The 115343-nt window shown below is 56.2% G+C and carries 105 protein-coding genes, 2 tRNA genes and 1 pseudogene (2 of these 108 cut by a window edge); 32 read left to right on the forward strand and 76 right to left on the reverse strand.

Annotated elements, in window-relative coordinates:
- On the forward strand, positions 1-845 hold the 3' portion of the coding sequence (gene mutS / locus UTO39_RS05780; RefSeq protein ID WP_320726703.1) for a DNA mismatch repair protein MutS. 1717 nt of this gene lie to the left of the window's left edge; the window shows 845 of its 2562 coding nt (coding positions 1718-2562); its start codon lies beyond the left edge, outside the window; it ends in the stop codon at positions 843-845.
- A gap of 521 nt (positions 846-1366) precedes the next feature.
- Here the strand turns inward: mutS and UTO39_RS05785 are convergent.
- Genes UTO39_RS05785 through UTO39_RS05795 form a run of 3 tightly spaced genes read right to left on the reverse strand, consistent with a single transcriptional unit; the run spans position 1367 to position 3618 of the window.
- The gene (locus UTO39_RS05785) at positions 1367-1588 is read right to left on the reverse strand and encodes a non-oxidative hydroxyarylic acid decarboxylases subunit D (RefSeq protein ID WP_148421244.1); all 222 of its coding nucleotides are present in this window, start codon (positions 1586-1588) and stop codon (positions 1367-1369) included.
- A gap of 10 nt (positions 1589-1598) precedes the next feature.
- On the reverse strand, positions 1599-3026 hold the full coding sequence (locus tag UTO39_RS05790; protein ID WP_151412400.1) for a non-oxidative hydroxyarylic acid decarboxylases subunit C: 1428 nt from the start codon (positions 3024-3026) through the stop codon (positions 1599-1601).
- On the reverse strand, positions 3016-3618 hold the full coding sequence (locus UTO39_RS05795; protein ID WP_253543187.1) for a non-oxidative hydroxyarylic acid decarboxylases subunit B: 603 nt from the start codon (positions 3616-3618) through the stop codon (positions 3016-3018). Before UTO39_RS05795 ends, UTO39_RS05790 begins: the two co-directional genes overlap by 11 nt.
- 172 nt (positions 3619-3790) lie before the next feature.
- Between UTO39_RS05795 and UTO39_RS05800 the strand changes: the two genes are divergently transcribed.
- Positions 3791-4198 (forward strand): MarR family winged helix-turn-helix transcriptional regulator, encoded by a 408-nt coding sequence (locus UTO39_RS05800; RefSeq protein WP_061097247.1) that lies wholly within the window; start codon positions 3791-3793, stop codon positions 4196-4198.
- Here the strand turns inward: UTO39_RS05800 and UTO39_RS05805 are convergent.
- Positions 4195-5082: a LysR family transcriptional regulator gene (locus UTO39_RS05805; protein WP_320726868.1), complete on the reverse strand. Its 888-nt coding sequence runs from the start codon at positions 5080-5082 to the stop codon at positions 4195-4197. The genes UTO39_RS05800 and UTO39_RS05805 overlap by 4 nt on opposite strands.
- 108 nt (positions 5083-5190) lie before the next feature.
- Between UTO39_RS05805 and UTO39_RS05810 the strand changes: the two genes are divergently transcribed.
- Positions 5191-6393: an MFS transporter gene (locus UTO39_RS05810; protein ID WP_320726704.1), complete on the forward strand. Its 1203-nt coding sequence runs from the start codon at positions 5191-5193 to the stop codon at positions 6391-6393.
- Positions 6390-6767, forward strand: coding sequence for a DUF4440 domain-containing protein (locus UTO39_RS05815; protein ID WP_320726705.1), 378 nt, complete (start codon positions 6390-6392; stop codon positions 6765-6767). The genes UTO39_RS05810 and UTO39_RS05815 overlap by 4 nt, the downstream gene beginning before the upstream one ends.
- A gap of 52 nt (positions 6768-6819) precedes the next feature.
- Here the strand turns inward: UTO39_RS05815 and rpoS are convergent, their stop codons facing one another.
- The 13 genes from rpoS to cysG all read right to left on the reverse strand — a co-directional run bounded on the left by rpoS (position 6820) and on the right by cysG (position 17812).
- A complete protein-coding gene (rpoS, locus tag UTO39_RS05820) occupies positions 6820-7812 on the reverse strand; it encodes an RNA polymerase sigma factor RpoS (RefSeq protein WP_013098493.1) in 993 nt (330 codons plus the stop codon).
- Between the two features lie 59 nt (positions 7813-7871).
- Entirely contained in the window at positions 7872-8996 is a 1125-nt protein-coding gene (gene nlpD, locus UTO39_RS05825) for a murein hydrolase activator NlpD (RefSeq protein WP_041908436.1), read from the reverse strand.
- Between the two features lie 116 nt (positions 8997-9112).
- On the reverse strand, positions 9113-9739 hold the full coding sequence (locus tag UTO39_RS05830; RefSeq protein WP_028014237.1) for a protein-L-isoaspartate(D-aspartate) O-methyltransferase: 627 nt from the start codon (positions 9737-9739) through the stop codon (positions 9113-9115).
- Positions 9733-10494 (reverse strand): 5'/3'-nucleotidase SurE, encoded by a 762-nt coding sequence (gene surE, locus UTO39_RS05835; RefSeq protein ID WP_028014238.1) that lies wholly within the window; start codon positions 10492-10494, stop codon positions 9733-9735. The genes UTO39_RS05830 and surE overlap by 7 nt, the downstream gene beginning before the upstream one ends.
- The gene (gene truD, locus UTO39_RS05840) at positions 10475-11524 is read right to left on the reverse strand and encodes a tRNA pseudouridine(13) synthase TruD (RefSeq protein ID WP_048956588.1); all 1050 of its coding nucleotides are present in this window, start codon (positions 11522-11524) and stop codon (positions 10475-10477) included. Before truD ends, surE begins: the two co-directional genes overlap by 20 nt.
- Entirely contained in the window at positions 11521-12000 is a 480-nt protein-coding gene (gene ispF / locus UTO39_RS05845; RefSeq protein ID WP_006178233.1) for a 2-C-methyl-D-erythritol 2,4-cyclodiphosphate synthase, read from the reverse strand. The genes truD and ispF overlap by 4 nt, the downstream gene beginning before the upstream one ends.
- On the reverse strand, positions 12000-12710 hold the full coding sequence (gene ispD, locus UTO39_RS05850; RefSeq protein ID WP_061097243.1) for a 2-C-methyl-D-erythritol 4-phosphate cytidylyltransferase: 711 nt from the start codon (positions 12708-12710) through the stop codon (positions 12000-12002). Before ispD ends, ispF begins: the two co-directional genes overlap by 1 nt.
- Positions 12711-12729: 19 nt before the next feature.
- Positions 12730-13041, reverse strand: a complete 312-nt coding sequence (gene ftsB / locus UTO39_RS05855) for a cell division protein FtsB (RefSeq protein ID WP_003862095.1) — start codon at positions 13039-13041, stop codon at positions 12730-12732.
- A gap of 79 nt (positions 13042-13120) precedes the next feature.
- On the reverse strand, positions 13121-13447 hold the full coding sequence (locus UTO39_RS05860; protein ID WP_061097242.1) for a DUF3561 family protein: 327 nt from the start codon (positions 13445-13447) through the stop codon (positions 13121-13123).
- A gap of 58 nt (positions 13448-13505) precedes the next feature.
- A complete protein-coding gene (gene cysC, locus UTO39_RS05865; protein WP_028014242.1) occupies positions 13506-14111 on the reverse strand; it encodes an adenylyl-sulfate kinase in 606 nt (201 codons plus the stop codon).
- Positions 14111-15535, reverse strand: a complete 1425-nt coding sequence (gene cysN / locus UTO39_RS05870; RefSeq protein WP_061097241.1) for a sulfate adenylyltransferase subunit CysN — start codon at positions 15533-15535, stop codon at positions 14111-14113. The genes cysC and cysN overlap by 1 nt, the downstream gene beginning before the upstream one ends.
- Positions 15536-15544: 9 nt before the next feature.
- Complete coding sequence (gene cysD, locus UTO39_RS05875) at positions 15545-16453, reverse strand: sulfate adenylyltransferase subunit CysD (protein ID WP_008499613.1); 909 nt, start codon at positions 16451-16453, stop codon at positions 15545-15547.
- Between the two features lie 9 nt (positions 16454-16462).
- Positions 16463-17812, reverse strand: a complete 1350-nt coding sequence (gene cysG, locus UTO39_RS05880; RefSeq protein ID WP_320726869.1) for a siroheme synthase CysG — start codon at positions 17810-17812, stop codon at positions 16463-16465.
- Between the two features lie 246 nt (positions 17813-18058).
- On the opposite strand from cysG, the gene UTO39_RS05885 reads away from it, so the two are divergent.
- The gene (locus UTO39_RS05885; RefSeq protein WP_061097239.1) at positions 18059-19102 is read left to right on the forward strand and encodes an aminopeptidase; all 1044 of its coding nucleotides are present in this window, start codon (positions 18059-18061) and stop codon (positions 19100-19102) included.
- A 70-nt stretch (positions 19103-19172) separates the two neighbouring features.
- Here the strand turns inward: UTO39_RS05885 and cysH are convergent, their stop codons facing one another.
- Genes cysH through cysJ form a run of 3 tightly spaced genes read right to left on the reverse strand, consistent with a single transcriptional unit; the run spans position 19173 to position 23440 of the window.
- The gene (gene cysH / locus UTO39_RS05890) at positions 19173-19907 is read right to left on the reverse strand and encodes a phosphoadenosine phosphosulfate reductase (RefSeq protein ID WP_320726706.1); all 735 of its coding nucleotides are present in this window, start codon (positions 19905-19907) and stop codon (positions 19173-19175) included.
- Positions 19908-19922: 15 nt separating this feature from the next.
- On the reverse strand, positions 19923-21635 hold the full coding sequence (gene cysI / locus UTO39_RS05895; protein ID WP_023309000.1) for an assimilatory sulfite reductase (NADPH) hemoprotein subunit: 1713 nt from the start codon (positions 21633-21635) through the stop codon (positions 19923-19925).
- Positions 21635-23440 carry an NADPH-dependent assimilatory sulfite reductase flavoprotein subunit gene (gene cysJ / locus UTO39_RS05900; RefSeq protein WP_061097237.1) on the reverse strand — a complete coding sequence of 602 codons (1806 nt, stop codon included), beginning with the start codon at positions 23438-23440 and terminating at the stop codon, positions 21635-21637. The genes cysI and cysJ overlap by 1 nt, the downstream gene beginning before the upstream one ends.
- A gap of 306 nt (positions 23441-23746) precedes the next feature.
- Between cysJ and queD the strand changes: the two genes are divergently transcribed.
- Positions 23747-24109, forward strand: a complete 363-nt coding sequence (gene queD, locus UTO39_RS05905) for a 6-carboxytetrahydropterin synthase QueD (RefSeq protein WP_010434567.1) — start codon at positions 23747-23749, stop codon at positions 24107-24109.
- 30 nt (positions 24110-24139) lie between these two features.
- Here queD and queE read toward each other — a convergent pair whose 3' ends face one another.
- The 3 genes from queE to UTO39_RS05920 are packed head-to-tail and all read right to left on the reverse strand — an operon-like array spanning position 24140 to position 27132.
- On the reverse strand, positions 24140-24811 hold the full coding sequence (gene queE / locus UTO39_RS05910) for a 7-carboxy-7-deazaguanine synthase QueE (protein WP_028014249.1): 672 nt from the start codon (positions 24809-24811) through the stop codon (positions 24140-24142).
- 54 nt (positions 24812-24865) lie between these two features.
- The gene (locus UTO39_RS05915; protein ID WP_320726707.1) at positions 24866-25573 is read right to left on the reverse strand and encodes an N-acetylmannosamine-6-phosphate 2-epimerase; all 708 of its coding nucleotides are present in this window, start codon (positions 25571-25573) and stop codon (positions 24866-24868) included.
- Positions 25573-27132, reverse strand: coding sequence for a PTS transporter subunit EIIC (locus tag UTO39_RS05920; RefSeq protein WP_320726708.1), 1560 nt, complete (start codon positions 27130-27132; stop codon positions 25573-25575). The genes UTO39_RS05915 and UTO39_RS05920 overlap by 1 nt, the downstream gene beginning before the upstream one ends.
- A 165-nt stretch (positions 27133-27297) precedes the next feature.
- On the opposite strand from UTO39_RS05920, the gene UTO39_RS05925 reads away from it, so the two are divergent.
- Positions 27298-28122: a MurR/RpiR family transcriptional regulator gene (locus UTO39_RS05925; RefSeq protein ID WP_028014252.1), complete on the forward strand. Its 825-nt coding sequence runs from the start codon at positions 27298-27300 to the stop codon at positions 28120-28122.
- Between the two features lie 358 nt (positions 28123-28480).
- The gene (locus UTO39_RS05930) at positions 28481-29590 is read left to right on the forward strand and encodes an SDR family oxidoreductase (RefSeq protein ID WP_320726709.1); all 1110 of its coding nucleotides are present in this window, start codon (positions 28481-28483) and stop codon (positions 29588-29590) included.
- 53 nt (positions 29591-29643) lie between these two features.
- Here UTO39_RS05930 and eno read toward each other — a convergent pair whose 3' ends face one another.
- The 5 genes from eno to rlmD form a co-directional block, all read right to left on the reverse strand.
- Positions 29644-30942 (reverse strand): phosphopyruvate hydratase, encoded by a 1299-nt coding sequence (eno, locus tag UTO39_RS05935; RefSeq protein ID WP_006811784.1) that lies wholly within the window; start codon positions 30940-30942, stop codon positions 29644-29646.
- An 82-nt stretch (positions 30943-31024) separates the two neighbouring features.
- The gene (gene pyrG / locus UTO39_RS05940; RefSeq protein WP_028014254.1) at positions 31025-32662 is read right to left on the reverse strand and encodes a glutamine hydrolyzing CTP synthase; all 1638 of its coding nucleotides are present in this window, start codon (positions 32660-32662) and stop codon (positions 31025-31027) included.
- A gap of 223 nt (positions 32663-32885) precedes the next feature.
- Positions 32886-33677 carry a nucleoside triphosphate pyrophosphohydrolase gene (mazG, locus tag UTO39_RS05945; protein ID WP_320726710.1) on the reverse strand — a complete coding sequence of 264 codons (792 nt, stop codon included), beginning with the start codon at positions 33675-33677 and terminating at the stop codon, positions 32886-32888.
- A gap of 65 nt (positions 33678-33742) precedes the next feature.
- Positions 33743-35974 carry a GTP diphosphokinase gene (relA, locus tag UTO39_RS05950; RefSeq protein ID WP_061097232.1) on the reverse strand — a complete coding sequence of 744 codons (2232 nt, stop codon included), beginning with the start codon at positions 35972-35974 and terminating at the stop codon, positions 33743-33745.
- Between the two features lie 51 nt (positions 35975-36025).
- Positions 36026-37324: a 23S rRNA (uracil(1939)-C(5))-methyltransferase RlmD gene (rlmD, locus tag UTO39_RS05955; RefSeq protein ID WP_320726711.1), complete on the reverse strand. Its 1299-nt coding sequence runs from the start codon at positions 37322-37324 to the stop codon at positions 36026-36028.
- Positions 37325-37381: 57 nt separating this feature from the next.
- Here rlmD and barA point away from each other — a divergent pair, with 57 nt between their 5' ends.
- Positions 37382-40141, forward strand: a complete 2760-nt coding sequence (gene barA, locus UTO39_RS05960) for a two-component sensor histidine kinase BarA (RefSeq protein WP_041908411.1) — start codon at positions 37382-37384, stop codon at positions 40139-40141.
- Positions 40142-40249: 108 nt separating this feature from the next.
- On the opposite strand, the gene UTO39_RS05965 is transcribed toward barA, so the two are convergent.
- From UTO39_RS05965 to syd, 8 genes are all read right to left on the reverse strand, one after another.
- On the reverse strand, positions 40250-41389 hold the full coding sequence (locus tag UTO39_RS05965) for a glycerate kinase (RefSeq protein WP_320726712.1): 1140 nt from the start codon (positions 41387-41389) through the stop codon (positions 40250-40252).
- 77 nt (positions 41390-41466) lie between these two features.
- A complete protein-coding gene (gudD, locus tag UTO39_RS05970) occupies positions 41467-42804 on the reverse strand; it encodes a glucarate dehydratase (protein ID WP_320726713.1) in 1338 nt (445 codons plus the stop codon).
- Positions 42805-42819: 15 nt separating this feature from the next.
- Entirely contained in the window at positions 42820-44160 is a 1341-nt protein-coding gene (locus UTO39_RS05975; RefSeq protein ID WP_320726870.1) for an enolase C-terminal domain-like protein, read from the reverse strand.
- On the reverse strand, positions 44160-45515 hold the full coding sequence (gudP, locus tag UTO39_RS05980) for a galactarate/glucarate/glycerate transporter GudP (protein ID WP_061097227.1): 1356 nt from the start codon (positions 45513-45515) through the stop codon (positions 44160-44162). The genes UTO39_RS05975 and gudP overlap by 1 nt, the downstream gene beginning before the upstream one ends.
- A gap of 291 nt (positions 45516-45806) precedes the next feature.
- On the reverse strand, positions 45807-46256 hold the full coding sequence (locus UTO39_RS05985; protein WP_320726714.1) for a flavodoxin: 450 nt from the start codon (positions 46254-46256) through the stop codon (positions 45807-45809).
- 24 nt (positions 46257-46280) lie between these two features.
- Entirely contained in the window at positions 46281-47057 is a 777-nt protein-coding gene (truC, locus tag UTO39_RS05990; RefSeq protein ID WP_151412390.1) for a tRNA pseudouridine(65) synthase TruC, read from the reverse strand.
- Complete coding sequence (locus tag UTO39_RS05995; protein ID WP_028014265.1) at positions 47054-47383, reverse strand: YqcC family protein; 330 nt, start codon at positions 47381-47383, stop codon at positions 47054-47056. Before UTO39_RS05995 ends, truC begins: the two co-directional genes overlap by 4 nt.
- A 630-nt stretch (positions 47384-48013) precedes the next feature.
- Complete coding sequence (syd, locus tag UTO39_RS06000) at positions 48014-48559, reverse strand: SecY-interacting protein (RefSeq protein ID WP_151412388.1); 546 nt, start codon at positions 48557-48559, stop codon at positions 48014-48016.
- Between the two features lie 69 nt (positions 48560-48628).
- On the opposite strand from syd, the gene queF reads away from it, so the two are divergent.
- The 5 genes from queF (at position 48629) to xni (ending at position 55062) form a co-directional block, all read left to right on the forward strand.
- Entirely contained in the window at positions 48629-49471 is an 843-nt protein-coding gene (gene queF / locus UTO39_RS06005) for an NADPH-dependent 7-cyano-7-deazaguanine reductase QueF (protein ID WP_253543210.1), read from the forward strand.
- A gap of 114 nt (positions 49472-49585) precedes the next feature.
- The gene (gene ppnN, locus UTO39_RS06010; RefSeq protein WP_023309027.1) at positions 49586-50950 is read left to right on the forward strand and encodes a nucleotide 5'-monophosphate nucleosidase PpnN; all 1365 of its coding nucleotides are present in this window, start codon (positions 49586-49588) and stop codon (positions 50948-50950) included.
- Between the two features lie 515 nt (positions 50951-51465).
- Positions 51466-52761 (forward strand): HAAAP family serine/threonine permease, encoded by a 1296-nt coding sequence (locus UTO39_RS06015; RefSeq protein ID WP_320726715.1) that lies wholly within the window; start codon positions 51466-51468, stop codon positions 52759-52761.
- Positions 52762-52826: 65 nt separating this feature from the next.
- Complete coding sequence (locus tag UTO39_RS06020) at positions 52827-54194, forward strand: L-serine ammonia-lyase (protein WP_320726716.1); 1368 nt, start codon at positions 52827-52829, stop codon at positions 54192-54194.
- Between the two features lie 112 nt (positions 54195-54306).
- Positions 54307-55062: a flap endonuclease Xni gene (xni, locus tag UTO39_RS06025; RefSeq protein ID WP_320726717.1), complete on the forward strand. Its 756-nt coding sequence runs from the start codon at positions 54307-54309 to the stop codon at positions 55060-55062.
- A 109-nt stretch (positions 55063-55171) separates the two neighbouring features.
- On the opposite strand, the gene rlmM is transcribed toward xni, so the two are convergent.
- The 4 genes from rlmM to UTO39_RS06045 all read right to left on the reverse strand — a co-directional run bounded on the left by rlmM (position 55172) and on the right by UTO39_RS06045 (position 58194).
- A complete protein-coding gene (gene rlmM / locus UTO39_RS06030) occupies positions 55172-56272 on the reverse strand; it encodes a 23S rRNA (cytidine(2498)-2'-O)-methyltransferase RlmM (protein WP_320726718.1) in 1101 nt (366 codons plus the stop codon).
- Positions 56265-56660: a DUF423 domain-containing protein gene (locus tag UTO39_RS06035; protein WP_061097216.1), complete on the reverse strand. Its 396-nt coding sequence runs from the start codon at positions 56658-56660 to the stop codon at positions 56265-56267. The genes rlmM and UTO39_RS06035 overlap by 8 nt, the downstream gene beginning before the upstream one ends.
- Before the next feature lie 39 nt (positions 56661-56699).
- Positions 56700-57617, reverse strand: a complete 918-nt coding sequence (gene gcvA / locus UTO39_RS06040) for a glycine cleavage system transcriptional regulator GcvA (protein WP_320726719.1) — start codon at positions 57615-57617, stop codon at positions 56700-56702.
- A gap of 349 nt (positions 57618-57966) precedes the next feature.
- A complete protein-coding gene (locus UTO39_RS06045; protein WP_008499648.1) occupies positions 57967-58194 on the reverse strand; it encodes a YgdI/YgdR family lipoprotein in 228 nt (75 codons plus the stop codon).
- Between the two features lie 192 nt (positions 58195-58386).
- Between UTO39_RS06045 and csdA the strand changes: the two genes are divergently transcribed.
- Together csdA and csdE are read left to right on the forward strand one after the other, a co-directional pair.
- Entirely contained in the window at positions 58387-59592 is a 1206-nt protein-coding gene (csdA, locus tag UTO39_RS06050) for a cysteine desulfurase CsdA (RefSeq protein WP_320726720.1), read from the forward strand.
- Positions 59592-60038 carry a cysteine desulfurase sulfur acceptor subunit CsdE gene (csdE, locus tag UTO39_RS06055; protein WP_253543215.1) on the forward strand — a complete coding sequence of 149 codons (447 nt, stop codon included), beginning with the start codon at positions 59592-59594 and terminating at the stop codon, positions 60036-60038. The genes csdA and csdE overlap by 1 nt, the downstream gene beginning before the upstream one ends.
- On the opposite strand, the gene tcdA is transcribed toward csdE, so the two are convergent.
- Entirely contained in the window at positions 60029-60835 is an 807-nt protein-coding gene (tcdA, locus tag UTO39_RS06060) for a tRNA cyclic N6-threonylcarbamoyladenosine(37) synthase TcdA (protein ID WP_008499651.1), read from the reverse strand. The genes csdE and tcdA overlap by 10 nt on opposite strands.
- 75 nt (positions 60836-60910) lie before the next feature.
- The gene (gene mltA, locus UTO39_RS06065; protein WP_061097213.1) at positions 60911-62008 is read right to left on the reverse strand and encodes a murein transglycosylase A; all 1098 of its coding nucleotides are present in this window, start codon (positions 62006-62008) and stop codon (positions 60911-60913) included.
- Between the two features lie 209 nt (positions 62009-62217).
- Between mltA and UTO39_RS06070 the strand changes: the two genes are divergently transcribed.
- Both UTO39_RS06070 and UTO39_RS06075 read left to right on the forward strand, forming a co-directional pair.
- Positions 62218-62294 (forward strand) — tRNA-Met (locus tag UTO39_RS06070).
- Positions 62295-62338: 44 nt separating this feature from the next.
- Positions 62339-62415: transfer RNA gene (locus UTO39_RS06075), tRNA-Met, on the forward strand.
- 87 nt (positions 62416-62502) lie between these two features.
- Here the strand turns inward: UTO39_RS06075 and amiC are convergent.
- Positions 62503-63756 (reverse strand): N-acetylmuramoyl-L-alanine amidase AmiC, encoded by a 1254-nt coding sequence (gene amiC / locus UTO39_RS06080; protein WP_061097212.1) that lies wholly within the window; start codon positions 63754-63756, stop codon positions 62503-62505.
- 226 nt (positions 63757-63982) lie between these two features.
- Between amiC and argA the strand changes: the two genes are divergently transcribed.
- On the forward strand, positions 63983-65314 hold the full coding sequence (gene argA, locus UTO39_RS06085; RefSeq protein ID WP_014885072.1) for an amino-acid N-acetyltransferase: 1332 nt from the start codon (positions 63983-63985) through the stop codon (positions 65312-65314).
- A gap of 34 nt (positions 65315-65348) precedes the next feature.
- Here argA and recD read toward each other — a convergent pair whose 3' ends face one another.
- The 12 genes from recD to rppH form a co-directional block, all read right to left on the reverse strand.
- The gene (gene recD, locus UTO39_RS06090) at positions 65349-67169 is read right to left on the reverse strand and encodes an exodeoxyribonuclease V subunit alpha (protein WP_320726721.1); all 1821 of its coding nucleotides are present in this window, start codon (positions 67167-67169) and stop codon (positions 65349-65351) included.
- On the reverse strand, positions 67166-70708 hold the full coding sequence (gene recB, locus UTO39_RS06095; RefSeq protein ID WP_320726722.1) for an exodeoxyribonuclease V subunit beta: 3543 nt from the start codon (positions 70706-70708) through the stop codon (positions 67166-67168). Before recB ends, recD begins: the two co-directional genes overlap by 4 nt.
- Entirely contained in the window at positions 70705-73587 is a 2883-nt protein-coding gene (ptrA, locus tag UTO39_RS06100) for a pitrilysin (protein WP_320726723.1), read from the reverse strand. The genes recB and ptrA overlap by 4 nt, the downstream gene beginning before the upstream one ends.
- A 139-nt stretch (positions 73588-73726) precedes the next feature.
- On the reverse strand, positions 73727-77101 hold the full coding sequence (gene recC, locus UTO39_RS06105) for an exodeoxyribonuclease V subunit gamma (RefSeq protein ID WP_320726724.1): 3375 nt from the start codon (positions 77099-77101) through the stop codon (positions 73727-73729).
- A gap of 12 nt (positions 77102-77113) precedes the next feature.
- Entirely contained in the window at positions 77114-77437 is a 324-nt protein-coding gene (locus tag UTO39_RS06110) for a prepilin-type N-terminal cleavage/methylation domain-containing protein (protein ID WP_048960720.1), read from the reverse strand.
- On the reverse strand, positions 77422-77823 hold the full coding sequence (locus UTO39_RS06115; RefSeq protein ID WP_320726725.1) for a DUF2509 family protein: 402 nt from the start codon (positions 77821-77823) through the stop codon (positions 77422-77424). The genes UTO39_RS06110 and UTO39_RS06115 overlap by 16 nt, the downstream gene beginning before the upstream one ends.
- Positions 77820-78380, reverse strand: a complete 561-nt coding sequence (locus UTO39_RS06120; protein WP_320726726.1) for a prepilin peptidase-dependent protein — start codon at positions 78378-78380, stop codon at positions 77820-77822. The genes UTO39_RS06115 and UTO39_RS06120 overlap by 4 nt, the downstream gene beginning before the upstream one ends.
- Positions 78374-78808, reverse strand: a complete 435-nt coding sequence (locus UTO39_RS06125) for a prepilin peptidase-dependent protein (protein ID WP_407065101.1) — start codon at positions 78806-78808, stop codon at positions 78374-78376. The genes UTO39_RS06120 and UTO39_RS06125 overlap by 7 nt, the downstream gene beginning before the upstream one ends.
- A gap of 211 nt (positions 78809-79019) precedes the next feature.
- Complete coding sequence (gene thyA / locus UTO39_RS06130) at positions 79020-79814, reverse strand: thymidylate synthase (protein ID WP_320726727.1); 795 nt, start codon at positions 79812-79814, stop codon at positions 79020-79022.
- 6 nt (positions 79815-79820) lie between these two features.
- Complete coding sequence (gene lgt, locus UTO39_RS06135; protein ID WP_320726728.1) at positions 79821-80696, reverse strand: prolipoprotein diacylglyceryl transferase; 876 nt, start codon at positions 80694-80696, stop codon at positions 79821-79823.
- 226 nt (positions 80697-80922) lie between these two features.
- Complete coding sequence (gene ptsP / locus UTO39_RS06140) at positions 80923-83169, reverse strand: phosphoenolpyruvate--protein phosphotransferase (RefSeq protein ID WP_061097203.1); 2247 nt, start codon at positions 83167-83169, stop codon at positions 80923-80925.
- 12 nt (positions 83170-83181) lie between these two features.
- Positions 83182-83712 carry an RNA pyrophosphohydrolase gene (gene rppH / locus UTO39_RS06145; protein WP_013098553.1) on the reverse strand — a complete coding sequence of 177 codons (531 nt, stop codon included), beginning with the start codon at positions 83710-83712 and terminating at the stop codon, positions 83182-83184.
- 442 nt (positions 83713-84154) lie between these two features.
- Here rppH and UTO39_RS22325 point away from each other — a divergent pair.
- The 4 genes and pseudogenes from UTO39_RS22325 to UTO39_RS06165 form a co-directional block, all read left to right on the forward strand.
- A pseudogene (locus UTO39_RS22325) lies at positions 84155-84307 on the forward strand (hypothetical protein); the annotation flags it as partial.
- A gap of 88 nt (positions 84308-84395) precedes the next feature.
- On the forward strand, positions 84396-85088 hold the full coding sequence (gene mutH, locus UTO39_RS06155; RefSeq protein ID WP_151412380.1) for a DNA mismatch repair endonuclease MutH: 693 nt from the start codon (positions 84396-84398) through the stop codon (positions 85086-85088).
- 128 nt (positions 85089-85216) lie between these two features.
- Complete coding sequence (locus UTO39_RS06160; protein ID WP_014885085.1) at positions 85217-85435, forward strand: YgdI/YgdR family lipoprotein; 219 nt, start codon at positions 85217-85219, stop codon at positions 85433-85435.
- A 131-nt stretch (positions 85436-85566) separates the two neighbouring features.
- The gene (locus tag UTO39_RS06165) at positions 85567-86607 is read left to right on the forward strand and encodes an NADP(H)-dependent aldo-keto reductase (protein WP_061097201.1); all 1041 of its coding nucleotides are present in this window, start codon (positions 85567-85569) and stop codon (positions 86605-86607) included.
- A gap of 82 nt (positions 86608-86689) precedes the next feature.
- On the opposite strand, the gene lplT is transcribed toward UTO39_RS06165, so the two are convergent.
- Positions 86690-87883, reverse strand: coding sequence for a lysophospholipid transporter LplT (gene lplT, locus UTO39_RS06170; RefSeq protein ID WP_320726729.1), 1194 nt, complete (start codon positions 87881-87883; stop codon positions 86690-86692).
- Positions 87876-90035: a bifunctional acyl-ACP--phospholipid O-acyltransferase/long-chain-fatty-acid--ACP ligase gene (gene aas, locus UTO39_RS06175; RefSeq protein ID WP_320726730.1), complete on the reverse strand. Its 2160-nt coding sequence runs from the start codon at positions 90033-90035 to the stop codon at positions 87876-87878. The genes lplT and aas overlap by 8 nt, the downstream gene beginning before the upstream one ends.
- 623 nt (positions 90036-90658) lie before the next feature.
- Here aas and galR point away from each other — a divergent pair.
- Positions 90659-91675, forward strand: coding sequence for an HTH-type transcriptional regulator GalR (gene galR / locus UTO39_RS06180; RefSeq protein ID WP_320726731.1), 1017 nt, complete (start codon positions 90659-90661; stop codon positions 91673-91675).
- Here the strand turns inward: galR and UTO39_RS06185 are convergent.
- Positions 91636-92121, reverse strand: coding sequence for a GNAT family N-acetyltransferase (locus UTO39_RS06185; protein WP_320726732.1), 486 nt, complete (start codon positions 92119-92121; stop codon positions 91636-91638). The genes galR and UTO39_RS06185 overlap by 40 nt on opposite strands.
- Before the next feature lie 220 nt (positions 92122-92341).
- Here UTO39_RS06185 and UTO39_RS06190 point away from each other — a divergent pair, with 220 nt between their 5' ends.
- On the forward strand, positions 92342-93379 hold the full coding sequence (locus UTO39_RS06190; RefSeq protein ID WP_061097196.1) for a LacI family DNA-binding transcriptional regulator: 1038 nt from the start codon (positions 92342-92344) through the stop codon (positions 93377-93379).
- Here UTO39_RS06190 and lysA read toward each other — a convergent pair.
- Positions 93349-94611: a diaminopimelate decarboxylase gene (lysA, locus tag UTO39_RS06195; protein WP_266179139.1), complete on the reverse strand. Its 1263-nt coding sequence runs from the start codon at positions 94609-94611 to the stop codon at positions 93349-93351. The two genes, UTO39_RS06190 and lysA, sit on opposite strands and share 31 nt — an antisense overlap.
- A gap of 122 nt (positions 94612-94733) precedes the next feature.
- Between lysA and UTO39_RS06200 the strand changes: the two genes are divergently transcribed.
- Complete coding sequence (locus tag UTO39_RS06200; protein ID WP_320726733.1) at positions 94734-95660, forward strand: LysR family transcriptional regulator; 927 nt, start codon at positions 94734-94736, stop codon at positions 95658-95660.
- On the opposite strand, the gene UTO39_RS06205 is transcribed toward UTO39_RS06200, so the two are convergent.
- Complete coding sequence (locus UTO39_RS06205; RefSeq protein ID WP_320726734.1) at positions 95655-96347, reverse strand: aspartate/glutamate racemase; 693 nt, start codon at positions 96345-96347, stop codon at positions 95655-95657. The two genes, UTO39_RS06200 and UTO39_RS06205, sit on opposite strands and share 6 nt — an antisense overlap.
- Positions 96348-96480: 133 nt before the next feature.
- Between UTO39_RS06205 and UTO39_RS06210 the strand changes: the two genes are divergently transcribed.
- Entirely contained in the window at positions 96481-96804 is a 324-nt protein-coding gene (locus UTO39_RS06210; RefSeq protein WP_320726735.1) for a cupin domain-containing protein, read from the forward strand.
- A gap of 37 nt (positions 96805-96841) precedes the next feature.
- Here UTO39_RS06210 and wzz(fepE) read toward each other — a convergent pair whose 3' ends face one another.
- The 6 genes from wzz(fepE) to UTO39_RS06240 all read right to left on the reverse strand — a co-directional run bounded on the left by wzz(fepE) (position 96842) and on the right by UTO39_RS06240 (position 103939).
- On the reverse strand, positions 96842-97966 hold the full coding sequence (wzz(fepE), locus tag UTO39_RS06215) for an LPS O-antigen length regulator Wzz(fepE) (RefSeq protein WP_320726736.1): 1125 nt from the start codon (positions 97964-97966) through the stop codon (positions 96842-96844).
- A gap of 208 nt (positions 97967-98174) precedes the next feature.
- Positions 98175-99590 carry a sugar porter family MFS transporter gene (locus tag UTO39_RS06220; protein WP_028014298.1) on the reverse strand — a complete coding sequence of 472 codons (1416 nt, stop codon included), beginning with the start codon at positions 99588-99590 and terminating at the stop codon, positions 98175-98177.
- A 313-nt stretch (positions 99591-99903) separates the two neighbouring features.
- Positions 99904-100665: a 2-dehydro-3-deoxy-D-gluconate 5-dehydrogenase KduD gene (kduD, locus tag UTO39_RS06225; protein WP_003862835.1), complete on the reverse strand. Its 762-nt coding sequence runs from the start codon at positions 100663-100665 to the stop codon at positions 99904-99906.
- Between the two features lie 63 nt (positions 100666-100728).
- Positions 100729-101565, reverse strand: coding sequence for a 5-dehydro-4-deoxy-D-glucuronate isomerase (gene kduI, locus UTO39_RS06230; protein ID WP_320726737.1), 837 nt, complete (start codon positions 101563-101565; stop codon positions 100729-100731).
- A gap of 235 nt (positions 101566-101800) precedes the next feature.
- A complete protein-coding gene (locus UTO39_RS06235) occupies positions 101801-102979 on the reverse strand; it encodes an acetyl-CoA C-acetyltransferase (RefSeq protein ID WP_320726738.1) in 1179 nt (392 codons plus the stop codon).
- A gap of 93 nt (positions 102980-103072) precedes the next feature.
- Entirely contained in the window at positions 103073-103939 is an 867-nt protein-coding gene (locus tag UTO39_RS06240; RefSeq protein WP_061097187.1) for a LysR family transcriptional regulator, read from the reverse strand.
- Between the two features lie 104 nt (positions 103940-104043).
- Here UTO39_RS06240 and UTO39_RS06245 point away from each other — a divergent pair, with 104 nt between their 5' ends.
- Both UTO39_RS06245 and UTO39_RS06250 read left to right on the forward strand, forming a co-directional pair.
- Positions 104044-104505 carry a multidrug/biocide efflux PACE transporter gene (locus tag UTO39_RS06245; RefSeq protein ID WP_320726739.1) on the forward strand — a complete coding sequence of 154 codons (462 nt, stop codon included), beginning with the start codon at positions 104044-104046 and terminating at the stop codon, positions 104503-104505.
- Positions 104506-104624: 119 nt separating this feature from the next.
- Positions 104625-105854, forward strand: a complete 1230-nt coding sequence (locus tag UTO39_RS06250) for an amino acid permease (protein WP_253543229.1) — start codon at positions 104625-104627, stop codon at positions 105852-105854.
- Between the two features lie 36 nt (positions 105855-105890).
- On the opposite strand, the gene UTO39_RS06255 is transcribed toward UTO39_RS06250, so the two are convergent.
- Positions 105891-106361 (reverse strand): Lrp/AsnC family transcriptional regulator, encoded by a 471-nt coding sequence (locus tag UTO39_RS06255; protein WP_061097185.1) that lies wholly within the window; start codon positions 106359-106361, stop codon positions 105891-105893.
- 114 nt (positions 106362-106475) lie between these two features.
- On the opposite strand from UTO39_RS06255, the gene UTO39_RS06260 reads away from it, so the two are divergent.
- Positions 106476-107087 (forward strand): LysE family translocator, encoded by a 612-nt coding sequence (locus UTO39_RS06260; RefSeq protein WP_320726740.1) that lies wholly within the window; start codon positions 106476-106478, stop codon positions 107085-107087.
- Between the two features lie 27 nt (positions 107088-107114).
- On the opposite strand, the gene UTO39_RS06265 is transcribed toward UTO39_RS06260, so the two are convergent.
- Both UTO39_RS06265 and yjdI read right to left on the reverse strand, forming a co-directional pair.
- Positions 107115-107387: a GNAT family N-acetyltransferase gene (locus tag UTO39_RS06265; protein ID WP_061097183.1), complete on the reverse strand. Its 273-nt coding sequence runs from the start codon at positions 107385-107387 to the stop codon at positions 107115-107117.
- Positions 107388-107397: 10 nt separating this feature from the next.
- Positions 107398-107628, reverse strand: a complete 231-nt coding sequence (yjdI, locus tag UTO39_RS06270; RefSeq protein WP_253543231.1) for a 4Fe-4S mono-cluster protein YjdI — start codon at positions 107626-107628, stop codon at positions 107398-107400.
- A 270-nt stretch (positions 107629-107898) separates the two neighbouring features.
- On the opposite strand from yjdI, the gene UTO39_RS06275 reads away from it, so the two are divergent.
- Positions 107899-108294 (forward strand): hypothetical protein, encoded by a 396-nt coding sequence (locus tag UTO39_RS06275; protein WP_061097182.1) that lies wholly within the window; start codon positions 107899-107901, stop codon positions 108292-108294.
- Between the two features lie 59 nt (positions 108295-108353).
- On the opposite strand, the gene UTO39_RS06280 is transcribed toward UTO39_RS06275, so the two are convergent.
- The 6 genes from UTO39_RS06280 to UTO39_RS06305 form a co-directional block, all read right to left on the reverse strand.
- Complete coding sequence (locus UTO39_RS06280) at positions 108354-108968, reverse strand: outer membrane beta-barrel protein (RefSeq protein WP_061097181.1); 615 nt, start codon at positions 108966-108968, stop codon at positions 108354-108356.
- 94 nt (positions 108969-109062) lie between these two features.
- Positions 109063-109692: a helix-turn-helix domain-containing protein gene (locus UTO39_RS06285; protein WP_061097180.1), complete on the reverse strand. Its 630-nt coding sequence runs from the start codon at positions 109690-109692 to the stop codon at positions 109063-109065.
- Between the two features lie 309 nt (positions 109693-110001).
- A complete protein-coding gene (locus UTO39_RS06290) occupies positions 110002-110631 on the reverse strand; it encodes a response regulator transcription factor (protein ID WP_320726741.1) in 630 nt (209 codons plus the stop codon).
- 99 nt (positions 110632-110730) lie between these two features.
- Complete coding sequence (locus UTO39_RS06295) at positions 110731-111990, reverse strand: FKBP-type peptidyl-prolyl cis-trans isomerase (protein WP_320726742.1); 1260 nt, start codon at positions 111988-111990, stop codon at positions 110731-110733.
- Complete coding sequence (locus tag UTO39_RS06300; protein WP_320726743.1) at positions 111987-112787, reverse strand: tetratricopeptide repeat protein; 801 nt, start codon at positions 112785-112787, stop codon at positions 111987-111989. The genes UTO39_RS06295 and UTO39_RS06300 overlap by 4 nt, the downstream gene beginning before the upstream one ends.
- Positions 112784-113167 (reverse strand): hypothetical protein, encoded by a 384-nt coding sequence (locus tag UTO39_RS06305; RefSeq protein WP_320726744.1) that lies wholly within the window; start codon positions 113165-113167, stop codon positions 112784-112786. Before UTO39_RS06305 ends, UTO39_RS06300 begins: the two co-directional genes overlap by 4 nt.
- Positions 113168-113619: 452 nt before the next feature.
- On the opposite strand from UTO39_RS06305, the gene UTO39_RS06310 reads away from it, so the two are divergent.
- Positions 113620-114321, forward strand: coding sequence for a response regulator transcription factor (locus UTO39_RS06310; protein ID WP_061097175.1), 702 nt, complete (start codon positions 113620-113622; stop codon positions 114319-114321).
- Here the strand turns inward: UTO39_RS06310 and UTO39_RS06315 are convergent.
- On the reverse strand, positions 114290-115343 hold the 3' portion of the coding sequence (locus UTO39_RS06315) for an ATP-binding protein (RefSeq protein WP_320726745.1). 1253 nt of this gene lie beyond the right edge of the window; 1054 of the gene's 2307 nt are visible here — the last part of the coding sequence; its start codon lies beyond the right edge, outside the window; its stop codon occupies positions 114290-114292. The genes UTO39_RS06310 and UTO39_RS06315 overlap by 32 nt on opposite strands.

The following is a 115343-nucleotide window of genomic DNA, read 5'->3' on the forward strand; positions in this document are numbered from 1 at the left end:
CCGACAAACCCGGCATTCGTATTACGGAAGGCCGTCACCCGGTCGTCGAGCAGGTGCTGAACGAACCGTTCATCGCCAACCCGCTGAGCCTCTCGCCGCAGAGAAGAATGCTGATCATTACCGGCCCGAACATGGGAGGTAAGAGTACCTATATGCGCCAGACGGCGCTGATTGCTTTGCTCGCGTATATCGGCAGCTACGTCCCGGCGCAAAAAGTGGAGATTGGCCCCATCGACCGTATCTTCACCCGCGTTGGGGCAGCGGACGATCTGGCGAGCGGTCGCTCAACCTTCATGGTCGAGATGACCGAAACGGCTAACATTCTGCATAACGCGACGGAGCACAGCCTGGTGCTGATGGACGAAGTGGGACGCGGAACCTCAACCTATGACGGCCTGTCGCTGGCCTGGGCCTGCGCCGAAAGTCTCGCGAATAAAATCAAGGCCATGACGCTGTTCGCCACCCACTACTTCGAGCTGACGCAGCTGCCGGAGAAAATGGAAGGCGTGGCTAACGTTCATCTTGATGCGCTGGAGCACGGCGACACCATCGCTTTTATGCACACGGTGCAGGATGGCGCGGCGAGCAAGAGCTATGGTCTGGCCGTCGCGGCGCTGGCAGGTGTTCCGAAAGAGGTGATCAAGCGCGCTCGCCAGAAGCTGCGTGAGCTGGAAAGCCTCTCGCCGAATGCGGCGGCGACGCAGATCGATGGCACCCAGATGTCGCTGTTGGCACCAGCGGAAGAAACGTCGCCTGCGGTGGAAGCGCTGGAGAACCTCGACCCGGATTCACTGACGCCGCGTCAGGCGCTGGAATGGATTTACCGGTTGAAGAGTCTGGTTTAGTTTTCTGCGGTCTTTTGCCCTCAACCCAGCCCTCCCCCACAGGGCTGAGGAATCCCCACAAATTAATGCGAGCAGTGAACAATCCCCTCTCCCCTTTGGGGAGAGGGTTAGGGTGAGGGGAACATACAGCTCTGGTGGTAATTCCGTTCACTTTATGTTCATTGCTACTCTGTAACGACAATACCTGTGAACGTGCCAGGGCGGCTCAATCGCCACCGCCCAGGCGCCCCGGGCACCCGGCGGTAAATCGCCGCTCCGCGGTGCCCTCAGCTTATTCCTTCAGGCTATCGGGTCGGGCATGAGCCTGCATCCCTGCAGGCCACGCCCTCTCGGCGCATCCGTGCGCCTCGCCCCGGCCTTACGGAAACGCTTCGGCGATTTACAGCCGGACCAGGGCGTCGCTGAAAGACTTAACTCGTTCTGAAACAACGTTATTGCTTCTGCTTAGAAATTACTGGGGACTCCTCAGCCCACAGGAGAGGGTGAAAACATGAAAACGGCAACTTACGTTGCCGTTTTGCTTATAACAACGGTGGAACCGTTGGCACCTGCGGTGCTTCATCAATATCCTTCTGCGTCATACGGAACGCTTCCGGGTAGTGCTCGCGGCTGGTACGGCGCAGCGGTTCGGTATCGCGCCAGGTGTACAGACAGTGCTGGCACTGATAGACCGTCCAGACCCCTTTCACCGGTGATGTCGCCATCACTTCAATATGCTCATCGGCACAACGTGGACAAATCATCTTTTCCTCCTTATTGGCGTGCTGCCAGCATCGCGGTCAGTTTTTCAGCCCAGGCTTTGGTTTCAGGCAGATCCTGTACCGGCTGGCTGTAGTGGCCACGGGTGTCCGGTGCAACAGGCGTGGTGGCATCAATAATCAGTTTGTCGGTAATGCCCGCCGGGCTGGAGCCTGGGTCGAGTTCAAGCACCGACATGTTCGGCAGCTGCACCAGGTCTCCTGCCGGGTTAACCTTCGATGACAGCGCCCACATCACCTGTGGGAGGTTGAACGGATCGACATCCTCATCCACCATAATCACCATCTTCACGTAGCCCAGGCCGTGCGGCGTGGTCATAGCACGCAAACCGACCGCGCGAGCAAAACCGCCGTAGCGTTTTTTAGTCGAGATAATCGCCAGCAGGCCGTGGGTGTACATCGCGTTCACCGCCTGCACTTCAGGGAATTCCGCTTTCAGCTGCTGGTAAAGCGGCACGCAGGTGGCCGGTCCCATCAGGTAGTCAATCTCGGTCCAGGGCATGCCGAGGTAGAGGGATTCGAAAATCGGTTTGGTGCGGTAAGAGACTTTGTCGATACGGACCACCGTCATGTTACGACCGCCGGAATAGTGCCCGGTAAACTCGCCGAACGGCCCTTCGATTTCACGTTTACGCCCTTCAATCACCCCTTCCAGGATCACTTCAGACCCCCACGGCACGTCGAAGCCGGTCAGCGGCGCGGTGGCAATCGGGTACGGGCTTTCACGCAGCGCACCGGCCATTTCATACTCGGACTGATCGTATTTCAGCGGCGTTGCGCCCATCAGCGTAATAATCGGATCGTTGCCGAGGGTAATCGCAATCGGCAGATCTTGCCCGCGCTCTTCCGCTTTGTGCAGGTGCAGGGCGATATCATGCATCGGTACCGGCTGCAGGCCGAGCTTGCGCTTGCCCTTCACTTCCATGCGGTAGATGCCGACGTTCTGCTTGCCGAAGTGATCCGGATCGAGCGGATCGCGCGAAACAACACACGCTTTATCGAGATAAAAACCGCCGTCACCGTCGTTCAGGCGAAACAGCGGCAGGATATCGAACAGGTTAATGTCTTCACCGTCCACCGTATTTTGCGCCCAGGCCGGGTTGGGGCGTCGCTCCGGTGCGATCGGGAATTTATCCCAGCGGCGAATGAACTCGTCGATCTGTTTTTTTACCGGGGTATTCGCAGGCAGTCCCATTGATATGGCGTGGTTCTGCCAGGAGCCGATGGTATTCATCACCACGCGGGCGTCGGTAAAGCCGCGAATATTGTCAAACCACAGCGCGGGCGCGCCGTCGCCAATACGGCCGGTGGCGTTGGCTGCCGCCGCCAGATCCGGCTCTGCATTCACCTCTTCCTCAATTTTCAGCAGTTGCCCTTGCTCATCGAGCGCCTGCAGGAAGCTTCTCAAATCATCAAATGCCATCTTTGTTCTCCTGTGAAAAATGTTTCGCCTCCCGCAACCCGCTCCAGCGGCGCGCCTTTTTGTGCTCCAGACCGAACTGGTCGAGCACGCGGGTCACGATATGCTGGGTGATGTCATCGGCGGTTTGCGGGTGGTTGTAATACGCGGGCATAGGCGGCACCATCGCCACGCCCATGCGGGAAAGCGCCAGCATGTTCTCCAGATGAATGGTGCTGAGCGGCGTTTCGCGGGGAACCAGCACCAGCTTGCGCCCCTCTTTCAGCACCACATCCGCCGCACGGCCCACCAGCCCTTCGGCGTAGCCGGTGCGGATCCCCGCCAGCGTTTTCATGCTGCAGGGAATGACGATCATGCCGTCGGTGCGAAACGAGCCGGAGGAGATGGTGGCGGCCTGGTCAGCCGGGCTGTGGACAACGTCAGCCAGCGCAGCAACATCATGCACGCTGAAAGGCGTTTCCAGCTCAACGGTAGTTTTTGCCCACTTCGACATCACCAGATGGGTCTCCACCTCCGGCATTTCCCTTAGCGCCTGCAGCAGCGCCACGCCCAGCGGAGCTCCCGTGGCCCCCGTCATTCCAACGATCAATCTCATTCATCACCTCAATCAACTTGTTCGTGTACGAACATTATAGATAAACTACTCCCGGATTATTTTTCTGACAAGATCGTTCGCATACGATCACACTAATTGCTAAAAAATGCCGCGTTATCATCCCGGGCTTTAGCGGCTATCATAGGGGGTGATTTTTTCTGTCGGAGTGTTCATGGAACTAAGACAAGAGGCGTTCCACCTGTTACGTCAGCTTTTTCAACAACATACCGCTAAGTGGCAGCATGCCCTGCCGGAACTGACCAAGCCGCAGTATGCGGTAATGCGCTCCATTGCCGAGCATCCGGGCATCGAGCAGGTGGCATTGACTGAAGTGGCGGTCAGCACGAAGGCGACCCTGGCGGAAATGCTCAGCCGAATGGAGGCGCGCGGGCTGGTCAAACGCGAGCACGATCCCGCAGATAAGCGCCGCCGGTTTGTCTTCCTGACGCCGGAAGGCGAGGCCCTGCTTGCAGGCTGCCAGCCGGTCGGCAACGAGGTGGACGAGGCGTTTTTAGGGCGCCTTAATAAAGCCGAGCGGGAGCAGTTCTCTGCGCTCATCAAAAAGATGATGCACGATTAATTCACGCTGGCGCGCATAAAATCAATGAAGGTGCGCACTTTCGCGGGCACGTGCCGGGCATCCGGATAAACCGCGTGGATGCCCTGCCGGGCGAAGGTGTATCCCGGTAAAACCGGGACCAGTTTTCCCGCATCAAGCGCATCGCGCACCAGCCATTCCGGCAGTAACGCCACGCCACTTCCCGCGAGCGCAAAGGCCATTAGCGCCTGAGCGCTGTCGGCAAACAGGCGCGGCGCTTTTTTTATCTCCAGCATTTCAGGCGCACCGCTGGCATCTTTCACCTGCCAGCGCAGCGGCGAAGCTAAGCGCTCGTGAATAATCCAGTCGGCGTGCGCCAGCTGATCAAGCGATTCAACCGGATGATTCACCCGCCACTCGGGCGTCGCGACGGGCAGGATGGAAAAATGTGAAATCAATGCGGCGTGGTTGCGCGAGTCGGTAAGCGTACCCAACCGGATAGCCACGTCAAAGCGCTCTGAGATAAGGTCGGCATGGAGTGAAGACGAAACATGACGCACGCGAAGCGCCGGGTGCAGCTGGCTAAACCTTGCCAGCAACGGTACGACGACCCGCGAGCCATACTCAGGCGTGGTGGTGATCCGCAATTCACCCGTGAGCCCTGCATGATTCGCGCGAACATCATCCTGCAGCTGTTCGGCGTCCTTCAGAAGCGCCACGCTGCGTTGATGAAAAAGCGCACCCGCCTCGGTTAACGTCAGGCGACGGGTGGAGCGCAGCAGCAATGTCACCCCCAGCTCGGCTTCGAGCTGGCGAATATTGAAGCTGACCACGGCTTTTGTCAGGCCCAGCGCATCGGCTGCGGCAGTAAAGCTGCCGGTGTCGGCAACCGCAACAAACATCTGCGTCCGCTGTAGGTTAATCATCATCACGCCCTTTATCGTCAAAATTTTTTTGACAGTATATCGCGCTTTGTCAGGTTTATCCGTGCTTCCGCGGTCGATACGATACGCCACCTCACGGGAGGATCCACCATGACGTATCGCAGTAAAGTCGCCGCCGTCTATCTGCTTGGCTTTTTTCTTGATTTGATCAACATGTTTATTGCCAGCGTCGCTTTTCCGGCGATGGCGCAAGCTCTTAACGCCACGCCTTCAGCGCTTGCCTGGGTCAGTAACGGGTACATTGCCGGCCTGACGCTGGCGATCCCGTTCAGCAGCATGCTCACGCGCCGCTTCGGACCAAAGCGGGTCATCCTGATCTCGCTTTTTCTGTTCAGCGCAGCCTCCGCTGCGGCAGGCCTGTCTGCAACGCTGGAAAGTCTGATCGCCTGGCGCGTGCTGCAGGGCGTGGGCGGTGGCTTACTGATCCCCGTCGGACAGGCGCTGACCTGGCAACTGTTTCAGCCTCACGAGCGGGCCAGACTCTCCTCGGCGGTGATGCTGGTCGCGCTGCTTGCTCCCGCCTGCTCCCCCGCTATCGGGGGCGTGCTGGTGCAGACGCTAGGCTGGCGGTGGATATTTTTCGCCACGCTACCGGTCGCTATCGTGACCTTTGTGTTGGCCTGCCTGTGGCTTAAACAAGAAATACCCGTGATAAAAGCGGCCAGGCTGCTCAACCTGCGGTTGCTCGCGGACCCGCTTTTGCGTTTTTCCATGCTTGTCTATTTATGCGTACCCGGCATGTTTATTGGGGTGAACGTTACGGGCATGTTTTATCTTCAGCACGAGGCGAACATGAGCCCAGCCGCAACGGGTATGCTCATGCTGCCGTGGTCCATAGCATCGTTTATCGCCATCACGGCGACGGGACGCTATTTTAACCGTATCGGCCCACAGCCGCTGATTGTCATCGGCTGCCTGCTGCAGGCGACGGGCATCCTGCTTTTGCTTAACGTCAGCTCGGCTACGCTGCTACCTGTCGTTGCGTTTACCCTGATGGGCGCGGGGGGAAGCCTGTGCAGCAGCACCGCTCAGAGCAGCGCTTTTCTGACAATGCGCCGGGAAGAGATGCCGGATGCCAGCGCGCTGTGGAATCTCAATCGTCAGTTGAGCTTTTTTGCCGGCGCCCTGCTGCTGGCAGAGGTGCTGAATCTGGCGCAGAGTTATCTGCCGCCGCTCGCCGCCTGGCACGGAATGTTTCTTTTTGCCGCAGGCATGACCTTATTGCCTGTACTGTACGTTTTCCGACTTAACAATACGCAGGTGCTCGCCCAGCTGCGACAGGAGAATTCATGACGCCTTTTGAACACCACATTATCGACCTCCACATTGCGCTTGAAAACTGGTTAGGTAAAGGTGAAGGCGACTCCGACGCCCTGCTCGCCCGTTTCCGGCCAGATTTTCTGATGATCCCACCGGGTGGCGTTCATATCGACTATCACGGCCTCGTGGACTTTCTGCACGGTCAGCGAGGAAGCCGCCCCGGACTGAAAATCATTATTGATGAATTAACGACGCGACAGACGTGGCCCCACGGCGCGGTGCTTCACTACCGGGAGACGCAGACCCGGCCGGGGCTGCCCGTCAACGTGCGCTGGTCAACCGCGGTGCTTAATCAGGAAGGCGATCGGATAGTATGGCGTCTGCTGCACGAAACGGCGCTGCCGTAGCACAAAAGAAAAAGGCCCGTCTCACGACGGGCCTTTTTTGACGAAAGGATGCTTATTCGCGGAACAGCGCTTCGATATTCAGACCTTGCCCCTGCAGGATTTCACGCAGGCGGCGCAGACCTTCAACCTGAATCTGACGAACACGTTCACGGGTCAGGCCAATTTCGCGGCCGACGTCTTCCAGTGTCGCAGCTTCATACCCCAGTAAACCGAAACGACGTGCCAGCACTTCACGCTGTTTGGCGTTCAGTTCGAACAGCCATTTGACGATGCTCTGCTTCATGTCATCGTCCTGCGTGGTGTCTTCCGGGCCGTTGTCTTTTTCATCGGCCAGGATGTCCAGCAGCGCTTTTTCGGAGTCGCCACCCAGCGGGGTGTCAACCGAGGTAATGCGCTCGTTGAGACGCAGCATACGGCTTACGTCATCAACCGGTTTGTCGAGTTGTTCGGCAATTTCTTCTGCGCTTGGCTCGTGGTCCAGTTTATGGGACAACTCGCGCGCGGTACGCAGATAGACGTTCAACTCTTTGACGATGTGGATCGGCAGTCGGATCGTACGGGTCTGGTTCATAATAGCCCGTTCGATGGTCTGACGAATCCACCAGGTCGCGTAGGTTGAGAAACGGAACCCGCGTTCCGGGTCAAACTTCTCAACTGCGCGGATGAGACCTAAGTTGCCCTCTTCAATCAGATCCAGCAAAGCCAGACCACGATTGCCGTAACGGCGGGCAATTTTCACGACCAGTCGCAGGTTACTTTCGATCATGCGACGACGCGAGGCAACATCACCACGCAAAGCACGACGTGCGAAATAGACTTCTTCTTCGGCCGTTAGCAGTGGGGAGTAACCAATCTCCCCAAGGTAAAGCTGAGTCGCGTCCAGTACACGCTGTGTGGCGCCCTGCGATAACAGCTCTTCTTCAGCCAAATCGTTATCACTGGGTTCCTCTTCTACTAAGGCTTTTTCGTCAAAAGCCTCTGCTCCGTTCTCATCAAATTCCGCGTCTTCATTTAAATCATGAACTTTCAGCGTATTCTGACTCATAAGGTGGCTCCTACCCGTGATCCCTGAACGAGACACCCTGGCTGGCATGCCCCGTCAATTTATCGCTGCGGCAAATACTGCAGCGGGTTTACGGATTTCCCCTTGTAACGAATTTCAAAATGCAAGCGTGTAGAACTGGTTCCGGTGCTACCCATGGTAGCGATTTTTTGCCCCGCCTTAACTTCTTGTTGTTCCCGGACCAGCATTGTGTCGTTATGGGCGTAGGCACTCAGGTAATCATCGTTATGTTTGATGATAATCAGATTACCGTAACCGCGCAGAGCGTTACCGGCATACACAACGCGTCCGTCTGCGGTCGCGATGATAGCCTGTCCTTTACTGCCTGCGATATCGATCCCTTTGTTCCCACCCTCAGAGGTTGCGAAGTTCTCGATAATCTTGCCGTCGGTTGGCCAGCGCCATGCGGTGATGGACGAACTGGCATTCTGACTGCTTGCAGTCGGTTCAGTAGAGCTAACCACAGGTGCCGTGGTCGGTGCTGTGACAACAGTCGCAGTCCCTTTATTATTCGGCAACATTTTGTTAGCAGTCTGATCACCTGAATCCTCAGAATACGTAATTACAGGTTGTGAAGCAACCACCGTGGTGGATTTTTGTGCAGGCTTAACGCTGTTATTTTGAGCCGTCACGTCGGCCGCTGAAACCGTATTGCCAGGCGTCAGTGGCGTACCCGTTGCGTTGCCCACCTGGAGCGTTTGGCCAACTTCCAGAGCATACGGGGCCTGGACGTTATTGCGCTGGGCAAGGTCACGGAAATCGTTCCCGGTGATCCAGGCAATGTAGAACAGCGTATCGCCGCGCTTGACGGTATAGGTGCTGCCGCCGGTATAGCTGCCTTTCGGAATGTTCCCATACTGGCGGTTATAGACTATGCGGCCATTTTGGGTCTGAACAGGCTGTTCAACTGGCTGAATCTGCGTTGGCTGTGTAACAGGATGTTGCACAGGCTGAATTTGTGGTGTTTGCTGCGGTGCAGCAGTACCCATTTTAGGCGGAGGCGTGATCAACATTCCGCTGGACGTGTTACCGGAGCCGCTGTTTCCCCCGACGGAACTGACGGGCGCAGGCGCGTTGTTAGAACTTGTACAGCCTGCCAGCCAGAGCGAAACCAGTGATAATGCCGCAACACGGCTGATGGTGAATTTAGGGCTTCCCGCGCTCATTTATCCCCCAGGAATGTGTTAACTACCAGTGACTTAAAATTTACCGTGATGACACGAATCTTTCGCGCCACACCATACGCTGAATTTGCCTTAATAACCCTGGATAAATCCGAGTCTCAGGCCAACTCCCCCTTTACCAGAGGCACAAAACGCACGGCTTCCACGGTGTCGATAATATACTCGCCGCCGCGCCGACGAACGCGCTTTAAAAGCTGCTGCTCGTCCCCAACGGGCAGAACAAGAATGCCCCCCTCATCCAGCTGCGACAAAAGCGCTGCGGGAATTTCAGGCGGAGCCGCCGTCACGATGATAGCGTCAAACGGGGCGCGAGCCTGCCAACCCTGCCATCCATCACCGTGTCGTGTCGAAACATTATGTAAATCAAGTTGTTTCAGGCGACGACGCGCCTGCCACTGCAAACCTTTGATCCGCTCTACGGAACAGACATGGTGCACCAGATGCGCCAGGATGGCGGTCTGATACCCCGAACCGGTGCCAATCTCCAGCACGCGGGAGTCGGGCGTGAGCTCCAGCAGCTCCGTCATCCGCGCCACCATGTAAGGCTGCGAAATCGTCTGGCCTTGCCCGATGGGCAGCGCCACGTTTTCCCACGCTTTGTGTTCAAACGCCTCGTCTACAAATTTCTCACGCGGAACCTGAGCGAGCGCCTCAAGCACGTGCTCGTCGCGGATCCCCTGTGCGCGAAGTTGTTCCAGAAGAGTTTGTACACGTTTGCTTACCATTGCGCGTTCACTCCTGCGCGATCCAGCCAGCCCGACACCACATCATGCGCGCTATACGCGGTTAAATCTACGTGCAGCGGAGTCACCGAGACATAGCCTTCATCCACGGCGGCAAAGTCGGTGTCCGGACCCGCATCGCACTTGTCGCCAGGAGGCCCGATCCAGTAAAGGGTGTTGCCGCGAGGATCCTGCTGCGGGATCACCTGATCGGCCGGGTGTCGGCTTCCGCAGCGCGTAACGCGAATGCCCTTAATCTCATTGAGAGGAAGATCCGGCACGTTGATGTTAAGAATGCGCCCGGTACGCAGCGGCTCGCGGCCGAGCGCTCGAAGGATCGAACAGGTCACCGCGGCGGCGGTATCGTAGTGCGTGTGGCCGTTTAACGAGACCGCCAGCGCCGGGAACCCGAGATGGCGCCCCTCCATTGCCGCCGCTACCGTTCCGGAGTAAATCACGTCATCGCCGAGGTTCGGCCCGGCGTTAATGCCGGAAACAACAATATCCGGACGCGGACGCATCAGCGCGTTCACGCCCAGAAACACGCAGTCCGTCGGCGTGCCCATCTGCACGGCAATATCGCCATTTTCAAAGGTAAAGGTGCGAAGCGACGACTCCAGCGTCAGTGAGTTAGACGCTCCACTGCGGTTACGATCGGGAGCCACAACCTGCACATCCGCAAATTCACGGAGGTGCTTCGCCAGGGTCTGAATGCCCGGCGCGTGGATCCCATCATCGTTACTCAGCAATATTCGCATAATCACCCGAGGTGTTGATTAGTTCCCTGACAACACTGGTGGCAAAGCTACCTGCCGGCAGCCAGAAGCGTAACTCGACGGTCACGTCATCCCACCAGTTCCAGCTTAACTGCTGCGGATAGAGCAGCATCGCGCGGCGTGCTGCTTCGACTTTTTCCCGCACCAGCAAGGATTGTAATTCCGGCGCATCCGCCACGGCGGACTGCTCAGCGCTCAGCGCGTCGCCCTGGGTGCCCCAGTCGCCTGAGCCCGGCAAAGCTGCGGTAATCATCAGCGCTTTGGCATCTACGCGCGACTGGACATCGGCCATTTCTTCGGCCGTTGCCACAAACCAGCTTCCGCGTCCCGCTAATTGTAGCGCATCGCCAACAACAACTTGATTCGCGTCCGGTTTTTTCAGCCTTTCGCTCACAATCTGATTAAACAACGCGCTGCGGGCCGCCGACAACCAAAAACTGCGTTTATTCCTGTCGCGCACCGGCGCATCGCTTTGCGCCCAGCGCAGCGCGCCCTGCAGGTTGCTGCCGCCAATGCCAAAGCGCTGCGCGCCAAAGTAGTTCGGGACGCCGCGTTCATTGATGGCGTTCAGGCGTTTTTCAACGTCTTCACGGTCAGTCACTTCGCGCAGCACCAGCGTAAACGCGTTGCCTTTCAACGCCCCGAGGCGCAGCTTGCGCTTGTGACGGGCGTACTCCAGCACCTTACAGCCTTCAAGCTCAAATTTGCTTAAATCAGGCATCGCATTGCCGGGCACGCGCGCGCAGAGCCACTGCTCGGTGACGGCGTGTTTATCTTTCTGCCCGGCAAAGCTCACTTCCCGGGCGTGAATTTTGAGGAATTTTGCCAGCGCGTCGGCCACAAAGCGGGTGTTGCAGCCGTTTTTCAGAATACGCACCAGGATATGTTCGCCTTCGCCATCAGGCTCAAAGCCCAGATCCTCAACCACGAGGAAATCTTCCGGGCTGGCTTTCAGCACCCCGTTCCCCTGCGGCTTGCCGTGCAGGTATGTCAGGTTATCGAAGTCCGTCATTTTGCCGCCTTTACCAGCAGCGCCACGGCTTCACAGGCAATCCCTTCACCACGACCGGTAAAGCCCAGCTTCTCGGTGGTGGTGGCTTTGACGTTGACATCGTCCATATGGCAGCCCAGATCTTCAGCGATAAACACGCGCATCTGCGGAATGTGCGGCAGCATTTTCGGCGCCTGGGCAATAATCGTCACGTCGACGTTGCCGAGGGTGTAACCCCTGGCCTGAATGCGGCGCCACGCTTCGCGCAGCAGTTCGCGGCTGTCCGCCCCTTTAAAGGCCGGATCGGTGTCCGGGAACAGCTTGCCGATATCACCCAGCGCGGCAGCGCCGAGCAGCGCGTCGGTCAGCGCATGCAGCGCCACGTCGCCATCAGAATGCGCCAGCAGCCCTTTTTCGTAAGGAATACGTACGCCGCCAATGATAATTGGGCCTTCTCCGCCAAAGGCGTGTACATCAAAACCGTGTCCAATTCGCATTATGCCTTCTCCTGATGGGTCGAACGGGTAAGATAAAATTCCGCGAGCTGTAAATCTTCCGGGCGCGTCACTTTTATATTATCAGCGCGTCCTTCAACAAGCGTGGGGTGAAAACCGCAATACTCCAGCGCGGAAGCTTCGTCCGTGATGGTCGCGCCTTCGTTAAGCGCGCGCGTTAAGCAGTCGTGGAGCAGTTCGCGGGGGAAAAATTGCGGCGTCAGGGCGTGCCACAGGTCGACGCGCTCAACGGTGTGGGCGATAGCACGCTTGCCCGGCTCGGCACGCTTCATGGTGTCGCGCACCGGCGTGGCCAGAATGCCGCCCACTTTACTGGTTTCGCTCAGCGCCAGCAGGCGTGCAAGGTCGTCCTGATGCAGGCACGGACGCGCCGCGTCATGGACCAGCACCCACTGCGCGCTTCCGGCAGCCTGAATGCCCGCCAGCACGGAATCGGCGCGCTCGGCGCCGCCATCGACAACGGTAATTTGTGGGTGGTTTGCCAGCGGCAGCTGCGCAAAACGCGCATCGCCGGGACTGATGGCGATGACCACGTGCGTCACCCGCGGGTGCGCCAGCAGCGCCGCCACGGCGTGCTCGAGGATCGTTTTATCGCCAATTGAGAGGTACTGCTTGGGACATTCTGTCTGCATGCGCCGGCCAAAACCTGCGGCCGGCACCACGGCACATACGTCCGAAAAAGTTGCTGCCATGTCGTAATCCTGGGCCTGATTATCGATTGTTTTGTGCTGAGCCCTGATTGCGTTTAGACGCATCCGGAACCAGACGATAAAAGGTTTCGCCCGGCTTAGTCATACTGAGTTCATTGCGCGCGCGTTCCTCAATCGCCTCCTGGCCGCCATTGAGGTCATCAATTTCAGCAAAGAGTTGATCGTTTCGCGCCTTAAGTTTGGCATTAGTTGCCTGCTGAGCCGCGACGTCATCGCTCACCCGGCTGTAGTCGTGCAGTCCGTTCTTACCGAACCACAGCGAATATTGCAGCCAGACCAGCAAAGCCAGCAACAGCAGCGTTAGTTTACCCATCCTGCCCCCTGAAAAAACGGCATCATCATCCCATAACTTTCCGTTCGACTCTACTGCGGGGTTTTAATTATGTCGCAAGTTAGCCCATCAGCCATAAAAACAGCAGGCCAAAGATGGCGACAACGGTGGCAATCGTGATAACCGTACTGTACAGGAGCCTGCCGTTGAAAAGGGAGTGCAGCGCAACCCCTACAACGACCGCAACGGGCATTAGCGCCAGGAAGAAGGGCCAGGTGTAGAGAAAGAAGAAAAGGGTGTTACCACCGTAGATCAAAAACGGGATACCCAGCGCCAGTAACCACGACGCAAAGCCGACTATCGCCCCAGGGAAGGACCAGGTCGTCTCATCGTCGGTGGTTAACGGTTCCGACCCGGTGGTGATAATGTAGTTTTCACTGTTGCGCATAGCTAATCCTGTGACCGTGACTCATCGTGCGGGAAGACAGCTCCCGAACGATACCGCCTCAGGATCTGATAATATCGTCCCGTCTGAGCAGGTCTAATAATTGGCTTACTAAATTTGTTACCAATTGTTGACCTTCCAGGTGAATCTCAGGCGATTCAGGCGCTTCGTAAACCGAGTCAATTCCGGTGAAGTTCCGCAGCTCGCCGGCACGCGCTTTTTTGTACAACCCTTTCGGGTCGCGCGCTTCACAGATCTCCAGCGGCGTATCGACAAACACTTCAATAAAGCGATCCTGGCCCACGCGCTCGCGCACCATCTGGCGCTCGGCGCGGTGCGGCGAGATAAACGCCGTCAGCACCACCAGCCCGGCGTCTGCCATCAGGCTGGCAACTTCACCTACCCGGCGAATGTTCTCTTTGCGGTCGTCGTCGCTGAACCCCAAATCGCTGCACAGGCCGTGACGCACGTTGTCGCCATCCAGCAGGTAGGTACTTACTCCCTGCTGATGCAGCGCCTCTTCCAGCGCGCCCGCTACCGTGGATTTACCGGAGCCAGACAGCCCGGTAAACCACAGCACAACCCCACGGTGGCCGTGGAGCTGTTCGCGCTGGGCGACGGTGACCGGATGAGGATGCCAGACGACGTTCTCATCATGGGCGGCCATTACTTGCCTCCCAGCAGATCGCGGGCGCCCCAGTGCGGGAAGTGCTTACGCACCAGCGCGTTAAGCTCCAGCTCGAAGGCGCTGAATTCAGAGGCCGCGGTCGCCTGCTCGTTTGGCTCACGCACCATCCCCGCGCCGACGGTAACGTTCGTCAGACGGTCGATAAAGATCAGCCCCCCGGTTACCGGGTTCTGCTGATACGGATCCAGCACCAGCGGCTCGTCGAAGGTCAGATCCACCAGGCCAATACCGTTCAGCGGCAGCTCGCTCACGTCTCGATGGGTCAGGTTGTTGATGTCCACCTGGAACTGAATGCCGTCCACGCGGGCGCGGGTTTTCTTGCCCGCAATTTTGATGTCGTAGCTCTGTCCGGCGGTCAGCGGCTGTTCGGCCATCCACACCACGTCCACGGACGCGCCCTGCACCGCCGCCAGCGTCTCCTGCGCGTCGACCAGCAGGTCACCGCGGCTGATATCAATTTCGTCCTTCAGCACCAGCGTGACCGCTTCCCCTGCCCCGGCTTCCTGCAGGTCGCCGTCGAACGTCACGATGCGAGCGATTGCCGACTCCACGCCGGATGGTAGCACCTTAACGCGCTGCCCCACCTTCACGGAACCGGAGGCGATCGTGCCGGAGAAGCCGCGGAAATCAAGGTTAGGACGGTTCACGTACTGCACCGGGAAGCGCATTGGCTGGGTATCAACCACGCGCTGGATCTCAACGGTCTCCAGCACTTCCAGCAGCGTCGGGCCGCTATACCACGGCATGTTCGCGCTCTGGGAAGCGACGTTATCCCCTTCCAGCGCGGAGAGCGGCACAAAGCGAATATCCAGGTTGCCCGGCAGCTGTTCGGCAAAGGTCAGGTAGCTCTGGCGGATCTCCTCGAATTTCTCTTCGCTGAAGTTGACCAGATCCATCTTGTTGACCGCCACCACCAGGTGTTTGATCCCAAGCAGCGTGGAGATAAAGCTGTGGCGACGGGTTTGATCCAGCACGCCTTTACGCGCGTCCATCAGCAGGATCGCCAGATCGCAGGTGGATGCGCCGGTCGCCATATTGCGGGTGTACTGCTCGTGTCCCGGGGTGTCGGCGATAATAAATTTGCGCTTTTCGGTAGAGAAATAGCGATAGGCCACGTCGATGGTGATCCCCTGCTCGCGCTCCGCCTGCAGGCCGTCCACCAGCAGCGCCAGGTCGAGTTTTTCGCCCTGGGTGCCGTGACGCTTGCTGTCGTTATGCAGAGAAGAGAGCTGATCTTCATAAATCTGACGCGTGTCGTGCAGCAGGCGGCCAATCAGGGTACTTTTCCCGTCATCCACGCTGCCGCAGGTCAGAAAGCGCAGCAGGCTTTTGTGCTGCTGGGCGTGCAGATACGCTTCTACGCCGCCTTCGTTGGCAATTTGTTGAGCAATAGTGGTGTTCATGGCGGCTCCTTAGAAATAACCCTGACGTTTCTTCAGCTCCATGGAGCCTGCCTGGTCGCGGTCAATCACGCGCCCCTGTCGCTCGCTGGTGGTGGACACCAGCATCTCTTCGATGATCTCCGGCAGCGTCTGCGCGTTCGATTCCACCGCGCCGGTCAGCGGCCAGCAGCCGAGGGTGCGGAAACGCACCATCTGTTTTTTGATCACTTCACCCGGCTGTAAATCAATACGATCGTCGTCGATCATCATCAGCATGCCGTCGCGCTCCAGCACCGGGCGCTCGGCGGCCAGGTACAGCGGCACAATCTCAATATTTTCCAGATAGATGTACTGCCAGATATCCAGCTCGGTCCAGTTAGAGAGCGGGAAGACGCGAATGCTTTCGCCCTTGTTGATCTGGCCGTTGTAGTTGTGCCACAGCTCCGGGCGCTGGTTTTTCGGATCCCAGCGGTGGAAGCGGTCACGGAAAGAGTAGATACGCTCTTTGGCGCGGGATTTTTCCTCGTCGCGGCGCGCGCCGCCGAAGGCCGCGTCAAAACCGTATTTGTTCAGCGCCTGCTTCAGCCCTTCGGTTTTCATGATGTCGGTATGCTTGGCGCTGCCGTGGACGAACGGGTTAATGCCCATCGCCACCCCTTCGGGGTTTTTATGCACCAGCAGCTCGCAGCCGTAGGCTTTCGCGGTACGGTCGCGGAACTCGTACATCTCGCGGAATTTCCAGCCGGTATCCACGTGCAGCAGCGGGAACGGCAGCGTGCCCGGATAAAACGCTTTACGCGCCAGGTGCAGCATGACGCTGGAATCTTTACCGATGGAGTACATCATCACCGGGTTAGAGAACTCGGCGGCCACTTCGCGGATAATATGGATACTTTCCGCTTCGAGCTGCCGCAGGTGAGTAAGTCGTTTTTGGTCCATAACCGTTCCTTAAGCCAAATTTACAACAGAAGAACCAAAGCCTTCTGTATCGGTTGTGTGTTGGAACCAGGCGAGGGTGCTGTGCAGCTGCACCACCTCTCCCACCACGATCAGGGCGGGCATCGGGGCGTCTTTCGCCAGGGTTGCAAGGTCTTGTAATGTGCCGATAGCGACATGCTGATCGACGCGCGTACCGCGAGAGATCACGGCTACCGGCGTCGCCGCCTCGCGACCGTGCTGAATAAGCTGTTCGCTGATGTCTGCGGCCTTCATCGTGCCCATATAGATCGCCAGCGTTTGTCGGCTCTGGGCAAGGTGCGACCAGTCGAACGGCGTGCTGTCGGCCTTGTAGTGGCCGGTCACAAAGGTGACGCTCTGGGCGTAATCGCGGTGGGTCAGCGGAATTCCGGCGTAGGCCGTCACGGCCGATGCCGCCGTGATGCCGGGCACCACCTGGAACGGCACGCCCGCCTCGGCTGCCGCCTGCAGTTCTTCACCGCCGCGACCGAAAATGAACGGGTCGCCCCCTTTCAGGCGCACCACGGTTTTGCCCGCTTTCGCGGCGGCAATCAGCATCTGGTTGGTCTCGTGCTGCGGCACGGAGTGCTCGCCCGCCCGCTTGCCGACGCAGATTTGCTCAGCATCGCGACGGATCAGCTCGCGCACGCCGTCGGTGACCAGGTGGTCGTAGAACACCACGTCGGCATCCTGCAGAACCTGCAGGCCGCGCAGGGTCAGAAGCCCGGCATCGCCCGGCCCGGCCCCCACCAGAACGATCTCCCCGCCCGTACTGCCGGGGTTATCCAGTTCGTCTTCGAGAATTTTCTGCGCCGCCGTCTCATTGCCCGCCTGCATCAGGCTGGCAAAGCGGCCGCGAAATACGCGCTCCCAGAAGCGACGGCGTTCCGTCACGCTGGTCAGGCGGTTTTTTAAATGGTTGCGCCAGAAGCTGGCTTTCTCCGCCATGCGCCCGAGGCTGGTCGGCAACAGCGCTTCGATCTTTTCCCGCAGCACGCGCGCCAGCACCGGCGCGGTGCCGCCGGAGGAGATCGCCACCAGCAGCGGCGAGCGGTCAACGATCGACGGGAAGATAAACGAGCATAAAGGCTGGTCGTCCACCACGTTCACCAGCCGGTGACGGGCCTGGGCGGCTTCGGAGATACGCCGGTTCAGTTCCCGATTTTCAGTCGCCGCAATCACCAGCACCACGCTGTCGATTTGTGACTCGTCGAAATCCGCCTCTTCAACAACCCGCACCTGCGCCCCTGCGCGCTGCAAAAACGCGATTTTGCGATCGGCAATTTCACCCGTGCCGACAACCAGTACCGGTCGGTCTTTTAAGGCGGCAAAAAGGGGCAGATAGTCCACAGGCAACAACTCACTAACAACGAGGAATAGAGGGACTATAGGGGGCGGCTTAGATCGAATGAAATTACGAATTGGAATGAGTAGTTACTCAATGGAATAACGCCGTGAAAAAGCAAATACCAAAAAATGCTTAACACGCGAAATTTCGGGCATTTAAGAGCAATTCAAATTGTGTATGGACGATCACAGTTTCATACTATGCACGTTATTATTTTGCTCTGTTTTTAAGGACTCACTATGTTTTCCGCAACGCGCCACCGTATTGCTGCCCTGGCGCTCGGCGTTTGCTTTATCCTTCCGGCTCAGGCAAAAAATCAACCTTATGGTGAAATCGCCACTATGCAGGCGCGGCATATTGCAACGGTTTTCCCTGGCCGCATGACCGGTTCACCCGCGGAGATGCTCTCCGCCGACTATATTCGCCAGCAGTTTGCACAGATGGGCTACCAGAGTGATATACGCTCGTTTCACAGCCGCTACATCTATACCTCACGCAATAAAACGCAGAACTGGCATAACGTGACCGGCAGTACGGTGATTGCCGCGCACGAAGGAAAGGCGGCTGAGCAGATTATTATCATGGCGCACCTGGATACCTACGCGCCAATGAGCGACGCCGATATTGATAATAACCTTGGTGGACTGACGCTGCAGGGCATGGACGATAATGCAGCGGGTCTCGGCGTGATGCTTGAACTGGCTGAACGCCTTAAGAATATCCCGACGAAATACGGTATTCGCTTTGTGGCGACCAGCGGCGAAGAAGAAGGGAAACTCGGTGCTGAGAATCTCCTTAAACGGATGAGCGCTGAGGAGAAGAAAAATACGCTGCTGGTGATTAACCTCGATAACCTGATCGTGGGCGATAAGCTCTATTTTAACAGCGGACAGAGCACGCCGAGCAGCGTACGTAAGCTCACCCGCGACCGCGCGCTAGCGCTTGCCCGTACGCATGGCGTCTATGCCGCGACAAACCCAGGCGGTAACCCGGATTATCCAAAAGGCACTGGCTGTTGTAACGACGGAGAAGTGTTTGATAAGGCAGGCATTCCGGTGCTGTACGTCGAGGCGACGAACTGGGCGCTGGGAAAAAAGGATGGCTATCAGCAGCGCGCTAAATCGAAAGCGTTCCCGGACGGAACCAGCTGGCATGATGTGCGGCTGGATAACCAGCAGCATATAGACAGCGCCCTGCCGCAGCGGATTGAACACCGCAGCCGCGACGTGGTGAAAGTGATGCTGCCGCTGGTGAAGGAGCTGGCGAAAGCGGGGAAAGCCTGAGGCGTTAAGCATAGCGCGGCCTGATGCCCTCACCCCAACCCTCTCCCACCGGGAGAGGGAGGATAAAGGATCACCCTTCGTGCAGCCCGCACTCGCGCTTCAACCCAAAGAATCGCGTCTCTTCTTCCGCCATTCCCGGTTCCCATTTGCGCGTGGTGTGGGTGTCGCCCACGGACAGGTAGCCCTGGTCCCACAGCGGATGGTACTTCAGCCCGTGTTTTTGCAGGTACTGATACACCGTGCGGTTATCCCAGTCGATAATCGGCAGCACTTTGAACACGCCGCGCTGTACCGCCAGTACCGGTAAGGTTGCACGGCTCCCGGACTGCTCGCGGCGAAGACCGGCAAACCACGTCTGCGCGTTCAGCTCTTTCAGCGCCCGGTCCATCGGCTCGACTTTGTTGATCTCATTGTATTTCTCAATGCCCTCAACGCCCTGCTCCCACAGCTTGCCGTAGCGCGCCTCCTGCCAGGCCGCGCTTTCCGTTGCGCGGTAGACTTTGAGGTTCAGCCTGAGCTTGTCCGTCAGCTCGTCAATAAACTGGTAGGTTTCCGGGAACAGGTAGCCGGTATCGGTGAGGATCACCGGAATGTCCGGACGGATCTGATTCACCAGATGCAGGCTGACCGCCGCCTGAATGCCAAAGCTCGACGAGAGCACATAGTCTCCCGGCAGGTTTTCCAGCGCCCACGCCACGCGCCCTTCGGCGTCCAGCTTTTCAAGGTGGGCGTTAGTTTCTGCCAAGGCCAGAATGCGTTCGACTTTTGGCAGGTCATTAAGGGCGTTTAGATCGAGTACGGACATAATTACCTCTCGTGGTTACTCCCAGAAATCCCTTGCGGGATCGAGCACCGGGCGAATGATGCCCGCACGCACCGTAAAATCGCCGAAGCCTTCACCCGCTTCGCGCTCTTTCGCCCAGCGCCCGACAAGCTCGTCGATAGAATCAAGAATTTCCGGCTCGGTGATGTTCTCGCGGAACATGCGCGGAATGCGCGTGCCGATACGGTTACCGCCCAGGTGCAGGTTATAGCGACCCGGCGCTTTCCCCACCAGCCCCAGCTCGGCCAGCATCGCGCGACCGCAGCCGTTCGGGCAGCCGGTGACGCGCATAACAATATGCTCGTCCGGAATACCGTGTTTTTCCAGAATCGCTTCCACTTTGTCAGTAAATGACGGCAGGAAACGTTCCGCTTCCGCCATCGCCAGCGGGCAGGTCGGGAACGACACGCAGGCCATCGAGTTTTCACGCTGCGGCTTAACCGCATCCATTAACCCGTGATCGCGCGCCAGCTTCTCGATCTTCGCCTTCTGGCTCTCCGGCACGCCGGCAATGATGAGGTTCTGGTTGGCGGTAATGCGGAATTCGCCTTTGTGGATCTTCGCAATTTCCAGCAGACCGGTTTTCAGCGGACGGCCCGGATAATCCAGAATACGGCCGTTTTCGATAAACAGCGTCAGGTGCCATTTATTATCAATACCTTTCACCCAGCCAATGCGATCGCCGCGACCGGTGAATTCGTAAGGGCGGATCGGCTCAAACTTGATCCCCGCGCGACGCTCCACTTCCTCTTTGAACGTCTCTACCCCCACGCGCTCCAGGGTGTACTTGGTTTTCGCGTTTTTACGGTCGGTACGGTTGCCCCAGTCGCGCTGGGTGGTCACTACCGCTTCCGCCACGGCCAGCGTGTGCTCCAGCGGCAGGAAGCCGAACTCGCTCGCGGTGCGGGCGTAGGTTTTCTTGTTACCGTGCTCAATAGACAGGCCGCCGCCCACCAGCAGGTTAAAGCCAATCAGCTTGCCGTTTTCGGCAATCGCCACGAAGTTCATGTCGTTGGCGTGCAGATCGATGTCGTTCTGCGGCGGGATCACCACCGTGGTTTTGAACTTACGCGGCAGGTAGGTCTGACCGAGGATCGGTTCTTCATCAGTGGTCGCAACTTTTTCCTGATCGAGCCAGATCTCCGCATAGGCGCGGGTGCGCGGCAGCAGATGCTCGGAGATCTTCTTCGCCCACTCATAGGCTTCAGCGTGCAGCTCGGACTCATACGGGTTCGAGGTGCAGAGCACGTTACGGTTCATGTCGTTGGCGGTCGCCAGCGCGTCCAGCCCGACGGAGTGGAGCATCTGGTGCACCGGCTTCACGTTCTTCTTCAGGATCCCGTGGAACTGGAAGGTCTGACGGTTGGTCAGACGAATGCTGCCATAAATGGTGTTTTCACCCGCAAATTTGTCGATGGCCTGCCACTGTTTGGTGGTGATCACCCCGCCCGGCAGGCGGCAGCGCAGCAGCATCGCGTGGCGCGGCTCCAGCTTCTGTTCAGCGCGCTCGGCGCGGATATCACGGTCGTCCTGCTGATACATGCCGTGGAAACGGATCAGCAGGAAGTTGTCGCCTTTGAAGCCGCCGGTGAGACCGTCATTCAGATCTTCAGCAATGGTGCCGCGCAGATAGTTGCTTTCCAGCTTCATGCGCTCGGCGTCTGTCAGTTTACCTTCGACCACCAGTGGCCCTGGATGTTTTTCGCTCATTAGTAGACATCTCGCTGATAACGGCGCTCAACGCGCAGCTCACTTAAAAATTCATCCGCCGTTTCGGCATCCATACCGCCGAACTCGGCAATCACTTCCAGCAGTGCCTGCTCAACGTCTTTCGCCATGCGATTGGCGTCGCCGCAGACATAAATGTGGGCACCGTCATTGATCCAGCGCCACAGCTCTGCGCCCTGTTCGCGCAGTTTGTCTTGTACGTATACTTTTTCTTTCTGGTCGCGGGACCAGGCCAGGTCGATGCGGGTCAGCACGCCCTCTTTGACGTAGCGCTGCCACTCAACCTGGTAGAGGAAATCTTCGGTAAAGTGCGGGTTGCCGAAGAACAGCCAGTTTTTACCCGGCGCGTCGTCCGCCGCGCGCTGCTGCATAAAGGCGCGGAACGGCGCGATGCCGGTGCCCGGGCCAATCATGATCACCGGGGTTTCCGGGTTCGCCGGCAGGCGGAAGTTGTCGTTGTGCTCGATAAAGACGCGCACTTCGCCCTCTTCTTCTACGCGGTCCGCCAGGAAGCTTGATGCCCCACCCGCGCGGGCGCGGCCTTCGACGTCGTAGCGCACCACGCCGACGGTAACGTGAACCTCGCTTTCCACTTCCGCCTGGGAAGAGGCGATGGAGTACAGGCGCGGGGTCAGCGGACGCAGCAGGCCGATCAGCGCGTCGGCATCCAGCTGTGCCGGAGAGAAACGCACCATATCAACAATCGGCGTCGTCGCGGCGTAATGCTGCAGCTTCGCCTTATCGCCCACCAGCGGCAGCAGGGATTCGCTGCGCGTTAAGGTGGCATAATTTTCGACGATATTCGGGGTGTTCACCGTCAGCTCGAAATGCCACTGCAGCGCCTCGGAGAGCGGCAGCGTTTTGCCGTCCACGGTGACAGGTTCATCGCCCTTCAGCCACAGCAGCTCGACCAGCTCTTTCACCAGCGCCGGATCGTTCTGATACCAGACGCCCAGGGCATCGCCGGGCTGATAGCGCAGGCCGGAGTCGCCAAGATCGATTTCAATATGGCGCACGTCTTTTTCCGAGTCGCGGCCCGTAATTTTCTGGTTCACCGACAGGCTCGCCGTCAGCGGCGACTCTTTGGTGTAAGGGCTGGTGTGGATCTCATTGACGGTGCCCGCAGCGGTCACCGCGGCCTGCGCCGGCGTCTCTTTCGGGACGCGGGCTTTCAACACCTCAACGATGCGCGCGCGCCATTCGGCGGCGGCGGTCTGGTATTCCACATCCGCGTCTACGCGGTCCAGCAGGCGCTCAGCGCCAAGCTCCGCCAGCTTGCTGTCGAAGTCTTTACCGGACTGGCAGAAGAATTCATAGGAGGTATCCCCCAGGCCAAATACGGCAAACGCCGTGCCATTCAGCTTGGGTGCTTTTTTCGAAAACAGGAACTTATGCAGCGCCACCGCTTCTTCAGCAGGTTCACCTTCACCCTGGGTCGAGGCGACCACCACCAGCAGTTTTTCTGACGCGATTTGCTTGAATTTATAATCCCCGGCGTTGACCAGGTTCACGTTCAGTTTGGCGGCCAGCAGGTCATCACGCAGCGCTTCGGCCACGCGGCGGGCGTTGCCCGTCTGCGACGCGCTGATCAGCGTAATGGCAGGAATTTCCACGGCCGTTGCCGGTGCGCCTGCCACAGCGCCAGGCTGCTGGTTGAGCATTCCCCAGAAATAACCGGAGACCCAGGCAAGCTGAGTGGGAGAAAAATCAGAGGTGGCAGCCTGAAGGCGCGCCAGTTGCTCCGGGTTCAGGGGAAGCAAATTTGAAGGTGGGGCCTGTGTTGTCATGCGTCGTTATGTTCCAGTAGCCAAGCGGACTTTAAGCGAATAAATCCAAACTGAAGATAAGGTTAACGGCGTGGATAATAACAATTAAAGAAGGGATGGAAATAATAAATAACCAAATGGACTAACCTGTTTTAGTTATCGTTGTTAGCGATAAAAACGATTGAATAACCATTTGAAATAAAAGAATAAAAAGCAATAACCCTCCTGAATACCGGGCGTTCACCATTCAGAGCCGTTTTAGTTAATGCTAAAAATTGTGCTTTCCGGTACTATGCGGCGGTTTTTTCCGCATTACTGAGAGCGATCATGTCCACCACACTGTTTAAAGATTTCACCTTCGAAGCCGCCCACCACCTTCCGCATGTGCCTGAAGGACATAAATGCGGCCGCCTGCACGGGCATTCGTTCATGGTGCGTCTTGAGATCACCGGTGAAGTTGATCCGCATACCGGTTGGATCATGGATTTTGCCGAACTGAAGGCCGCGTTTAAGCCGACCTACGATCGTCTGGATCACTACTATCTCAATGATATTCCGGGCCTGGAAAACCCGACCAGCGAAGTGCTGGCTAAATGGATTTGGGATCAGATGAAGCCGCTGGTACCGCTGCTGAGCGCGGTGATGATCAAAGAGACCTGCACGGCAGGCTGCGTGTATCGCGGAGAGTAAAAAAATAGCCCGGCAAGACCGGGCATTTTTTTAGGCAATATTCAGGTACTTGTGCGTCTGCATCGACAGGCGCCAGTTGCGCGCAATGCAGGTTTCAATGCACAGGCGCGTCGCATCCTCTTTTTGGCTTATCGGCTGCAGGGCGATGACCCGCTGCTTCTCATCCGTCAGCGTCGCCAGCAGTTCGTCCAGCGCTTCGATATCGCGCACGCGCCCTACCGGGTGCTTAATTTCATCCGCGCGCTCCAGCGCCTGAGACAGCACGTCGTATCCGCCGCGCATATTCACTTTTGGCGATACCGTCACCCATGTGGTGTGCGAGCAGCGCACTTCATGGGTGCCGCTGGTTTCAATCTGGCAGCTGTAGCCGTTCTTTTCGAGCAGCTCGGTCAGCGGCGTCAGATCGTGAATGCAGGGTTCTCCGCCGGTGATGACGACGTGGCGAGCCGTCCAGCCCTGGCGACCAATAATGGCCAGCAGATCTTCTGCGCTGCCCGCGCCCCACTTATCGCTCTCTTTGGTTTTTGCCAGAATGCTAAACAGCGACACTTCCCGATCTGCGAGCTTATCCCACGTATGTTTGGTATCACACCAGGCACAGCCAACCGGGCATCCCTGTAAACGAATAAAGATAGCGGGAACGCCGGTAAAGTAACCCTCGCCTTGCAGGGTCTGGAACATCTCGTTAATCGGGTACTGCATAGTCATCTCAGTAAAGGGGATAAACGATAAGTATCGCAGATCCCCGTCGGATGGTCATGCTCCATCGGTGCTTTGCGCGCTAATCGCCGCCATAAAGCGCGCGGTAATTTGCTGTGGACGGGTGATCGCCCCGCCGACAACGACCGTATGCGCGCCCAGCGCCAGACAGCGGGCCGCGCGATCGGGCGTATCCACGTTCCCTTCGGCAACCACGGGGACCGTCACGGCCGCCAGCACCGCTTTCAGGAACGCACAGTCATTTTCCGGAAGCGAATGGCCCGCCGTTTCCGCCGTGTAGCCGTAAAGCGTGGTGCCGACGCAGTCAAAGCCGAGCGCCTGCGCCGCCACGGCTTCGTCTACGGTGGAAATATCCGCCATCAGCAGTACCGAGGGGTAACGCGAGCGGATGGCCGTGACCAGTTTTTCCAGGGATTCCCCACCGGGACGTTTCCGCGCCGTCGCATCAAGGGCAATGATTTCCGGCGAGACGGCCATGAGCTCATCCACCTCTTTCATCGTGGCGGTGATAAACACCTCGCTCCCTGGATAGTCACGTTTGATGATGCCGATAACCGGTAAGGACACCTGCTGCTTAATGGCCTCGATATCCACCACGCTGTTGGCGCGAATGGCGACGGCTCCGCCCTGCGCCGCCGCCAGCGCCATTCGCGACATGATAAACGGGCTGTGCAGCGGTTCGTTTTCCAGCGCCTGACAGGAGACGACCAGTTTTCCCTTCAGGTTATCCAGTACAGTTTTCATTACGATAAAATCTCTTCCACTTCGTTTTTGATAATCGTGACGTGCGGGCCATAAATGACCTGTACACCGTTACCGCGCACGATAACGCCGCGCGCGCCGGTGGCTTTCAGCGCCGCGTCATTCACTTTGCTGCCGTCTTTGACCGTCACGCGAAGCCGCGTGGCGCAGCAGTCCACCTCTTCCAGATTCTCTTTTCCGCCTAACCCGGCGATCACCGCCGCAGCGCGCTCGCTTTGCGGCAGGCTGACGTCATCAACCATCGCCTCCTTTTCACGGCCCGGCGTGGCGAAATCAAAGCGGTTAATCAGATAGCGGAAGGTGAAGTAGTAGAGGAAGAACCACGGCACGCCGACCAGCGGAACGAACATCCAGTTGGTTTTGGCCTCCCCCTGCAAAATGCCGAACAGCACGAAGTCGATAAAGCCGCCGGAGAAGGTCTGCCCGATGGTGATGTGCAGCATGTGCGCGAGCATAAACGCCAGCCCGTCAAACAGCGCATGAATGACGTAGAGCACCGGAGCAATAAACAGGAAAGAGAACTCAATAGGCTCGGTAATTCCCGTCAGGAACGAGGTTAACGCCGCGGAGAGCAGCAGCCCGGCAACGCGCTTTTTGTTCTCCGGTTTTGCCGTGTGGTACATCGCCAGGCACGCGCCGAGCAGGCCAAACATCATCGTGATAAAGCGCCCGGACATGAAGCGCGACGTGCCCTCATAGAAGTGCTGCGTGTTCGGGTCGGCGAGCTGAGCAAAGAAGATCCGCTGCGTGCCCTCAACCAGATGGCCGTTTACAATCTCGCTGCCGCCGAGCGCGGTGGTCCAGAACGGCAGATAAAAGATGTGGTGCAGACCGAACGGGCCAAGCATGCGCAAAATAAAGCCGTACAGCAGGGTGCCAAGATAACCAGTGGCATCCACCAGCCCGCCGAGACCAAAAATCAGCTTCTGGAAATGCGGCCAGACCACGGTCATAATCGCGCCAACGAGTATCGCCGCCAGCGAGCTGATGATAGGCACAAAGCGCGAGCCGCCAAAAAAGCCCAGGAACTGCGGAAGCGCAATCTTGTTAAAACGGTGGTGCAGCGTGCAGGTCACCAGACCAATCACCACGCCGCCAAACACCCCGGTTTCCAGCGTCTGAATCCCTAGCGTCATGCCCTGCCCCACGGCTCCGGGATTTTCCTGCGCCAGTTTGCCGGTGAGGATCAGCAGCGCGTTGATGGTGGCATTCATCACCAGAAACGCGAGTAGCGCCGCCAGCCCCGCCGTGCCCTTATCGCTTTTTGCCAGCCCGACGGCCACCCCAACCGCAAACAGCACCGAGAGGTTCGCAAATACAATTGAACCGGCGCTGCTCATGATGGTGAAAATGGCCTGCAGCCAGCTCACATCTAAAAACGGATAGGCCGCCAGCGTATTGGGGTTCGATAACGCCCCGCCGATACCGAGCAGCAGACCCGCCGCGGGCAGTACGGCGATAGGCAACATAAAGGATTTGCCAAAGCGCTGCGCTTTTTCAAACCATCCCCCCGACGAAGCGCCACTGAATATTTGCATCATTTTTTCATCCCCCCGTTAAAAGATGAAAATTTTTACCACGTAAATATTTAATAGTGAAAATTATCATCAAAAATCAGGAGGACGATCATACTTTTTTAAAATGACTGGCATCTTTCCCCCGCTTTCCGCCACACTAGTCGCAGTGAAACACATTAAGGACGTGGCATGTCGGACCATGAAAACCTGCTGCTGAAGCTCCGCCAGGAGGCTTCCGGGTACAGCCCAACGCAGCAAAAACTCGGCGAGTTTGTCCTCAGCGACCCTGCCCGGGTGCTCTACCTGACCATCACCGAGCTGGCGCGCGAGAGCCACACCAGCGAGGCCAGCGTGACGCGTCTTTGCCGGACGCTGGGCTGCAAGGGATATAACGAATTCAAAATGGCGCTGGCGCTGGATATTCAGCAGGGCCAGCCCGCGCGTCAGGCGGGGGATGAGATTGACAGCGTGGTGGATGAATCGGTGCAGGCTCTGCAGGATACCGCGAGACTCCTCGACCGCGCGCTGCTTGAAAAGGCCGCGCTGGCGCTGCACCAGGCGCAGTCCGTGCAGATTTATGGCGTCGCGGCCAGCGCGATCCTCGGGGAGTATCTGCATTACAAGCTATTAAGGCTGGGTAAATCCGCACAGCTGTTTAGCGATATGCACCGCGCGGCCATGAATGCGACCACGCTTTCGGCAGAGACGCTGGTGGTGGCGATCTCCAGCTCCGGTTCAACGCGAGATTTACTTCACGTGGTGAAACTTGCCCGCAAGCGCGGGGTGAAGGTTCTGGCGCTCAGCAATACCCCACGCAGCCCCCTCGCCTCCCTTAGCGATATGCTGCTGGTGGCCGCCAAGCCAGAAGGCCCTCTTAGCGCGGGCGCGCTCAATGCTAAAGTTGGGGTGATGCTGCTGGTCGAATTACTGACGACATCCATGATTGCGCTGGATGGTCATTACGCTGACGTCAGCCAGCAAACGGCCAGCGCCACGCTTCCTCTTCTGCTCTGAAAACCATTCGCAGGCTAAATAAAATAGCCTGCGCTTTATTTTTCTCAATTTTACTTAAACAAGGCTCAATTCATTTATTTGGTACACGTCTGGTGTAACAAAGTATTTTATTTATTACATTTTGAATTATGTTTTCCGCGCTACAACCAAAGATAAAAACACATAAAAATCATAGCATTGAAATAAAAATATTAATAAATTGAATTTTTCCACCTTCTGCAATGTCCAATATTTTCACCTGATTTCCTTTCCTTAAAATAAGCTTAAGACGCTGTCGGTCCCAGCGTTTAATTATTTAAATGCCGTTTACTTTTGCGCGCCTACAATCCGCCTCATCAATCATAATGAGACGGTAATAATGAAGATGTTATTAATTACAGGCGTGACCGGGTTTCTGGGCGGTGCAGTACTTGAAAAAATCCTGACCAGCGATCAATCCGTAAAACTCCTTTTACTCGCCCGCGCCGGCGATCCGCAAAGCGGACTGGCGCGCGTGCAGGAGAACATGCGTAAATTCAACGTTTCTGAGGAGAAACTGGCCTCACTGAGCGTGGAGAATATCCTCATCGGCGACCTCAGCCAGCCGGAGGCCTTTCTGAACGATCCCCGTCTGGACCAGGTTACGCATGTCGTTAACTGCGCGGCAGTTGCGTCATTTGGCAATAACCCGCTGATCTGGAAAGTAAACGTAGAAGGTACGCTAGCGCTGGCGCGCCGCATGGCGCAGGTCGCAGGGCTGCAGCGTTTCCTGCACGTAGGCACCGCAATGTCATGCACGCCGGAGCAGGATTCGCTGGTCGCCGAAAGTGCGGAATTCAGAGAAAACGCTGAGCACCTGGTGGAATATACGTATTCGAAGTCAACTATCGAACAGCTGATGCGTCAGGAGTGCCCTAACCTGCCGCTGCTCATCGCCCGTCCGTCCATCGTCGTCGGCCATACCCGCCACGGCTGCACGCCGTCGAGCAGCATCTTCTGGGTCTTTAGCATGGGCCTGATGCTGCAGAAGTTTATGTGCTCGATGGAAGACCGGATCGACGTTGTCCCGGTGGATTATTGCGCCGACGCGATGTTAATGCTGCTGAGCAGCAACGCGCGTCCGGGGGAAGTGGTACACATTTCTGCCGGGGAAGAGAACAGCGTTCGCTTTGCGGATATCGATCGGGCGATGGCGCAGGCGCTGGAGAAAGCGCCCGTTGGCGATAAGTACGCGCAGGTCAGCTACGAAACGCTGGTCAAAATGCGCCGTGAACTGAAAACCATTTTTGGCCCATGCAACGAACGTCTGATGCTGAGAGCGATGCGCTTATACGGTGCCTTTGCCACGCTGAACGTGCGCTTCAGCAACGATAAGCTGATCAGCATGGGGATGCCGAAGCCACCTCGTTTTACGGATTATATCGCCCGCTGCGTGCAAACCACCCGGGGACTGACCATTCCCGAGCAGATGGCGGTCGATTTTAAATAGCCAAAAAAAATGCCAGTCATTCGACTGGCATTTTCATGTTAAGGCTTAAGCAATTATGCCTGGCCTTTGATCTCTTTACGACCGTTGTAAGGTGCTTTTTCGCCCAGCGCTTCTTCGATACGAATCAGCTGGTTGTATTTAGCAACACGGTCAGAACGGCTCATAGAACCGGTTTTGATCTGGCCAGCAGCAGTACCAACAGCCAGGTCGGCAATGGTAGCGTCTTCAGTTTCGCCAGAACGGTGAGAGATAACAGCGGTGTAGCCAGCGTCTTTCGCCATTTTGATCGCAGCCAGCGTTTCGGTCAGAGAACCGATCTGGTTGAATTTGATCAGGATGGAGTTAACGATGCCTTTCTCGATGCCTTCTTTCAGGATCTTGGTGTTGGTTACGAACAGATCGTCACCAACCAGCTGGATTTTGTCGCCCAGTACTTTGGTCTGGTATGCGAAACCATCCCAGTCAGACTCGTCCAGACCGTCTTCGATAGAAACGATTGGGTACTGTTTGGTCAGGTCTTCCAGGAAGTGAGTGAACTCTTCGGAGGTGAACGCTTTGTTGCCTTCGCCAGCCAGAACGTATTTACCGTCTTTGTAGAATTCAGATGCTGCACAGTCCATCGCCAGGGTGATGTCTTTGCCCAGCTCGTAGCCTGCTGCTTTAACCGCTTCAGCGATAACAGCCAGTGCTTCTGCGTTAGAACCCAGGTTTGGCGCGTAGCCACCTTCGTCACCAACAGCAGTGTTCATACCTTTAGCTTTCAGAACTTTAGCCAGGTTGTGGAACACTTCAGAACCCATACGAACCGCTTCTTTCAGGGTTTTCGCGCCAACTGGCTGAATCATGAATTCCTGAATATCAACGTTGTTATCTGCGTGCTCACCACCGTTGATGATGTTCATCATTGGTACAGGCATAGAGTATTTGCCTGGGGTGCCGTTCAGTTCAGCGATGTGCTCGAACAGCGGCATACCTTTAGCAGCGGCTGCTGCTTTGGCGTTCGCCAGGGAAACGGCCAGGATTGCGTTCGCACCGAAGTTAGATTTGTTTTCAGTACCGTCCAGATCGATCATGATCTTGTCGATGCCAGCCTGATCTTTGGCATCTTTGCCAACGATAGCCTGAGCAATAGGACCGTTAACAGCGCCAACCGCTTTCAGTACGCCTTTGCCCATGAAACGGGATTTGTCGCCATCACGCAGTTCCAGCGCTTCGCGGGAACCCGTAGAAGCACCTGATGGAGCAGCTGCCATACCGACGAAACCACCTTCCAGATGAACTTCGGCTTCAACGGTCGGGTTACCACGGGAGTCGATGATTTCACGACCGATGACTTTAACGATTTTGGACATTAGATTTTCCTCAGTACAAGTTAAACTAAAACTCCAGACAAACAACGCGTACCGTTGGTACGCGTTGCCGTTCTAACTTTTTTTACTTCGCCTGACGCTTCTGGTACTCGCTGGCGGCTTTCACGAAGCCTGCAAACAGCGGATGTCCATCACGCGGCGTTGAAGTAAATTCCGGGTGGAACTGGCAGGCAACAAACCACGGATGGTTTGGCACCTCGATGATCTCGACTAACTGATCATCCCCGGAGCGACCCGCAACACGCAGGCCCGCGGCTTCAATTTGTTTCAACAACATGTTGTTGACTTCATAGCGGTGACGATGGCGCTCGGTGATGACCGGCTCGCCGTACAGCTTGCGAACCACGCTATCGTCGGACAGCTGGCAGGCCTGTGCGCCAAGACGCATAGTGCCACCCAGATCGCTCTTCTCGGTACGGACTTCGACGTTACCGTCTTCATCACGCCATTCCGTAATCAGCGCCACTACAGGGTACTTACAGTCTGGCACAAATTCCGTAGAGTTCGCGTTTTCCATTCCCGCTACGTTGCGCGCAAATTCGATCAGCGCAACCTGCATACCCAGGCAGATGCCGAGGTATGGAATATTGTTTTCACGCGCATAGCGTGCAGTGGCGATCTTGCCTTCAACACCACGGTAGCCGAAGCCGCCAGGGATGAGGATAGCATCCAGATCTTTCAGAATTTCAACGCCACGTGTTTCAACATCCTGCGAATCAATCAGCTTGATGTTCACGGAGACGCGGTTCTTCAGACCACCGTGCTTCAGCGCTTCGATAACGGACTTATAGGCGTCCGGCAGTTCGATGTACTTGCCGACCATACCGATAGTCACTTCGCCTGCCGGGTTCGCTTCTTCGTAAATAACCTGTTCCCATTCAGACAGGTTAGCTTCCGGACAGTTCAAGCTGAATCGTTTACAAATATAATCGTCCAGACCCTGTGATTTCAACAGGCCCGGGATTTTATAAATGGAATCGACATCTTTCATTGAAATAACGGCTTTTTCAGGCACGTTACAGAACAATGCAATTTTCGCACGTTCGTTCGCCGGGATTGCGCGATCGGAACGGCAAACCAGGATGTCAGGCTGAATACCAATGGAGAGCAACTCTTTAACGGAGTGCTGAGTCGGTTTGGTTTTCACTTCACCTGCGGCTGCCATGTAAGGCACCAGCGTCAGGTGCATGAACAGCGCGTGTTCACGACCAATGTCTACCGCCAGCTGACGAATCGCTTCGAGGAACGGCAGGGATTCGATATCACCCACGGTACCGCCGATTTCAACCAGCACAACGTCATGCCCTTCGCCACCGGCAAGGACGCGCTCTTTGATGGCGTTAGTGATGTGTGGGATAACCTGCACGGTCGCGCCCAGGTAGTCACCGCGGCGCTCTTTACGCAGAACGTCAGAGTAGATGCGGCCAGTCGTAAAGTTGTTACGACGGGTCATTTTGGTGCGAATGAAACGCTCGTAGTGGCCAAGATCCAGATCGGTTTCAGCGCCGTCTTCAGTAACGAACACTTCCCCGTGTTGGGTTGGGCTCATGGTGCCAGGATCGACGTTGATGTACGGATCCAGTTTCATCATGGTCACATTGAGGCCACGGGCTTCAAGAATGGCTGCGAGGGAGGCTGCGGCAATGCCTTTACCCAGAGAGGATACGACCCCGCCGGTCACAAAAATATAGTTCGTTGTCATGCTGAACCTGAGAAGTTAGGGTGAAACGATGGAATAACCAGGACGGGAAAGTAGTATACCCGAACACGGCGAGCGCCACAAACTTTCATTCTCCGTCTCCATTCCAGGCCATGACAAACATAAGGAGTGAGAAAATAGCCCCTTTTGGGTAAATGTTTTTGACGCAAATCAAGCGCTTGTCATTTAAAAAATCACACAAATTGCGCTTGATCGCAAAATTCCGTTAGAGATCAGATTCCTGGCGTTTTACTTCCTGCCAGACTTCTTCCATAGCGTCGAGGTCAATTCCGGTCATATCCAGGCCGCGCGAGGCCACAATCCGCTCGACTTCACGAAAGCGACGTTCGAATTTAAGGTTGGCTTTTTGCAGGGCGGTTTCCGCTTTTACCCCTAAATGGCGAGAAAGGTTAACGGTGGCGAACAGCAGGTCGCCCATCTCTTCCTCCAGCTTTGCTTCATCGACCACTGCCTGCTGCGCTTCGTGCATCACTTCGTCGATCTCTTCATGCACTTTATCCAGCACGGGTCCCAGGGAGTTCCAGTCAAAACCCACGGCCGAACACCGTTTCTGGATTTTATGGGCGCGCATCAGCGCGGGCAGACTCAGCGGGATATCGTCCAGAGCAGAGTGCTGGGACTTTTCAGCGCGCTCGGCGCTTTTGATCTGCTCCCAGCGGGCCAGCACCTCTGCGCTGTCTCCTGCGGTGGCATCGCCAAAGATATGCGGATGGCGGCGCTCCAGCTTGTCGCTGATAGCGGCGCAGATATCGTCAAAGTTAAAGCGCCCTTCCTCCTGCGCCATCTGGGCGTAGAACACCACCTGGAACAGCAGATCGCCGAGTTCACCGCGCAGGTCATCGAAATCCTCACGGGAAATGGCGTCCAGCACCTCATAGGTCTCCTCGAGGGTATAAGGCGCGATGGTCGCGAAAGTCTGCTCCTTGTCCCACGGGCAGCCGTTTTCCGGGTCGCGCAGGCGTTTCATGATGCCGAGCAGGCGGTCGATTTGAGTCATAGTTCAGTCCTGATAAAAAATGCCGGGTGGCGGCGTCGCCTTACCCGGCCCACAGAAGAGAGTAATTAACCGCCGTGCAGACGACGCGCGTCAATCACATCCGGCACCTGGTTCAGTTTGCCCAGCACGCGGCCGAGCACCTGCAGGTTGTAGATTTCAATGGTCATATCAATGGTGGCGAGCTGCTCGCGGGTATCGCTGCGGCTGGCAACGCCCAGCACGTTGACCTTCTCGTTGGCGAGAATGGTGGTGATATCGCGCAGCAGGCCGCTGCGGTCGTTGGCGGTGACGCGCACCACCAGCGAGTAACCGGCGGAGTAGCTCTCACCCCAGACCGCTTCCACGATACGTTCCGGCGCATGGGACTGCAGCTCCGCAAGCTGGTCGCAGTCGGAGCGGTGGATCGAGATCCCGCGCCCCTGGGTGATAAAGCCGACGATATCGTCCCCCGGAATCGGCTGGCAGCAGCGGGCGATGTGGTGCATCAGGTTGCCCACGCCCTCGACCACCACCCGGCCGTTATCTTTGCTGCGCTGCTGCGGCGCATAGGTTTTCTGCTGCAGCTGCTTCAGCGCCGCCGCGTCCTGCTCTTCCGCGCTAGGCTTGTTGAACTGCGCCTGCAGGAAGTTGACCATCTGATTGAGACGGATATCACCGCCGCCAATCGCCGCCAGCAGCTCGTCCAGCTCGTTGAAGTTGTAGCGCGGCAGCAGGAATTTCTCTGCTTCTTTCAGGCTGATCCCGATATGCTCCAGCTCGTCGTCAAGGATCTGGCGACCGGCAAGAATGTTTTTGTCACGATCCTGCTTGCGGAACCAGGCGTGAATTTTGGAGCGCCCGCGGCTGGTAGTGACGTAACCCAGGTTCGGGTTAAGCCAGTCGCGGCTCGGGTTAGGCTGCTTCTGGGTGATGATTTCAATCTGGTCGCCCATCTGCAGCTGGTAGGTAAACGGCACAATACGTCCGCCGATCTTCGCCCCGATGCAGCGGTGCCCCACGTCGCTGTGGATGTGGTAGGCAAAATCGAGCGGCGTGGAGCCAGCCGGCAGGTCTACAACGTCCCCTTTCGGGGTAAAGACGTAGACGCGGTCATCAAAGACCTGGCTGCGCACCTCGTCGAGCATTTCGCCGGAGTCGGCCATCTCTTCCTGCCACGCAATCAGCTTGCGCAGCCAGGCGATGCGGTCTTCATGACCGGAGCGTGCCCCGCCGGAGGTGCCTTCTTTGTATTTCCAGTGCGCCGCCACGCCCAGCTCGGCGTCTTCGTGCATCTGTTTGGTACGGATCTGAATTTCGACGGTTTTACCGCCGGGGCCAAGCACCACGGTATGAATAGACTGGTAGCCGTTCGGTTTTGGATTCGCGACGTAGTCGTCAAATTCATCCGGCAGGTGACGGAAGTGAGTGTGTACTATCCCCAGCGCGGCGTAGCAGTCCTGCAGACGCTCCGCCACGATACGCACGGCGCGCACGTCAAACAGCTCGTCAAAGGCGAGATGTTTCTTCTGCATTTTGCGCCAGATGCTGTAGATGTGCTTGGGCCGACCGTAAACTTCGGCACGCACGTTCTCTTCTTTCATGGACTGGCGCAGCCCGCTGACAAACTCGTCGATGTAGTGCTCACGATCGATACGGCGCTCGTGCAGGAGTTTGGCAATGCGCTTATATTCCGCCGGATGCAGATAGCGGAAGCAGTAATCTTCCAACTCCCATTTCAGCTGACCAATCCCTAAGCGGTTCGCCAGCGGCGCATAGATGTTCGTACACTCTTTGGCGGCCAGCACGCGCTCGTCTTCAGGTGCATCTTTCACTTCACGCAGGTGGGCAATACGCTCGGCAAGCTTGATGACCACGCAGCGAAAATCATCCACCATGGCCAGCAGCATCCGGCGGACGTTATCAACCTGCTCAGAGGAGACGGAATCGGTATGCGCGGCTTTAAGCTGGCGGATAGCCGCCATATCGCGCACGCCGTGGATCAGTGCAACGACGGATTTCCCGACGCTGTCGCGCAGCACATCTTCACTGACCACATCCGCATCCGCGAGGGGAAACAGCAGCGCGGCCTGCAGAGTTTCGATGTCCATGTTCAGCATGGACAAGATTTCAACCATCTCCACGCCGCGCCATAAGAGAAGATCGGCATCCGGGTGTCCCTGCGTGGTGCGCAGACAGTAGGCCCAGGTTTCGGTTAAGCGTTCACACGACTGCTGGCTGGAAATTCCCAGACTTGCGATCCATTTTTGTGGGTCAAACTCCCCAGCTTTATTGAGATGTGCACTTCTTACCGCAACCATTGTCCTCTCCTTTAGGGACCAGGGCCTGTCGAAGTCGACAAGCCAAACAAATTAGATGTGCTCGAACAACGCCATCGATTCCAGATGTCCAGTGTGCGGGAACATGTCCAGCATTGCCAGACGCCGAATCTGGTAACCCGCGCTGATTAACGCCTCACTGTCACGGGCAAGCGTTGCCGGGTTACAGGAAACATAGACCACACGCTTCGGCGCGAGTTTAATAATATGTGCCATGACGCCTGGGGCACCTGCACGCGCCGGGTCGAGCAGGATTTTGTCGAAGCCCTGCTGTGCCCACGGCTGCTGAGTGACATCTTCCTCAAGATTTTGATGAAAGAATGTCACATTTTGCAAGCCGTTCTGCTCTGCGTTTTCCTGGCCTTTGGCCACCAGCGCCTCAACGCCTTCCACCCCAACCACGCTTGCCGCTCTGCGCGCCAGCGGCAGGGTAAAGTTACCCATGCCGCAGAACAGATCGAGCACCCGGTCAGTGGGCTGTACGTCAAGCCATGCCAGAGCGTTCGCCACCATCTGCTGGTTAACGCCGTCGTTGACCTGGATAAAATCCCGCGGACTGAACGTTAAGCGTAGCCCGTCTGACGCATACCAGGGAGCTTCACCCGTTACCTGTTCAAGTATCTCGCTTTGCGGCGCGAGGAAAAGCGCAAGCTCATGAGAATGCGAAAAGCGTTCCAGTTTTTCGCGATCTTTTTTCGACAGCGGCGCGGTGTGGCGCAGCACCATCAGCGGGCCGTTGTTCGCCAGCACCAGTTCAGCGTGGCCCAATGAACGCACCCCGTCGAGCGATGCAAGACAGCGGTGCACGTCCGGAAGCAACGCCTCAAGATGGGGCACCAGAATGGGGCACTGCTTCACGTCAACAATATCGCTGGAGGCCGCTTTGCGAAAACCCATCTCCAGCCGCTCCGTTTTGGGCTGATAGCTCAGGCTCAGGCGCGCGCGGCGGCGATAGCCCCAGGGCTCATCGGCGATAATCTCGTCAACGTCGTGTTTAAGGAGACGCGCCAGCGCGCGGCTTTTACTTTTTTGCTGTAATTCTGTGCTCGCATGCTGTTGCTGGCAGCCTCCGCACACGCCAAAATGGGGACAGCGAGGCTCCACGCGCTCCGGGCTATCGTTGAGGCGACGCTTCACCTGTCCGCGCGCGTACTGGCGTTTGTCTTCCGTCAGCGTAATTTCTGCTCGTTCTCCTGGCAGCAAACCTGTTATAAACAGAGTCTTACCGTTGTGACGAGCCACTCCCTGTCCAAACGGATCGAGGTCCGTGGCTTCAGCAGTAATGATTTGACGCGTCGTCACGCGTCGCTTTGCAGAGTAGAATTGCGCCATCGCCGAGATTTTTCTCACATAAACATAATTATCTTAATTGTCCCATAACGGAACGCCATGACCAACTACAGCCTGCGCGCGCGCATGATGATTTTGATCCTCGCCCCCACCGTCCTCATCGGTTTGCTGCTGAGTATCTTCTTTGTGGTGCACCGCTATAACGATTTGCAGCGACAGCTGGAGGACGCAGGCGCCAGCATTATCGAACCGCTCGCCGTCTCAAGCGAGTACGGGATGAACCTGCAAAACCGTGAATCCATTGGGCAGTTAATCAGCGTGCTCCACCGGCGCCACTCGGATATCGTCCGCGCCATTTCCGTCTACGACGAACACAACCGCCTGTTTGTCACCTCGAACTTTCATCTCGATCCGACCACGCTGAAGATCCCTGACGGTACGCCCTTCCCGCGCCATCTCACCGTGCTGCGGCGCGGCGACATCATGATCCTGCGCACGCCGATCGTGTCGGAAAGCTATTCCCCCGATGAGTCTGCGCAATCCGATGCTAAATCCAGCAATAACATGCTGGGATATGTAGCGCTGGAGCTGGATCTCAAGTCGGTACGGCTGCAACAGTACAAAGAAATTTTTATCTCCGGCGTGATGATGCTGTTCTGCATTGGTATTGCGCTGATCTTCGGCTGGCGTCTGATGCGCGACGTCACGGGCCCTATCCGCAACATGGTTAATACCGTTGACCGCATCCGCCGTGGGCAGCTCGATAGCCGCGTGGAAGGGTTTATGCTCGGCGAGCTGGATATGCTGAAAAACGGCATTAACTCAATGGCGATGTCGCTGGCGGCCTACCACGAAGAGATGCAGCATAACGTTGACCAGGCCACCTCTGACCTGCGCGAAACGCTGGAGCAGATGGAGATCCAGAACGTTGAGCTGGATCTGGCGAAAAAGCGCGCTCAGGAAGCGGCGCGTATTAAGTCTGAGTTCCTTGCCAATATGTCGCACGAGCTGCGTACGCCGCTCAATGGGGTGATCGGCTTTACTCGCCTGACTCTGAAAAGCGAGCTCAACCCCACCCAGCGCGATCACCTGCACACCATTGAACGTTCGGCCAACAACCTGCTGGCGATCATCAACGACGTGCTGGACTTCTCCAAGCTGGAGGCGGGCAAACTGATTCTGGAAAGTATTCCCTTCCCGCTGCGCAGTACGCTCGATGAAGTGGTGACACTGCTCGCGCACTCGTCGCACGACAAGGGTCTTGAGCTAACGCTTAACATTAAAAACGACGTGCCGGATAACGTTATTGGCGATCCGCTGCGCCTGCAGCAGGTCATTACCAATCTTGTCGGGAATGCCATTAAATTCACCGAAAGCGGCAACATCGACATCCTGGTAGAAAAACGCGCCATCAGTAATAACAAGGTGCAGATTGAGGTTCAAATCCGCGATACCGGCATCGGCATTCCGGAGCGGGATCAGTCGCGTCTGTTCCAGGCCTTCCGCCAGGCGGATGCCAGCATTTCCCGCCGTCATGGCGGTACCGGCCTGGGGCTGGTGATCACGCAGAGGCTGGTAAACGAGATGGGCGGCGATATCTCTTTCCACAGCCAGCCAAACCGCGGCTCAACCTTCTGGTTCCACATTAACCTCGATCTCAATCCAAACGTGCTGACCGACGGCCCGGTGACGGACTGTCTGAAAGGTAAGCGCCTGGCCTACGTCGAGCCTAACGCGGCAGCCGCGCAGTGCGCGCTGGATATCTTAAGCACCACGCCGCTGGAGGTGGTTTATAGTCCAACCTTCTCAGCCCTTGCCGTCGATCATTACGACATTCTGCTGATGGGGATCCCGGTAACCTTTACCGGCGAGCTGACCATGCAGCAGGAGCGGCTGGCGAAAGCCGCGTCGATGACCGACTATCTGCTGCTGGCGCTGCCCTGCCACGCCCAGCTTAATGCGGAAGAGTTAAAAAACGACGGGGCGGCCGCGTGCCTGCTTAAGCCACTTACCGCCACCCGCCTGCTGCCCGCGCTCACGGAGTATTGCCGCCTTAGCCAGCACGCACTGCCGTTGATTAACGATGAGCAAAAACTGCCCATGAGCGTGATGGCGGTGGACGATAATCCGGCAAACCTGAAGCTAATCGGCGTATTGCTGGAAGACCAGGTTCAGCACGTTGAGCTGTGTACCAGCGGCGCGCAGGCGGTTGAACTGGCTAAACAGATGCAGTTCGATTTAATTCTGATGGATATTCAGATGCCGGGCATGGATGGCATTCGTGCCTGCGAGCTGATCCACCAGCTCCCGCATCAGCAGCAAACCCCGGTGATTGCGGTTACCGCGCATGCGATGGCCGGTCAGAAAGAGAAGCTGCTGAGCGCCGGGATGAATGATTACCTGGCGAAACCTATCGACGAAGAGAAGCTTCATAACCTGCTGTTACGCTATAAGCCGGGGCACATTGGCGGAACATACACGGTTTTCAGCGAGCCGGTTGAGGTAAGCGTTAATCAAAATGCGACCTTTGACTGGCAGCTGGCGCTGCGCCAGGCGGCAGGGAAACCCGATTTAGCGCGAGAGATGCTGCAAATGCTGGTCGCGTTTCTGCCGGAGATCCGGAATAAGGTTGAAGAACAGCTTGTGGGCGAAAACCCGGAAGAGCTGCTGGAAGCGATCCACAAGCTGCACGGCAGCTGCGGCTACAGCGGCGTACCGCGGCTGAAAAACCTCTGCCAGCTGCTGGAGCAGCAGCTGCGCGCGGGTACGCCGGAATCGGAGCTTGAACCGGAGTTCCTGGAACTGCTGGATGAAATGGATAACGTGACGCGGGAAGCGATGAAGGTGCTGGGGAGCTGAGGCGGGTGCGGCCTGATTTTCCCCTCACCCTAACCCTCTCCCCAAAGGGGAGAGGGGACTTTATACACCCTCGCCCCTTTGGGGAGAGGACCGGGGTGAGGGGGGAAACTACATCCCCTGCCCTACTTTCAGCACCGCCGCGATATTCCTTGCGGCCATCTGTACATTCGCGCTGGCATTTTCCAGCGCGTCCTCCAGCGAGCAGATGGTGTAGAGCACGCTAAACACCGCGTCTAAGCCGTGATCGTGTACCACGCCAACGTCCGCCGTCAGGCTGCCTGCAATGCCGATGACGGGTTTATTAAAGCGTTTCGCCACTTTCGCCACCCCCACCGGCACTTTGCCGTGGATCGTCTGGCTGTCGATGCGGCCTTCCCCGGTGATCACCAGATCCGCATCGGCCACCTGGTCGGCCAGGTGTAGCGCATCGGTCACAATCTCAATGCCCTGCCGCAACTGTGCGCCACAAAAAGCGTACAGCGCTGCGCCCATGCCACCCGCCGCGCCGCCGCCAGCAAGGTTGAGCACATCAATGTCCAGATCCCGGGCAATGACGCTCGCATAGTGCGCAAGCGCGTTGTCCAGGGTGACGATCGTCTCGGGCGTGGCGCCCTTTTGCGGCCCAAATACGGCTGACGCGCCATCCTTACCGGTAAGCGGATTCGTCACATCGCAGGCGACCTCTATCCGGCACTCCGCCAGACGCTTGTCGAGGCCGCTCAGGTCGATCCGCGCAAGCTTAGCCAGCTCGCCCCCACCCTGCCCCAGCGGCTGTTCGTTGTCGTCCAGCAGCTTCGCCCCCAGCGCCTGCACCATCCCGGCGCCGCCGTCATTGGTGGCGCTGCCGCCGATACCGATGATGATATGCTTAACGCCCGCATCCAGCGCGTGGCGGATAAGTTCACCCGTGCCCCAGGAGGTCGTTTTCAGAGGGTCACGCTGTGAAGGAGCAACCAGCTCCAGACCGCTTGCCGCCGCCATTTCAATAAAGGCGCTCTGCTCGTCACCGGATATCCCATAAAAGCCTTCCACGCGCTCGCCCAGCGGACCGGTCACCGGAACGTGCACAATGCGTCCCCGGGTTGCCGCGATCATCGCCTCAACCGTGCCTTCACCACCGTCAGCGACCGGCAGTTTGACGTACTCCGCCTCAGGGAAAATCTCGCGAAAACCGCGCTCGATCGCTGTCGCAACCTCAAGCGCGCTCAAACTTTCCTTATACGAGTCCGGTGCGATAACAATTTTCATAAGCCATCCTTACGCATAGTCGTTACGTTAAGCATACACCACGTAGGGAACCGCTCATGGGAGCGGTCCCAATGCGTTTATCGTACCATGCACGGACGTTTATTGTCGAATGTCCAATCAGGGATCAGGTACTGCATTGCCATCGCGTCGTCGCGCGCGCCCAGACCGTGTTTCTGATAGAGCTCGTGCGCTTTCATCACCTGGTCCATATCCAGCTCCACGCCAAGACCTGGGGTTGACGGTACCTGCACCATGCCACCCTTGATCTCAAACGGCTCTTTGGTCAGGCGCTGGTTACCTTCCTGCCAGATCCAGTGCGTGTCGATAGCGGTGATGGTGCCCGGCGCGGCGGCAGCAACGTGGGTAAACATCGCCAGCGACACGTCAAAGTGGTTGTTGGAGTGCGAGCCCCAGGTCAGGCCAAACTCGTGGCACATCTGCGCCACGCGAACCGAGCCCTGCATCGTCCAAAAGTGCGGGTCCGCCAGCGGGATATCCACCGATTGCAGAGAGAGCGTGTGCCCCATCTGACGCCAGTCGGTGGCGATCATATTGGTCGCGGTCGGCAGCCCCGTAGCGCGACGGAATTCGGCCATGACTTCGCGGCCCGAGAAGCCTTGCTCAGCCCCGCATGGATCTTCCGCGTACGCCAGCACCCCTTTCAGCTGCTTGCCAATGTTGATAGCTTCATCAAGCGACCACGCGCCGTTCGGATCCAGCGTCACGCGCGCCTGCGGGAAACGTTTTGCCAGCGCGGTAATGGCTTCCGCCTCCTCTTCCCCCGCCAGCACGCCGCCTTTCAGTTTGAAATCATTGAAGCCATATTTTTCATACGCGGCTTCCGCCAGCCGCACCACCGCATCCGGGGTCATCGCTTCTTCGTGACGTACGCGGTACCAGTCGCATTGGTCATCCGGCTGGCTCTGATACGGCAGCGGCGTCAGCCTGCGGTCGCCGACAAAGAACAGATAGCCAAGCATCTCCACTTCACTGCGCTGCTGGCCCTCGCCCAGCAGCGACGCGACGTTAACGCCCAGGTGCTGGCCCAGCAGATCCAGCATCGCGGCTTCAATGCCGGTCACCACGTGGATAGTGGTGCGCAAATCGAAGGTTTGCAGGCCTCGACCGCCGACATCGCGATCGGCAAAGGTGCTGCGCACGGCGTTGAGGACATTTTTGTACTCACCCAGCGTTTTGCCCACCACCAGCGGAATGGCATCCTCCAGCGTTTTGCGGATCTTCTCCCCGCCCGGAATTTCACCCACGCCGGTATGGCCGGCATTGTCTTTGATAATGACGATATTGCGCGTGAAGAACGGCGCATGCGCCCCGCTCAGGTTCATCAGCATGCTGTCATGACCTGCGACCGGAATGACTTGCATGGAGGTGACGACAGGGGTCGTAAAAGTACTCATCGTGTAATCCTTTTATCAGTGACGTCCAAATACAGGGCGCTTACGGTCAAATGTCCAGCCGGGGATAAGGTACTGCATCGGGCCCGCGTCGTTACGCGCGCCGCCCGGTAGCTTTTTATACGCCTCATGGGCTTTATGAACCTGATCCCAGTCAAGCTCCACGCCCAGCCCCGGCGCATCGGGTACGGCAATTTTACCGTTTTTGATCTCCAGCGGATTTTTCGTCAGGCGGGCTTCGCCTTCCTGCCAAATCCAGTGGGTGTCGATGGCGGTCGGGTTACCCGGTGCCGCCGCGCCAACGTGGGTAAACATCGCCAGCGAGATATCGAAATGGTTGTTTGAGTGACAGCCCCAGGTCAGGCCCCAGTCATCGCACAGCTGCGCCACGCGCACCGCGCCGGAGAGCGTCCAGAAGTGCGGGTCTGCCAGCGGAATGTCGACGGCGTTCAGCATCACCGCGTGGCCCATTTCGCGCCAGTTGGTGGCGATCATATTGGTCGCAACCGGCAGCCCGGTAGCGCGGCGGAATTCGGCCATCACCTCGCGGCCAGAGAAGCCCTGCTCGGCGCCGCACGGGTCTTCCGCGTAGGTCAGCACGTCCCCGAGACCTTTACACAGGCTAATCGCCTCATCCAGCAGCCAGGCGCCGTTCGGGTCAACGGTGATGCGCGCCTCCGGGAAGCGTTTTTTCAGCGCCCGAGCCGTGTCAATCTCCTGCTCGCCGGGCAGCACGCCGCCTTTCAGCTTGAAATCCTTAAAGCCGTAGCGATCCTGCGCCGCCTCGGCCAGACGGATCACCGCCTCGCCAGAGAGCGCTTGCTGGTGGCGCAGCTGATACCAGTCGTGCTCGCCCGGTGAGCGAGCCAGATAGGGAAGATCGGTTTTATTGCGATCGCCAACGTAGAACAGATAGCCCAGCACGGTGACCGCATCGCGCTGTTTGCCGGGCCCCAGCAGTTCGCAGACCGGAACGTTAAGGGCTTTACCGAGTAAATCCAGCAGCGCCGCTTCCAGGGCGGCGACCGCATTGACGCGCAGTTCGAACGTCCACGCCCCCTTGCCGAAGGTATCAAAGTCCGCCGACTGATTGCCCTTATGCACCCGCTGAACCACCTTATTCAGGCGGGCCACCTCCTGGCCTACGACCAGCGGAATAGCCTCTACAAGCGTCTGGTAGATCACCTCTCCGCCAGGGGCTTCACCCACCCCGGTATTGCCTGCGCTATCGGTCAGCACCACGATATTGCGGGTAAACCAGGCGTTGTGCGCGCCGCCGATGTTGAGCAGCATGCTGTCCTGACCGGCCACCGGGATAACTTTCATTTCCGTGACGATGGGGCTTGATTGCGTTGTCATCATCCACGCTCCGCAACAGGCTTAAGTTCGACGCGCTTGATATCGCCCACCAGCACCAGGTAACTCAGCACCGCCACCAGGGCATGCACGCCGACGTAGATCAGCGCGCCGTTGAATGATCCCGTGGTGCCGACGATGTAGCCGATAGCGATAGGCGTAACAATCCCGGAAACGTTGCCGAACATATTGAACAGGCCGCCGCTCAGGCCGCTGATCTCTTTCGGTGCCGTATCCGCCATCACCGCCCAGCCCAGCGCGCCAATCCCTTTGCCGAAGAAGGCCATCGCCATAAAGCCGATAATCATCCACTCGGCGCTGACGTAGTTACAGAACACCATGGTCATGGAGAGCAGCATGCCGAGCACGATCGGCGTTTTACGCGCGATGTTCAGCGAACCCGTGCGGCGCATCAGCCAGTCGGAAATGACCCCGCCAAGCACGCCGCCGATGAAGCCGCAGATTGCCGGAACCGAGGCAACAAACCCCGCTTTCAGGATCGACATGCCGCGCGCCTGCACCAGATACACCGGGAACCAGGTGATAAAGAAGTAGGTTAAGGCGTTGATACAGTACTGGCCGAGATAGATACCGATCATCATGCGCGAGCCGACGAGCTGTTTGATCTGCGCCCATTTCTGGCTGAACGGGACTTTTGCTTTGTCGGATTTCTGATCCATGTTGATCAGCGCCCCGCCCTCGGCAATATATTCCAGCTCCTTCTTGTTCACGCCGGGGTGCTGATTCGGTTCGTGGATCACTTTCAGCCAGATAAAGCTGATGACGATCCCAAGCCCGCCCATGAAGAAGAAGACGTGCGACCAGCCCACCTCATGCGTCAACCAGCCCATAATGGGCGCAAAGATCACCGTCGCGAAATACTGGGCGGAGTTAAAAATTGCCACCGCCGTTCCCCTCTCCTGCGCCGGGAACCAGGCCGCGACAATGCGGCTGTTGCCCGGGAAGGAAGGGGCTTCCGCCAGGCCCACCAGAAAGCGCAGCGTAAAGAGCGCCACGATAATGCCGAAGCCGCTGAAGATATCGACGAAACCCTGCAAAAGGGTAAAAGCAGACCAGATAAAGATGGACCAGAAATAGACGCGTTTAGAGCCAAAACGGTCCAGCAGCCAGCCGCCAGGAATCTGGCCGATAACGTAGGCCCACGAGAATGCAGAGAAAACGTAACCCATGCCCACCGGATCAAGGCCGATGTCTTTTGCCATTTCCGAGCCGGCAATCGACAGCGTGGCGCGGTCACCATAGTTAAAGGACGTGACGATAAACAGCATCACCACTATCCAGTAGCGGGCATTGGTGCGCTTTTCAGCGCCGCTCGCTGCGTGGCTTAATGTACTCATTGTTGCACTCCTGAAACATAGCTTTCGCCTGTTCATTCTGTACAGCACCGGTAGGGTAATCAGAATGAGATGAGTTTTGTCGTTTTAGTACGGCCTGAAGCCGTTTTATTGTGACCGGAGAAGTATATGTAGGAGTGACGCGTTCTCTCACCGTGCAATAACACAGTATTAATGGGCATGTGAGAGGTTGTTTATGGCATAAGCCCAGGTGAGTGGAAGGTGGTTCACGGAATTGGCGCTTGGTGCGGAGTGTATTGCCGGGTGGCGGCTATGCCTACCCGGCCAGGAAAACTATTTAAGGAGCGTTGCCCAGTGTTCAACCCACGGGTTCGACTCGCTTTCGGGTTCAGGATGCTCTCCGGCATCAATCAGCAGCATCTCGCCGACGCGCTGGGCGCTCTGTTCCTGAAGAAGCGCATCGAACTGCTTGCCGCCGCCGCAGAAGTTGGCGTATGAGCTATCGCCCAGGGCAATAATGCCGTAGTGAACGTCTGGCTGGTAGCCAAGCTGGTCTTTAATGCCCTGGAAAAGCGGCACGATGCTGTCCGGAAGATCGCCCTGACCGGTGGTGGAGGCCACCACCAGAATGTATTTATCTTTATACTTTTCCCAGTCCGCCAGCTCCGGGTCTTCATAGACCGTGGCTTTATGGCCCTGGCTTGCCAAAATCGCCTCAGCCTCTTCCGCTACCAGCAGCGAGTTGCCGTACATCGTGCCGACAAAAATGCCTACTTCAGCCATGCTTTGCTCCCGTAATTATTGCGCTTACCGTTCATCCTGAACGTTGCCCGATACAAACTCAACCCTTTCATTTTCGGGGAGTTGTCCCCGCCAGCCAAACTGTGACAGCGCCTGCATCCAGACGTCGTCCAGCCCAGCGTGAATAATCAGTGGTTCACCGGTAAACGGGTGAGTCAGGCTAAGCTCGCTGGCGTGCAGCATCAGCCGGTTACAGCCAAAGTGCTCTGCCGCGCTGCGGTTCTGGCGCAGATCGCCGTGTTTGCTGTCGCCAATTATCGGGTGGCGCAGGTGCGCAAGGTGGCGGCGAAGCTGGTGCTTGCGTCCGGTTTTGGGCAAAAGCTCAACCAGGCTGTAGCGCGTGGTGGGGAATTTGCTGGTTGCTACCGGCATTTCCGTTGTCGCCATGCCGCGATAGTCCGTCACCGCGGGCTGCGGGCCTTTGTCATCGCGGGCAAATTTATCGGCGATTTTGTCCAGCTCCTCCACCAGCGGATAGTCAAGCGTGGCGGATTCGGTCAGCCAACCACGAACGATCGCGTGGTAGCGCTTCTGGATCTGGTGCTGCTCGAACTGCTGCGCCAGCAATCGGCCCGCCTCGCTGGAAAGCCCCATCAGCAGCACGCCGGAAGTGGGCCTGTCGAGACGATGGGCGGTAAAAACATGCTGACCAATCTGGTCGCGCACGGTTTGCATCACCACCACTTTCTCGTCGCGATCCAGCCAGCTGCGGTGCACCAGCCAGCCAGACGGTTTATTCACCGCCACCAGCCACTCGTCCTGATAGAGGATTTCCAGCGTCATGCCTCTTCACCGGCAAACAGGGCGTCCAGTTTTTCCAGCTCAACCAGCATCACATCACGCGCAGGGTGCGTCGCCTCAAGCGCCATTTCATAATAGGGAGAAACGGCAAACGCCTGCGGCAGCGGGTGGCCGCCTTCCAGCAGCGCGTGCATGCGCGGAATTAATACCCACTGGAGCCACTCGAACGGTGCCAGCGTATCCAGGCAAAATGGCTGGGTACTGGCGAACGCTTCCGGATTCGGCGCGGTCTCCTGCCACAGCTGATGCTGGCGCAAAAGGGCTTCGATGGCGTGCAACTGAGCACGAACGCTATCGTGTTGCGTCATAGTAACCTCAACTGAAAAAGTGAACGGCGCGCAGCATAGCATTGCGGAGGACAGAAATAAAAAAGGGAGCACTGTAAAAACAGTGCTCCCGGTTCGTTTCGCAGCATTCCAGCTACAATTCGTGCTCCCTGCTCTTCCGTGACAACTTTTCCTGATGCCCGAAGGCGTGGTCATCCTTCTACCTTTTGCATCCTGCACACATCTTCCTGACGTGTTTGTTTCATCCTGAAACGTCCTGGCCTTCCTGACCCACCGACCATCCTGTTCGGTTCTCGTTCTCCTTCCTGGAGGTGTCCCTTACGCGTCCTGCGTTATCCTTTTGCTTCATCCTGAAGCCTTCCTGCAGCGCCATCCTGACGTGTCCTGGGTAAGAAACGCCATCATCCTGATGTTCGTTTCTCGTGTCGGCGTCCTGTCGACGAAGATAGAATCCGCTATTCCGCTTCGTCTTACAACCCACCCTTGCAGCACTGTAAGCCGTAAGAAATCCCTAAAAAAGATGCGATGAACAACTAATTCTTTGAAAAACAGGGTGATATTAATCTGAATTAAATAAGGCAATACTGAATGATCCAGCGATCTCTCACAAACCTTGTAAGAGATCTCTCACACGCGTCGTAGCATCATGGATTACAGAAGTGGCTCAAGCCGGGTAAGGAAATCCGCAAGAGAGGGGGCGAGCGTTTCGCGATTGCGGGTACCGATGGTCTCTTTAATCACTTCCCCGGACAGGTTGCAGACGGATATCACATCCAGTTCGCTGTCCAGCGTGGCAATAAAGAGCGTCGGAGAAAGCTTAAGGCGTTTTTGCGTGACCAGGTGACCAATCAGGTTTTCCTGAACACGCTGCAGATCGTCTTCGCTCCAGGTCTGCAACAGCGTCAGCGTCACATCACCAAAGCGCGCGGGCATATCCCCTGCAAACTGCGCGGCATAAAACGCGTGAACCGCTGGTTGTACCACAAGGTCCATAGCCCGTTCAACCGCATTTACATTTTGCTCAGCGGTATTGGGCTTCGGCTGCCAGATAACATAGTCATCCTGCGAAGAGATAATGCACGGCGACGGCACGCCATATAAATCAGCGCTTTGCGGCCATGTTCCGTGCTTTACATGCCATGCTTCGCAATAGCGGGTCGTAAAGGTAGTAAGGGCATTTGCAGTTTCGATGTCCACCGATTTCTCTCTTCTTGTAAGACAGGATAAACTCTGCCCATAAGTGTACCTGTAAAGTGGCTATGAAACATGTCTTACGAAAATCATCAGGCGTTAACCGGCCTAACGCTGGGTAAATCGACCGATTACCGCGATACCTACGATGCAGGCCTGCTGCAGGGCGTGCCGCGCAGCCTGAACCGCGATCCGCTTGGACTGCATGCGGACGCATTGCCGTTTGTCGGCGGCGATATCTGGACGCTGTACGAACTCTCCTGGCTTAACGCGCGCGGCCTGCCCCAGGTGGCGGTCGGCCACGTTGAGCTGGATTACGCCAGTCAGAACCTGGTGGAATCCAAAAGCTTTAAGCTCTACCTCAACAGCTTTAACCAGAGCAAATTCAACAGTTGGGATGAGGTTCAGCAGACGCTGGAGCGCGATTTAACCGCCTGCGCACAGGGAAAGGTAAGCGTTTCACTGTACCGCCTGCACGAGCTGGAGGGACAGCCGATTGCCCACTTCCACGGAACCTGCATCGACGAGCAGGACATCGAGGTGGAGAATTATGAATTCAGCGCCGATTACCTCGAAAACGCGGCGAGCGGAAAAGTGGTTGAAGAGACGCTGGTCAGCCATCTGCTGAAGTCCAACTGCCTGATTACCCATCAGCCGGACTGGGGCTCGGTGCAGATCCAGTACCGCGGCCCGAAAATTGACCGGGAAAAGCTGCTGCGCTATCTGGTGTCGTTCCGCCATCACAACGAATTTCACGAGCAGTGCGTGGAGCGTATTTTTAACGATATTCAGCGTTTCTGCCAGCCGGAGAAGCTGAGCGTTTACGCGCGCTATACCCGACGTGGCGGGCTGGACATTAACCCGTGGCGCACCAACACCGATTTTGTGCCCGCAACGGGCCGGCTGGTGCGTCAATAATATAAATATTTTCACATTATGCGTGCGGTATTCCGCCGAAGTGTTGTGAAACGTCACGCGGCAGGGCTATTGTAATCAAAGGGAATGACGATAATCGTCCCATAAGGAGCTCACTTGATTACACATATTAGCCCGCTTGGCTCAATGGATATGTTGTCGCAGCTGGAAGTGGACATGCTTAAACGCACGGCCAGCAGCGATCTTTATCAACTGTTTCGTAACTGTTCACTTGCCGTACTGAACTCCGGAAGCCTGACAGATAACAGTAAAGAACTGCTGTCCCGCTTCGAAAGCTTTGATATTAACGTGCTGCGCCGCGAGCGCGGCGTGAAGCTGGAAGTGATCAACCCGCCGGAAGAGGCCTTTGTCGACGGGCGTATCATTCGTTCCCTTCAGGCTAACCTGTTTGCGGTGCTGCGTGACATCCTGTTTGTAAACGGTCAGATCCACAACGCAGGCCGCTTCCAGCATCTCGACCTGGAAAGCTCGGTCCATATCACCAACCTGGTGTTCTCTATTCTGCGCAACGCCCGCGCCCTGCACGTTGGCGAAGCACCGAACATGGTCGTCTGCTGGGGCGGCCACTCGATTAACGAAACCGAATATCTCTACGCCCGCCGGGTCGGAACGCAGCTTGGCCTGCGCGAGCTGAATATCTGTACCGGCTGCGGTCCGGGTGCAATGGAAGCGCCAATGAAGGGCGCAGCGGTGGGTCACGCGCAGCAGCGTTACAAAGAGGGGCGGTTTATCGGCATGACCGAGCCGTCAATCATTGCCGCTGAGCCGCCTAACCCGCTGGTCAATGAGCTGATTATCATGCCGGATATCGAGAAGCGTCTTGAGGCGTTTGTCCGTATCGCTCACGGGATTATCATCTTCCCGGGCGGCGTGGGAACGGCGGAAGAGCTGCTCTATCTGCTGGGGATTCTGATGAACCCGGCCAACAAAGATCAGGTTCTGCCGCTGATCCTGACCGGGCCAAAAGAGAGCGCCGACTACTTCCGCGTGCTGGACGAGTTTATCGTGCATACGCTGGGCGAAGCCGCGCGTCGTCACTACCGCATCATCATTGATGACGCGGCGGAAGTGGCGCGCCAGATGAAAAAAGCGATGCCGCTGGTGAAAGAGAATCGTCGTGATACCGGCGATGCTTACAGCTTTAACTGGTCAATCCGTATTGCGCCTGACCTGCAGATCCCGTTCGAGCCGACCCATGAAAATATGGCGAACCTGAAACTCTATCCGGACCAGCCGGTGGAAGTGCTGGCCGCCGACCTGCGTCGCGCCTTCTCCGGGATTGTGGCGGGCAACGTGAAGGAGATGGGCATCCGCGCGATTGAGCAGTATGGTCCGTACAAGATCCACGGTGACCCAGAAATGATGCGCCGTATGGACGACATGCTGCAGGGCTTTGTGGCTCAACACCGCATGAAGTTGCCGGGTTCAGCCTACATTCCGTGCTACGAAATCTGCACGTAACCCTCAGTTTCTTCTCCTCAAAGCCGGGGCGCCCTGTAGCGGGTCCCGGCTTTTTTTATTACCGAATCAATTCATAGGCTTTACTTATAGCTTTAACAAACTGACGGCCAACGCAATCGATTACCTCCATTTAACAACCGTAAATAATCAGCCTTAAACTAAATTACCTGCAAGAAAATACTAAAAATCCATATCTTTACAGCGGAAGACACCTATCTCGCGGGCGGCTCTTTTAGCTCACATGTCGTTGGTGGTAGCCTTCGCGCGCGTAAATTCTATTTGATGTTTTTTTAACAGATAAATGGTCTAAAGATGCCCACATCATAAGTGGATTATTGCATTTGGGATCGCGATCACTGATAGATTCATAACGAGAATGTATCTTTCCGCCCGCCAATAGTTACGGGCGAAAATTATTAAAAAACCGTCACTGAACGAATTTCATATTACCGTCAGGCACTTTTTCATCGGATTTGACTAAAAACCTGACAATTTGCTTCCTCCAGGAGATACAGATGGAAACCACTCAAACCAGCACCGTTGCTTCGATTGAATCCCGAAGTGGTTGGCGCAAAACGGATACCATGTGGATGCTGGGCCTTTACGGCACGGCAATCGGCGCTGGTGTACTGTTCCTTCCTATCAACGCAGGCGTCGGCGGTCTGATTCCGCTGATCATCATGGCCATCATCGCCTTCCCGATGACCTTCTTCGCACACCGCGGTCTGACCCGCTTCGTGCTGTCCGGTAAAAACCCGGGCGAAGATATCACCGAAGTGGTTGAAGAACACTTCGGCGTAGGCGCAGGTAAACTGATTACCCTGCTCTACTTCTTCGCGATTTACCCTATTCTGCTGGTTTACAGCGTGGCAATCACCAACACCGTTGAAAGCTTCATGACGCACCAGCTGCACATGACGCCGCCACCGCGTGCCATTCTGTCTCTGATCCTAATCGTCGGCATGATGACCATCGTGCGCTTCGGCGAGCAGATGATTGTTAAAGCCATGAGCGTGCTGGTCTTCCCGTTTGTGGCTGCGCTGATGCTTCTGGCCTGCTACCTGATCCCACAGTGGAACGGCGCAGCGCTGGAAACCCTGTCCCTGAGCAGCGCGTCTGCGACCGGTAACGGCCTGCTTATGACCCTGTGGCTGGCGATCCCGGTAATGGTCTTCTCCTTCAACCACTCTCCAATCATCTCCTCTTTCGCCGTGGCGAAACGCGAAGAGTACGGTAATGGCGCAGAGAAGAAGTGCTCCAGCATCCTGGCCCGCGCTCACGTGATGATGGTGCTGACCGTTATGTTCTTCGTCTTCAGCTGCGTACTGAGCCTCTCCCCGGCGGACCTGGCGGCAGCGAAAGAGCAGAACATCTCTATTCTGTCTTACCTGGCGAACCACTTTAACGCGCCGCTGATTGCGTGGATGGCACCGATCATCGCGATGATCGCCATCACCAAATCCTTCCTGGGCCACTACCTTGGCGCGCGTGAAGGCTTCAACGGTATGGTGATTAAATCTCTGCGCGGTAAAGGTAAGAGCATTGAAATCAACAAGCTGAACAAAATCACTGCACTGTTCATGCTGCTCACCACCTGGGCGGTAGCGACCCTGAACCCAAGCATCCTGGGCATGATTGAAACCCTGGGTGGCCCGGTTATCGCGATGATTCTGTTCCTGATGCCGATGTACGCGATTCAGAAAGTGCCTGCCATGCGCAAGTACAGCGGCCAGGTCAGCAACGTGTTTGTGGTGATCTTGGGTCTTATCGCTATCTCTGCTATATTCAACTCCCTGAACACAATGTTCTGATCACCCCCCGCGCCGCCTTCCGGGGGCGCACATCTCCCCCTCTGACTGAAAGCAATGGACGCATCATGATTAGCGTATTCGATATTTTCAAAATCGGTATTGGTCCTTCCAGCTCTCACACCGTCGGACCAATGAAAGCCGGTAAGCAGTTCACGGATGACTTGATTGCACGCGGCATTCTGCACGACATCACCCGCGTGGTTGTCGATGTGTACGGCTCGCTTTCCCTGACCGGGAAAGGCCACCATACCGATATCGCCATTATCATGGGCCTGGCGGGAAATCTGCCGGATACCGTTGATATTGACGCGATCCCTGGCTTCATCCAGGACGTGAACACCCACGGTCGTTTGCTGCTGGCAAACGGTGAGCATGAGGTTGAATTCCCGGTTGACCACTGCATGAATTTCCATGCGGACAACCTGTCGCTGCACGAAAACGGCATGCGCATTACCGCGCTGGCCGGCGACAAAGCGGTATACAGCCAGACGTATTACTCCATCGGCGGCGGCTTTATCGTCGACGAAGACCACTTTGGTCAAACCAGTACCTCTACTGTTGAGGTGCCGTATCCGTACAAAACCGCGGCGGACCTCCAGCGTCACTGCCAGGAGACGGGACTTTCCCTCTCCGGCCTGATGATGAAAAACGAGCTGGCCCTTCACAGCAAAGAGGAGCTGGAACAGCACTTCTCTAGCGTCTGGGAAGTGATGCGCGGCGGCATTGAGCGCGGGATCACCACCGAAGGCGTTCTGCCGGGCAAGCTTCGCGTACCGCGTCGTGCGGCGGCGCTGCGGCGTATGCTGGTAAGCACCGACAAAACGACAACGGACCCGATGGCCGTCGTGGACTGGATCAACATGTTCGCCCTGGCGGTGAACGAAGAGAACGCCGCAGGCGGCCGCGTGGTCACTGCGCCAACCAACGGTGCCTGCGGTATCGTTCCGGCCGTGCTGGCGTACTACGACAAGTTTATCCGTGAAGTGAACGCTAACTCCCTGGCGCGCTACCTGCTGGTCGCCAGCGCGATTGGTTCGCTGTATAAAATGAACGCCTCCATTTCCGGTGCGGAAGTGGGCTGTCAGGGTGAAGTCGGCGTGGCATGCTCCATGGCGGCGGCGGGCCTGGCGGAGCTGTTGGGCGCAAGCCCGGCGCAGGTGTGCATCGCTGCGGAAATCGGCATGGAACATAACCTGGGGCTGACCTGCGATCCGGTTGCCGGACAGGTACAGGTACCGTGCATCGAGCGTAACGCGATTGCCTCCGTCAAGGCGGTGAACGCGGCGCGTATGGCGCTGCGCCGCACCAGCGAACCGCGCGTCTGTCTCGATAAAGTTATCGAAACCATGTACGAAACCGGTAAAGATATGAACGCCAAATACCGCGAAACCTCTCGCGGCGGCCTGGCGATGAAGATCGTAACCTGCGATTAAGCCTCTCAGTAAGCCTCGTTTTGCGAGGCTTCTTCCTGTTTTCCCCTCCATTCATAGTTTCACGCTGCTGACAGTGTTACCCTTCACGCATTAGATAGAAGGGAGATTATCTGTGGCCGTTCATTTGCTTATCGTCGACGCGCTTAATCTGATTCGCCGTATCCATGCGGTACAGGGCACACCCTGCAAGGACACCTGCCTGCACGCCCTGGAGCAGCTTATTCGCCACAGCGAGCCGACGCACGTTGTAGCCGTGTTTGATGACGAAGCGCGCAACAGCGGCTGGCGACATCAGCGCCTGCCTGACTACAAGGCCGGACGCGCGCCGATGCCGGACGATCTGCATGCCGAAATGCCCGCCCTGCGTGCCGCCTTTGAGCAGCGCGGCGTTCCCTGCTGGGTCTCACACGGCAATGAAGCTGACGATCTGGCCGCGACGCTTGCGGTAAAAGTCGCCAGCGCAGGACACCAGGCGACGATCGTTTCAACCGACAAAGGCTACTGCCAGCTTCTCTCCCCCACGATCCGCATTCGCGATTATTTCCAGAAACGCTGGCTGGATGCCCCCTTCATCGCCAGCGAGTTTGGCGTCTCACCAGAACAGCTGCCGGACTACTGGGGTCTGGCGGGAATCAGCAGCTCTAAGGTTCCGGGTGTCGCCGGTATTGGTCCAAAGAGTGCCGCCCAGCTGCTGACGGACTTTCAGAATCTGGAAGGGATTTACGCTCGTCTGGATGACGTGCCGGAAAAGTGGCGCAAAAAGCTGGAAGCGCATAAAGAGATGGCGTTTATCTGCCGGGATGTCGCGACGTTACGGACGGATTTACAGCTGGACGGGAATTTGCAGCAGTTAAGGTTAGAGCGTTAAGATCCCCCTCACCCTAACCCTCTCCCCATAGGGGAGAGGGGACTGCTCGGTGCGGTCTTTTCCCCCTCGCCCCTTTGGGGAGAGGGCCGGGGTGAGGGGAAACATTGAATTATCGCTCGTCGCGACGCCCACCTACAGCCGCCCACCAGCGACGAATGTGTACCGTCACCTCTTCGCGGTCGTGGTATAGCTGACGCGCCTGGATCTCCACGTTAATACCGTGCTCATCCAGCTGTGCCTGAATATAGGCCAGGTTCTGGGATACCTCCTCGTAGCGCTTTTTCATCGGCAGCTTGAGGTTGAAAATGGTCTCACGGCACCAGCCGTTCACCAGCCAGGAGGCCATCAGCGCGGCAACTTTCGCCGGCTTCTCCACCATGTCGCACACCATCCACGAGATGTTGTTGCGGGTTGGGCGATAGCGGAAACCATCTTCACGCAGCCAGGTGACCTGCCCGGTGTCCATCAGGCTTTGCGCCATTGGACCGTTATCCACAGACGACACCCACATGTTGCGTTTCACCAGCTGATAGGTCCAGCCGCCCGGGCACGCGCCGAGATCGACGGCATACATGCCGTTAGCCAGACGCTCGTCCCACTCGTCTGCCGGGATAAAGACGTGAAACGCCTCTTCCAGCTTCAGGGTTGAACGGCTCGGCGCATCTGCCGGGAACTTCAGACGCGGGATGCCCATAAAGAATGGCGAATTGTTATTGGTGAACGAGTAGCCCGCATAGCAGCAGCCCGGTGCGATAAAGAAGATATGCACCACCGGACGCTTCGGCGTTTCGTAGTTCGTCAGTATGCCCGCGTCACGCAGCGCTGCGCGCAGCGGCACGGTGAACTTACGGCAAAACTTCATCAGCTCTTTACTTTCGTTGGTATCGGCAACCTCAACGCGCAGGTCGCCGCCTTTCTCCACCACGCCCTGCAGCATGCCCACAATCGGCGTGATGCGATCTTCAGGCGGAAGATCTTTCAGCAGCTCACCCGCGACGAACATCTGGCGGGCGAAGATCAGCGAGCTGAACGGCAGCTCGCGCGCCAGATTGTCGGCGTCTTCAGGCTGATAACATTCGAATACCACATAGCCCGCATTCTCTTTGACGCGGGCAAAGCCGAAGACTTCGCGCTTCGCCGCTTTATCGGTAATTTCCGCGGCGCACTCTTTCTCAAACCCCGGGCGACAATATAAAACAACCTTATTCATGAACAACGCCCTTGCGTTTCAGACGGATAGCTCCGATAAACATTAATACCCAACCCGCCAGGAAGCTGACGCCGCCGACAGGTGTAACAAACGCCCACAGGCGCAAATGCGAGAGTGCCAGGCAGTAAAGGCTGCCGCTGAACAGCACGGTACCCAGCGCCATAAATACGCTACTCCAGTAAAACCAGATGCTGATCCGGCGCTGCATCGCCACCGCCAGCCCAAAAATAGCCAGGGTATGGAACGCCTGGTATTCAAGGCCGGTCTGGATCCAGCCCATCTCGACGGCGCCCAACGTCTTGCTCAATACGTGCGCGCCAAAGGCGCCCAGTGCAACAAAAATAAAGCCACTCACCGCGGCAAAAATCAGCATGAATCGGCTGGTCATGTTTAAGTCCTGAATTAATGCGTGCCCGGCACACAAACGTTATTGTTCATACCTGAAGCGGAATTTTTCTTGCTCGCTTGCCGCTTTCGCCAGTATCCACTGCCGGAAGGCGGCTATTTTACCCAGTTCTGCCTGACTGTCATGACAAACCAGATAAAACGCATTCTTGCTGACCAGTACATCATTAAAAGGGCACACCAGACGGCCTGCCTCAATTTCGGACTGCGCCATCACGTTGTTCGCCAACGCCACGCCCTGTCCGTGAATGGCAGCCTGTAGCACCATCGCACTGTGGCTAAAAATGGGGCCCTGCTGCACGTTTATATGACTAAGACCTAATTGACGGGTATAAGTTTGCCAGTCGCGGCGAGAGGCATCGTGTAAAAGCGTATGCTGCGCCAGGTCAGCGGGTGTTTTCAGCGCCTTGTCGCCCGTTAAAAGCAGCGGCGAACAGATCGGCAGCAGATATTCTGCGTATAATTTTTCAACACGCAAGCCCGGCCAGTTACCGCGACCGTAAAAAATGGCGACATCCACATCATCCGCCAGCTTGTCTTCCTGACGATCCACCGCCTGGATTCGAACGTCGATCCCCGGATAAGCTGAGTTAAAGCTTGAGAGTCTTGGCACCAGCCACTGAATAGCAAAACTGGGCAATAAACTAACAGTCAGGGCACCTTTTGCACTGCGAGCCTGCAGCTTACGCGTGGCTTCCGTAAGCTGGGAAAAAATCTCTTTAATATCCTGAAAATAGCTCTGCCCCTCTTCGGTCAACAGCAAGGAACGATTGCGTCGGCGGAACAGCTTAAGGCCCAGGAAATCCTCCAGGGACTTGATTTGGTGACTTACTGCGGCCTGTGTCACAAAAAGCTCATCTGCCGCACGGGTGAAGCTCAGGTGACGTGCTGCTGCATCAAAAACGCGTAATGCATTAAGGGGTGGCAATCGCTTTGACATGGTTATCTGGCTTAGATGTTAACGGAATTTAACAAACAGGAAACAACGTTTAACCTATTAGTTTTTTTTATCTGAGCCATTATAATTTGTCCGTTGAGGAACTACCAGCAAATACCTATAGTGGCGGCACTTCCTGAGCCGGAACGAAGAGCTTTTTTCGGAATGCGTGTTCTGAAGGGCTTTTGGCTTACGGTTGTGATGTTGTGTTGTTGTGTTTGCAATTGGTCTGCGATTCAGACCACGGTAGCAACGCTACCAATTTTTCACTTCCTGTACATTTACCCTGTCTGTCCATAGTGATTAATGTAGCACCGCCAATTTGCGGTGCTTTTTTTTCGCCTGCGATCGGTTAATGCTCGATCTCTTTCATCTCTTTCACGTCCGTGCGGTTGATCTGCTGCTTGTTCCCGTTAGCATCTTTGTACGAAATCATCCCGGTATCGTTATCGGTAGTCGGTTTCCCTTCCGAAACGATAGAACGACCATCGTTTGTGTGCATCACGTAGTTGTTACCAGAACAGGCGCTCAGGGCAAAAGTAAACGCACAGGCAGAAATGATTGCAGCTGTCTTATTCATGATTATTCTCCTTTAGCAATTAATGCTATTCAAACCTCGATTTATAACAGGCTAAAACATCCGCCTAACACTATTTAGCATAACCTGCTTTTTCGAGGTCGCCAGGATAAGCAGACGAATCTGATAGATATCAACCTCCTTGCCCTGCCGTTGAAATTGCGCGACGATCTCTCTATCGACACGAGGAATTCCATGAACGCTTTCAGTCCTGCGCAGTTTCGCGCACAGTTTCCGGCGCTGGCCGATGCCGGTATTTACCTTGATAGCGCCGCCACGGCCCTGAAGCCTCAGGCGGTGATCGAGGCCACGCAGCAGTTCTACAGCCTGAGCGCCGGCAACGTACATCGCAGCCAGTTTGCCGAAGCGCAGCGCCTGACCGCACGCTATGAAGCCGCACGGGATCAGGTTGCACGCCTGATTAATGCCGAAAGCGGGAAAAATATCGTCTGGACGCGCGGCACGACCGAAGCCATCAATATGGTGGCCCAGTGCTATGCCCGCCCGCGGCTTCAGCCGGGCAATGAAATCATCGTCAGCGAGGCGGAACACCACGCTAACCTGGTGCCCTGGCTGATGGTGGCGGAGCAAACGGGGGCGCGCGTTGTAAAGCTCCCGCTGGGTGCAGACTTACTGCCAGACGTGGCGCGTTTACCTGAACTGATTACGCCACGCAGCCGCATTCTGGCGCTGGGGCAGATGTCCAACGTCACCGGCGGCTGTCCGGATCTGGCTCGCGCCATTGAGATTGCCCATGCCAGCGGCGTGGTGGTGGTGGTCGACGGCGCTCAGGGCGTGGTCCATTTCCCTGCTGATGTGCAGGCGCTGGATATCGACTTCTATGCCTTCTCCGGACACAAGCTTTACGGGCCGACCGGAATTGGCGCGCTGTACGGTAAGCCGGAGCTGCTGGCAAAAATGACGCCGTGGCTCGGCGGCGGCAAAATGATTACCGAAGTGTCGTTCAATGGCTTCAAAACGCAGGATGTCCCCTATCGTCTGGAAGCCGGCACGCCGAACGTGGCGGGCGTCATTGGCTTAAGCGCGGCGCTGGAATGGCTGGCTGAAACGGACAGCGTACAGGCCGAAAGCTGGAGCCGGGGTCTAGCCACTCTTGCCGAAGAAGAGCTGAAAAAACGCCCGGGTTTCCGCTCGTTCCGCGTGCAGGATTCCAGCCTGCTCGCCTTTGATTTTGCTGGCGTGCATCATAGCGATATGGTGACGCTGCTGGCCGGATACGGCATTGCCCTGCGCGCCGGACAGCACTGCGCCCAGCCGCTGCTGGCGGCGCTCGGCGTTACCGGTACCCTGCGCGCCTCGTTTGCGCCGTATAACACCCAAAGCGACGTCGACGCGCTGGTTAGCGCCGTTGACCGCGCCCTTGAAATACTGGTGGATTAATGACTAGCGCTGCATTAGCCGGACATCCTTTTGGCACCGTCATCACTGAAGAGACCTTAAAACAGACCTTCGCCCCGCTCCAGCAGTGGGAAGATAAATATCGACAGCTGATCCTGCTGGGCAAACAGCTCCCTGCCCTTTCAGACGATCTTAAAGCGCAGGCGAAAGAGATTGCGGGCTGCGAAAACCGCGTCTGGCTGGGCGTGAGCGTCTCAGGCGAGAAGCTGCATTTCTTCGGCGACAGCGAAGGGCGCATCGTCCGGGGTTTGCTGGCGGTATTGTTAACCGCCATAGAAGGGAAAAGCGCGGCGGAGCTGCTGGCACACTCGCCGCTGGCGCTGTTCGACGAGCTGGGGCTGCGCGCGCAGCTTAGCGCTTCGCGCGGCCAGGGCCTGATCGCGCTCAGCGACGCGGTGCTGGACGCAGCCCGTCAGGCTCAGGCCTGACGTTCCGCCTTCGCCATCATCTTCTTCAGGGCGTGAGAGACCGCCACAAAGCCAAAGGAGGCGGTTACCATGGTGGCCGCCCCAAAGCCTGACGCGCAGTCCATGCGTTTTGGCCCTTCCGCCGTGCTTTTCATCGCACAGACTGAACCATCCGCCTGCGGGTAGACCAGCGCTTCGGTGGAGAACACGCAGTCGACGCCCAGCTTGCCCTTGCTGTTCTTCACCACGTTGAAGTCGCTCTTCAGGCGTTCACGCAGCTTGGCCGCCAGCGGATCCTGAATGGTTTTCGCCAGGTCGGCCACCTGGATCTGCGTGGGATCGATTTGCCCGCCCGCGCCGCCCGTCGTGACCAGCGGCACCTTGTAACGACGGCAGTACGCGATCAGCGCCGCTTTTGGCCGCACGCTGTCGATGGCGTCAATCACGTAGCTGTAGCCTTTGCTCATGTACTCCGCGACGTTATCTGCCGTCACAAAGTCGTCGATCACCGTCACCCGACACTCCGGGTTGATGAGACGAATACGCTCCGCCATCACCTCGGACTTCGCCAGGCCGACGCTGTCACGCAGGGCGTGGATCTGACGGTTAGTGTTGGTTACACAAACGTCATCCATATCAATCAGCGTGATCGCGCCAATACCGGTTCTCGCTAGCGCTTCCGCCGCCCAGGAACCGACACCGCCAATGCCCACGACGCAGACGTGCGCATCCGCAAACAGCTGCAGGGCTTTTTCACCATAGAGACGTGCCGTGCCGCCAAAACGCTGGCGCCAGGCATCGCTGATTACCACAGACATAAAACCTCAGATGTAAAAAGGGTGAGGTTTTCCTCACCCTGAACAGTAATCCGTATTGCGCTCAGAATACCACAATCAGCCGCTGAATACGTTTCCGGTGCCCGGCGCCGCCTTCAGCACCCATACGCGTCCGTAGTGGTTATACCAGCCTGCACGATGGCCGGCATCCGGTCCAATGCCCTGATAGATATCAAAGTGCTGGCCCTTAATCGCTCCGCCCACATCCAGAGCTACCATCAGACGCAGCTCATACTTGCCGTTGAACTTGCCGTTGTTGTCGAGCAGAGGGACTTCCGCCAGCAGCGTGGTACCCGCAGGAATGATAGAACGATCCGATGCCACCGACGCGCGACCAATCAGCGGCACGGCGCTGGCGCCTTTAACCGGGGCAAAGTTTTGCGGCTTGAAGAAGACGAAAGACGGGTTCTGCTCCAGCAGCTCGCGCACCTCGGCTTCACTGTGCTTTTCGCCCCACTCGCGGATCGCCTGCATCGACATGTCTTCTTTCTTCACTTCGCCGCGGTCGATCAGCACCTTACCGATGCTGCGGTAGGCATGGCCGTTTTTCCCGGCATAGCTGAAGAAGTTGAGCGGCGAACCGTCGCCAAAGTCAATGTAGCCGCTGCCCTGCACGTCCATGATGAAGTTATCCATCAGGGAGTTGCTGTAGGCCAGGACGTAGTTTTCGCTCAGCGCACCGGCGTAGATTTCGGCGCGGGACGGCAGACGGCCGCGTTTTGGCGGCATACGGTAGATAGGGTACTGGAACTCGCCCTGGCGCGTGTGTCGCGCCTGAACCACGGGCGTGTAATAGCCGGTGAACTGGACGTTGCCGTAGTTATCCGCCCCTTCCATCTGCCAGGCATCGATACCAAACTGGCGCATGTTGCGCGTATCGCCGCCCGCCTTCAGCCAGTCCTGTACCGCGCTATAAACGTTGTTCTGTGAGCTATACAGACGCGGCGACGCGTTGCGGATCTGGTAGACCTGCTCGGAGAAATCACCGGCGTTGATCGGCGCGCCAACGGCGTCAGGCTGATTAACTAAAGAGAAAGGCTGGGATAACTTCCCGTCTTTATACTGCTGACCGCGATCGGTCGGTTTGGAAGAACAGGCCGCAAGAATCGCTACCATTGCGCCCGTCATCAGATACTTCGCCCAACGTCCTTTCATTATATCTCGTCTTTAAGTTGCCCATTTCCGCGTGATGAAGATAACAAACCGACAAAGCGAATGAAATGCGATCGCATGCCCTTTGGCAAATTCTGAGCAAAAAATAGTCCAAATGCCGCAACGCCGTTCAATTTACATACAAAGTTAATGATTTATGTGAAAAAGGGGTTGCATCACAAACCTATCCGAGTATAGTGCGCATCCACGGACGCGGGGTGGAGCAGCCTGGTAGCTCGTCGGGCTCATAACCCGAAGGTCGTCGGTTCAAATCCGGCCCCCGCAACCAATCAAATTTAAAGAAGTAAGCTTCTACAAGAGTAGAATGACGGACGCGGGGTGGAGCAGCCTGGTAGCTCGTCGGGCTCATAACCCGAAGGTCGTCGGTTCAAATCCGGCCCCCGCAACCAACACTTCTAAAACAATAAACACCCTTAAGGGTGTTTTTTTGTATCTGCCGTTTGTGAATTTGCCGGGCATCCCACCCGGCTAAAAACCTACCCGCGTCGCGCCAGCGTCGCCCCGTCTGAGAAATACGCCCGTATCCCCGCAAGAATCGACTCCGCAACCTCCTGCTGGAACTTTGCCGTCTTGAGCTTACGCTCTTCTTCCACGTTACTGATAAACGCGGTTTCGACCAGTATGGACGGGATATCCGGTGCCTTCAGCACCGCAAACCCGGCCTGCTCGACGCTGTTTTTGTGCAGTTTGTTGACCCGGCCCAGCTTGCCCAGCACCGCTTTACCAAACTTAAGGCTGTCGTTAATGGTCAGGGACTGCACCATGTCGAACATGGTGTGGTCGACGTAGCGGTCGCCGCTTTTGCTCACGCCACCGATCAGGTCCGAGGCGTTCTGGGTGTCCGCAAGGTATCGCGCCGCGGTACTGGTCGCGCCTTTGGTTGAGAGCGCAAACACCGACGAGCCGCTCGGCTGGCGGCTGGTAAAGGCATCCGCATGGATCGAGACGAACAGATCGGCACGCTGCTTCTGCGCTTTCGCCACCCTCACCTTAAGCGGGATAAAGACATCCTCATTGCGCGTCATGTAAGCGCGCATATTGCCCTCTTTATCAATTAACGCCTTCAGACGACGGGCAATTTGCAGCACCACGTCTTTTTCACGCGTATGGTATTTCCCCACCGCTCCGGAGTCTTCGCCGCCGTGACCGGGATCGAGCATGATCACAATCGGACGATCGCGCCCTGCTTTCCCCGGCTGCGGGCCGCTTTGCGCAGGCGGCACCTGACGCTGAAGATCGCCTTTGTTGTAATCCTCCAGCAGGGCGAGAAGCGGATCCTGAATATCCGTCGCATTCGCCGGGTAAAGATCCATCACCAGACGCTCTTTAAACGTCGCGACGGGCGCCAGGGCGAACAGCTGCGGCTTAACGTTCTGCTTAAGCTCAAACACCATGCGCACGGTTTGCGGATCAAACTGCCCGACGCGCGCCGATTTAATAAACGGATCGTCACCGCGGATCTGCGCCGCCATGCCTTTCAGCACGGAGTTGAGGTTCACCCCTTCGAGATCCACCACCACGCGTTCAGGGTTGCTGAGGGCAAATTGCTTATATTTCAGCACGCGATTGGATTCAACCGTCACGCGCGTATAGGTCGACGACGGCCAGACGCGCACCGCCACCACCTGACTCGTGGCGGCAAGACCGACCTGGCTGACGCTAAGCAACCACATTGCCCCGGCCCCTTTTAACAAACGGCGGCGGCTTATTGCTGAATTGGATCCCGACATGCTTCTCCCGAGCAAGAAAACAAACTGATATACAAAAGTGCAGATTGACCGAAAACTTTAACGAATGACGCATAAACTGTCATCTATAAAAGGGTAAACAATCATACGTTAACGCACGGATTACTTATTAATTTCTGTGGGTCGCAGAAAATTTGCACTTGCACACGCGCCCACAATCGAATAAAAATACAGAAATTACGAATAAACATTCATTAAGGGTTGTGTCATGGTGAAGGAACGTAGAACCGAACTGGTCCAGGGATTCCGCCATTCTGTTCCCTATATCAACGCCCACCGGGGAAAAACGTTTGTCATCATGCTGGGCGGCGAAGCCATCGAGCATGAAAATTTTTCCAGCATCGTCAATGACATTGGCCTGCTGCACAGCCTCGGGATCCGCCTTGTGGTGGTCTATGGCGCGCGTCCGCAGATCGACGCCAACCTGGCCGCACACCACCACGAGCCGATTTACCACAAACACACCCGCGTTACGGATGCCAAAACCCTTGAGCTGGTGAAACAGGCGGCGGGGCTGCTGCAGCTAGATATTACCGCTCGCCTGTCGATGAGCCTGAACAACACGCCGCTACAGGGCGCGCATATCAACGTCGTCAGCGGCAACTTTATCATTGCCCAGCCGCTCGGGGTGGACGATGGCGTGGATTACTGCCACAGCGGCCGCATTCGTCGTATTGATGAAGAGGCCATTCACCGTCAGCTCGACAGCGGTGCCATTGTGCTGATGGGACCGGTGGCGGTTTCCGTAACCGGCGAAAGCTTTAACCTGACGTCTGAAGAGATTGCCACCCAACTGGCGATCAAGCTGAAGGCGGAAAAAATGATTGGGTTTTGCTCCTCCCAGGGCGTCGTAAACGATGAAGGGGTGATTGTGCCGGAACTCTTCCCGAATGAAGCTCAGGCCCGCGTTGAAGCGCTGGAAGCCGAGGGGGATTACCACTCCGGCACCGTCCGCTTCCTGCGCGGTGCCGTGAAGGCCTGCCGCAGCGGCGTGCGCCGCAGCCACCTGATCAGCTATCAGGAAGACGGAGCCCTGCTGCAGGAGCTGTTCTCCCGCGACGGTATTGGCACCCAGATTGTGATGGAGAGTGCGGAGCAGATTCGCCGAGCGACCATCAACGATATCGGCGGCATTCTGGAGCTGATCCGCCCGCTGGAACAGCAGGGTATTTTGGTTCGTCGCTCCCGCGAGCAGCTGGAGATGGAGATCGACAAATTCACCATAATCCAGCGCGATAATCTGACCATTGCCTGCGCCGCGCTCTACCCGTTCCCGGAAGAGAAGATCGGAGAAATGGCCTGCGTGGCGGTGCACCCGGACTACCGCAGCTCTTCACGCGGCGAAATGCTGCTTGAGCGCGTGGCGGCACAGGCGCGCCAGATGGGGCTGAGCAAGCTGTTCGTCCTGACGACGCGCAGCATTCACTGGTTCCAGGAGCGCGGGTTCACGCCGGTGGATATTGATTCTCTGCCGGAAACGAAAAAAGAGATGTACAACTATCAGCGCCGTTCAAAAGTGCTGATGGCTGACCTGGGATGATACGACGCCCTCACCGTCCGGCGAGGGCTTTCGTTCAGAGGGACTCAAATATCGCGCTCAGCCCGCTTCGGCGTTCCGTGCGGGTGGCAATCGCCTGCACCAGCACCCGCTCATCGGTATACAGCGACAGGCGCTGACGCGCGCGCGTAATGGCGGTATAGATCAGCTCGCGGGTAACGACGGGGGAAAGCTGTGTGGGCAGGATCAGCGCCGTATGGTTAAACTCAGAGCCCTGGGATTTATGCACGGTCATCGCCCAGGCGGTTTCATGCTCGGGCAAACGGCTCGGCTGGAACGACTTCACGCTCCCGTCCGGCATCTGGAACCAGACGCGGAGCCCCTGTCCGCGATCGAGCGCAATCCCGATATCCCCGTTAAACAACCCCAGCGCGCTGTCATTGCGGGAGATCATCACCGGCCGGCCTTCATACCAGCGCGAGTGCGGAGTACGGTTGATTTTACGCTTTTGCGCCAGCAGCTGTTCCAGCCTGTCGTTCAGGCCGCTGACGCCAAAGGGTCCTTCCCTCAGCGCGCAGAGCAGCTGGTATTCGCCAAACGCGGCAATAACCTGCTCCGGCGTGCTTTGCTGCTGTACGCCCGTCAGAAAATGTTGATACCCCAGCAGGGCATCATCCAGCATCGCCTGATACTCTTCCCCGGTTTGCAGCGATTTTTTCTCAATATCGGTAAAGGTACCGTCAAATACCGCACAGGTGGTGTGCCGGTCGCCCCGGTTCACCGCCGCCGCAAGCTGGCCAATGCCGGAGTCGCTGCCAAAACGGTAGCTTTTTTGCAGCAAACACAGGCTGTCGCGCAGCGCCCCCGCAAGTAAATGATTTTCAGCCGCGAGCGAACATCCGGTCAGGCGCGCCAGCTCCTCGGCGCGTTCAGCGGTATACCCCAGGCTGGCATAGGTGCAGATATCGCCCAGCACGGCCCCGGCCTCCACGGAGGCAAGCTGATCGCGGTCGCCGAGGAAAATGACGCGCGCGTGCGGCGGTAACGCATCAATCAACCGCGACATCATCGTCAGGTCAATCATCGACGCTTCATCCACTACCAGCACGTCCAGATGCAGCGGGTTACCGGCATGGTAGCGCAGACGCTGGCTACCCGGCTGTGCGCCTAGCAAGCGGTGCAGCGTACTGGCTTCGTTAGGGAAAAGCGCAAGCTGATCCCCGCTAAGCGGCAGTTTTTGCAGCGCCCCGCCTAACGACTCCGTCAGACGTGCAGCCGCTTTACCGGTGGGTGCCGCCAGGCGAATACGACACTTTTGCTCACCTGATAACTGAATCAGCGCGGCAAGCAGCTTTGCCACGGTGGTCGTTTTACCGGTGCCCGGACCGCCCGAAATCACCGATATACGCCGCGTTAACGCCACCGCTGCCGCCACTTTCTGCCAGTCTGTCGCGTCGTCAGAGGTAAACAGCGTATCCAGCGTTTGCCGGAGCAGTGCTTCATCGCACGGGAGCGGAGCATTGGTCTCGCTGAAAAAGCGCGCCACCGTCAGTTCGTTACGCCACAGCCGGTTCAGATACAAACGCTCGCCCGTCAAAATCATTGGCGTCCCGGTATCGGCGCCGCTGACGGCAGGCGAGCGAAGTAATATGTCCTGCCAGTCCACTGCCTCACCCAGCAGCGCGAAACACGCCTGTAAAGCCGGAGGCATTTTTTCATCCACCACCAGACGCGACAGCGGAAGACACACATGTCCCTCCCCCGCGTCTTTACTCAGGATCGCGGCGGCAAGCATGACGGCAGGCTCTTCGCCCGCCACCATCATGGCAAACTGCACGTCCAGGTGGCGCAGTACTCGTTGTTCAACCGCGTCCAGCAGTAGCGCCTGCATCGTCATGCCACCTCCTCCGTGCTTGCAGCAAACAAGTTATCCATTTTTTCAATCAACTCCGCAGCCGGACGGGTACTGAAGATACCCGAACGAGGGTCGTTAGCATCCACGCCGCGCAGGAACAGGTAAATAACGCCGCCAAAATGGTCTTCATAGCGATAATCGGCCATGCGATGGCGCAGGTAACGGTGCAGCGCCAGGGTGTAGAGCTGATACTGCAGATCGTAGCGATGCATTTGCATCGCTGAGGCCATCGCCTGCCGGGTATAGGCTTCGCTGTTTGCCCCCAGCCAGTTCGATTTGTAATCCAGCAGGTAGTAGCGCCCTTCGTGGCGGAAAACCAGGTCGATAAAGCCTTTCAGCATCCCCTGCACCTGGCGGAAATTCAGCGGCGGGCACCCGGCGGATAACGGATCGTACTCGCGGATCAGCGCATCAAGCGCCTCGGCCCTGAGCGGGCTGGCGATGGGAAGATAAAACTCCATCTCCACCTGCTTATCTTTGGCGGTCAGCTGGCTCAGCGAGATCCCCTGCGCCGTGAGCGGCGCGTGCAAAACAGCGCCGATCCATTCAGTGAGAACCGGCTGCCACTGTGCGTCGTAGCCGCCGCTCTGTAACATCTTCAGCACCCACTCTTCTGAGACCGGCTGGGTAAAATCCAGCTCTTCAAAGAGGCTGTGCAAAAATGTGCCCGGTGAGGCGCCGCGCGGGAACTGATGCGGCGTGAGCACCGGCTCGACGGGCACGCTCCCGGCCCCTGCGGCATCCACGTCCAGTTTTGGCATCAGATCCTGCGCAATACTCTGTCCGTGCTGTTGTAAACCGGAGTAACTGGTGACGCGCCAGTCGTCAGCGATTGTGCGAGCCACCTCGCGGGCATGCAGGGCTGACTCTCCCTGCTCCGGCGTCTGCCAGCGGCTGCTGTCGGGCTGGGAGGGAATATGCAGGGCAACATGATCTGAGCAAAGTGATTCGATGCACTGGCGCAGCCCTGCGGCGTCTTTAGGTTCGCCGCGCTGAATAAGCCGCCCCAGCGCGCTCAGATGAAAATCACTCTCTCCGCTCTTTTCGCCACGGCGACGGAACAGCGGCGCGACGCCGAGGGAACAGTGCCAGACCGAACGGGTCAGCGCCACATAAAGCAGGCGCAGGTCTTCCGCGAGACGCTCGGCTTCGGCCAGCTCGACGCTGGACTCCGCGTTGCTGAGATCGAGTACCGCTTCGAACGACTCGCGATCGTGGTAAAAAGCCTGGTCCTGCACGCGATAATTGGCGATAAACGGCAGCCAGACCAGCGGATACTCCAGGCCTTTCGACTTGTGAATGGTGACGATCTGCACCAGATGTTTATCGCTCTCGAGGCGCATCTGCTGACTGGAAGAATTGCTGTTCGGGTCGGCAATCTGCTGGGCCAGCCAGCGCACCAGAGCATGCTCGCTCTCCAGCTGCGTACCCGCCTCCTGAAGCAGCTCGCTGATGTGCAAAATATCGGTCAGACGACGTTCGCCGCCCGCTGTCGCGAGCATGTTCTCCGCAATGTGACGCTGTGCCATGAGCTCGCGCACCATCGCCATCACGCCGCGCTTCTGCCATTTTTCACGGTAGCGAACAAACTCTTCTACCACGGCATCCCACGCGGCTTCGTCATTGTTGAGCGCATCAATGTCACGCGCGTTCAGCCCGAGCATCGCGCTCGCTAAGGCGCTGCGCAGCGTGCTTTCACGTTCCGGGGCCAGCACGGCCTGAAGCAGCCATAGCATCTCCAGGGCTTCCAGCGTTTCAAACACGCTGTCGCGGTTGGAGAGGTAAACGGACGGTATATTCAGTAACGTCAGGGAATCGCGGATAAGCGCGGCCTCCTGACGGCTGCGCACCAGCACCGTAATATCAGATGCCTTTACCGGGGCTGGTTTATCCTCCTTCCACAGCAGCGCATCACCGCGCGCGCCTGCGCTGAGCCAGTCCCGAATTTGCGCCGCACAGTGCTGGGCCATCGCATTTTGATAGTCCGCGACGCCCCAGCCTTCCCCATCCAGCAGCCAGAAGTTCATGGCTGGCTGAGTTTCGCCATTAAACTCGAAGCGCAGCGCGGTATTTTTCGGGGCGAACCTGACCGGCTGGAAAGGGATCTCCCGGAACATAAACGCCGTATCCATGCGGCCGAAGAGCGCATTGACGCTTTCAACCATGCCGGGAGACGAGCGCCAGTTGGTGTCGAGCGTGTAGTGCGCGTCGACCTCGCTCCGGGCTTTCATGTAGGTAAAAATATCCGCACCGCGGAAGGCGTAAATGGCCTGTTTAGGATCGCCGATTAACAACAGCGCGGTGCCGGACTGCTGGCGCCAGATACGGCGGAAAATGCGGTACTGCTGAGGGTCGGTATCCTGAAATTCGTCAATCATCGCGACCGGAAAGCGGGTGCGAATCGCGGCGGCAAGCGCTTCGCCATTTTCACTGCACAGCGCCGCATCAAGGCGGCTCAGCATATCGTCGAACCCCAGCTCGCCCCGGCGGCGCTTTTCGCGCGCGACAGCGTCGCGAATCTCCGTCATAGCGCGAGTGATCATCAGATCGTTGAGCGTCAGAGGCTCCGCCAGCAGGGCTTCAATCGCCACAAACAGGGGATGTTCAGGCACGATGCCGTCGGCTTTGGTCCGCTCAACCAGGAAACGCCGGGAGAATTTCTCCAGCGCGTCCGGGAGCTGGTAACCGCGCGTCTCTTCCTGCGCCCACGCGCTGATCTTCTCGATCCATTTGCCCTGGTTGCCGCGATTGAACTTACGTCGGTCGATCCCGGAGTTCTCAATGATTGCGTCAATCTCACCGACAGATTCAATCCATTTTTGCTTGATGTCGGCAATTTTCGCGATGATTTTTTCATGGCGTGAGGCCAGGGTTTCATCCGCTGGCGGTGGAGATTTGATGACCGGCGCTTCCCCCTGAAGATAACGATCGATAGCGCGCAGCAGCGCTTCGGGCCCCTTCCACAACGCGTGTACCGCTTCGGCAATATCTCGCTGTAATGGATAGCAGTGGCGACGCCAGAAATCCGCGCAGGCCTGATAGCGAAGCACGGATTCATCTTCAATGAGCTGTTGTTCAAACAGCATGCCGGATTCAAACGCGTTCAGGCTCAGCATGCGCTGGCAAAAACCGTGAATGGTGAAGACGGACGCTTCGTCCATCTGCCTTTCCGCGAGGAGCAACCATTGGGCTGCCTGTTGCTTATCGGCAATCTCTTCCAGGAGGCTCGCGTAGAGAGGATTATCCGTGCTCTGGCGCAGACAGGCGATGCGCAGTTCGTGAATATTGGTCCGAATACGGCCGCGCAGCTCAGCGGTGGCGGCCTCGGTAAAGGTGACCACCAGCAGCTCTTCCACGCTCAAAGGACGTGGAAAAGCGGCGTTACCGCCAAGCCCTAACAGCAGGCGCAGATAGAGCGCGGCGATGGTGAAGGTTTTTCCGGTTCCCGCTGAGGCTTCAATCAATCGTTCACCCTGCAGAGGTAAACGTAAGGGATCAAGGGACTCAGCGGTATCGGTCATTCTTTCTTACTCCAGGGCATAGATTGCTGCAGCGCGCTGACGCTCTTCCAGACTTTCCAGCCTTTCGGGTTAACGTAGTCCGTTTTCCCGTTCTGGCTACCGGAAACCTGAGACAGGATAGTGATGCCCTGCGGCTTAATCACGGCCTGATGGAAGAAATCGGCAGCCTTCTGCGGCGTCAGCTGTTTTATCTCGGCCACTACTTTATCACGCGAATCAAATTTCAGATTACCGCGATCGAAATCTTTGCTCAGCTGCGACGCCTCTTCGCCCAGCGTCTGCGGCGGCTGCATCACCTGCGCGATGACGGCCTGCTGGATCTGAGCAAACTCTTCCGGCTTCATGGCCCGCAGTTTTGCTTCCACCTGGGGGAAGAACGCCTGATAGCGCTGCCAGAGATAGGCCGGCTGTTTGTCGCTGCTTTGCAGCAGGAAGCCCAGCCCCCACTGACGGCCTACGTTCATCGAGAAGGCAAACACCGCGTAGCCAAGCTGCTCTTCTGTGCGCAGCTGGTTATAGAACCACGGCTGAATAATCTGTCCCAGAACGGCGCTCTGCGCAGAGCTTGCGAATTCATCGTAGCCCGTTGGCACAAACACCGCGGCCAGCGCGGAATCGGTGCTGCTTCCTGCCTTTTCAAAAATCACATTCTGTTTTTTCTCAACCAGCACGTCCTGGTTGCGGCACCACTCGTCGCCTTTCGAACCAAGCTGCGTGCGGACATTTTCTGCCAGCGTTTTGGCCTGTTCTTCGCTCATGTTGCCGACGATAAGAAACTCCGGGCGCGTGTTGGTTTTCAGCGCGTCACGGTAAGCCAGCACCTCTTTTAATGAGATTGATGGCAGCAAGGCACGGCGTTCTTCACGCTGGAAATAAGGTATTTGCGACAGCATTTGCGCCGGCATAAGCGCCTGATCGTAAGCTTTGCCCTTCTCTGCAGAATCCATCATCTGCGCATACCAGGATTTAGCCTGCTCAAGCTGCTCTTCCGTTGGCGTGTAGCTAAAGTAGCCCTCCAGCAGCGCCTTGAAAAGCTGAGGCAAACGCTGGGTATAGCCATTTGCATTAAGCATCAAACCGTTGTTGGCGTTGGTGGAAAAGCTGATCCCACCCACGGCCGCCTGGTTGCTGAGCTGATCGAGCGCGATACCGGCCAGATAGTCATTGAGCGCGAACATTACCTGATTTTTGGCGCTGTTCATCGCTTTCGGGTTACGCAGGACCACGCTGACATCGGCCTTTGGCTCGCTCGCGAAATAACGGCTTGGGGTATACACCACGCGCAGCGTCGGCTCATCAATAATGAGCTCCGGATGTGGGTAATCTTTAGCCGTTTTGATCAGCGAGAAATCATCCGGAATATAGGGGTTCAGCTCCGGCAGCTTCAACGCAATCTCACCGGCCTTCTTCTGCCAGTCGGCGAAGGTCTGGTCGCTGATTTTGTCTACCTGATAAGGAGCATCAACAAAGTACGCCGTCTTGTTATGCGGTTCGTTCGGGCTGATGTACCAGATGCGGGCATTCTGCGGCGTCATCATCGCCAGGCGCGCTTTTACCGCCTCGGCATCATAACGATCGGCAATATTGACCGCGTCAAGCGTGTGCGCCACCGGCACGCGGATCATGGTATCCGCCAGCCACTCGACGTAATCCATATCGCGGGTAATGGACGGGTAACGGAAATCGAGATCCAGCACGTGCGCCAGTTCATCAAAATAGCGCTTATCGACGCCTTTCTCGCGCAGTAAAGAGAGGTAGCTAAAGATAGCCGCCACCACTTCATCACGGTTGGCTTGACCTTTGTCGGTCAGGGTGGCGGAGATCGCCAGCACGCCGCTGTTGCCGTTTACCACGGGATCGGAATCGGCGCGGATCCCTTCCACCAGCCCCTGTTTTTGCAGCCAGTCAGATAAGGTTCCCGGGCTGCGGTTACCAATCAGGTAGGTTACCAGCTCGTCGGTTTTGCTGCGAAACTGTGCGGTGTTGTTATCAATGCGGAACTCAACGCGCAGCACTTTGCGGGGCATGGCAGGGACGTAGTGGATGACGATCCCTTTTTGCGCGTCCGTGACAACCGGTACGTCTATCTTCGGCAGGTCGATATTTTTATTCGGCACCCGGCCAAACGTTTGTGCCGCCAGCCCGGCAAGCTCCGGCAAAGGTTTGTTGCTGTAAATAACCGCCTTCATCAGGTTGGCGGAGTAGTATTTGTCGCGAAACGCATGCAGGGCGTCAATGACCGGGCTTCCCGGTTTATCGCTCAGCGTCTCCAGGTTACCGCCCGAGAAACGTGACCCCGGATGCGCCGGGTTGATGGTCTCGGCGCTGACCTGCGCCATGCGCATACCGTCCCGGGTACGGGCCATGGTCAGCTCCGCATTGACGGCATTGCGCTCGCGGTCGGCGTACTTTTTATCCAGCAGCGGCGCGGCGATAGCATCGGCAAGACGATCAACCGCCCCTGCCAGCGCGTCATTTTCGACTTCGAGATAAAAGGCCGTGCGGTACGGTGCCGTGCTGGCGTTGTGGCTGCCGCCGTGCATTTTCAGGAATTCAGAGAGGCTATCCGGCTGCGGATATTTTTTAGAACCCATCAGCGTCATGTGTTCGAGGTAATGCGCCAGCCCCGGATGCGCCTCAGGATCTTCCAGCGATCCAACCGGCACTACTAACGCCGAGAGGGATTTCACCGCCTGCGGATCGGAAACCAGCAGCACGGTCATACCGTTATCAAGGCGGATAGCCTGATACTGGCGGGTATCTTTTTCGCTCTTACGGATAGTTTCCTGAACGGGTTGCCAACCGGAGTCTGCCTGAGTGACGGGAGCCCAAAGGGCGACAAACAAAACAAACGCTTTGAACAAGGTGCTGCCTGGCATTACGACCTCTTTATCACGGCTTCATCATTAACAAACTGCGTGCTGGACACGCCAACATCTCTTTATTTAGGTACATCAGTCCGTGATAAGAAGTGCATCATAAATGAACACCCCATGCTGCGCAATTTTTATACAGCGCTCAGGACTGATTAAATTTAAACAACGGTAACAGGTAGCGCTGTGCCTCTTCCGTAATAGCCTCGAAGTATTCTGGCTCAAGCGTTCGCCATAAACGTTGATACCAGACATCCTCACCTTCACCGCGCACCATCATGTTTCCTTCATAGGCCTGCATAAATTTACTGCGCGCTTTCTGCAGCGAAGCCTCATCCGTTAACATCGCATCATTCTGCGCGTCATAACAGGCTTTTATCCACGCACCGCCGCTTTCGGGCAGTAACAGGAGGGGTTTGTTCATTCCCTGAAGATAGCCCTCAATGTACAAAGACAGATAGCGTAACGCCTGTTCTGCCTCCATGGGTGGGAAGCGCCACTCGCCCTCTTTGCGCACAAAGATCCGGCTTTCGCCTTTATTCCCACCCGCACTGTAGACAAGATGTTCCAGCCAGAGTTGCAATCCTTGTGAAACGCTGAGCAGAGAAGGCCGCCAGCGCAGTAGCCCATCCGGCTGAACCTGGGTTAACCAGCCCGTGAGCTGTATACCATTGCAGCTGAGATCGATTTCGATGCTTTGTCCGGGCTGGCGGTGCTCCCTTACGCGCTCCGCCAGAGCGGTCATCTCCTGGCACTGCGCCTCCCAGACGATTTCCCCAAAGGCGCCATAAGGCAGTTGCCCTGCGGCACGGTAGCGGCGGTAAAGTTTGTCAGCATCTTCCTCTTCAACCAGCGCATTCAGCAGCTGGAGATTGAGCTGATAGCGCTCCAGCCCTTCCAGAGTAAAGGGTTCTGCATCCGGAATTTCGCTCTCTTCAGAACGGAAGTTGACCTGCAATCGCTGCTGGAAGAAGGCGCGCACCGGATGCGCCCAAAACCGCTGAAGCTGTTCGAAAGTCAGGGTGTTAATGGGCAACGGGTCAAGAGGCTGAATGAAATCCGTATGGGCTCGCCCCTCTTTTTTCGCTGCCGGCAGCCATTCGCGGGCATAGCTCTGCTGTTCGCTGACAATATAGTTTACCGGGTCAAACGGCATGCGGCTGTGGATACAGGTAATGTGCGCCTTCACCCGCTGCTCGCTTTCATCGCAGTTGAGCGCTTCATCGCCAGCCAGATAGTGGCTCTGGCCGATATAGTCCACCAGCTCCAGCACCAGAACGGAGGGGAAGCGCTCGCTGTTGTCCTGAATGGAGCGGCCGATATAGCTGATATAGAGCTTACTTTGAGCGGAGATGAGCGCTTCAAGGAAGAGATAGCGGTCATCATCACGACGGCTACGGTCACCCCGCTTTGGATCTGCGCTCATCAAATCGAACCCCAGCGGTGCCAGGGCCCGAGGATAAACCCCGTCGTTCATGCCAAGCAGACAGACCACTTTAAAGGGAATTGAGCGCATTGGCATCAGGGTGCAAATATTGATGGGACCTGCCAGGAAACGCTGGCTGATTCGCTCCTGGTCAAGGCGCTGCGTCAGCTCATCTCTCAGCAGCGACAAAGGAATCGCCTCGTGATAGTGGGAATTCACGCCCTCGTCAACGATAGCCTGCCACTGCGTTTCAATGAGCGCCATCGCTGCTTCGGTGTCACTGTCTGGCAGGAAGAAATCATTAAGTAACGCCCTGCAAACCGGGAGCCACTCTTCAAGCGGACGCGGCTGCATTAGCTCACGGCGCCAGCGGTTAAGCTGCATCAGCAGAGAAGCTAAATGCCCTACCAGTTCAGCAATCAAACCGCTGGACTCATCGTAAGGCAGCACGTCGTTCCACTCGCCCTGGCTGCTCTCCATGGCGTAGCCCAGCAGCATACGCGTCAGGCCAAACCGCCAGGTATGCTGCCCGGTTGGGGGAAGCTCGAACTCCTGGACGTTATCGTCATCGATGCCCCAGCGAACGCCTGATTCGTTTACCCACTGGCGAAGGTAGCGCAGCCCTTCTTCATTGATGTTGAAGCGTGCAGCCAGCACGGGAACATCCAGTAACGCCAGAACATCTTCGGAGATAAACCGGCTATCCGGCAGTGAAAGCAGGGTAACAAATGCCTGCAATGCCGGGTGCGACTGACGGGCACGACGGTCAGAGATGGCGTAAGGCAGGTATCGCTCACCCGTCGCACTGCCGAAGACGGCCTGAATAAAGGGGCTGTAGCTGTCGATGTCCGCCACCATCACCACGATATCGCGCGGCGTCAGTTCAGGGTAGTCCTGCAGCATCGCCAGCAGCCGATCGTGAAGCACTTCGACCTCACGCTGCGGGCTATGGCAGACATGGATCGTAATACTGCGATCCTCAGCGTCCAGCTTCCGCTTGCTGTCGCTGCGCTCAAACTCTTTCGCCGTCACGCCCATGACGGCGCGGTTTTCCAGATCCAGAATATCTAACTGAATATTATGCAGCAGGCTATCCGGGGCGATCTCGACAAAGGCGTCAACGTCACCTTCGCCTGATGACGTTATATCGGAGAGCATGTGAATGTAATCACGCCCCAGCTTCCCCCATGAGGCAAGCAGTGGATTAGGCAGGTTCTGGATGCCGTCTTCATCAAAAAGCTGCCCGGCAATCGAGCCGTCTTTAAACAGCGGGACGGATCGTTCTTCAAAAAGGCGCTTTCGCTGTCGAGTCACCAGCCGCGCAAGCCAGCGTTCGTCGAGGATATCCCCCCAATACTGTCGGCAAGGGTTGGTGAACAAAATATGGATATCAATATGTTTACCCAGCGCATTCAACGCCTTCAGATAAACAGGCGGTAATGCGGATATCCCACAGATAAAAACGCGTGACGGCAGCCGGGCTGGACGCTCCGACGCATTCTCGAGTATCGAGATAAACCGATCGTACAGGTTGGCACGGTGCCACTTAGGCTGCCCAAGTTTCTCCGTATGCTCTACCAGCGCTTTCCACAGCGGTGCCTGCCATATTTGCGCCTCCGGTAGCCCTTCAACCAGTTCACCCGCTTCCCAGCGAATTAACCAGTCAGAACGGTAAACAAGGTATTGATCGTAGAGATCGGCGGTGCGCGACGCCAGCTGGAACAGCTTGCGCTTATCGGTATCGTCATTGAGGTAGTGGCGCAGCATGGCGAATTCATCATGCTGCAGCATTTCCGGCAGCAGCGCCATCAGCTTCCAGCTCATGCCCTGCTTGTTGAAGGCGCTCTGCTCGGGAATATCCGGCAACACGCGAACAAACATCTCCCAGATAAAGCTCGCGGGCAGCGGGAAATCAATATTCGCGGCAATGCCAAACTTACGGGAAAGCGACATTTGCAGCCACTGTGCCATACCGGTGCTCTGCACCAGCACCATTTCAGGCTCAAAAGGATCGTCGAGCCGCTCGCGCTCAACGATAAATTCCATCAGCGCTTCCAGCACATCCAGACGATTTGAGTGGTAGACCCTTAACATAGACGCTCCCGACTACTGGCTAACCGGGCAATGCAGACGCGTAATCTCACCGCGTCGCCCCAGAGGAGAAATAAGTGTAACCGTGATGCTGACACATCCTGCGTGCGTTGTCTGCACCCGACTGGCCTGCCAGCCTGCGGGCAGAACATTTGTTGAGAGCTGGGCCTGATTCCAGGCATGGTGCCAGAGCTGGCGATACTGGTTAAATAGCGTAAAGCGCGCCGCCAGCGCCCGATGATAGCCGGCCAGTGCCGTGACGATGATGACCAGCAGCATCATCGCCAGCAGAACCTCTACCATGCTAAATCCTTTTTCCTTGCTTACGGCTGCTGGCATAGCGAACGCTCCTTTAGCGGGCAAAAATCACTCCAGCCGTGAGGGGAGAAGCGAATTTTACCGTCGACGATCTCTCCTGAACGCCAGAGCAGCAGGTCGTTGACTCCGGCAATCAGTAAAACAGTGGTCTCACTCAGCCGCCGCAAACACACTTGCCGCGCGGGTGCCTTTTTGCACTGGACTTCAGGATCGGGTGACCAGCTCTGAACGCGGCCCCACTCAAGCGCTGACTGTACAGAAGCCTGCTGCTGCAGCGAACGACTCTCACCGCCAACGAGCGCGCTGAACGTTGTCAGTTGCTGGTTAAGGCCGGTGAGGATCAGCGTGCCAAGCGCCAGTAAAAGCAGAACCAGCGCCAGCGAAGACATACCGCGTTGAAGGTTCACAGGTTGTACCCCGTGACCGTATACAAAGCCTGATAAGGCTCCCCTTGATCGCCTTTGCGCAGGGCGGACAGTTCGATATTCAGCTCCGGCGCAAACCCGGCGTGTGTTACTTTCCTCACCACAAAATGCGCGATGGCAAGCCTGTCCGGGTCCGTGAGCTTTTCCCATCCCTTACCTTCACACGTGGTTGCCCCACGAAGGGTTTCCAGCGCGCCCGATTCCAGACGAAAACCGGTGCTGTCGTTTTCTGATGCACTGCGATCCCAGCGACCGTTACTGTTGGCATCCCACCGAACAATGACGCAACTGCCTTGCTTTGCGATCGCCAGCCCCTGCCCCTGGCAGTTCCCCGCACAGTAACCCGCACGCTGAAGCTGTTTGCCGAGAGCAAACAGGCGCTGCCAGACCTCTTCTTCCAGCTCTCTCTGGCCGGATTGCAGCAGTACCGCCCGCTGCAATCCGGGTAGAAAGCGTGATGCGCCAATCAACAACAGGCTACTGATGGCCGTGGCAATCAGAACTTCAGTCAGCGAAAAACCGCGCTGTCTCATCAACATGAACCTCCTTGTGAGACCTTACACATTCTGATGCGCCCTCCGTCTGAGACTATGATCAGCCATTCTCCGGCACGGCTTTGAACCCTTATTCGCCCTGCCCATGCCGTATCCCTTAACCCATAGAACCCTAATGACGGCGTGACCTCGCTCACCGCGACCTCAGGCCAGAGAGGAATCAGGACAAAGGGGCTGCCCTTCTCACAGCCTTGTACAGCAGCGCTCGCCAGACACTCCTGTCCCCCAACCCGTAGCTGGGTTACGTGATGGTCGCGGTTGTACCTGTTGGCATCGTTTCGCAGAAACACCAGATAGTCGCGCACCTGGCCGGCGGTTTGCCACAGCCGCTGCTGCCGCTGCCAGCTGTCCCAGCCGTACAGACCTGAAGCGCTGAGTATGACAACCAGCGAGACAGCCACCAGCGTTTCGATAAGCGTAAAGCCGTTCTCTTTTTTCATGCGGGAAGTGTGGCGATTCGCCGTGGGCGTGGCGAGCGGTGAATAAGGGTTTTACGAGGCGTTATCCGAAGAATTGAGCGTGTTGCAGCGCGTTGCACGCTTTCTGGATAACGCCCCGGAAAACGGGATAAAGACGAAAAAAAACCGGCGCTAAATAGCACCGGTTGTGTCACGCTTTACCGCATCAGATAGCGACGGGCGCTTTGATGCCAGGGTGCGGGTCGTAGCCCTCAATTTCAAAATCATCAAAGCGGTAATCAAAGATCGATTCCGGTTTGCGTTTGATAACCAGCTTCGGCAGCGCGCGCGGTTCGCGGGTGAGCTGAAGATGCGTCTGTTCCATATGATTGCTGTAAAGATGGGTGTCACCACCTGTCCAGACGAAATCACCCACTTCCAGGTCGCACTGCTGCGCCATCATGTGGACTAACAGCGCATAGCTGGCAATGTTAAACGGCAGGCCGAGGAACACGTCACAGGAGCGCTGGTAGAGCTGGCAAGAGAGCTTGCCGTCGGCCACATAGAACTGGAAGAACGCGTGGCACGGTGCCAGCGCCATTTTATCCAGCTCGCCCACGTTCCAGGCGGAAACGATGATTCGGCGCGAGTCCGGATCGTTTTTTAGCTGGTTCATCACGTTAGCGATCTGGTCAATATGTCGGCCATCAGGCGTTGGCCATGCGCGCCACTGCTTGCCGTAAACCGGGCCCAGGTTGCCGTTTTCATCTGCCCATTCGTCCCAGATGGAGACGTTATTTTCGTGCAGATACGCAACGTTGGTATCGCCTTGCAGGAACCAGAGCAGTTCATGAATGATCGAGCGCAGGTGGCAGCGCTTTGTCGTCACCAGAGGGAAGCCTTCTTGCAGATTGAAGCGCATCTGGTGGCCAAAAATGGAGAGCGTACCGGTACCGGTACGGTCGTTTTTCGGCGTGCCCTCATCGAGCACTTTTTTCATCAATTCAAGATACTGTTTCATGGTTCCTCAGGAAAGTTGTTGCTGTGGACGACGACGATACGCCCAAATCATCATAATGGCACCCGCGACAATCATCGGAATGGAGAGGATCTGCCCCATGCTGATGTACTGTACCCATTCGCCGGTAAACTGCGCATCCGGCTGGCGGAAGAATTCGACGATGATGCGGAACGCGCCATAGCCAATCAGGAACAGCCCGGAAACAGCTCCCATCGGGCGCGGCTTGCGAATAAACATGTTCAGGATGATAAACAGCACCACGCCTTCCAGCGCCAGCTCATACAGCTGGGACATATGACGCGGCAGCACGCCGTAGGTATCGAAAATGGACTGCCACTCCGGGTGCGACGGCAGCAGCGCGATATCTTCCGCGCGGGAGCCCGGGAAGAGCATCGTGTACGGTACGCTTGGGTCAACGCGGCCCCACAGCTCACCGTTAATAAAGTTGCCCAGACGACCCGCTCCCAGACCAAACGGGATCAGCGGCGCGATAAAATCTGACACCTGGAAGAAGTTGCGTTTGGTGCGTTTGGCAAAAATCACCATCACCAGGATCACCCCAATCAGGCCGCCGTGGAAGGACATGCCGCCGTCCCAGACGCGGAACAGGTAGAGGGGATCGTTCAGGAACACCGGGAAGTTATAGAACAGTACATACCCAATACGGCCACCGAGGAACACGCCGAGGAAGCCTGCGTAAAGCAGGTTTTCAACTTCGTTTTTGGTCCAGCCGCTGCCAGGACGGCTGGCGCGACGGCCCGCGAGCCACATGGCAAAAATAAAGCCCACCAGGTACATCAGACCGTACCAGTGAAGCGAAACAGGTCCTACTGAGAAAATGACCGGATCAAACTCCGGAAAATGCAGATAACCACTGTTCATCTGTCACCACAAGATGTTGTTATTCCGCTGAAAGTGGACAGCGGTAGAAATGCGATTCTGCCTTAAGCAGAGGCTCCAAAGTTGCGAATCATAGCATAAGGCGGGCGCGGAGGATGCGCCAGAGATGTAAAAGATGTGTATAGGGTTTTGTGCGCGCTGCTCCCCTCACCCTGGCCCTCTCCCCAAAGGGGCGAGGGAATTGTTCGCTGCGTAGGGAGGGAAGGCTTTAGCGACCACCGCGGATCAGGCCTCCCATACCGCGCCGTTCCATAAATGCCGCCACCTGATGACGCACCTCAGCTGCCAGCTGCGCGTCAAGGCTGCGCTCGGCAAGCTCGCGGGCATCATTGACGTCTATATGACGCAACAAATACTTCACGCGCGCTACAGCGCGGCCGTTCATCGACAGATGGCGATACCCCAGACCAATCAGGATCGCGACGCACATCGAGTCTCCGGCCATTTCACCGCACAGGCGTAGATCAATCCCGTACTGTTCAGCCTCACGGGCAATCATCGCCAGCGCACGAATGATCGCCGGGTGCAGGCTATCGTAGATACTGGCGACGCGGGTGTTGTTCCGGTCGACGGCCAGAATATATTGCGTCAGGTCGTTGGTACCGACAGAGATAAAATCAACGCGGTTTGCCAGCTGTGGCAGCATAAAGACCATAGACGGCACTTCGAGCATGACGCCGATCCGTGGTTTCGGGATCGCATAGCCAATCATCTCTTCCACTTCACGACCAGCACGTTCGATCAGGCGCCGCGCTTCGTCGATTTCATCTATGCTGGTGACCATCGGCAGCAGGATGCTGAGATTGCCCGTCGCGGCGTTGGCGCGCAGCATCGCGCGCACCTGGATCAGGAAGATCTCCGGCTGATCGAGCGTAATGCGGATCCCGCGCCAGCCCAGACACGGGTTCTCTTCGCTGATGGGCATATACGGCAGCTGTTTATCCGCCCCGACATCCAGGGTTCGCAGAGTAACAGGCTTGTCGTTGAACATCTGCAACATACCCTGATACTGCGCCACCTGCTCCTCTTCGGAGGGGAAACCGCTCTGCAGCATAAAGGGGATTTCAGTGCGGTATAAACCGATCCCGTCGATGCGGCTGCCAAGCTTCTCTTCGTGCTCGGGGCTTAGGCCTGCGTTGAGCATGACTTTGATCCGCTCGCCGCTTTTCAGCTGCGCGGGCAGGTTAACGTCATCTTCCGCCAGCTTGCTTAATTCATTCTCTTCGCTGATGAGACGCTGATATTCCTGGAGCAGAACCGGCTCAGGATCGACCAGCAGTTCACCGCGGTAACCATCCACCACCAGCGTGCGGCGGTGCAGCACCGAGGGCTGAATATCCGCCCCCATAACGGTAGGAATACCGAGCGCGCGCACCATAATGGCGGCATGGGAGTTCGCTGCACCATCGCGTACGACAACCCCGGCGAGTCTGTCCTGCGGCAGCTCGGCCAGCGTGGTTGCCGAAAGTTCATCGGCAACCAGCACAAACCGTTTTGGCCAGGCATTCGGCCCCTGAATGGTGTCATCGAGGTGGAACAGCAGGCGCTGTCCCAGCGCGCGGAGATCTCCCGCCCGCTCTTTCAGATAACCGTCGGTCAGCGCCGCGAACTGTTCGGCAAATTTTTCAATGACCTTTTTAACCGCCCACTCCGCGACTGCGCCTTTATCAACCTCGGCAAAAAGTTCACGGCGCAGACGCGCATCGGAAAGCAGGTGCGAGTAGAGGTCAAAAATGGCCGCCGTCTCTTTTTGCGCACCAGCGGCAAAGCGCTTGCTGTAGCGACGGAACTCATTGGCCGCCTCTTCCAGCGCGGCGGTAAGACGCTCGCGCTCCAGCGCTTCATCAAGCGTGGAGGCTTCGTAGACCTGCTCCATTAACGGCAGCGTGGCGTCCATCCAGCCTTCTGCAATCGCCACCCCTGGTGATGCCGGCAGGGCGCGAATGCGCGTATGGCGATACTGACCGAAGAGCGCGGCAAGCTGAGACTGTGAGAGGATCGCCGCCATCTGTGTCGCCAGCGTAACGAGGAAGGACTCTTCGCTTTCATCATACTGACGCAGCTCGCGCTGCTGGACGACCAGCACGCCGAGCAGCTGACGACGCTGAATAATCGGCACACCCAGAAACGCGCGGAAGCGTTCTTCTTTTACGGAAGGGATGTATTTAAAGCTGGGGTGTTTTTGCGCGTCGGCAAGGTTGATGGGTTCAGCCAACCGCCCAACCAGGCCGACGATACCTTCATCAAATGCGAGCGTTACGGTGCGTCCCCGCGGCTTTTTCAAACCGCGGGTCGCCATCAGGTAATAGCAGCGCCGATCGTGATCGGCCAGATACACCGAGCAGACCTCGGTCTCCATCGCAAGACAGATGTCAGTGACCAGAATATTCAGCGCCTCGTTGAGACGCGGAGCGCTGGCCACCTTCTCGACTATTTCTCGCAAGCGGGTGAGCATGATTTGCGTAGCTTAACCTCTTTTACGTCGCCAGGCAGGTGCGCTCTGCGGCTTAGGCGGGATCTCCTGAAGCTGCATCACCACACTTGCAAACTCTTTCATCACCCTACGGTAAACGTCGCGCTTAAATGACACGACCTGACGAACAGGATACCAATAGCTCACCCAGCGCCAGCCATCGAACTCCGGCGTACTGCTGGTTTGCATATTGATGTCCGAATCGTTGCCCACCAACTGCAGAAGAAACCACTTCTGTTTCTGGCCGATACAAACCGGCTTTGTGTCCCAACGCACCAAACGTTTCGGTAACTTGTAACGCAACCAGTTGCGGGTCGAGGCCAGGATGCGAACATCTTTTCGGCTTAAACCGACCTCTTCAAAAAGCTCCCGGTACATCGCTTGTTCTGGGGACTCTCCCGGATTGATCCCGCCTTGCGGGAACTGCCAGGAGTGCTGACCATATCGACGGGCCCACATGACCTGGCCCTGACGATTACAAATTACTATTCCTACGTTCGGGCGGTAGCCATCGTCATCAATCACCGGACTACCCCAAACTAAACCTTATATATGAATGATTGTTTCACACTACAGTGAGGCGGTAAACCACTCTCTTACAGGCCTGCAACCTAATAACATTTGAATAACTCACAAATAAGTGCAGAGTTATAAACAGATATACGGTAACGAGGGTAATTTTATTCACCTTTTCTGTGGATATAGTTGTGAAGAAGTGTCTGATTACCGATGAACAACCTGAAACGGCCTCTGCCCTAGTGTTTCCCCTCTTCAACATAAATCTATATTTTTCATGAGATTATGCTAATAGCGGCAAACAAAACGCAGAATAGCGTGACGATCGTCACAGCAGGGATCGTCGTGCTGATGAAAGATCGAACAGCGTCGGTTTTATCCACAGATTGTGCCAATAAGTTAGGCACAATTTGTTTGAAATTTGGATTTTCATCGCACGTCAAGGCTGTAAATTGAAACAGTAGTCAGGGTTATGCCCAGTTATCCCACTTTTCTGTGGATAACATGGTGTAAGATCCTGTTTATTGTCAGTGACCAGATTTGAACAACCCGTTTTGTGTCTCTGATGAAAGCGTGGAGAACTCATAAAAAAACCTATAAATCATGCACATGGAATATTGGTACAGAAAAAGTTAAACTCTATCCACAGGGGACTCTTTCTTCGTTTATTTTTTAATCAAAAGGTTATCGTCATGCATCCGCTTTCACCCTTGCTCTCACCCCCGTCGAGCGAAAGCCAGCTGCTACAGCAGGCTCAGCGTCTGGCAGGCTTCTCGCTGGGCGAACTGGCGGCGATGGCAGGGCTTCCGATCCCGAAAGATCTGAAGCGAGATAAGGGCTGGATCGGCATGCTGCTGGAGCTGTGGCTGGGTGCCAGCGCCGGGAGCAAGCCAGAGCAAGATTTCGCTGCCCTTGGCGTAGAGTTAAAAACCATCCCCATCGACAGTCAGGGTCGGCCCCTGGAGACCACCTTTGTCTGCGTAGCGCCCTTAACCGGCAATACCGGCGTGACGTGGGAAACCAGCCACGTGCGCCATAAGCTGAAACGCGTGCTGTGGGTACCGGTTGAAGGTGAACGGCAGATCCCGCTGGCTGAACGCCGCGTTGGCGCGCCGCTGCTCTGGAGCCCGGATGAAGAAGAGGAGCATCAGCTGCGCCTGGACTGGGAAGAGCTGATGGACATGATTGTGCTCGGTCAGGTCGAGCGAATTACCGCCCGGCACGGAGAAGTGTTACAGCTGCGCCCGAAAGCGGCAAACAGCAAAGCGCTTACCGAGGCGATCGGCGCGATGGGCGAACCCATACTGACGCTGCCGCGCGGTTTTTATCTCAAAAAGAATTTCACCGGCGCTTTGCTTGCTCGTCATTTCTTACTTAAAACATAGTTTTTTACTTATTTTGCGAGCTCACAAACATAATCACCTGGTTTTTAAGATTTTACCGCTTCACCCTGTTGCCATAACGGGTTAATACTACACTATGATTTGATACGAGCCAGATGAGGACGATAACGATGAAAAAATGGGCGGTGTTAATTTCAGCAGTCGGGTTGGCGTTTGCCGTATCGGGCTGCAGCAGCGATTACGTCATGGCGACGAAAGATGGCCGGATGATCCTGACCGACGGCAAACCTGAAGTCGACGACGATACCGGTCTGGTCAGCTACCACGACCAGGCGGGCAATAAAATGCAGATCAATCGCGACGAAGTCTCGCAAATTATTGAGCGATAACGGCCAGAGGTCAGTGGCTTACTGGCCTTTTTGATTTTTTTCTTCCCCTTTTGCTTCCCCTCTGCCATGTTTATATTCCTTTGTCGGGAGGTTCCTGACGCGGTCTACATGTCTATTGAAGGAAGCCGGCTATGCATTATCACCGTATCCCCCACAGCGCTCTGGAGATAAGTCAACTGGGGTTGGGCACGATGACATTTGGTGAACAAAACAGCGAAGCCGATGCCCATGCACAACTCGATTATGCCGTCAGCCAGGGGATTAACCTGATTGATGTGGCAGAAATGTACCCTGTGCCTCCACGCCCTGAAACGCAGGGACTTACCGAAACCTACGTCGGTAACTGGCTGGCAAAACGCGGTAACCGTGAAAAGCTGGTTATCGCCTCGAAAGTGAGTGGCCCCGCGCGAAACAACGATGCCGGGATCCGCCCAAACCAGATCCTCGATCGCAAAAATATTCGCGCCGCGCTGGACGCGAGCCTGAAGCGCCTGCAAACCGACTATCTCGACCTGTACCAGGTCCACTGGCCTCAGCGTCCAACCAACTGTTTTGGCAAGCTGGGCTACAGCTGGAACGAGAGCGCCCCCGCCGTTACCCTTCTGGAAACGCTGGAAGCGCTTACGGAGTGCCAGCGTGCGGGAAAAATCCGCTACATTGGCGTCTCTAACGAAACGGCCTTTGGGGTCATGCGCTATCTGCACCTGGCGGATAAGCACGATCTGCCGCGCATCGTCACCATCCAGAACCCGTACAGCCTGCTTAACCGCAGCTACGAGGTGGGGCTGGCCGAAGTGACGCAATATGAGGAAGTGGAACTGCTCGCCTATTCATGCCTCGGTTTTGGCACCCTGACGGGGAAATACCTGAACGGTGCGAAACCGGCCGGGGCGCGTAATACCCTCTTTAGCCGCTTTACCCGCTACAGCGGCGAGCAGACGCAGAAAGCCGTTGCAGCCTATGTGGATATCGCGAAGCGCCACGGCCTTGATCCGGCGCAGATGGCGCTGGCCTTCGTGCGCCGTCAGCCGTTTGTTGCCAGTACCCTGCTTGGCGCGACGACCATGGAACAGCTGAAAACGAACATTGAGAGTTTCCATCTGGAGCTGAGTGAAGAGGTGCTAGCGGAGATTGAAGCGGTGCATCAGGTTTATACCTATCCTGCGCCATAATAAAAGCAAAACGGCAACGCACGTTGCCGTTTTTAGGGTTTGCTCCCTCTCCCGCTGAGGAGAGCGCATCAGGCCGCACTTATCAACGACGACGCTGCCAGATCCACAACCCCGCAATCGCCGCCGCGAACAGTCCACCAAATCCGACGCCAATCGCCACCACCGGTACACCCACTTTTACCGCCAGCGAGTAGAGCCCCAGCATTAACAACATGGCCAGGTTTTCACCGAGGTTTTGTACCGCAATGGCATTCCCCGCCCCGACGGTCTGCTTGCCGCGCTCCTGGAGTAACGCATTCAGCGGTACCACGAAGAAACCACCCAGAATACCAATCAGGATCAGCAGGGCATAAGCGGGCAATAACGCATGTTGCAGTGAGAAAATAAGCACCACGACGCCAATCAGGATCCCCGCTGGCATGCAGCGTGCAACCGTTTCAAGCGTCACCAGCTTCGCCGCCGCGCCCGCGCCAGCCACAATGCCGATCGCCACCATCGCATTAAGATAGGTCGGCGTCGCATTGTCCGTAATCCCCAGCGCTACCGGTACCCACAGGACCAGCAGGAAGCGCAGCGTGACGCCTGCCCCCCAGAACATACTGGTCCCCATCAGGGAGAAACGCGTTTCCCCGTTACGCCACAGCACGCGGCACGCGTTAAAGAAACTGCCGGTCATCGGTTTAAAACGCCAGGATTGCCCCGGGCGAGCCACCGGCAGCTTAGGAATAAACAGGTTCGCCACGACTGCCCCTCCATACACCACCGCACAGACGCCCAGTGCCGCCAGGACATGCCAGTCGGCCAGTACGCCGCCCGCGACGGAGCCGAGGAGGATAGCAGCGATAGTCGACGACTCCATCAGACCGTTGGCCTTCACCAGCTTATCGCCCGTGGTCAGCTCCCCGAGGATGCCATACTTCGCCGGGGAGTAAGCGGCAGCGCCGATGCCCACCAGCGTGTAGCCAATAAACGGGTTGAAGCCGAAGCAAATGCTGGCGGCCCCCAGCAGCTTGAGACCGTTGGCAAACATCATCACCCGGCCTTTGGGGAAGCTGTCTGCCACCTGCCCTACAAACGGGGCAAAGATAATGTAAGCGCCCACAAACACCATCTGCAGGATCGGCTGGCTCCAGTCGGGGTAAAATTCGGCTTTCAGCAGCGCCAGAGTGGCAAACAGCAGCGCGTTATCACCAAACGCAGAGAGAAACTGCGCGGCGATAACCGCCATCATGCCTTTCGATCTGAGCGATGTGTTAGTGTGTACTGACTCACGCATTTTGCTGTTCCGCCTCTTCAACCATGCCTTTCAGGGTCACGAAATCGGGCTTGCCGCTACCCAACACCGGAAGCTGCTTCAGGTGGCGAATATCGCGCGGCACCGCCAGCTCTGGAATACCATGCTCACGCGCATAGCTCAGTAGCCTGTCGCGCTTAAGCTCGCCGTCGGTGGTAAACAGCACCAGCGCCTCGCCTTTGCTGGCATCACTCTTCACCACCGTCGCATGCATTTTGTCGGCAGAGACGGCCGTCGCCAGCTGTTCAACCATTTCCAGAGAGACCATCTCACCGGCGATTTTGGCGAAGCGTTTTGCGCGCCCCTGAATCTGTACAAAGCCCTGCTCGTCGAAACGGACGATATCACCGGTATCGTACCAGCCGGTTTCAACCTCGCCGTTGACGTTTTCCGCCGTCGGCGCTTCCAGCACGCCCGGGTTTTCCACGCGCAGGTAACCGTTCATCACGTTCGGCCCTTTCAGCTGCAGGCGGCCCCCCTCCTCAATGCCCGGCACGGCCAGCAAGCGCGCGTCCATCCCCGGCAGAATTCGGCCCACCGTACCCGGTTTCGCCGCCATCGGTACGTTGATGGAGACAACGGGCGCGCACTCGGTAACGCCATACCCTTCAAGAATGCGCAGGCCAAACTTGTCCTGCCAGATCTGACGCGTGCTCTCCTGCAGCTTTTCCGCACCGGCCACCACGTATCGCACGCGATAAAAATCATACGGATTGGCGAAACGGGCATAGTTACCCAGGAAGGTTGAGGTCCCGAACAGGACGGTGCAGTTACGGTCATACACCAGCTCCGGCACAATGCGGTAGTGCAGCGGGCTGGGATAGAGGAATACTTCTGCCCCGGTCAGCAGCGGCGTGAACAGCCCCACCGTCAGGCCAAAGGAGTGGAACAGCGGCAGCGCCGACATAAAACGGTCATTCGCGGTAAAGTCGGCAATGCTTTTGATCTGCTCAACGTTCGCCAGAATACTCTTGTGGCTGTGGACCACGCCTTTCGGGTTGCCCTCCGAACCCGACGTGAAAAGGATAATCGCGTCATCTTCCGGCTGCTGTTTGACCTGCGCCAGATGCGGCATCAGCAGGTGCGCAAAAATCCACAGCTTGTCGCCGGTGGTCACGTCCGCTTTCAGATCTTCCAGAAATACCCAGCGCACCTGGGTCAGCTGTTCCGGCAGATGCCACAGCTTGCCTTTGTCCAGGAACTGTCGGGAGGTAAAGACGGTATTGACTTGGGCGGCGGTAATGGCGCTGGTCAGCCCTTTCACGCCCGCCGTGTAGTTCATCATCGCCGGTATACGGCCACGGGAAACCGCACCAAAAATCACCGCCGCGCTGATGCCCGCGTTTGGCAGCATCAGGCCGATCTTTTCGCCCTTCTTGCTGTACTTCTCCAGAATCCGGCCCACAAACAGCGTCTTGGTCAGCAGCTTGCGATAGGTATCCGGGGTAAAGTTGATGTCTTCAATACAGTTTTTCTTTGCACCATAGCGATACTGCGCCGAAAGCAGGGATTCATACAGCGTTTCCCGCGGACGAACGGCCATGCGCGCTTCCATCATAATCTGGTGCAGCATTTCCCCGGCGATTTTACGGCGATCGCGGGCGCGCGGCGCGTCGGGCATCGGAAGCGACGTTGGCGGCAGAATATGCAGGGTGATTTTGGGGAACAGACGCTGCTTCACCAGCCCCTTCAGGCGGCTGAAATGGGTTAACTCTGCGCCTTCGATACGCAGCGGCACCACGGTCGCTTTTGACTTCGCCGCGACAAAACCCGCGCCGTCGTAGATTTTCATCAGTGAACCGGTCACTGAAATGCGCCCTTCCGGGAAAATGACCACCGGACGCCCCTGCTCTACCAGACGTACCAGATGTTTAATCATCATCGGCTTTGTCGGGTCAAGCGGCACAAAATCAATCAGCGGCGTGAGCCAGCGCATATACCACTGCTGGCTGATGGAGGTATAGACCGCAAACACCGGGCGCACGGGCAGAAACAGCGCAAGCAGGATGCCGTCTATAAAGGAAACATGATTGGGTGTGATGAGAACGCGCTCGCCGCGAAGCGCCTGAGCATCGTCAGTGACGCGGATGCGAAAGAGAATACGGAACAGTGTACGGAAAAACCCAAATAGCATCTCAACTCCCTTTGCCAGCCAGTTTGAAGGGTTGATAGTAAATGGTGGCAGATTACACGAGAAGTGATACGGGAGCGACAGCAAAAGTGGAGGCAAAAAAAAACCTGCGCATCCGCGCAGGTTGGTGCAAGTGATGAGTACGAAACCGTACTAAGAATTCTCACCAATCAATACCTCTGGGATCTTGATTGTGGCGGTTGACCCTGCGCTTCGCCAGCAGGAAAACGCAAGGGAATGAGCCGAAATGCAACCAGGTGTGAATATTCTCTGTTGCTGTTACAGGTTGAACTGTCAGGCAAAAAAAACCTGCGTAAGAACGCAGGCTGGTGTAAGTCGTGTTAATCAACCGGAGTTGATTCCACCTATCAATACCTCTGGGATCTCGACTCTACCAACCTCTTTAACGTCATCGCCACCGGACAATCGCAACAGCCTGAGGCAAAGTGTAACCAAAGGTTCAGATTGACATTCTTCTGACATGACCAGACGTGTAACGATTACACTATCAGGGTTGGTCTGCGTCACGTTTGTGGCGCGCGGAAATCGGCTTCCCTTGAATGCGCGTCACTTTTCCGCAACACTATTTAGTGTGTAAACGCTTACCCCAAATAAGAAGGTTATGAATGGCGACAATAAAGGATGTGGCTCGTCTGGCGGGTGTGTCGGTAGCCACCGTCTCCCGCGTGATTAATGATTCACCCAAAGCCAGTGACGCATCACGCCAGGCGGTACAAAGCGCCATGCAAACCCTGAACTACCATCCGAATGCCAACGCCCGCGCGCTCGCCCAGCAGTCAACGGATACCATTGGGCTGGTGGTGGGAGACGTTTCCGACCCCTTTTTCGGGGCCATGGTGAAAGCGGTTGAACAGGTCTCCTATCAGACGGGTAATTTTTTACTGATCGGCAATGGCTATCATAATGAACAAAAAGAACGCCAGGCCATCGAGCAGCTGATCCGCCACCGCTGCGCGGCGCTGGTGGTTCACGCCAAAATGATCCCGGATGCCGAGCTGATTCACCTGATGAAGCAGATGCCCGGCATGGTGATTATCAACCGTATTATCCCCGGCTTTGAAAAACGCTGTGTAGCCCTCGACGACCGCTACGGCGCCTGGCTTGCGACCCGTCATCTGATTCAACAGGGCCATACCCGGATTGGCTATCTCTGCTCCAATCACCCCATTTCAGATGCGGAAGACCGCCTGCAGGGCTACTACGACGCCCTGCGCGAAAACGGTCTGCCGTGTAATGACCGCCTGGTGGCCTACGGCGAACCGGATGAGAGCGGCGGCGAACAGGCCATGACGGAGCTGCTGGGTCGTGGACGAAATTTCACCGCGGTCGCCAGCTATAACGATTCGATGGCCGCCGGGGCAATGGGCGTCATGAATGACAACGGAATTGAGGTGCCGGCGGAAATCTCGCTGATTGGCTTTGACGATGTCCTGGTCTCCCGGTACGTGCGCCCGCGCCTGACTACCGTACGCTACCCCATCATCACGATGGCCACCCAGGCCGCAGAGCTGGCGCTGGCGCTGGCCGAGCAACGCCAGCCGCCGGAGATTACCCACCTCTTCAGCCCAACGTTAGTGCGCCGTCACTCCGTTGCAGCGCCCGCTGACGCGCAGAGCGAATAGCGATACAGGTGTACGGTTTTATCCGGATACTCCAGCCCATCGCCAATATACTGCCAGCCGTAACGTTCATAGAAGTCGCGGCAGGCAGACCAGAGATGGAGTTCCTCGTACCCGGCCCGTGCGGCGAAGCGGATAACATGCTGCTGTAACTCTCCTGCCAGCCCCTTACCGCGCGCCGCGTCATCAACGTAGAGCGCCGCCAGCCACGGATAGAGATCCTGACGGGTAATCAAATCACAGCGCCAGAGTCCCACCGTGCCGAGAAGCCGTTCATCCTCTACGGCGATAAAGGTCAGCGGCAAGTTTCCCGGTGTCTGGCTGTGCGCAACGATGCTGTGGAAAAATTCCCGCGGTACCCCCTCGCCAAAGGCGTTCCAGAGCCAGTCAGTAACCTGCTCCGCATAGCGCGGTGCCTCGTAAAGCGGGAGAATGGCGGTCTTTTTCACGTTTCACCTGCGTTTTTAATGAATTTGCTGGCCTGATGCCTCCAGCCCGGTTTGTCGATTATTTTACCAGAGTCAGACTATTTAGTTTTACTTCTGGCAGGCCAGGCGAATCGTGACCAAAAAGCGTGATCGTGGCAGAAGTTTTGCGCTTCCCGCATCGCTTATACGCTGTCAGGTCTGTGTTAAACTGCAGACCATTACGTGGAAGCAGGAATGTAGAATGGCAACAATGCTGGATGTCTCACTGCGCGCGGGCGTGTCGAAGGCTACCGTCTCGCGCGTGCTGAACGGCACAGGTCAGGTTAAAGAGAGCACGCGTCAGCAGGTCTTTGCTGCGATGGAAGAGCTGGGCTACCGCCCAAACTTTCTCGCGCGTTCACTGGCTAACCAGACCAGCAACAGCATTGGTCTGGTCGTCTCTACCTTCGACGGCTTTTACTTTGGTCGTCTTTTGCAGCAGGCGTCGCGGCAGACCGAAACCCACGGGAAACAGCTGATCGTCACCGACGGTCACGACGCGCCAGAACAGGAAGAGCAGGCGGTGCAGATGCTGGCCGACCGCCAGTGCGATGCCATCGTGCTTTACACGCGCTATATGAGCGAAAAGGCGATCATCAAGCTGATTAATACCGTGCAAACGCCGCTGGTGGTCATCAACCGTGAAGTCAGCCAGGCCCCGGAGCGCTGCGTGTTCTTCGAACAGCAGGATGCCGCGTTTAAGGCGGTGGATTACCTGATCAATCAGGGCCACCGGGAGATCGCCTGCATTACCGTTCCGATCCACACCCCCACGGGTAAAGCGCGGCTGATGGGCTACCGCAAGGCGCTGGAAAAGCACGGCATTCGCCTGGACGAACGTAGGATAAAGTACGGTGATGCGGGAATGACGCGGGGCTATGAGCTGTGTAAAGAGCTGATTGCTGAAGGGGTGTCGTTCAGCGCGCTGTTTGCCTGTAACGATGATATGGCGCTGGGCGCGTCTAAAGCGCTGCATCAGGCAGGGCTTAAGATCCCGCAGGATATCTCCCTGTTCGGCTTTGACGATGCCCCAAGCGCGAAGTGGCTGGAGCCTGCGCTGTCGTCGGTTTATCTGCCGATAGATAATATGATCGTCACGGCTATCGATCAGGCGATCCGGCTGGCGAAAAACCAGCCGGTCGATGCGATCCCGCCGTTTACCGGCACGCTGGTATTACGCGATTCGGTCACAACGGGGCCGTACTTTCATCAAACGAGCTCCAGCGCCAGCAGCTCCTGAATAGTCTGGCGACGGCGGATCAGCCGCGCCTTGCCGTTATCAAACAGCACTTCCGGCAGCAGCGGACGGCTGTTGTAGTTCGAGGACATAGACGCCCCGTACGCTCCGGTGTCGTGCAGCACCAGGTAATCGCCCGGCTTCACCTCCGGCAGCGCGCGGGTTTCAACTTTGCCGCCTTCCTGCTGGGTAAACACGTCACCGGATTCACACAGCGGGCCTGCGACCACCGTCTCGCGGCGCGGGGCGTGCGTTAAATCGCGGCCATCGGCAGCCAGGGCGGTAATGTGATGGTAGCTGCCGTACATGGACGGACGCATCAGGTCGTTAAAGCCCGCGTCAATCAGCACGAAGTGGCGGGAGCCCATCTCTTTGACGCTGCGCACCTGCGCCACCAGCACGCCGGCTTCGGCCACCAGGAAACGACCCGGCTCAATTTCCAGCTTCACGGCATGGCCCAGATGCGCGGCGATCCGATCGCGCGCGGCGCTCCACAGGCCGTAATAGTGATCGGTGTCGATCGCCTCTTCCCCTTCACGATACGGAATAGAAAGACCGCCACCGGCAGAGATCGCCTCCAGATCCTGACCGAAGTCAACAACCTGGCGCACCATCGCCCCGCACACCTGCTCCAGGTGCCCGTAATCAACGCCGGAGCCAATGTGCATGTGAATGCCCACCAGCTTCAGGCTGTAGCGCTGCAGTACCTCAAGCGCGGCAGGCATATCGGCATACCAGATCCCGTGCTTGCTGTTTTCGCCCCCGGTGTTGGTTTTTTGGCTATGGCCATGACCAAAGCCCGGGTTGACGCGCAGCCAGACGCGATGGCCTGGCGAAACCTGCCCAAGCTGCTCCAGCATATCCACAGAACCGGCGTTCACCGGTACCTGCAGTTCATGCACGCGCGCAAGCGTCGCGTCGTCGATCACATCCGCGGTAAAGACGATCGCGTCAGGATCGGTTTTCGGATCAAAGCCTGCCGCCAGCGCACGCTCGATTTCGCCCAGCGACACGGAGTCAACCTTCACGCCCTGCTCGCGCATCAGGCGCAGAATATGAATATTGGAGCAGGCCTTCTGGGCAAAACGCACCACGTCAAACTGATGCAGGGCGGCGATCTTCTCGCGAACGATCTGCGCGTCGTAGACCCATACCGGGCAGCCAAATTCGGCGGGCAGGCGCAGCAGGTTTTCAGCGTTCAAATCGGTATCCGTCTGGTTGAGCGGGCGTGGCATGGTCTTCTCCGGGTCAATTCATTTTTTATGATTACGCCACAGCGGAAGCAGAATAAAAAATATCGTTTTATCGCGAGTCTATGCAAAAATGATATGGACAGTTCTTTGCTTTCAGGTGCCCTATGCCCGCCGTCAATTTACGCCACATCGAGATTTTTCACGCCGTGATGACCACCGGCAATCTCACCGAAGCCGCGCAAATGCTGCATACCTCGCAGCCGACGGTCAGCCGCGAGCTGGCGCGCTTCGAGAAAGTGCTGGGGCTGAAGCTGTTCGAACGCGCCCGGGGCAGGCTTCACCCGACGGTGCAGGGGTTACGCCTGTTTGAAGAAGTGCAGCGCTCCTGGTACGGGCTGGACAGAATCGTCAGCGCGGCGGAAAGCCTGCGCGAGTTTCGTCAGGGCGAGCTGTCGATTGTCTGCCTGCCTGTCTTCTCTCAGTCCTTTTTGCCGACGCTGCTCCAGCCTTTTTTGGCCCGCTATCCCGGGGTCAATCTCACCATCGTGCCGCAGGAGTCGCCCCTGCTTGAAGAGTGGCTGTCGGCACAGCGCCACGATCTCGGGTTAACCGAAACCCTCTCGACCCCCGCAGGAACGGCACGCACGGAACTGCTCGCGCTGGATGAAGTGTGCGTACTGCCCGCCGGGCATCGACATGCCCACAAAGCGGTGCTGACGCCCGCGGATTTTCACGGTGAGAACTATATTAGCCTGTCGCAAACGGACAGCTACCGGCAGCTGCTGGATACGCTTTTTGCTGAGCATCAGGTGAAGCGGCGGATGGTCGTGGAAACGCACAGCGCGGCGTCAATATGCGCGATGGTGCGTGCGGGCGTTGGCGTCGCGGTCGTCAATCCGCTTACGGCGCTGGACTATGCAGGAAGCGGGATCGTCATCCGCCGTTTTAGCGTTTCCGTCCCGTTCACCGTAAGCCTTATCCGCCCGCTGCACCGTCCGGCTTCCGCGCTGGTAGACGCATTCACCGAACACTTAGTTGAGCATGCGCGTCAGGTGGCGCTTCGCTTACCTGACCTGCAAAACCCGTTATGACAGCATAAATTCCACGGCATCTGCCGCGTGAATGGCCGCGGTATCAAATACCGGGACGGGGCTTCGTTCGGCCGGCACCAGCAAACCGATCTCCGTGCAGCCGAAAATTACCCCTTCAGCCCCCTGCTGTGCCAGTTTCTCTATTACGCTGACGTAATATGCGCGGGAGGTTTCGCTGAAGGTTCCGAGGCAGAGCTCGTCGAAGATAATCTGATTGATGCGCGCCCGGTCCCCCTCATCCGGGATCAGGCTTTCAATCTCAAACTCGCTGTGCAGGCGCCCGCGATAGAAATCCTGCTCCATGGTGTAACGCGTGCCCAGCAAGGCCACGCGCGCCATTCCCGAAGCGCGAATGGCGCGTCCGGTGGCATCCGCGATGTGCAGGAACGGCAGAGAACAGCGCGCTTCAATGTGCGAGGCCACTTTGTGCATCGTGTTGGTACACAGCAGAATGCCCTGCGCCCCCGCACGCTCCAGCCCCAGCGCGGCATCGGCCAGAATTTCGCCGGCTTTATCCCATTCGCCGCTCGACTGGCAGGCTTCGATTTCATGAAAATCAACGCTGTGCAGCAGCAGGCTCGCGGAGTGCAGGCCGCCCAGACGCTGCTTTACGCCTTCGTTAATCAGGCGGTAATAAGGGATAGTCGATTCCCAGCTCATCCCACCTATCAGGCCAATCGTTTTCATCACCCCTCCTTATCTCTTTAAGCCAGTGAAGCAAACTTGTGATCCTGTTTCCAGTTCTTTATTACGTCGTTTTCTTTTTAAGCTGGCCGATATAAATTAAATAAAACACCGTTTTATTATAAAGGGCGAAGCCATGTTTATGTTCCACAAAGAGACCGCCTCTGAAGATCTGGGGAACGGCGTTACGCGCCGCGTGCTGGCCCACGGCGGCAGGATGATGGCGGTTGAAGTGCATTTTGAGCAGGGCGCGATTGGCCCGCTGCATAACCACCCGCACGAACAGTTAACCTATGTTCTCTCCGGTGAATTTGAATTTACCATTGGTGATGAGAAGCATGTCGTGACGGCGGGAGATACGCTCTACAAAAAACCGCACGTGATGCACGGCTGCGTCTGCCTCAGGGCCGGCACGCTGCTGGACACCTTTACGCCTGTTCGCGAGGATTTCCTGAAATAAAAAAGGCGCTGTTTCAGCGCCTTCCTGTATGCAGAATTTATTCCGTTACCGGCTCTGGCAATGAGTTTCGGCTGAGCATGGCCTCACGGAGTAACACGCTGCCGCAGGCAAACAGAGCGCCAAGGATCGCCGCCAGAATGATAATCATGCCTTTGCCCGGGCCGTCTTTTTTCACCGGCATGGAGGGCGAAAGCTGATACCTGAATGGCTCAAGCTTAACGTCTGCAAAGGAGAGTTTTTTCAGCTGCGCCAGGTAATATTCCCGGTTCTGGAAATCCGCGTTCAGCTCCGTCACGTCCTTCAGATTTTTTTCAATCTTTAGCTTTTCCGCGATACCGTCAGCCCCGAGCGCAACGGAGTAATCCGGATCGTCTTTTACCGCCTGTCCGTTGCTGTAGACGGGCTTCTTAATGCCCGCGGCATTCGCCACTTCCAGCGAATAGTTCAGCCGCTGCAGGTTGGTGTTATGCACATTGGTCAAACGAACGCGGTCGAGCGTCAGCTGCTGTTCTACCTCGTTCGTTTTGAGGGCGATCTGGTTGCGGATATTCTGCACCGTCTCTTTCTCAACGATTGCCGAGATATAGTTGATATACCCTTCCAGGACGGATTGGGCATCGGCTGCGGTCGGCGCGGTGAAGCTCAATGTCCAGGAGACGAAAGGCGCTTTATCCGCGTCTTTTCCCTGAACATCATTCACCGCCTTCATTCTTTCTGCGATATTGACAACCGCGCGGTGCAGTTCAAGCGGGTCCACTTCCGCATTTTTAAGCTGCGCCATCACGTAAGGGGAAGAGGTCATATACTCTTCAAGCAATGACTGCGACTGGAATTTTTTAATAAACAGGTCAAAGACTTCCTGACGGGTAACCGGCACCTTCACATCAAGAACCTGCAGCGCCACCATCATCTGGCGCAGCGGGTTCCACTGCGTCTGTTCCGCCGGAGTGATCACCGCTTTACTGGTCCATTTTTGCGGTAGCAGAAGCGCAATTGCCAGACCTGCCAGCGCGAAAACAAAGATAATGGTGGCAATACGCTTTTTCGCGGTAATAAGAACATCTAACAGACCCAGAAGATCGATCTCTTTTGAACTGACTGCTGGAGGGGCATACGAGGGAAAGTCGAGGTCCGTGTTTTTTTTGAAATCCATTGCTGACATAGCCGTTCTTCTGTTTCGAATGCAGTAAATTCCTGCCGGGTGAATTCAGTTGCCCGATAATACAAGAAACTAAGAATAATCTGAATGCGAGAATGGACTATCTGAGGAATTGCTATCAAAGTTGGTAGTTATTTACGGCATTACTCGTGTGAATCCTTGTGTAAACCAAAAAGCCGGGTGGCGGCTGAGCCTTACCCGGCATTAACTCTTACACGCCGATATTTCGCAGTTTCTCCCCGCTCATCAGCTTGCGTTCAATATGCTCCAGCGTCACGCCTTTGGTTTCTGGAATCAGCCAGAATGTCACGCCAATAAACGCCACGTTCAGCACCGTGTAGAGCCAGAAGGTTCCCGCCGCGCCAATCGCATCCAGCAGCGTCAGGAAGGTCGCGCCGATGATCATGTTCGATACCCAGTTGGTGGTGGTGGAACAGGTGATGCCAAAATCGCGGCATTTCAGCGGCTGAATTTCAGAGCACAGGATCCACACCACCGGCGCGGCGCTCATCGCGTAGCCAGCAATACACATCATGGTCATGCCCACGGAGAGCCAGGAGAGGCCGCTGGACGCCGTGCCGTTATCAAACTGCATCAGGCAGTAGCCGAGGATCAGCGTACCGAGCGCCATCACGCTAAAGCCGATCTTCAGCGCCGGTTTACGTCCGGCTTTATCGACGGTGAATACCGCAATAAAGGTCGCGAACATAAAGGTCAGCCCCACCACCAGCGTGGCAATCATCTGCTGTTCGGTGGTGGTAAAACCGGCCATTTTGAAAATGCGCGGCGCGTAATACATGATGATGTTCATCCCGGTGAACTGCTGCATCGCCTGCAGCAACATGCCGAGGAACACCGCGCGGCGCACGTTGCGGTTAGCCTTGAACAATGACCAGCCGCCCTGCTTCAGCTTCAGGCTTTCGCGGATCTCGTTCAGCTCTTCACGCGCTTTCTCAGACGTGTCGCGCAGCATGCGCAGCACCTCTTCCGCCTCCACGTGACGCCCTTTTTGCGCCAGCCAGCGCGGGCTGTTGGGCAGGAAGATCACTAAAACAATCAGCACTACCGCAGGCAGCGCCAGCACGCCGAGCATCGCCCGCCAGTTACCGCTGTAGCTGAAGTACGTATCGGACAGGAACGCCAGCACGATGCCCAGGGTCACCATCAGCTGGTACATGCTGATCATCTTGCCGCGCACGTTCTCGCTCGCCATTTCAGAGAGATACAGCGGCGCGGTGTAGGAGGCAATCCCCACCGCCACGCCCAGCAGCACGCGGGAGAGCAGCAGCACTTCAACGTTGGTGGCAAACGCCGAGCCAATGGACCCGGCAACAAACAGGACCGCCCCGACCATCAGGCTGTATTTACGCCCAAGGCGGAACGAAAGCCAGCCGTTAAACAGCGCGCCGATGGCCGCGCCGAGCATCATGCTGCTCACCACCCATTCCTGAAGGCGGTTACTCAGCGTGAAGTGATCGGTAATAAACGGCAGCGCCCCGGCGATAACGCCGATATCCAGACCAAACAGCAAACCGGCCACGGCTGCCGCAATGGAGACAAACTGGTTCATGCGGCGGGTATCGCGCAGCGCGGCGGGCATCAGGGTAGAGTCATTTATAGATGTCATATTTTTCCTGCCTCAACAGCAAAATTCGTTAAGTGAAATTACGAGATAGCGGGGAAAAGTGTCAGGCCGGAATTCGTGAAGATATGGATTATTTCGCTATGGCATAGCGATCTGTGATGGACATTACAATTTCAACTAATGCTGGATAATCACCTAATTTTACTAATGCCTTAATTTTTCAGTAATAAAAGTGTGATGACAGTCATCTATGAATTTTCAGTATGGATTTTTCGTGTTTATCAATATGGACTTTGGCAAATTTTAAGCAAAAAAAACCTCCGCCGAAAAGCAGAGGTGTTTGTCATAAGTAAGGTTATCGCGCCAGCCAGCCGCCATCAACCGCGACGGTATAACCATTGATATAGTCCGATGCCGGGGAAGCCAGGAACACAACCGGCCCCATCAGATCGCTCGGCAGCCCCCAGCGGCCCGCCGGAATACGCTCCAGGATCGCCGCACTGCGTTCTTCATCCGCCCGCAGCTGCTGGGTGTTGTTGGTGGCCATGTAGCCCGGCGCAATCGCGTTGACGTTGATGTTGTGCTGCGCCCATTCGTTCGCCAGCAGGCGGGTCACGCCCATCACCGCGCTTTTCGACGCGGTGTAAGACGGCACGCGGATGCCGCCCTGGAAGGAGAGCATCGAGGCGATGTTAATGATCTTGCCGCCCTTCCCCTGCGCGATGAAGTGCTTCGCCGCCGCCTGCGACATAAAGAACACGCTCTTGATGTTCAGGTTCATGACGTCGTCCCAGTCGGTCTCGCTGAAGTTAATCGCGTCTTCACGACGGATCAGCCCCGCGTTGTTGACCAGAATGTCGATATGGCCAAACTCCGCCACGGCGCGATCCAGCAGCTCCGGAATGGCGTCAATTTTACGCAGGTCGGCGGTCAGGCTGAGAAAACGGCGGCCCAGCGCGGTCACGCGTTCGATGGTTTCCGTGGGCTCAACGATGTTGATCCCGACGATATCACAGCCCGCTTCCGCCAGGCCTAACGCCATCCCCTGGCCCAGTCCGGTGTCACACCCGGAAACCACGGCCACTTTACCCTGCAGAGAAAATGCATCCAGAATCATGTTTGTTCCTTACTCTTTCAGCGCCTGTCATCAACAGGCAGATGTATGCTTAACTGCCCGCGACTAGCGCAGATCCTTAACCGCGACGTGGTCCATGTCATCGAAGACCTGGTTTTCTCCAACCATCCCCCAGATGAAGGTATAGGCTTTCGTCCCCACGCCGGAGTGAATGGACCAGCTGGGTGAAATCACCGCCTGCTCGTTATGCATGACGATATGGCGGGTTTCCTGAGGCTGTCCCATCATGTGGAACACGCAAGCGTCTTCATCCATGTTGAAGTAGAAGTAGACCTCCATGCGGCGTTCGTGGGTATGGCACGGCATGGTGTTCCACAGATTGCCCGGGGCCAGTTCGGTCAGCCCCATGCTGAGCTGGCAGGTCTCCAGCACATCCGGAACGAAATATTTATTGATGGTGCGGCGGTTGCTGGTGAGGTTATCGCCCAGCGTCACGGGCGCAACGTCCGCAGGCGTCACTTTTTTGGTTGGATAAGCGGTGTGCGCGGGAGCGCAGTTATAGTAAAACTTCGCGGGCTTGCCGCTGTCGATGCTGGCAAAGACCACCTCCTTCGCCCCTTTGCCGACGTATAGCCCGTCGCGGTGGCCAATCTCGTAGCACTGGCCGTCCACGGTAATCGTGCCCGGCCCGCCGATATTAATCACGCCCAGTTCACGACGCTCCAGGAAGTAGCTTACGCCCAGCTGCTTGCCCACTTCACCGCCCACGGAGACGGTTTTCGCCACCGGCATAATGCCGCCCACGATAATGCGGTCGATGTGGCTATAGACCATGGTGTACTCATCGGCTTCGAACACCTGCTCAACTAAAAACTCGCTGCGCAGTCCCTGAGTATCCAGCGTTTTGGCATGCGCGCTGTGGATGCTTTGTCTGACGTCCACGGTAACCTCCAGATGTGGTCATGCCCGAAGGCAGAAATTAAACGAAACGACGTTTCGTTTTATGATGAGCACATACTAACGGCATAGAATAGGGTTTTCAATTGCAATTAAAACAACGTTTCATTTTTTATTTTTGTTTATAACAGAAATGACGCGCGGATCACGATTACTCCTCATGAAGAGAAGACCGCGATAAAAAAAACCTCCCGGAGGAGGTTTTTTCAGTGAGGAGAGATTAGCGTTCGATGGCGAGCGCCACGCCCTGTCCGCCGCCTATACAGAGGGTAGCGATCCCTTTGCGCGCGTTTCGCTTTTTCATTTCGTGGACCAGCGAAACCAGGATTCGGCAGCCGGACGCGCCAATGGGATGCCCCAGCGCAATCGCCCCGCCGTTTACGTTGACCCGCAGCGGATCCCACTCCAGCATTTTGCCGACCGAGATCGCCTGCGCGGCAAAGGCTTCGTTCACTTCAATCAGATCCACATCCGAAAGCTGCCACCCTGCGCGCTCCAGGCAGCGACGGGTAGCGTAGACCGGCGCAATCCCCATTAACGCAGGATCCACGCCCACGCTGGCAAACGCCTTAATGCGGGCCAGCACGGGGAGATCGAGCTCAAGGGCTTTGCTTTCGCTCATCATCATCACGGCGGCGGCACCGTCGTTAATGGAAGAGGCATTTCCCGCCGTGACCGAGCCCTGGGTTTCAAACGCGGGATTCAGTCTCGCCAGGCCTTCCGCGCTGGCGTCCGTGCGCGGCTGTTCATCGCTATCTATCACGATAACCTCGCCGTTCTGACGCTGCGTGCTGACCGGAACAATCTCGTCGCAAAAGCGACCGGAATCAATCGCGGCACGCGCTTTTTGCTGCGAACTGAGCGCATAGGCGTCCTGCAATTCGCGGCTAATGCCGTACTCGCGCGCCAGGTTTTCTGCCGTCACGCCCATATGATAGTCGTTGAACGCATCCCACAGCCCGTCATGCACGAGGCTGTCGAGCAGCTGGCTGTTGCCCAGCTGCGCCCCGGTACGGCTGTCGGTCAGAACGTGCGGCGCGCGGCTCATGTTCTCTTGTCCGCCAGCAATAACCACATCCGCTTCACCGCACTGAATGGCCTGGGTGGCGAGATGCAGCGCTTTTAATCCTGAACCACAGACGTCGTTGATGGTGATGGCGGATACGGTATTGGGCAGCCCGCCCTTCAGCGCCGCCTGGCGCGCAGGGTTTTGCCCGGCACCGGCCGTGAGAACCTGCCCCAGGATCACCTCATCAACTTCATGGGCGGCGATCCCGCTACGTTCCACCAGCGCTTTAACGACCACGCTGCCCAGGTCAACCGCCGAGTGACGCGCAAGCGCTCCCTGAAAACAGCCGATAGCCGTACGCAACGCACCCACTATTACGACATCTTTCATCACGACCTCTGTGTTAAATGACATGACGATAGTAGAGGATTGTTACTGGCAATTATCTTAATTGTTTAAAAATAGTGAGTTTAATCACAAGGATTAGCGTGCATCCTGCAGATACTGCCGCAGCCAGCTTCCGGCTACGCCGGGAGGGGATCGTTTATTCCACAGCAAATCAATGCCGATCGCCCGTGGCCAGCCGGGAACATTGAGCTGTACCAGCGACTTCGCGGCGGCGAATTCATCCACCAGCGCGCACGGCAGCACGCACCAGCCGAACCCCTGGACGGCCATGCTCAGCAGTAGCAGGTAGTTCGGCGCTGACCAGACGGGCCCGCGCGCGATCTCAGCCTCGCGCTCAAGGTAGGTGCTGAGCCTCAGCTCCCGCCAGCCGTGCAGCTCGTCGCTCTGCACCTCGTGTTGTCCGGCGAGCGGATGCGTGGTCGCGACGTATATCGCCATTCGGGTCTGCACCGGCAGCCGGGTAGCGCCAATATCCGTCGGGTAACCGTCTCGCGCTTCCGTCAGGCCCACCTGCGCGCGCTCCTTTTGCAGCAGATCGATCACGTCCTCTTCCTCGCCAATCAGGCATTCGAATTCCGTGTGGGGAAAGCGAGCGTCAAACTGCTTCATCAGATCTTCCAGCACGTCGGGGTTGAGGGTATCGGAGAGGACAAACGTCAGACGCGCCTCCGTTTGTGCCGTTAACGACACCGCCAGCTCATCCAGCCGCGTGCTGGCGGCGAGGATGGCCTGCACGTAGCCCAGCACCTGTTCTCCCTGGACCGTTAACACCGGCTGGCGCGCCGAGCGGTCAAACAGTTCGAACCCCAGATCGGCTTCAAGATTGGCAATGGAGGTGCTGATCGTCGACTGGCTTTTACGCAGCCGGCGCGCGGCAGCAGAAAAAGAGCCTGCCGCAACGGTCTCAACAAACGCGGTAAGGGCTTCAGGTGAATAGCGCATAAACTATCTACTTTATCGATGGATACCATCTTTAATATATCAGCTTTAGCGATAAAAATAGGCTGCATCAACGCCCATATCGGAGAATTAATGAGGTCTACACTATGCAACATCAGAATGCACTCCAACGTAAACTGCCGGAGCGGATCTTTCACGCTGTCTGTTTCGAAGGAATTGCCACCGCAATTCTCGCCCCCACGGCGGCGTGGCTGATGCAGCGCTCGGTGGTGGAGATGGGTGGGTTAACCATTATCCTGGCTACCACCGCCATGCTCTGGAACATTATCTATAACTTCGGTTTCGACCGTTTCTGGCCTGTCCAGCGGGTCAAACGCACGGCTAAGGTTCGCGCGCTGCACGCCCTGGGGTTCGAATGCGGGTTTATTGTGATCGGCGTGTCGATTGTCGCCGCCGTGCTGGGCGTGACCCTGCTTCAGGCATTCACGCTGGAAATAGGTTTCTTCCTGTTCTTCCTGCCGTACACCATGTTCTATAACTGGGCGTACGATACCCTGCGCGAGAAATTTCTTAAGCGTCGCCAGCAACGACGCGCTCTGGCAGGCTAAACCTCCACTGGCCGGACGTCCGTTCCGGCCAAACTCCGTCGAAGCAACTGCGCTCTCCGGGCATAACTATGGTAAATTGCACGCCATTCTGATGGTTTGTTAGTTGAAACGTTGCTCTAATGTCGAAAATTTGGTCAAAAGATGAGACTCTCTGGAGTTTCGCTCTCTATGGCACGGCCGTGGGCGCAGGAACGCTGTTCTTGCCCATTCAGCTGGGCTCCGCAGGCGCTATTGTCCTGTTTATCACCGCCCTCGTGGCCTACCCGTTAACCTACTGGCCGCACCGCGCGCTGGCGCAATTTATTCTCTCGTCAAAAACCAAAGGTCATGAAGGGATCACCGGCGCCGTCTCCCACTACTACGGTAAAAAGATTGGCAATCTGATCACCACGCTCTATTTCATCGCCTTCTTTGTGGTGGTGCAGATTTATGCGGTGGCCATTACCAACTCGTTAACCGAGCAGCTGGCAAAACACCTGACGGTGGATACCGCCGTTCGCGTGCTGGTCAGCCTGGGGGTGGTGCTGGTATTGAATCTGATCTTCCTGATGGGACGGCATATCACGATAAAAGTGATGGGCTTCCTGGTGTTTCCGCTGATTGCCTACTTCCTGTTTGTCTCGATCTATCTCACCGGAAGCTGGCAGCCCTCGCTACTCACCGGCCAGATGGCCTTCGATCGTCATACGCTGCACCAGGTTTGGATTTCAATTCCGGTGATGGTGTTTGCCTTCAGCCATACCCCGATTATCTCAACGTTTGCCGTTGACCGTCGCGAGAAGTTTGCCGACGGAGCCATGGATAAATGCAAGAAGATCATGAAGGTGGCGTACCTGATTATCTGCCTGAGCGTGCTGTTCTTTGTCTTCAGCTGCCTGCTCTCAATCCCGCCGTCCTATATTGTGGCCGCCAAAGAGCAGGGGGTAACGATCCTCTCAGCGCTGTCGATGATGCCTTCTTCTCCCGCCTGGCTCGGCATTTCCGGGATTATCGTGGCAATCGTAGCGATGTCGAAATCGTTCCTCGGCACCTATTTTGGGGTGATTGAAGGGGCGACAGAGATCGTGAAGTCGTCGCTGAATCAGGTGGGCATTAAAAAGAGCCGCGCCTTTAACCGCGCGATTTCCATAATGGGAGTGTCGTTAATCACCTTTGCGGTCTGCTGCATTAACCCGAACGCCATTTCGATGATTTACGCCATCAGCGGCCCGCTTATCGCCATGATCCTGTTTATCATGCCGACGCTGTCAACGTATCTGATCCCTTCCCTGAAACCGTACCGCTCCATTGGCAGCCTGCTGACGCTGATCGTCGGCGTGCTGTGCGTGTCGGTAATGTTTGTTGGCTAACCCCCTTTCATGCCCGACGTCTGTCGGGCATGCCTCTTAGTCCCGCCCCGCTGATTCCAGCGGAAAAGGTCTGTCCTGCACTACCGTTTTCATGACAAGCGTAGAGCGAAGGTGCTGCACGCCGGGCATGGCGGAGAGTTTCTCGTCATAGAGTTTCTGAAAAGCCGACAGGTCGCGGGTCACGACGTGCATCAGATAATCCGGATCGCCAAACAGACGCTGTGCCAGCACGATCTGCGGGATCTCTTCTACCGCCTCTTCAAACGCGCTTACCGCCTTTCGGTCACCCTCTTTTAGCGTCGCAAACACTATCGCCAGAAAGTTAAAGCCCATTTTGGCGGGGTCGAGGCTGGCACGGTATCCCGTTATGGCCCCGCTTTGCTCCAGCGCCCGCACGCGACGATGGCACGGCGAGAGGCTCAGATTCACCCGTTCAGCCAGCTCGGTCAGGGATAAGCGGCCATCAGACTGTAGCTCCGCAAGAATTTTTCGATCGATGCTATCCATGTGGAAGATTTTCTCATTTTAACCGTGTTATGAGCATAACATTGAAAGCCTATTTCGCAGGGTTAGCGATATTCTTTTTCTCAACTTTGACGCACTGCGGGAGTCTTCAGGACGATGGAAATGAGTATTGTGGCCGGCTTTTGGGTGGTTTCTTTTCTGCTCATCATGACGCCGGGTGCCGACTGGGCCTACGCCATTAGCGCCGGGATTAACGGGAAACGCGTTGTCCCGGCTGTGATGGGGTTGATGTCCGGGCATCTGTTAGCCACGCTGATTGTGGTGGCTGGCGTGGGCGTACTGATTGCTCAACATCCGCTGGCGTTAACCGGGCTGACCCTCGCGGGGGCGATATATCTCCTGTGGCTTGGCATTACGCTGTTACGTCACCCCGCCGCACCGGAAAAGGCCACCCACCACGTGGGAAACTGGAGACAGTGGGCGGTGAAAGGGCTCTGCATTAGCGGCCTTAACCCGAAAGTTTTTTTGCTGTTTCTGGCGCTGCTTCCGCAGTTTACAGATCCGGCCGGAAGCTGGTCGATAGCGATGCAGATGTCCGCGCTTGGCGTGATGCACCTGGTCACCTGCACGCTGGTCTATCTGCTGGTGGGGTATGGTTCGAGAGCGGTGCTGGCGACCCGGCCGCAGGCGGCGCGTCTGGTGAGCATGGCATCGGGAGGGATAATGGTGCTGATCGCGTTGATACTGCTGTTTGAACAGATGAGATAAAAAAACACCGGCCATCGCCGGTGTTATTTACGCCCGAATATCGTCATATTCCCGCGTATTATCAAACTCATGCTTGGCAAACGGGCACAGCGGAATAATTTTGCGGTTCTCACCGCGCATCTTCTCCACCACTTTCGCCACCAGCCGTTTGCCAACGCCCTGCCCCTTCAGGCTCGGATCGACATCGGTGTGCTCAATGATGCTCAGGTGCTCGCCGGTCGGCACGAAGACAATCTCTGCGACCTGATTGCCGTCTGCATCATTCACGTAAAACTTGTTATGGCCTTCCAGAATATCCATGGTTCCTCGCTTATTTTTGGCGGTACTTCAGCGCACCGCTCGGGCAGGTATCAATCACGCTTACAACCGTTTCCACGTCTACTTCGTCGGGAATAATCCACGGCTTGCGTTTCAGATTAAACAGCTTTGCGCTTCCACGCACGCAGTTACCGGAGTGTTTGCAGATCCCGGTGTTGAAGTAAACGTCAATTTTCTCGCCGGTATAGGCCCGGTAACCCGCATCCAGTAGTTCTTTATCCATGACATTGCCTCTGTAATTATTCTCGTGCTGAATGAAGCATAGCCTTACGGGATCCTGATAGCTATCTCGAAAAGCCAGCTCACAACGCTTATCTTGCCGGATTGCGTCCCCCTGCGTACGTGGATGGCTGCGCATACAGGCTGTTTTATATATAAAGCGTGAACTAGCGTTCTATTCCCGGTGAGATGTTTAAAATTAAACAAGTTTAATCTGAAGATATGCCTGTCGTTTACGATAATGTCCGCTCTGCTTATTTAACACGAGTTACCCATGAAGACACGGTCATTATTACTGACTCTGCTCAGCCTCAATTTATTAACCGCCTGCAGCGCTTCTGCGCCAGATAAGGTTGAACAGATACACCATATGCAGGTCCCGCTAGTTTTACCGGGAGAAAAACCGCCTGCCGTTCCGGCATCGCATATTGCAGCGCTTTATCAAGAGAATAAAGTACAGATAGACAGATTGTCAGCACAGCTGAAATCAGAATATTTACAGCACGCTACCGCGAAGGATATTTTCACCGAAGACAGCTCCGTTCAGCCAGTCTACGCCTCACTGACAAAACTGGAACAGCTTGAACTGATTAATCAGCAATACCTGAAAGATAAAAACGTTATCGGCCTGCAAAAGATTAAACTTGCTCTTGAGCCTTTAGTCACTTAAATGGCACAAAGCCCAACTGCTGAGCAGTCGGGCTTTTATCATTGAGAGGCTAACAACGATTAATCGTGCTGTCCAAAACGCCATGTCAGACCTGCCGTTACGGAGCTTACGTCGCTGCTGACGCCAATCTGGTTGGCATTACCCACATTGCTTACCCATTGATATTCGAGGCGGCCAGCCAAATTTTTGTTGAATGCATACTCCGTCCCTACCGCGGCAAGCGGGCGAACGCCTGTATCGAAACGATTGTGACCACTTACATCAGATTCTGCGCGATAGGCCATCGCCCCGGCGCGCCCATAGATATCCCAGCTGTCGGTCACGGCATAGCTGGCTTTTAAGGACATCTGCAGCCCCTGGCTTTTCATTTGTGCGCCCGCGCTATGGTTACCTTTCATCTGCATATTTCCTAAATAATCGTAACCACCTTCTACTGCCAGCCAGGGTGTCATCTGATAGCCAGCGTAAACCCCGCCACCGACGTTATCATGATCGATATTATACTGGCTGGAGCCATTGTTATTATCGCTCGCTTTAGAACCGGTGCTGGCGTCAAAATAGTGTGACCAGCCGAATTTAGCCCCGCTATACCATGTACCTGTATCTGCAGCTGCAAATGCAGTTGTGGCTGTGAACGCGTTAGCAATAATTAATGCGAAAAGTGTCTTCTTCATACAAATCCCGTTTACTCTGTTGAATAGTTTCAGTGAGCAAACGATATAGACAAACGAGAACAACGTGAAATGCTTTTCTGTTTAATTTTAAATTTTAGAACGACTCCGGTAAATTTCCAACCTCCATTAAATACCCGCCGCGCTTAAATGCGATATATTGACCTTGCTTAAGCGCCGATAATACGTTGAGAATACTGCTGCGTGAAAGAAGCGTGCGGTCCTGAATATATTCCAGAATGCTGGTTCGCATACGTGCCTCTTCGGGCAGTAATATCATCTCCTGCAGATAGCTACGAATCACGGAATAGGTACGTTGCTGCACGACCTGCGCATCACGATAGATGAGATACGCCGTATGATACGACAGCAAGGCCGCAACATCTTCCCAGACGCCCTGCTCGCGAAATAGCGCAGCTGCTTCATCTGCATCAGCACGTAAAATGATGGACTCTCTTTCCGCACGTAATATATGACCCTGTGTCGGCTGGATCATCTCGGCAATGCCGAACAGATGAGGCTCGAAAACGGTCACCAGGAGCAGGCCATCAGATGCCCGCAGCAAAGAAAGCTCACCCTCCTGAAAAAGATACATTTGCTGATGGCCTTTGTGTTTCCAGGTGATCCGCTTGCGCGGGACGAGCTTTACTTTATCCGCGATCGGCTCAAGGATGGCCGTCAGACGTTCAATGGATTGCTCAGGCCGAACGGGAGGTAAAATATTCATGACACCACCTTTTAGCGTTGGGTAATGGCCAGTATAGTCTACAACGGTCAATGCTCAGACAAGTATAAGGGGAGAAGTGATATCAGATGGAAAAGCATGAGTAAAAAGAAATTTTGTTTATTTTTGAATTTCACCTTCAGAACAGAGGTAAATGTAACGGATATCTGCCGCGAGTCAGTGCATTACTGAGATAAACTGGCTAGACTGTTGTCGCGCACATAGTTTCCCAATCTGAATTTTTCAGAGTCGCTTTTACATTCCTTGCCAGTATTATCCTGGCCGTATTCCTCGCAGCTTTGTCAAAATTGACTACAACTCATTTATCTTCAACTCAAAAATATCGCGATTGTTCTTCAGATCGAGCTTACGCATTGCTTGCCTTTTCTGAGAGCTAATCGTTTTAACGCTGCGGTTTAAACACTCGGCTATTTGCGTTACGCTCAGACCCTTTTGTAGATATTTCATAACGGTCTTCTCTTTTACCGACAAACGATTACTTACAAACGGAACATTATCTTGCATAACTATATTGCATTTGCTGTTATTATTTGACTCATTATTAAGCATTCTTCGAACACGGTGAAGTAAAATGAGAAAATTTTCTGCCGGTAACGTTTTACAGAAATACCCTGCAATCATTGGAGAACATTGCTCAGCGATTTTTTGATGTGAAACACTATCCCCCATCAAAACCAGGGCTGAGTCAGTCAGCTGTAGAGATAACTGCTCAACCAGTTCAAGAATATTGCTTTCACCGTCTGGCAGCGAACAATCTAACAGAAGTATATCTGCCGGCCCTAAGCTCAACGAGAAAAACAACTCCTCGCTGGTTCGGCACATATCTAACACTTCCAGTAAAGGTTCCGAATCTATTAGCTGTTTCACGCCGTTATGAAAAATAGGGTGATCATCAAGAATAATGATATTTTTGGTCATCATAATTACCTTATTTTAGTCTATCCTTACATTAAAAAACGCTATTACGAGAGGCATGGCTCAGCGAAATTTTTTATAGTAATGGCTGTTCCTGCCAGAGCTTCACATAGCACTGATGATTTTTATTTTTAATACCAGGGTTGCACCAAGCGGAATTAGAGGCTGAGCTCCCGCCTCGCCAAAGGCCTGCTCTGGCGGCAGAATGATTTCGAGTTCGCTGCCAACGTTACTCTGGCTTATAATTTTGCTCACTGCCGGAAGCAATGTATCGATTTTAAGCTGCTGAATTTCATTCAGCTCACCGCTGTTATCAAATACGGTGCCATCGGCTAATTTCCCTGTAATAAGCATTTCAGCTGTGCTGTCAGCGCTAAGTTTTGCTCCCTCCCCTTTTTTAATGACGAAGTAATAGGCGCCATCCATCTCTTTCATTCCTGAACGATTTTGTGTCTTTTTAATCAGCTCTTCACCGAGCTTCTTCTGCTGACTGGCCGTCTGTATTTGCTGCTGCTGTTGTTCGGCCACTTTTTCATTAAGCTGGCGGTCAAGATCGCTTACCAGTTCGGCAATTTCATCTTTTGGTAACGCGATACGTTGGCCGAAAGCATCTTTCAGACCGGCAAGCACCATCGGGCGATCGGGTTCAATACCCACCTCCTGCTGCGAACGTAAAACGCGTACTATATCGCTGGCAAACGCCACGCCGTTGGCATAGGAAATTTTTTGTTCGCGGGTCTGAGGCTTAACAGCCTGCTGTTTTTCGGTCAAAACGTTGTTTTCAGCCTTCAGCGCTTCGATTTGTTGCGACATCGCGAGAAGGCTGTCCTCTTTTTCCTTCAGCCGATCGGCAAACGCAGACTGGGTTATTGCGCGGGAATCCTCCAGCATTTGATGGGCGGCAACTTTTGCGCGTAACTCCGCCAGCTCCCGATCGGAATTGTCGTGCTGCGCTTGTGCTTCGGCCAGCGCTCGCTGTAGCGCATCCAGCTTCTCGCGCTGAGCCGTCATTGCATCCCTGTCAACCTCTGATGAGCTCAGCTTATTTTGCAAAGATTGAACTTCCCCTGCGTGCTTATCCAGCGTCTCTTTGTAGAGGCGCTGCTGTTCTGAAAGTGATTTTTCCAGCGCCTGCACGCGCTGATTCTCCTTCGCCTGTCCGGTTGTTGCGGGTCGCAGAGAAGGCGTTCGGGCAACCGGAGGCTTAATCCACGGTTGCTTTTTCTCCGTATCATCAAACAGTGAATAAGGAATGGTATTATCCGAGTTGTAGCCTGTCAGCGCGGGCTCAGCTGCATTAATCCGTGGGGCCAATACCAGCGCAGCAATGCAGAAACTGAGTCTGGTCAATCTCATGTTTGTCATTCTGCGCTCCATGATGTTGAGTTATTTACAAGAAGTTGCTCTGCCAGTTGACGGGCTTTTAACGCTTTCCCCTGCCGCGACGCTTCTGCATACATACGTAACTTCATTTTTTCCGCTGTTCGTTTCAGGCGCTCATCGCGGCTGTTATTGACTGCCGCGTTGTACCAGGCAAAAGCCAGCTCTGGCTGTGCAGAGACCCCTTCTCCGGCCTGGTACGCCCCCGCCAGATTAAACTGCGCAAGGGCGTTGCCTTGCTTTGCCGACTTGCTGTACCAGGTGAATGCCTGGCGCACATCTTTTTTTACGCCTGCCCCCTGGGTATACGCGGCGCCCACATCATTTTGTGCCTGTGCATCGCCCTGCTGAGCTGCCATGAGTAGCCACTTAAACGCCTTCTCAGGATGAACGTTCAATAAACCTGAACGATAATGACGGGCCAGTAATTGTTGGGCACTGATGTTTCCCTGTTCAGCGGAGGCTTCTAACCACCGTCGACCCTCAGCGGGTTGCTGTTCCAGAAGGAGCCTGCCAAGTAGAAATTGGGCTTCCGCCTGATGTTTCTCTGCCGCAGCACGCAGCAACGGTTCGGCTAATGCATCCTTTCCGGCAGAAAACAGCCAGGCCCCGCTACGTTGCTGAGACAGCACATCGCCACGCCCGGCCTGTTCATGAACAGCCGCCACCTGCTGATTAAATTCATTGAGCAGTGCAGGTTGAGGTGTTTTTTCACGCTCAACAGGGTGTGAGTTGCAGCCAGTCAGGAAAAGCATACCCAGCATCGCTGTTACGCTTTTCATGGGTTAATCCCCTCGTCTGCTTGCGACACGATAGATTGATACAAGGCGATATGAATTGCCTGGCATTCCCGCGCGAGCTGAGCCTGAAATATGCTATCTACTACGCTCTTTATGTCTTCCTGAACTTTATCCCGCGTCAGCAAATACTGGGCACTGTTATTTAACAACACCGTTAATGTTCCGTTATGCTTTTCAAAACGTGCCGCATCGTATTGTTTCAGGGCTGCCAACTCATCCTGACAGCGTTGCAGTGGCTTTGCGTCCTCAGCGGCCTGTGTTAAGGTGGTTGAAGGGGTACCTGAATGACCGGCGCAGCCAGCCAGCATCAGTACGCCACAGGCGAACATGAGTCGTCTGGAGTCAGCAGTTAAAAGCATCATATTAACTTCCGTATATTGGGGCTGATTTTATTTGCTGAATATTTCGAAATGCGTTCCGACTCTGTCAGCTTTCAATTAATACAGAGCACGCAGAAATTTCGCTTAAGTCGTTTAGCTTCAGCAAATAGAGATAATTTATTTTCTAACTTTAATAATATATGTTTTTAGTTAGTGAATGTGCCGATGCAAATCATATGAAAAAGCTCACTATTATCGGAACAAGAGCACTCTCAAAACCTGTACAAGACAAACAGGTGGACATGCTTTTTGTTACAAAGCAGAACAGTTCACGGGCCGTGCGGAAGAATGAAATTGCTGCCTTATGATTTAGCATACGCCATCTGGCTGAAGGGCTTCATTTTGACCTGCAAAAAAAGGGACTCCGAACGATCTTTATTCAGAAAATACCTTATACTTGTATCCATTTGTCAGAGTAAACAGAGTGATTTGAGATGAAGGATTTCGCAAAAAAAAATATCTCCATTACCTTGCTGGACGATCACTTTTTAGTCTTACGTGGATTACGCGATGTGTTAACCGAAAATCCAGCATTCAACGTAACGGGCACGTTCACCACAAGCGACGAGTTTTTCAATCATCTAAAATCCACACCTTGCCATGTTGCAATCGTGGACTATGAGCTGGCTCCATCGGATGTGGATGGGTTAAATCTCATCAAAACCCTTCACCGCCGCCATCCCAATATCGCCATTTTGGTGGTATCTGCACACTACAATCCTGCCACAGTCGCGCTTTCTCTTCGCAGCGGAGCAAAGGGATTTATCGGTAAAAACCGTCCATTTGAGGAGCTGAGTAAAGCGATAACCGAGTTGACGGCCGGGCGAATCTATCTTGAACCTGAAATGACCCAACGTCTTGCTGAACAGCAGCACCACGGAGAAGTGCTCATCAATGGCAACCTGAGCACCGACAATATTAAGCACGCGGTGTCGTTAAAAATGCTCTCGCCCAAGGAGCAGGAGGTCATTCGCTGCTTCCTGACCGGTATGACGGTTACCGACATTGCCGAAAAATTTTCCCGAAGCCTTAAAACGGTCAGTGGTCAGAAGCAAAGTGCAATGCGTAAGCTGGGCCTGAAAGCTGACCATGAGCTGTTTATCATTAAAGATGAGTTGCTGAAAGGTGGCGCTTAAGCTGTTCAATCCAGCGCTCGCCCTCCGTCACTGAAGGAATATTATCCTCGCGCATTTGTTGCTCAAATGCCGCGGCGCACTCAGCCAGCGCATGTTGTGCATAGACCTTCGCTGCGCCGTGTAAACGGTGAATGTGATGTAGCATCCAGCGAGCATCCTGCTGTTTTAGCGCCTCGGCGAAGCCCGCAATGTCCTGTAAAAGCCAGGAGGCAACCTCACCCTCCGGCCTTACATCTACAACCTCTGTCGACATGGTGCCAGCCGTCTGGCACCAGCGCATGAGCATTGAAGACAGACACGAGAGCCGCAAAGGTTTGGTCAGCAAGGCCTGCATACCACTGTTCAGACATTTCTGCTGATGCGCTGAGCCACTCAGGGCAGAAATTGCCACAATCGGCGTTCTCTCAAGACCCTGAGCGCTTTCAAAGGCACGTATCCGCCGCGCGACTTCATAACCATCGATATCCGGAAGGTTGCAGTCAAGCAAGATGACATCGTAATAATTTTCCTCAGCAAGCAACGCCAAAGCTTCCATGCCCTCTCCGGCAATATCATAGTGACAGTTAAGCGCCCCCAGCTGTGCTGCCATCATCGCCTGGTTAGCGGGGTGATCTTCTACAATCAGAACGCTGGTGCCTTTTACGAATTCTCGCACGGTGGCAGATTCGCTAACATCTTCAACGGATACGTCACAGAAAATAACCGGCAGTTCAACGATAAAAGTCGCCCCTTCTCCCGGTCTGCTGGTGCAACTTAATCGCCCCCCCGCTAATTTCACCAGTTCTTTGCAGATATACAATCCCAGGCCGCTGCCGCTGTACGAGCGCGCGGCTGAAGAATCTGCCTGCGTCCAGGCGTCAAAGAGCGTCAGCTGGGCCTCAAGCGGAATGCCAATGCCCGTGTCGCAGACGGTAAAACGTAATCCTTCCGTATTGTCATAAGGTTCTGCAGAAACGAGGAGCGTGACGCTGCCTGCTTCGGTGAACTTAATGGCGTTCGACAACAAGTTACTTATTACCTGA

It is taken from the genome of Enterobacter sp. 118C5 (assembly GCF_034107645.1).
GTDB lineage: Bacteria > Pseudomonadota > Gammaproteobacteria > Enterobacterales > Enterobacteriaceae > Enterobacter > Enterobacter nematophilus.

Coding starts and splice junctions, on each gene's coding strand:
- UTO39_RS05785 (WP_148421244.1), bottom strand. CDS start 1,588: ATGATTTGTCCACGTTGTGCCGATGAGCATATTGAAGTGATGGCGACA.
- UTO39_RS05790 (WP_151412400.1), bottom strand. CDS start 3,026: ATGGCATTTGATGATTTGAGAAGCTTCCTGCAGGCGCTCGATGAGCAA.
- UTO39_RS05795 (WP_253543187.1), bottom strand. CDS start 3,618: ATGAGATTGATCGTTGGAATGACGGGGGCCACGGGAGCTCCGCTGGGC.
- UTO39_RS05800 (WP_061097247.1), top strand. CDS start 3,791: ATGGAACTAAGACAAGAGGCGTTCCACCTGTTACGTCAGCTTTTTCAA.
- UTO39_RS05805 (WP_320726868.1), bottom strand. CDS start 5,082: ATGATTAACCTACAGCGGACGCAGATGTTTGTTGCGGTTGCCGACACC.
- UTO39_RS05810 (WP_320726704.1), top strand. CDS start 5,191: ATGACGTATCGCAGTAAAGTCGCCGCCGTCTATCTGCTTGGCTTTTTT.
- UTO39_RS05815 (WP_320726705.1), top strand. CDS start 6,390: ATGACGCCTTTTGAACACCACATTATCGACCTCCACATTGCGCTTGAA.
- rpoS (WP_013098493.1), bottom strand. CDS start 7,812: ATGAGTCAGAATACGCTGAAAGTTCATGATTTAAATGAAGACGCGGAA.
- nlpD (WP_041908436.1), bottom strand. CDS start 8,996: ATGAGCGCGGGAAGCCCTAAATTCACCATCAGCCGTGTTGCGGCATTA.
- UTO39_RS05830 (WP_028014237.1), bottom strand. CDS start 9,739: ATGGTAAGCAAACGTGTACAAACTCTTCTGGAACAACTTCGCGCACAG.
- surE (WP_028014238.1), bottom strand. CDS start 10,494: ATGCGAATATTGCTGAGTAACGATGATGGGATCCACGCGCCGGGCATT.
- truD (WP_048956588.1), bottom strand. CDS start 11,524: ATGACGGACTTCGATAACCTGACATACCTGCACGGCAAGCCGCAGGGG.
- ispF (WP_006178233.1), bottom strand. CDS start 12,000: ATGCGAATTGGACACGGTTTTGATGTACACGCCTTTGGCGGAGAAGGC.
- ispD (WP_061097243.1), bottom strand. CDS start 12,710: ATGGCAGCAACTTTTTCGGACGTATGTGCCGTGGTGCCGGCCGCAGGT.
- ftsB (WP_003862095.1), bottom strand. CDS start 13,041: ATGGGTAAACTAACGCTGCTGTTGCTGGCTTTGCTGGTCTGGCTGCAA.
- UTO39_RS05860 (WP_061097242.1), bottom strand. CDS start 13,447: ATGCGCAACAGTGAAAACTACATTATCACCACCGGGTCGGAACCGTTA.
- cysC (WP_028014242.1), bottom strand. CDS start 14,111: ATGGCCGCCCATGATGAGAACGTCGTCTGGCATCCTCATCCGGTCACC.
- cysN (WP_061097241.1), bottom strand. CDS start 15,535: ATGAACACCACTATTGCTCAACAAATTGCCAACGAAGGCGGCGTAGAA.
- cysD (WP_008499613.1), bottom strand. CDS start 16,453: ATGGACCAAAAACGACTTACTCACCTGCGGCAGCTCGAAGCGGAAAGT.
- UTO39_RS05885 (WP_061097239.1), top strand. CDS start 18,059: ATGTTTTCCGCAACGCGCCACCGTATTGCTGCCCTGGCGCTCGGCGTT.
- cysH (WP_320726706.1), bottom strand. CDS start 19,907: ATGTCCGTACTCGATCTAAACGCCCTTAATGACCTGCCAAAAGTCGAA.
- cysI (WP_023309000.1), bottom strand. CDS start 21,635: ATGAGCGAAAAACATCCAGGGCCACTGGTGGTCGAAGGTAAACTGACA.
- cysJ (WP_061097237.1), bottom strand. CDS start 23,440: ATGACAACACAGGCCCCACCTTCAAATTTGCTTCCCCTGAACCCGGAG.
- queD (WP_010434567.1), top strand. CDS start 23,747: ATGTCCACCACACTGTTTAAAGATTTCACCTTCGAAGCCGCCCACCAC.
- queE (WP_028014249.1), bottom strand. CDS start 24,811: ATGCAGTACCCGATTAACGAGATGTTCCAGACCCTGCAAGGCGAGGGT.
- UTO39_RS05915 (WP_320726707.1), bottom strand. CDS start 25,573: ATGAAAACTGTACTGGATAACCTGAAGGGAAAACTGGTCGTCTCCTGT.
- UTO39_RS05920 (WP_320726708.1), bottom strand. CDS start 27,132: ATGATGCAAATATTCAGTGGCGCTTCGTCGGGGGGATGGTTTGAAAAA.
- UTO39_RS05925 (WP_028014252.1), top strand. CDS start 27,298: ATGTCGGACCATGAAAACCTGCTGCTGAAGCTCCGCCAGGAGGCTTCC.
- UTO39_RS05930 (WP_320726709.1), top strand. CDS start 28,481: ATGAAGATGTTATTAATTACAGGCGTGACCGGGTTTCTGGGCGGTGCA.
- eno (WP_006811784.1), bottom strand. CDS start 30,942: ATGTCCAAAATCGTTAAAGTCATCGGTCGTGAAATCATCGACTCCCGT.
- pyrG (WP_028014254.1), bottom strand. CDS start 32,662: ATGACAACGAACTATATTTTTGTGACCGGCGGGGTCGTATCCTCTCTG.
- mazG (WP_320726710.1), bottom strand. CDS start 33,677: ATGACTCAAATCGACCGCCTGCTCGGCATCATGAAACGCCTGCGCGAC.
- relA (WP_061097232.1), bottom strand. CDS start 35,974: ATGGTTGCGGTAAGAAGTGCACATCTCAATAAAGCTGGGGAGTTTGAC.
- rlmD (WP_320726711.1), bottom strand. CDS start 37,324: ATGGCGCAATTCTACTCTGCAAAGCGACGCGTGACGACGCGTCAAATC.
- barA (WP_041908411.1), top strand. CDS start 37,382: ATGACCAACTACAGCCTGCGCGCGCGCATGATGATTTTGATCCTCGCC.
- UTO39_RS05965 (WP_320726712.1), bottom strand. CDS start 41,389: ATGAAAATTGTTATCGCACCGGACTCGTATAAGGAAAGTTTGAGCGCG.
- gudD (WP_320726713.1), bottom strand. CDS start 42,804: ATGAGTACTTTTACGACCCCTGTCGTCACCTCCATGCAAGTCATTCCG.
- UTO39_RS05975 (WP_320726870.1), bottom strand. CDS start 44,160: ATGACAACGCAATCAAGCCCCATCGTCACGGAAATGAAAGTTATCCCG.
- gudP (WP_061097227.1), bottom strand. CDS start 45,515: ATGAGTACATTAAGCCACGCAGCGAGCGGCGCTGAAAAGCGCACCAAT.
- UTO39_RS05985 (WP_320726714.1), bottom strand. CDS start 46,256: ATGGCTGAAGTAGGCATTTTTGTCGGCACGATGTACGGCAACTCGCTG.
- truC (WP_151412390.1), bottom strand. CDS start 47,057: ATGACGCTGGAAATCCTCTATCAGGACGAGTGGCTGGTGGCGGTGAAT.
- UTO39_RS05995 (WP_028014265.1), bottom strand. CDS start 47,383: ATGACGCAACACGATAGCGTTCGTGCTCAGTTGCACGCCATCGAAGCC.
- queF (WP_253543210.1), top strand. CDS start 48,629: ATGTCTTACGAAAATCATCAGGCGTTAACCGGCCTAACGCTGGGTAAA.
- UTO39_RS06015 (WP_320726715.1), top strand. CDS start 51,466: ATGGAAACCACTCAAACCAGCACCGTTGCTTCGATTGAATCCCGAAGT.
- UTO39_RS06020 (WP_320726716.1), top strand. CDS start 52,827: ATGATTAGCGTATTCGATATTTTCAAAATCGGTATTGGTCCTTCCAGC.
- rlmM (WP_320726718.1), bottom strand. CDS start 56,272: ATGAATAAGGTTGTTTTATATTGTCGCCCGGGGTTTGAGAAAGAGTGC.
- UTO39_RS06035 (WP_061097216.1), bottom strand. CDS start 56,660: ATGACCAGCCGATTCATGCTGATTTTTGCCGCGGTGAGTGGCTTTATT.
- gcvA (WP_320726719.1), bottom strand. CDS start 57,617: ATGTCAAAGCGATTGCCACCCCTTAATGCATTACGCGTTTTTGATGCA.
- UTO39_RS06045 (WP_008499648.1), bottom strand. CDS start 58,194: ATGAATAAGACAGCTGCAATCATTTCTGCCTGTGCGTTTACTTTTGCC.
- csdA (WP_320726720.1), top strand. CDS start 58,387: ATGAACGCTTTCAGTCCTGCGCAGTTTCGCGCACAGTTTCCGGCGCTG.
- csdE (WP_253543215.1), top strand. CDS start 59,592: ATGACTAGCGCTGCATTAGCCGGACATCCTTTTGGCACCGTCATCACT.
- tcdA (WP_008499651.1), bottom strand. CDS start 60,835: ATGTCTGTGGTAATCAGCGATGCCTGGCGCCAGCGTTTTGGCGGCACG.
- mltA (WP_061097213.1), bottom strand. CDS start 62,008: ATGAAAGGACGTTGGGCGAAGTATCTGATGACGGGCGCAATGGTAGCG.
- amiC (WP_061097212.1), bottom strand. CDS start 63,756: ATGTCGGGATCCAATTCAGCAATAAGCCGCCGCCGTTTGTTAAAAGGG.
- argA (WP_014885072.1), top strand. CDS start 63,983: ATGGTGAAGGAACGTAGAACCGAACTGGTCCAGGGATTCCGCCATTCT.
- recD (WP_320726721.1), bottom strand. CDS start 67,169: ATGACGATGCAGGCGCTACTGCTGGACGCGGTTGAACAACGAGTACTG.
- recB (WP_320726722.1), bottom strand. CDS start 70,708: ATGACCGATACCGCTGAGTCCCTTGATCCCTTACGTTTACCTCTGCAG.
- ptrA (WP_320726723.1), bottom strand. CDS start 73,587: ATGCCAGGCAGCACCTTGTTCAAAGCGTTTGTTTTGTTTGTCGCCCTT.
- recC (WP_320726724.1), bottom strand. CDS start 77,101: ATGTTAAGGGTCTACCACTCAAATCGTCTGGATGTGCTGGAAGCGCTG.
- UTO39_RS06110 (WP_048960720.1), bottom strand. CDS start 77,437: ATGCCAGCAGCCGTAAGCAAGGAAAAAGGATTTAGCATGGTAGAGGTT.
- UTO39_RS06120 (WP_320726726.1), bottom strand. CDS start 78,380: ATGTTGATGAGACAGCGCGGTTTTTCGCTGACTGAAGTTCTGATTGCC.
- thyA (WP_320726727.1), bottom strand. CDS start 79,814: ATGAAACAGTATCTTGAATTGATGAAAAAAGTGCTCGATGAGGGCACG.
- lgt (WP_320726728.1), bottom strand. CDS start 80,696: ATGAACAGTGGTTATCTGCATTTTCCGGAGTTTGATCCGGTCATTTTC.
- ptsP (WP_061097203.1), bottom strand. CDS start 83,169: ATGCTCACCCGCTTGCGAGAAATAGTCGAGAAGGTGGCCAGCGCTCCG.
- mutH (WP_151412380.1), top strand. CDS start 84,396: ATGCATCCGCTTTCACCCTTGCTCTCACCCCCGTCGAGCGAAAGCCAG.
- UTO39_RS06160 (WP_014885085.1), top strand. CDS start 85,217: ATGAAAAAATGGGCGGTGTTAATTTCAGCAGTCGGGTTGGCGTTTGCC.
- UTO39_RS06165 (WP_061097201.1), top strand. CDS start 85,567: ATGCATTATCACCGTATCCCCCACAGCGCTCTGGAGATAAGTCAACTG.
- lplT (WP_320726729.1), bottom strand. CDS start 87,883: ATGCGTGAGTCAGTACACACTAACACATCGCTCAGATCGAAAGGCATG.
- aas (WP_320726730.1), bottom strand. CDS start 90,035: ATGCTATTTGGGTTTTTCCGTACACTGTTCCGTATTCTCTTTCGCATC.
- galR (WP_320726731.1), top strand. CDS start 90,659: ATGGCGACAATAAAGGATGTGGCTCGTCTGGCGGGTGTGTCGGTAGCC.
- UTO39_RS06190 (WP_061097196.1), top strand. CDS start 92,342: ATGGCAACAATGCTGGATGTCTCACTGCGCGCGGGCGTGTCGAAGGCT.
- lysA (WP_266179139.1), bottom strand. CDS start 94,611: ATGCCACGCCCGCTCAACCAGACGGATACCGATTTGAACGCTGAAAAC.
- UTO39_RS06200 (WP_320726733.1), top strand. CDS start 94,734: ATGCCCGCCGTCAATTTACGCCACATCGAGATTTTTCACGCCGTGATG.
- UTO39_RS06205 (WP_320726734.1), bottom strand. CDS start 96,347: ATGAAAACGATTGGCCTGATAGGTGGGATGAGCTGGGAATCGACTATC.
- UTO39_RS06210 (WP_320726735.1), top strand. CDS start 96,481: ATGTTTATGTTCCACAAAGAGACCGCCTCTGAAGATCTGGGGAACGGC.
- UTO39_RS06220 (WP_028014298.1), bottom strand. CDS start 99,590: ATGACATCTATAAATGACTCTACCCTGATGCCCGCCGCGCTGCGCGAT.
- kduD (WP_003862835.1), bottom strand. CDS start 100,665: ATGATTCTGGATGCATTTTCTCTGCAGGGTAAAGTGGCCGTGGTTTCC.
- UTO39_RS06235 (WP_320726738.1), bottom strand. CDS start 102,979: ATGAAAGATGTCGTAATAGTGGGTGCGTTGCGTACGGCTATCGGCTGT.
- UTO39_RS06240 (WP_061097187.1), bottom strand. CDS start 103,939: ATGCGCTATTCACCTGAAGCCCTTACCGCGTTTGTTGAGACCGTTGCG.
- UTO39_RS06245 (WP_320726739.1), top strand. CDS start 104,044: ATGCAACATCAGAATGCACTCCAACGTAAACTGCCGGAGCGGATCTTT.
- UTO39_RS06250 (WP_253543229.1), top strand. CDS start 104,625: ATGTCGAAAATTTGGTCAAAAGATGAGACTCTCTGGAGTTTCGCTCTC.
- UTO39_RS06255 (WP_061097185.1), bottom strand. CDS start 106,361: ATGGATAGCATCGATCGAAAAATTCTTGCGGAGCTACAGTCTGATGGC.
- UTO39_RS06260 (WP_320726740.1), top strand. CDS start 106,476: ATGGAAATGAGTATTGTGGCCGGCTTTTGGGTGGTTTCTTTTCTGCTC.
- UTO39_RS06265 (WP_061097183.1), bottom strand. CDS start 107,387: ATGGATATTCTGGAAGGCCATAACAAGTTTTACGTGAATGATGCAGAC.
- yjdI (WP_253543231.1), bottom strand. CDS start 107,628: ATGGATAAAGAACTACTGGATGCGGGTTACCGGGCCTATACCGGCGAG.
- UTO39_RS06275 (WP_061097182.1), top strand. CDS start 107,899: ATGAAGACACGGTCATTATTACTGACTCTGCTCAGCCTCAATTTATTA.
- UTO39_RS06280 (WP_061097181.1), bottom strand. CDS start 108,968: ATGAAGAAGACACTTTTCGCATTAATTATTGCTAACGCGTTCACAGCC.
- UTO39_RS06285 (WP_061097180.1), bottom strand. CDS start 109,692: ATGAATATTTTACCTCCCGTTCGGCCTGAGCAATCCATTGAACGTCTG.
- UTO39_RS06290 (WP_320726741.1), bottom strand. CDS start 110,631: ATGATGACCAAAAATATCATTATTCTTGATGATCACCCTATTTTTCAT.
- UTO39_RS06295 (WP_320726742.1), bottom strand. CDS start 111,990: ATGACAAACATGAGATTGACCAGACTCAGTTTCTGCATTGCTGCGCTG.
- UTO39_RS06300 (WP_320726743.1), bottom strand. CDS start 112,787: ATGAAAAGCGTAACAGCGATGCTGGGTATGCTTTTCCTGACTGGCTGC.
- UTO39_RS06305 (WP_320726744.1), bottom strand. CDS start 113,167: ATGATGCTTTTAACTGCTGACTCCAGACGACTCATGTTCGCCTGTGGC.
- UTO39_RS06310 (WP_061097175.1), top strand. CDS start 113,620: ATGAAGGATTTCGCAAAAAAAAATATCTCCATTACCTTGCTGGACGAT.